Annotated in this window: 111 protein-coding genes, 1 tRNA gene and 1 pseudogene (1 of these 113 cut by a window edge); 57 read left to right on the forward strand and 56 right to left on the reverse strand. The window is 63.8% G+C overall.

The genetic code is table 11. The features are described from left to right. Nucleotides 1–203 precede the first annotated feature (203 nt). A complete protein-coding gene (locus tag JGU71_RS11065) occupies nt 204–488 on the reverse strand; it encodes a hypothetical protein (RefSeq protein ID WP_199704605.1) in 285 nt (94 codons plus the stop codon). Between the two features lie 133 nt (nt 489–621). Continuing rightward, a complete protein-coding gene (locus JGU71_RS11070; RefSeq protein ID WP_307829593.1) occupies nt 622–1143 on the reverse strand; it encodes a zinc-binding dehydrogenase in 522 nt (173 codons plus the stop codon). A 116-nt stretch (nt 1144–1259) separates the two neighbouring features. On the opposite strand from JGU71_RS11070, the gene JGU71_RS11075 reads away from it, so the two are divergent. Next, entirely contained in the window at nt 1260–1904 is a 645-nt protein-coding gene (locus tag JGU71_RS11075; RefSeq protein WP_307829594.1) for an SDR family oxidoreductase, read from the forward strand. 1 nt (nt 1905) lies between these two features. Next, nucleotides 1906–2295, forward strand: a pseudogene (locus JGU71_RS11080) (hypothetical protein); the annotation flags it as partial. Between the two features lie 58 nt (nt 2296–2353). Here JGU71_RS11080 and JGU71_RS11085 read toward each other — a convergent pair. From JGU71_RS11085 to JGU71_RS11140, 12 genes are all read right to left on the reverse strand, one after another. After that, the gene (locus JGU71_RS11085) at nt 2354–2782 is read right to left on the reverse strand and encodes a hypothetical protein (RefSeq protein WP_199704173.1); all 429 of its coding nucleotides are present in this window, start codon (nt 2780–2782) and stop codon (nt 2354–2356) included. A 249-nt stretch (nt 2783–3031) separates the two neighbouring features. Continuing rightward, entirely contained in the window at nt 3032–3502 is a 471-nt protein-coding gene (locus tag JGU71_RS11090) for a DIP1984 family protein (protein WP_199704174.1), read from the reverse strand. A 191-nt stretch (nt 3503–3693) separates the two neighbouring features. After that, on the reverse strand, nt 3694–4461 hold the full coding sequence (locus JGU71_RS11095) for an SDR family NAD(P)-dependent oxidoreductase (protein ID WP_199704176.1): 768 nt from the start codon (nt 4459–4461) through the stop codon (nt 3694–3696). Beyond that, the gene (dmpG, locus tag JGU71_RS11100) at nt 4458–5501 is read right to left on the reverse strand and encodes a 4-hydroxy-2-oxovalerate aldolase (protein WP_199704178.1); all 1044 of its coding nucleotides are present in this window, start codon (nt 5499–5501) and stop codon (nt 4458–4460) included. Before dmpG ends, JGU71_RS11095 begins: the two co-directional genes overlap by 4 nt. Further along, nucleotides 5498–6439: an acetaldehyde dehydrogenase (acetylating) gene (locus JGU71_RS11105; RefSeq protein ID WP_199704179.1), complete on the reverse strand. Its 942-nt coding sequence runs from the start codon at nt 6437–6439 to the stop codon at nt 5498–5500. Before JGU71_RS11105 ends, dmpG begins: the two co-directional genes overlap by 4 nt. Before the next feature lie 18 nt (nt 6440–6457). Beyond that, on the reverse strand, nt 6458–7255 hold the full coding sequence (locus JGU71_RS11110) for a 2-keto-4-pentenoate hydratase (RefSeq protein ID WP_233529022.1): 798 nt from the start codon (nt 7253–7255) through the stop codon (nt 6458–6460). A gap of 29 nt (nt 7256–7284) precedes the next feature. Beyond that, on the reverse strand, nt 7285–8142 hold the full coding sequence (locus JGU71_RS11115; RefSeq protein WP_199704188.1) for an alpha/beta fold hydrolase: 858 nt from the start codon (nt 8140–8142) through the stop codon (nt 7285–7287). Nucleotides 8143–8185: 43 nt separating this feature from the next. Then, the gene (locus JGU71_RS11120; RefSeq protein ID WP_199704189.1) at nt 8186–9124 is read right to left on the reverse strand and encodes a 3-carboxyethylcatechol 2,3-dioxygenase; all 939 of its coding nucleotides are present in this window, start codon (nt 9122–9124) and stop codon (nt 8186–8188) included. Between the two features lie 2 nt (nt 9125–9126). Beyond that, nucleotides 9127–10902 (reverse strand): FAD-dependent oxidoreductase, encoded by a 1776-nt coding sequence (locus JGU71_RS11125; RefSeq protein WP_199704190.1) that lies wholly within the window; start codon nt 10900–10902, stop codon nt 9127–9129. A 24-nt stretch (nt 10903–10926) separates the two neighbouring features. Beyond that, nucleotides 10927–12033, reverse strand: a complete 1107-nt coding sequence (locus tag JGU71_RS11130; protein ID WP_199704191.1) for an alcohol dehydrogenase catalytic domain-containing protein — start codon at nt 12031–12033, stop codon at nt 10927–10929. 43 nt (nt 12034–12076) lie between these two features. Next, on the reverse strand, nt 12077–12691 hold the full coding sequence (locus JGU71_RS11135; protein WP_199704192.1) for a cysteine hydrolase family protein: 615 nt from the start codon (nt 12689–12691) through the stop codon (nt 12077–12079). Between the two features lie 32 nt (nt 12692–12723). Further along, nucleotides 12724–13797 (reverse strand): LLM class flavin-dependent oxidoreductase, encoded by a 1074-nt coding sequence (locus JGU71_RS11140; protein ID WP_199704193.1) that lies wholly within the window; start codon nt 13795–13797, stop codon nt 12724–12726. 236 nt (nt 13798–14033) lie between these two features. Here JGU71_RS11140 and JGU71_RS11145 point away from each other — a divergent pair, with 236 nt between their 5' ends. Beyond that, complete coding sequence (locus tag JGU71_RS11145; RefSeq protein ID WP_199704194.1) at nt 14034–14765, forward strand: GntR family transcriptional regulator; 732 nt, start codon at nt 14034–14036, stop codon at nt 14763–14765. 23 nt (nt 14766–14788) lie between these two features. Here the strand turns inward: JGU71_RS11145 and JGU71_RS11150 are convergent, their stop codons facing one another. From JGU71_RS11150 to JGU71_RS11160, 3 genes are read right to left on the reverse strand one after another with little or no spacing between them, the layout of a single operon-like run. Continuing rightward, nucleotides 14789–15571, reverse strand: a complete 783-nt coding sequence (locus tag JGU71_RS11150; RefSeq protein ID WP_199704195.1) for a carbon-nitrogen hydrolase family protein — start codon at nt 15569–15571, stop codon at nt 14789–14791. Nucleotides 15572–15599: 28 nt separating this feature from the next. Then, nucleotides 15600–16970, reverse strand: coding sequence for an APC family permease (locus JGU71_RS11155; RefSeq protein WP_199704196.1), 1371 nt, complete (start codon nt 16968–16970; stop codon nt 15600–15602). Continuing rightward, complete coding sequence (locus JGU71_RS11160; protein ID WP_199704197.1) at nt 16967–17857, reverse strand: carbon-nitrogen hydrolase family protein; 891 nt, start codon at nt 17855–17857, stop codon at nt 16967–16969. Before JGU71_RS11160 ends, JGU71_RS11155 begins: the two co-directional genes overlap by 4 nt. A 100-nt stretch (nt 17858–17957) precedes the next feature. Here JGU71_RS11160 and JGU71_RS11165 point away from each other — a divergent pair, with 100 nt between their 5' ends. Then, nucleotides 17958–18695: a FadR/GntR family transcriptional regulator gene (locus JGU71_RS11165; RefSeq protein WP_199704198.1), complete on the forward strand. Its 738-nt coding sequence runs from the start codon at nt 17958–17960 to the stop codon at nt 18693–18695. A 106-nt stretch (nt 18696–18801) separates the two neighbouring features. Next, nucleotides 18802–19791, forward strand: coding sequence for a helix-turn-helix transcriptional regulator (locus JGU71_RS11170; protein ID WP_199704199.1), 990 nt, complete (start codon nt 18802–18804; stop codon nt 19789–19791). Here the strand turns inward: JGU71_RS11170 and JGU71_RS11175 are convergent. The 10 genes from JGU71_RS11175 to JGU71_RS11220 form a co-directional block, all read right to left on the reverse strand. Continuing rightward, nucleotides 19776–22097 carry a N,N-dimethylformamidase beta subunit family domain-containing protein gene (locus JGU71_RS11175; RefSeq protein ID WP_199704200.1) on the reverse strand — a complete coding sequence of 774 codons (2322 nt, stop codon included), beginning with the start codon at nt 22095–22097 and terminating at the stop codon, nt 19776–19778. The genes JGU71_RS11170 and JGU71_RS11175 overlap by 16 nt on opposite strands. A gap of 16 nt (nt 22098–22113) precedes the next feature. Next, entirely contained in the window at nt 22114–22479 is a 366-nt protein-coding gene (locus tag JGU71_RS11180) for a N,N-dimethylformamidase alpha subunit family protein (protein ID WP_199704201.1), read from the reverse strand. A 1-nt stretch (nt 22480) separates the two neighbouring features. Next, nucleotides 22481–23854, reverse strand: a complete 1374-nt coding sequence (locus tag JGU71_RS11185; RefSeq protein ID WP_233529023.1) for an APC family permease — start codon at nt 23852–23854, stop codon at nt 22481–22483. A gap of 374 nt (nt 23855–24228) precedes the next feature. Then, entirely contained in the window at nt 24229–24816 is a 588-nt protein-coding gene (gene leuD, locus JGU71_RS11190; protein ID WP_199704202.1) for a 3-isopropylmalate dehydratase small subunit, read from the reverse strand. A gap of 42 nt (nt 24817–24858) precedes the next feature. Further along, nucleotides 24859–25722: a dioxygenase family protein gene (locus JGU71_RS11195; RefSeq protein ID WP_199704203.1), complete on the reverse strand. Its 864-nt coding sequence runs from the start codon at nt 25720–25722 to the stop codon at nt 24859–24861. A gap of 10 nt (nt 25723–25732) precedes the next feature. Continuing rightward, entirely contained in the window at nt 25733–26551 is an 819-nt protein-coding gene (locus JGU71_RS11200) for a citryl-CoA lyase (protein WP_199704204.1), read from the reverse strand. Further along, nucleotides 26548–27744 (reverse strand): CaiB/BaiF CoA transferase family protein, encoded by a 1197-nt coding sequence (locus tag JGU71_RS11205; RefSeq protein ID WP_199704205.1) that lies wholly within the window; start codon nt 27742–27744, stop codon nt 26548–26550. The genes JGU71_RS11200 and JGU71_RS11205 overlap by 4 nt, the downstream gene beginning before the upstream one ends. Before the next feature lie 47 nt (nt 27745–27791). Then, nucleotides 27792–29159 (reverse strand): amidohydrolase family protein, encoded by a 1368-nt coding sequence (locus JGU71_RS11210; RefSeq protein WP_199704206.1) that lies wholly within the window; start codon nt 29157–29159, stop codon nt 27792–27794. Next, nucleotides 29114–30283, reverse strand: a complete 1170-nt coding sequence (locus tag JGU71_RS11215; protein WP_199704207.1) for an alpha/beta hydrolase family protein — start codon at nt 30281–30283, stop codon at nt 29114–29116. Before JGU71_RS11215 ends, JGU71_RS11210 begins: the two co-directional genes overlap by 46 nt. Nucleotides 30284–30286: 3 nt before the next feature. Beyond that, a complete protein-coding gene (locus tag JGU71_RS11220) occupies nt 30287–31879 on the reverse strand; it encodes a bifunctional 3-(3-hydroxy-phenyl)propionate/3-hydroxycinnamic acid hydroxylase (RefSeq protein WP_199704208.1) in 1593 nt (530 codons plus the stop codon). Between the two features lie 280 nt (nt 31880–32159). On the opposite strand from JGU71_RS11220, the gene JGU71_RS11225 reads away from it, so the two are divergent. Beyond that, a complete protein-coding gene (locus tag JGU71_RS11225; RefSeq protein WP_307829595.1) occupies nt 32160–32981 on the forward strand; it encodes an IclR family transcriptional regulator domain-containing protein in 822 nt (273 codons plus the stop codon). Nucleotides 32982–33023: 42 nt separating this feature from the next. Here JGU71_RS11225 and JGU71_RS11230 read toward each other — a convergent pair whose 3' ends face one another. Genes JGU71_RS11230 through JGU71_RS11240 form a run of 3 tightly spaced genes read right to left on the reverse strand, consistent with a single transcriptional unit; the run spans nt 33024 to nt 35895 of the window. After that, nucleotides 33024–34505 (reverse strand): ArnT family glycosyltransferase, encoded by a 1482-nt coding sequence (locus tag JGU71_RS11230; protein ID WP_307829596.1) that lies wholly within the window; start codon nt 34503–34505, stop codon nt 33024–33026. A 53-nt stretch (nt 34506–34558) separates the two neighbouring features. Further along, complete coding sequence (locus JGU71_RS11235; RefSeq protein ID WP_199704209.1) at nt 34559–35251, reverse strand: maleylpyruvate isomerase family mycothiol-dependent enzyme; 693 nt, start codon at nt 35249–35251, stop codon at nt 34559–34561. Nucleotides 35252–35268: 17 nt separating this feature from the next. Next, nucleotides 35269–35895, reverse strand: coding sequence for a mycothiol-dependent nitroreductase Rv2466c family protein (locus JGU71_RS11240; RefSeq protein WP_199704210.1), 627 nt, complete (start codon nt 35893–35895; stop codon nt 35269–35271). Between the two features lie 81 nt (nt 35896–35976). Here JGU71_RS11240 and JGU71_RS11245 point away from each other — a divergent pair, with 81 nt between their 5' ends. The 3 genes from JGU71_RS11245 (at nt 35977) to JGU71_RS11255 (ending at nt 38637) form a co-directional block, all read left to right on the forward strand. Then, nucleotides 35977–36408, forward strand: a complete 432-nt coding sequence (locus tag JGU71_RS11245; protein ID WP_307829597.1) for a MarR family winged helix-turn-helix transcriptional regulator — start codon at nt 35977–35979, stop codon at nt 36406–36408. Between the two features lie 278 nt (nt 36409–36686). Continuing rightward, the gene (locus tag JGU71_RS11250) at nt 36687–37160 is read left to right on the forward strand and encodes a hypothetical protein (RefSeq protein ID WP_199704212.1); all 474 of its coding nucleotides are present in this window, start codon (nt 36687–36689) and stop codon (nt 37158–37160) included. 22 nt (nt 37161–37182) lie between these two features. Next, complete coding sequence (locus JGU71_RS11255) at nt 37183–38637, forward strand: FAD-dependent oxidoreductase (RefSeq protein WP_199704213.1); 1455 nt, start codon at nt 37183–37185, stop codon at nt 38635–38637. Nucleotides 38638–38670: 33 nt separating this feature from the next. On the opposite strand, the gene JGU71_RS11260 is transcribed toward JGU71_RS11255, so the two are convergent. Further along, a tRNA-Gly gene (locus tag JGU71_RS11260) sits at nt 38671–38744 on the reverse strand. A gap of 86 nt (nt 38745–38830) precedes the next feature. Between JGU71_RS11260 and dcd the strand changes: the two genes are divergently transcribed. Both dcd and JGU71_RS11270 read left to right on the forward strand, forming a co-directional pair. After that, nucleotides 38831–39409, forward strand: a complete 579-nt coding sequence (gene dcd, locus JGU71_RS11265; RefSeq protein ID WP_199704214.1) for a dCTP deaminase — start codon at nt 38831–38833, stop codon at nt 39407–39409. A gap of 176 nt (nt 39410–39585) precedes the next feature. Further along, nucleotides 39586–41097 (forward strand): sugar transferase, encoded by a 1512-nt coding sequence (locus JGU71_RS11270; RefSeq protein WP_199704215.1) that lies wholly within the window; start codon nt 39586–39588, stop codon nt 41095–41097. 80 nt (nt 41098–41177) lie between these two features. Here JGU71_RS11270 and JGU71_RS11275 read toward each other — a convergent pair whose 3' ends face one another. After that, nucleotides 41178–41738, reverse strand: a complete 561-nt coding sequence (locus JGU71_RS11275; protein WP_199704216.1) for a YdcF family protein — start codon at nt 41736–41738, stop codon at nt 41178–41180. Between the two features lie 135 nt (nt 41739–41873). Here JGU71_RS11275 and JGU71_RS11280 point away from each other — a divergent pair, with 135 nt between their 5' ends. Continuing rightward, nucleotides 41874–43190, forward strand: a complete 1317-nt coding sequence (locus JGU71_RS11280) for a UDP-glucose dehydrogenase family protein (protein ID WP_199704217.1) — start codon at nt 41874–41876, stop codon at nt 43188–43190. Nucleotides 43191–43375: 185 nt separating this feature from the next. Then, on the forward strand, nt 43376–44692 hold the full coding sequence (locus JGU71_RS11285; RefSeq protein ID WP_199704218.1) for a DUF7159 family protein: 1317 nt from the start codon (nt 43376–43378) through the stop codon (nt 44690–44692). 70 nt (nt 44693–44762) lie between these two features. Here JGU71_RS11285 and JGU71_RS11290 read toward each other — a convergent pair whose 3' ends face one another. Next, nucleotides 44763–46112 (reverse strand): YibE/F family protein, encoded by a 1350-nt coding sequence (locus tag JGU71_RS11290; RefSeq protein WP_199704219.1) that lies wholly within the window; start codon nt 46110–46112, stop codon nt 44763–44765. Nucleotides 46113–46427: 315 nt separating this feature from the next. After that, nucleotides 46428–47690 (reverse strand): pyridoxal phosphate-dependent aminotransferase, encoded by a 1263-nt coding sequence (locus JGU71_RS11295; protein WP_199704560.1) that lies wholly within the window; start codon nt 47688–47690, stop codon nt 46428–46430. 181 nt (nt 47691–47871) lie between these two features. Here JGU71_RS11295 and JGU71_RS11300 point away from each other — a divergent pair, with 181 nt between their 5' ends. Genes JGU71_RS11300 through JGU71_RS11310 form a run of 3 tightly spaced genes read left to right on the forward strand, consistent with a single transcriptional unit; the run spans nt 47872 to nt 51697 of the window. Further along, the gene (locus JGU71_RS11300) at nt 47872–49230 is read left to right on the forward strand and encodes a carotenoid oxygenase family protein (protein ID WP_199704561.1); all 1359 of its coding nucleotides are present in this window, start codon (nt 47872–47874) and stop codon (nt 49228–49230) included. Then, nucleotides 49227–49706, forward strand: coding sequence for a YybH family protein (locus JGU71_RS11305; protein WP_199704220.1), 480 nt, complete (start codon nt 49227–49229; stop codon nt 49704–49706). The genes JGU71_RS11300 and JGU71_RS11305 overlap by 4 nt, the downstream gene beginning before the upstream one ends. A gap of 32 nt (nt 49707–49738) precedes the next feature. Next, nucleotides 49739–51697 (forward strand): prolyl oligopeptidase family serine peptidase, encoded by a 1959-nt coding sequence (locus JGU71_RS11310; RefSeq protein WP_199704221.1) that lies wholly within the window; start codon nt 49739–49741, stop codon nt 51695–51697. Between the two features lie 54 nt (nt 51698–51751). Here the strand turns inward: JGU71_RS11310 and JGU71_RS11315 are convergent, their stop codons facing one another. After that, on the reverse strand, nt 51752–55123 hold the full coding sequence (locus JGU71_RS11315; protein WP_199704222.1) for a (Fe-S)-binding protein: 3372 nt from the start codon (nt 55121–55123) through the stop codon (nt 51752–51754). 425 nt (nt 55124–55548) lie between these two features. On the opposite strand from JGU71_RS11315, the gene JGU71_RS11320 reads away from it, so the two are divergent. Then, nucleotides 55549–56235 carry a DUF8020 domain-containing protein gene (locus JGU71_RS11320; protein WP_199704223.1) on the forward strand — a complete coding sequence of 229 codons (687 nt, stop codon included), beginning with the start codon at nt 55549–55551 and terminating at the stop codon, nt 56233–56235. A 286-nt stretch (nt 56236–56521) separates the two neighbouring features. Here the strand turns inward: JGU71_RS11320 and JGU71_RS11325 are convergent, their stop codons facing one another. The 5 genes from JGU71_RS11325 to JGU71_RS11345 form a co-directional block, all read right to left on the reverse strand. Next, on the reverse strand, nt 56522–57826 hold the full coding sequence (locus JGU71_RS11325) for a S1 family peptidase (RefSeq protein ID WP_199704224.1): 1305 nt from the start codon (nt 57824–57826) through the stop codon (nt 56522–56524). A 131-nt stretch (nt 57827–57957) separates the two neighbouring features. Further along, entirely contained in the window at nt 57958–59325 is a 1368-nt protein-coding gene (locus tag JGU71_RS11330) for a S1 family peptidase (protein ID WP_199704225.1), read from the reverse strand. 69 nt (nt 59326–59394) lie between these two features. After that, nucleotides 59395–60579, reverse strand: a complete 1185-nt coding sequence (locus tag JGU71_RS11335; protein ID WP_199704226.1) for a hypothetical protein — start codon at nt 60577–60579, stop codon at nt 59395–59397. 79 nt (nt 60580–60658) lie between these two features. Beyond that, nucleotides 60659–63169 (reverse strand): LuxR C-terminal-related transcriptional regulator, encoded by a 2511-nt coding sequence (locus JGU71_RS30395; RefSeq protein WP_199704227.1) that lies wholly within the window; start codon nt 63167–63169, stop codon nt 60659–60661. 47 nt (nt 63170–63216) lie between these two features. Further along, nucleotides 63217–64977: an Hsp70 family protein gene (locus tag JGU71_RS11345; RefSeq protein WP_199704228.1), complete on the reverse strand. Its 1761-nt coding sequence runs from the start codon at nt 64975–64977 to the stop codon at nt 63217–63219. A 295-nt stretch (nt 64978–65272) separates the two neighbouring features. Between JGU71_RS11345 and JGU71_RS11350 the strand changes: the two genes are divergently transcribed. The 3 genes from JGU71_RS11350 (at nt 65273) to JGU71_RS11360 (ending at nt 70606) form a co-directional block, all read left to right on the forward strand. Next, nucleotides 65273–67096 (forward strand): IniB N-terminal domain-containing protein, encoded by a 1824-nt coding sequence (locus JGU71_RS11350; RefSeq protein WP_199704229.1) that lies wholly within the window; start codon nt 65273–65275, stop codon nt 67094–67096. Nucleotides 67097–67211: 115 nt separating this feature from the next. Continuing rightward, nucleotides 67212–69122 (forward strand): dynamin family protein, encoded by a 1911-nt coding sequence (locus tag JGU71_RS11355; RefSeq protein WP_199704230.1) that lies wholly within the window; start codon nt 67212–67214, stop codon nt 69120–69122. Continuing rightward, entirely contained in the window at nt 69119–70606 is a 1488-nt protein-coding gene (locus JGU71_RS11360) for a dynamin family protein (RefSeq protein ID WP_199704231.1), read from the forward strand. The genes JGU71_RS11355 and JGU71_RS11360 overlap by 4 nt, the downstream gene beginning before the upstream one ends. Before the next feature lie 10 nt (nt 70607–70616). Here the strand turns inward: JGU71_RS11360 and JGU71_RS11365 are convergent, their stop codons facing one another. After that, on the reverse strand, nt 70617–71291 hold the full coding sequence (locus JGU71_RS11365; RefSeq protein WP_199704232.1) for a lysophospholipid acyltransferase family protein: 675 nt from the start codon (nt 71289–71291) through the stop codon (nt 70617–70619). Nucleotides 71292–71344: 53 nt separating this feature from the next. On the opposite strand from JGU71_RS11365, the gene JGU71_RS11370 reads away from it, so the two are divergent. The 5 genes from JGU71_RS11370 to JGU71_RS11390 all read left to right on the forward strand — a co-directional run bounded on the left by JGU71_RS11370 (nt 71345) and on the right by JGU71_RS11390 (nt 76448). Further along, nucleotides 71345–71923, forward strand: coding sequence for a TetR/AcrR family transcriptional regulator (locus tag JGU71_RS11370; protein ID WP_199704562.1), 579 nt, complete (start codon nt 71345–71347; stop codon nt 71921–71923). A gap of 205 nt (nt 71924–72128) precedes the next feature. Next, on the forward strand, nt 72129–73988 hold the full coding sequence (dnaK, locus tag JGU71_RS11375; protein WP_199704233.1) for a molecular chaperone DnaK: 1860 nt from the start codon (nt 72129–72131) through the stop codon (nt 73986–73988). Further along, nucleotides 73985–74668, forward strand: a complete 684-nt coding sequence (gene grpE, locus JGU71_RS11380) for a nucleotide exchange factor GrpE (protein ID WP_199704234.1) — start codon at nt 73985–73987, stop codon at nt 74666–74668. Before dnaK ends, grpE begins: the two co-directional genes overlap by 4 nt. Nucleotides 74669–74692: 24 nt before the next feature. After that, nucleotides 74693–75880, forward strand: coding sequence for a molecular chaperone DnaJ (dnaJ, locus tag JGU71_RS11385; RefSeq protein ID WP_199704235.1), 1188 nt, complete (start codon nt 74693–74695; stop codon nt 75878–75880). A gap of 199 nt (nt 75881–76079) precedes the next feature. Then, nucleotides 76080–76448, forward strand: coding sequence for a heat shock protein transcriptional repressor HspR (locus JGU71_RS11390; protein WP_307829629.1), 369 nt, complete (start codon nt 76080–76082; stop codon nt 76446–76448). A gap of 51 nt (nt 76449–76499) precedes the next feature. Here the strand turns inward: JGU71_RS11390 and JGU71_RS11395 are convergent, their stop codons facing one another. From JGU71_RS11395 to JGU71_RS11425, 7 genes are all read right to left on the reverse strand, one after another. Continuing rightward, entirely contained in the window at nt 76500–76931 is a 432-nt protein-coding gene (locus JGU71_RS11395) for a hypothetical protein (protein WP_199704237.1), read from the reverse strand. Nucleotides 76932–77217: 286 nt separating this feature from the next. After that, nucleotides 77218–77778, reverse strand: a complete 561-nt coding sequence (locus tag JGU71_RS11400; protein WP_199704238.1) for an Asp23/Gls24 family envelope stress response protein — start codon at nt 77776–77778, stop codon at nt 77218–77220. Further along, the gene (locus JGU71_RS11405) at nt 77775–78329 is read right to left on the reverse strand and encodes a DUF6286 domain-containing protein (protein ID WP_199704239.1); all 555 of its coding nucleotides are present in this window, start codon (nt 78327–78329) and stop codon (nt 77775–77777) included. The genes JGU71_RS11400 and JGU71_RS11405 overlap by 4 nt, the downstream gene beginning before the upstream one ends. After that, on the reverse strand, nt 78326–78754 hold the full coding sequence (locus tag JGU71_RS11410; protein ID WP_199704240.1) for an Asp23/Gls24 family envelope stress response protein: 429 nt from the start codon (nt 78752–78754) through the stop codon (nt 78326–78328). Before JGU71_RS11410 ends, JGU71_RS11405 begins: the two co-directional genes overlap by 4 nt. Beyond that, a complete protein-coding gene (locus tag JGU71_RS11415) occupies nt 78747–78926 on the reverse strand; it encodes a DUF2273 domain-containing protein (protein ID WP_199704241.1) in 180 nt (59 codons plus the stop codon). Before JGU71_RS11415 ends, JGU71_RS11410 begins: the two co-directional genes overlap by 8 nt. A 58-nt stretch (nt 78927–78984) precedes the next feature. Next, the gene (locus tag JGU71_RS11420; protein ID WP_199704242.1) at nt 78985–79443 is read right to left on the reverse strand and encodes an Asp23/Gls24 family envelope stress response protein; all 459 of its coding nucleotides are present in this window, start codon (nt 79441–79443) and stop codon (nt 78985–78987) included. A gap of 167 nt (nt 79444–79610) precedes the next feature. Next, nucleotides 79611–80729, reverse strand: a complete 1119-nt coding sequence (locus JGU71_RS11425; RefSeq protein ID WP_199704563.1) for a nitric oxide synthase oxygenase — start codon at nt 80727–80729, stop codon at nt 79611–79613. Nucleotides 80730–81005: 276 nt separating this feature from the next. Here JGU71_RS11425 and JGU71_RS11430 point away from each other — a divergent pair, with 276 nt between their 5' ends. Beyond that, entirely contained in the window at nt 81006–82169 is a 1164-nt protein-coding gene (locus JGU71_RS11430) for a globin domain-containing protein (RefSeq protein ID WP_199704243.1), read from the forward strand. A 47-nt stretch (nt 82170–82216) separates the two neighbouring features. On the opposite strand, the gene JGU71_RS11435 is transcribed toward JGU71_RS11430, so the two are convergent. The 3 genes from JGU71_RS11435 to JGU71_RS11445 all read right to left on the reverse strand — a co-directional run bounded on the left by JGU71_RS11435 (nt 82217) and on the right by JGU71_RS11445 (nt 84898). Continuing rightward, nucleotides 82217–82963 carry an FAD-binding oxidoreductase gene (locus tag JGU71_RS11435; RefSeq protein WP_307829630.1) on the reverse strand — a complete coding sequence of 249 codons (747 nt, stop codon included), beginning with the start codon at nt 82961–82963 and terminating at the stop codon, nt 82217–82219. 7 nt (nt 82964–82970) lie between these two features. Then, nucleotides 82971–84131: an FAD-binding oxidoreductase gene (locus tag JGU71_RS11440; RefSeq protein WP_199704245.1), complete on the reverse strand. Its 1161-nt coding sequence runs from the start codon at nt 84129–84131 to the stop codon at nt 82971–82973. Nucleotides 84132–84241: 110 nt separating this feature from the next. Next, nucleotides 84242–84898: an enoyl-CoA hydratase-related protein gene (locus JGU71_RS11445; RefSeq protein ID WP_199704246.1), complete on the reverse strand. Its 657-nt coding sequence runs from the start codon at nt 84896–84898 to the stop codon at nt 84242–84244. 40 nt (nt 84899–84938) lie between these two features. Between JGU71_RS11445 and JGU71_RS11450 the strand changes: the two genes are divergently transcribed. The 10 genes from JGU71_RS11450 (at nt 84939) to JGU71_RS11495 (ending at nt 94082) form a co-directional block, all read left to right on the forward strand. Next, nucleotides 84939–85544, forward strand: coding sequence for a TetR/AcrR family transcriptional regulator (locus JGU71_RS11450; RefSeq protein ID WP_199704247.1), 606 nt, complete (start codon nt 84939–84941; stop codon nt 85542–85544). Between the two features lie 20 nt (nt 85545–85564). After that, nucleotides 85565–86122: a hypothetical protein gene (locus tag JGU71_RS11455; protein ID WP_199704248.1), complete on the forward strand. Its 558-nt coding sequence runs from the start codon at nt 85565–85567 to the stop codon at nt 86120–86122. Further along, the gene (locus JGU71_RS11460; RefSeq protein ID WP_199704249.1) at nt 86119–86475 is read left to right on the forward strand and encodes a hypothetical protein; all 357 of its coding nucleotides are present in this window, start codon (nt 86119–86121) and stop codon (nt 86473–86475) included. The genes JGU71_RS11455 and JGU71_RS11460 overlap by 4 nt, the downstream gene beginning before the upstream one ends. A 196-nt stretch (nt 86476–86671) precedes the next feature. Continuing rightward, nucleotides 86672–89221: an ATP-dependent chaperone ClpB gene (gene clpB / locus JGU71_RS11465; RefSeq protein WP_199704250.1), complete on the forward strand. Its 2550-nt coding sequence runs from the start codon at nt 86672–86674 to the stop codon at nt 89219–89221. A gap of 24 nt (nt 89222–89245) precedes the next feature. Continuing rightward, nucleotides 89246–90157 carry a DUF5666 domain-containing protein gene (locus JGU71_RS11470; protein WP_199704251.1) on the forward strand — a complete coding sequence of 304 codons (912 nt, stop codon included), beginning with the start codon at nt 89246–89248 and terminating at the stop codon, nt 90155–90157. 41 nt (nt 90158–90198) lie between these two features. Further along, complete coding sequence (locus tag JGU71_RS11475; protein WP_233529141.1) at nt 90199–91098, forward strand: TtfA family protein; 900 nt, start codon at nt 90199–90201, stop codon at nt 91096–91098. A 60-nt stretch (nt 91099–91158) separates the two neighbouring features. After that, nucleotides 91159–91956, forward strand: a complete 798-nt coding sequence (locus tag JGU71_RS11480) for an SDR family NAD(P)-dependent oxidoreductase (RefSeq protein ID WP_199704253.1) — start codon at nt 91159–91161, stop codon at nt 91954–91956. A gap of 25 nt (nt 91957–91981) precedes the next feature. Further along, on the forward strand, nt 91982–92515 hold the full coding sequence (pyrE, locus tag JGU71_RS11485; protein WP_199704254.1) for an orotate phosphoribosyltransferase: 534 nt from the start codon (nt 91982–91984) through the stop codon (nt 92513–92515). A gap of 124 nt (nt 92516–92639) precedes the next feature. Beyond that, entirely contained in the window at nt 92640–93332 is a 693-nt protein-coding gene (locus tag JGU71_RS11490) for a helix-turn-helix domain-containing protein (RefSeq protein WP_199704255.1), read from the forward strand. Between the two features lie 327 nt (nt 93333–93659). Then, nucleotides 93660–94082 (forward strand): hypothetical protein, encoded by a 423-nt coding sequence (locus JGU71_RS11495; protein WP_233529024.1) that lies wholly within the window; start codon nt 93660–93662, stop codon nt 94080–94082. A 10-nt stretch (nt 94083–94092) separates the two neighbouring features. Here JGU71_RS11495 and JGU71_RS11500 read toward each other — a convergent pair whose 3' ends face one another. Beyond that, nucleotides 94093–95652 carry a metallophosphoesterase family protein gene (locus tag JGU71_RS11500; protein WP_307829599.1) on the reverse strand — a complete coding sequence of 520 codons (1560 nt, stop codon included), beginning with the start codon at nt 95650–95652 and terminating at the stop codon, nt 94093–94095. Nucleotides 95653–96059: 407 nt separating this feature from the next. Here JGU71_RS11500 and JGU71_RS11505 point away from each other — a divergent pair, with 407 nt between their 5' ends. From JGU71_RS11505 to JGU71_RS11555, 11 genes are read left to right on the forward strand one after another with little or no spacing between them, the layout of a single operon-like run. Then, nucleotides 96060–96623: an MSMEG_0572/Sll0783 family nitrogen starvation response protein gene (locus tag JGU71_RS11505; protein WP_372433148.1), complete on the forward strand. Its 564-nt coding sequence runs from the start codon at nt 96060–96062 to the stop codon at nt 96621–96623. A 12-nt stretch (nt 96624–96635) separates the two neighbouring features. Next, nucleotides 96636–97697, forward strand: a complete 1062-nt coding sequence (locus JGU71_RS11510) for an MSMEG_0568 family radical SAM protein (protein WP_199704256.1) — start codon at nt 96636–96638, stop codon at nt 97695–97697. Nucleotide 97698: 1 nt separating this feature from the next. Continuing rightward, entirely contained in the window at nt 97699–99108 is a 1410-nt protein-coding gene (locus tag JGU71_RS11515) for an MSMEG_0567/sll0787 family protein (protein WP_199704257.1), read from the forward strand. Next, nucleotides 99105–100031 (forward strand): carbon-nitrogen hydrolase family protein, encoded by a 927-nt coding sequence (locus tag JGU71_RS11520; protein ID WP_199704258.1) that lies wholly within the window; start codon nt 99105–99107, stop codon nt 100029–100031. Before JGU71_RS11515 ends, JGU71_RS11520 begins: the two co-directional genes overlap by 4 nt. After that, nucleotides 100024–100344 carry an MSMEG_0570 family nitrogen starvation response protein gene (locus tag JGU71_RS11525; RefSeq protein WP_199704259.1) on the forward strand — a complete coding sequence of 107 codons (321 nt, stop codon included), beginning with the start codon at nt 100024–100026 and terminating at the stop codon, nt 100342–100344. The genes JGU71_RS11520 and JGU71_RS11525 overlap by 8 nt, the downstream gene beginning before the upstream one ends. Then, nucleotides 100341–101585, forward strand: coding sequence for an MSMEG_0569 family flavin-dependent oxidoreductase (locus tag JGU71_RS11530; RefSeq protein WP_199704260.1), 1245 nt, complete (start codon nt 100341–100343; stop codon nt 101583–101585). Before JGU71_RS11525 ends, JGU71_RS11530 begins: the two co-directional genes overlap by 4 nt. A 9-nt stretch (nt 101586–101594) precedes the next feature. Continuing rightward, nucleotides 101595–102446: a carbon-nitrogen hydrolase family protein gene (locus tag JGU71_RS11535; protein WP_199704261.1), complete on the forward strand. Its 852-nt coding sequence runs from the start codon at nt 101595–101597 to the stop codon at nt 102444–102446. Continuing rightward, nucleotides 102446–103543 (forward strand): MSMEG_0565 family glycosyltransferase, encoded by a 1098-nt coding sequence (locus JGU71_RS11540; RefSeq protein ID WP_199704262.1) that lies wholly within the window; start codon nt 102446–102448, stop codon nt 103541–103543. The genes JGU71_RS11535 and JGU71_RS11540 overlap by 1 nt, the downstream gene beginning before the upstream one ends. Before the next feature lie 13 nt (nt 103544–103556). Next, complete coding sequence (locus tag JGU71_RS11545) at nt 103557–103862, forward strand: hypothetical protein (RefSeq protein ID WP_199704263.1); 306 nt, start codon at nt 103557–103559, stop codon at nt 103860–103862. Beyond that, nucleotides 103859–104353 carry a hypothetical protein gene (locus JGU71_RS11550; protein WP_199704264.1) on the forward strand — a complete coding sequence of 165 codons (495 nt, stop codon included), beginning with the start codon at nt 103859–103861 and terminating at the stop codon, nt 104351–104353. Before JGU71_RS11545 ends, JGU71_RS11550 begins: the two co-directional genes overlap by 4 nt. Before the next feature lie 6 nt (nt 104354–104359). After that, nucleotides 104360–105049 (forward strand): lysoplasmalogenase, encoded by a 690-nt coding sequence (locus JGU71_RS11555; protein WP_199704265.1) that lies wholly within the window; start codon nt 104360–104362, stop codon nt 105047–105049. Between the two features lie 15 nt (nt 105050–105064). On the opposite strand, the gene JGU71_RS11560 is transcribed toward JGU71_RS11555, so the two are convergent. Beyond that, nucleotides 105065–105664: a hypothetical protein gene (locus tag JGU71_RS11560; protein WP_199704266.1), complete on the reverse strand. Its 600-nt coding sequence runs from the start codon at nt 105662–105664 to the stop codon at nt 105065–105067. A 573-nt stretch (nt 105665–106237) separates the two neighbouring features. Between JGU71_RS11560 and JGU71_RS30565 the strand changes: the two genes are divergently transcribed. From JGU71_RS30565 to JGU71_RS11605, 10 genes are all read left to right on the forward strand, one after another. Further along, the gene (locus JGU71_RS30565) at nt 106238–106429 is read left to right on the forward strand and encodes a DNA-binding domain-containing protein (RefSeq protein WP_372433149.1); all 192 of its coding nucleotides are present in this window, start codon (nt 106238–106240) and stop codon (nt 106427–106429) included. 36 nt (nt 106430–106465) lie between these two features. Then, on the forward strand, nt 106466–107065 hold the full coding sequence (locus JGU71_RS11570; protein ID WP_199704267.1) for an integrase catalytic domain-containing protein: 600 nt from the start codon (nt 106466–106468) through the stop codon (nt 107063–107065). Next, nucleotides 107058–107312 carry a Mu transposase C-terminal domain-containing protein gene (locus JGU71_RS11575; RefSeq protein WP_199704268.1) on the forward strand — a complete coding sequence of 85 codons (255 nt, stop codon included), beginning with the start codon at nt 107058–107060 and terminating at the stop codon, nt 107310–107312. Before JGU71_RS11570 ends, JGU71_RS11575 begins: the two co-directional genes overlap by 8 nt. A 593-nt stretch (nt 107313–107905) precedes the next feature. Then, the gene (locus tag JGU71_RS11580; RefSeq protein ID WP_307829600.1) at nt 107906–109309 is read left to right on the forward strand and encodes an LGFP repeat-containing protein; all 1404 of its coding nucleotides are present in this window, start codon (nt 107906–107908) and stop codon (nt 109307–109309) included. Nucleotides 109310–109321: 12 nt separating this feature from the next. Continuing rightward, the gene (locus JGU71_RS11585; protein WP_233529025.1) at nt 109322–109786 is read left to right on the forward strand and encodes a hypothetical protein; all 465 of its coding nucleotides are present in this window, start codon (nt 109322–109324) and stop codon (nt 109784–109786) included. 366 nt (nt 109787–110152) lie between these two features. Next, complete coding sequence (locus tag JGU71_RS11590; protein WP_199704269.1) at nt 110153–110485, forward strand: LGFP repeat-containing protein; 333 nt, start codon at nt 110153–110155, stop codon at nt 110483–110485. Between the two features lie 386 nt (nt 110486–110871). After that, nucleotides 110872–111432, forward strand: coding sequence for a recombinase family protein (locus JGU71_RS11595; protein WP_199704270.1), 561 nt, complete (start codon nt 110872–110874; stop codon nt 111430–111432). Nucleotides 111433–111649: 217 nt separating this feature from the next. Further along, nucleotides 111650–111784 carry a hypothetical protein gene (locus JGU71_RS30215; RefSeq protein WP_267908388.1) on the forward strand — a complete coding sequence of 45 codons (135 nt, stop codon included), beginning with the start codon at nt 111650–111652 and terminating at the stop codon, nt 111782–111784. 89 nt (nt 111785–111873) lie between these two features. Continuing rightward, entirely contained in the window at nt 111874–112455 is a 582-nt protein-coding gene (locus JGU71_RS11600) for a TIGR02391 family protein (RefSeq protein WP_233529026.1), read from the forward strand. 283 nt (nt 112456–112738) lie between these two features. Beyond that, nucleotides 112739–113101: an STAS domain-containing protein gene (locus JGU71_RS11605; RefSeq protein ID WP_199704271.1), complete on the forward strand. Its 363-nt coding sequence runs from the start codon at nt 112739–112741 to the stop codon at nt 113099–113101. On the opposite strand, the gene JGU71_RS11610 is transcribed toward JGU71_RS11605, so the two are convergent. The 3 genes from JGU71_RS11610 to JGU71_RS11620 form a co-directional block, all read right to left on the reverse strand. Next, entirely contained in the window at nt 113091–114296 is a 1206-nt protein-coding gene (locus tag JGU71_RS11610) for a PP2C family protein-serine/threonine phosphatase (RefSeq protein WP_199704272.1), read from the reverse strand. The genes JGU71_RS11605 and JGU71_RS11610 overlap by 11 nt on opposite strands. Beyond that, entirely contained in the window at nt 114293–115093 is an 801-nt protein-coding gene (locus JGU71_RS11615; RefSeq protein ID WP_199704273.1) for an alpha/beta fold hydrolase, read from the reverse strand. The genes JGU71_RS11610 and JGU71_RS11615 overlap by 4 nt, the downstream gene beginning before the upstream one ends. Nucleotides 115094–115237: 144 nt before the next feature. Next, a protein-coding gene (locus tag JGU71_RS11620; protein ID WP_307829601.1) for a hypothetical protein crosses the window boundary here: on the reverse strand, nt 115238–115343 show its final stretch. Its footprint extends 371 nt past the window's final position; 106 of the gene's 477 nt are visible here — the last part of the coding sequence; the start codon falls outside the window, past its right edge — the gene reads right to left on this strand; its stop codon occupies nt 115238–115240.

The raw sequence follows: 115343 nt of genomic DNA on the forward strand, positions 1-115343 counted from the left end.
ACGTTGGGATTCCGGGTCTGGCTTCCGGCCGGTTCGCGTGTCGGGTAAGTATATTGCCGCCCGGCACCTGCGAACTTACGAACGCGACCGCTCAGTCGGGAGGCAGATGGCGTCGATGATCCTTGCACCCGCGCTGCCGGTGCCGGTGATCATCACGCGCCCCTTGTGTTTTGGATCGGCGCGGTCCCGTCTCCAGGAGGGTGTCAGCCTTGGGCGCACAGCCATTCGGTGCCGTAGTGCGCCGCGTTGCCACCGTCGAGGTGAACCCAGTGGCCGCCGTCTCCACAGGGGGCGCCCTCGGTCGGCGCTGGCCCGGGCGGCGGGGTGGCGATGACGCCGGGCAGGCCACGGAACACACCGTCGGGTATCGGGATCGAAATTCCCGGAACTGGCTGCCACACGTCGGCGTTCGCGGTGGCGGTCGTCAACAGTGGCGCCACAAGGACGGTGCCTACCAACCCGGTCAATATCGCTACACGCTGCTTCATATGTGGTCCTCCTACAAAGACGGCTCGGAACTATCAGGGACACCCGCATATCCGTAGCTGTGGAGTAACTGTTACCAACTACGTCAGGACAAGGTAATGCCCGGGACTCGGCTACCCGGCTCCATCGAGGCGGCTACGCAGTCAAGTCGATGATCAGCTTGCCTGGTTGGCTGTTGGAGAACGAGTTCACGAAGGCAGCAGGCAGTTGCTCGAATCCGGGCAGTACGGATTGCACGGCCTCCAACTGTCCGGAACTGATGAGTTCGCCAAGGAAGCCTTCAACCTCTGCGGCACGGTCCATGTAGTCGAGCACGATGAATCCCTGTGTGCGGATACGTTTGGTGAGAAGAAGTCCGAAGTTGCTTGGGCCAGGCGGTCTTTCGGTCGAGTTGTAGCCGTCGATCAACCCACACAACGCGATGCGTGCGTGGTTGTTCAGCCGTGCGATCGATGTCTCGAACATCGGACCTCCGGAGTTTTCGAAGAGGCGGTCGATGCCGTGTGGTGTTGCGGCTTCGAGCTGCTCCTTGCAATCGGAAGCCTTGCGATCTACGACGGCGTCGGCACCCAGTCGGGCAACCATCGAGCAGTTCGCGGCGCCTCCTGCGATTCCGACAACCCGTGAGCCCGCCTGCTTCGCGAGCTGGACAGCCACGCTTCCGACGGCGCCAGAGGCACCCGAGATCAACACGGTATGTCCCGGATCCGGCCGAAGAATGTCGCACACTCCGGCCCACGCGGTCAGGCTGTCATGCCAAGGATGCCGAGGTAGTGCTCCAGCGGAACGCCGCTGCGCGAACGGCGGGACGATGCACTCCCGTCGTCAGTGACCTGTCGTCGGTGGAAGGGGTGCGCGGCCTGGTCGACTGGCTCGACGAGCACCTGACAAGCATCGACATCCTCATAAACAACGCCGGGGCAACGTGGGGCGCGCCACTTGAAGAGTTTCCCCTCACCGGTTGGACGAAGGTGCTCAACACCAACCTTGTCGCGCCGTTCTACCTGATCACGGGAACGCTTGCGCTGCTTCGTATGGCAGCCCGCCCCGACCGGCCCGCTCGTGTCATCAACATCGGCAGCGTGGACGCCTTGGCGACGCCGAGCTGGGAAAACTATTCGTACAGTGCGAGCAAAGCCGGGCTGCACATGGTCACCCGTCATTTGGCCAAGCAACTGGCCTCCGACGGCATCACCGTCAACGCGATCGCCCCCGGACCTGTCTTGACGGACATGCTCGGACACGCCGCGGCGGATCCAGAGGTGGAGGCCGGACTCCTCGAGCGCGTCCCGCTCGGCCGCTACGGACAGTCCGACGATCTGATCGGCACTGTCCGGTTCCTCGCCTCCCGCGCCGGCTCCTATCTGACCGGCACGATCATTCCGCTCGACGGCGGAATCTCAGGCTGCGCTGGATGAGATCGGCGGTGGACTGGCGGCCGCGATGATCATGGGACTCGCAACGCTCGTAGGGTTCGACTCCGCAGCGAACATGGCCGAGGAAGCGAGGGATCCTTTTCGGAGCGTTCCGCGCGCGATCGTGGTGCCCTATCTCGCGGTACGGAAACGGCTGGGTCGCCAGGAAGATGCATTCGATATCGGGCGTATCGAGATGCCGGTGGCCATCGGTGCGCTGTTGTGGTCGGTCCTAGTTGTGTTCATCCTTGTGTCGCCGGCAGAGGCGCGATCCGCCGTCTTCATTTCGCTCGGCCTACTCCTCGCCGGCGGCGTGTACTTCGCCTACCTGTTGATCTTCCACCGCGACGTCATGGAGACCGAGTCCGGCGACGCGGATGTTTTCAAGCACTAGTCGTGACGGCATCGAAACACCAGCGCGACGAATCGCGGCCTTACGCGGCTAGCCATTTTCAGGCGACGCCGTACAGAACGTAAGTAGCGCCATCCTTCAGTTCGTCAGCACTGAAGGACCGCTGTGCGAAGCCCTCGTCGACGTATGCGTTGTAGCTTCTCTGGTTCGCAGGGATGGCATCGAAATATGCGGTGTACGTGCAGGTTCCAGAGCCGTCGAAATTTCGATCGATCGTTTTGGTTTCGAGTATCGATCTGGTGGATCCGGCGCCACCGTCCCCGAAGAGATTTATTTGGTCGTTGGGAGCAACACGAATCCCTTCGATGGCGCATTCGCCAGATTCTGTAGATGCTTGGTCCGCTTCGCCGGTGACTGTCATTGTTGCGGTGAATGTGGATGCCACGTCGGTTTGGGTTGCACAACTCGCCAGGATCAGCGTTCCTACGAAGGCCGCGGCAGCCGCGATCGTTCCAGCCCTTTGCTTCATATACAGCGACGGTATACAGCCTTGTTCTTTGTTGCTGCAGCGGAGGTCCCCATACCCACCCTCGCCGACGAGATCAGCACGCGGTAGTGCGATGTACGCAATACACGGTCACTTGTGCCCGATGCTGGGCTGCCCTGTCGGATCGGGAATCGAACCCGCTGCGCTGCCCTCCGCGCACCAAGAAGGCTGGGTACCGCCCAGCCGCGGTGTGTGCTCGCCTCTCGAACGGTTACCTGCTTCCGCCGCAGCCTAATCGACCAGATCGACCTCCCAATTGCGCCGCTGGATCTCGACATCGAGCTCGCGGAGCTGCCGTGCCAGATCGTCTGCGGTCGAACGCATCTCGGCCACGGGCAGCGCCGAAACGTAGGTCAACTCAGAACGCAGCTGACGTGCGTACCCGCCCTGACCGCCGGTGCCGGAGGCGGCATCTGCCGCGGCGGTGACGGTCCGGTGGCGCAGCCTCAGCACATCCCTTCGTGCGAGCGCGTCCGTCATCGTGCCGTCGTTGACCGTCGCCGCGGCGTTGGTCTTGTTGATTCGACGGATCAGCGACTCCAGCTCATCGAAGACAGCCTGGGAGTCCGCGAGCAACGCAGCCGCGTTCTCAGCGGGTGTCTCGCCCTCCTGGTACCGCGCGTTGTCAACGATTCGGGTGCGTAGCTGCTCCGCCTTGCGTGCGTTGTCCGCACGCAGGGCCAACGCTTCTGCCAGTTTCACATTTCCTCCTTTGCAGCAGCTACGAGTATTGCGGGGCGGCGATCGATGTGCCATCCAATTTCACGGGGCGGCTAAAAAGTAGATGGACTGAACCCACGCACGCCGATTGCTTCGACAATCGTTGTGGCGCAATGCCTGGGCAAACGATCCTTATCGGTCGACTCGCGTCGATACCGGGGCAACTGCAATTTTCACAGGCGGTTTCCGTTGGTGGCGTCGATGACGCAGCCGGTGATTGCTCCTGCCGCGGGGCTGGCGAGAAACGCTATGACGGCGGCAATATCGGCGGGGTCGGCGAGCGTGCCGAGTGCGGTGTGCTGAGCCGCGCTCGGGGGTTGATCGATGTCGTGCCGTAGCCACGCGGCATTCATGTCGGTATCGAGAACGCCGGGGGCGACCGCGTTGACGGTGATACCCCGGCGGCCAACTTCGACGGCGATGCTGCGGGTGAAGTTTTCGATCGCCGCTTTGGTCATGGCGTAGCCGACGATGTGCGGGCTGGCGTAGCGGGCGGATCCGGAGGAAACGTTGATGATTCGGCCGCCGTCACGGATGCGCGGCAGGGCGTGTTGGGTGACGAAGAACGGTGCGCGTTGATTGACTGCGATGAGCCGGTCGAAGTCGGCTGGGGTGAGTGTGTCGATCGTTCCGCGGGCGTTGATGCCTGCGTTGTTCACGAGCACGTCCAGTTCGGGTGGTAGGCCGAGATCGGCTGTGACACGGTCGAATTCCTGCCACATCTGGGTTGGCCCCTCGGTTTCGGCGAGGTCGGCGAACACATTGACGGCGCGGCCGGGTCCGCTGCGTAACTCGCGGGTCAGGGTGCGCGCGGCGGCGCTGTCAGCGCGCGAATGCACGATGACGGTCGCGCCGGCCGCGGTGAATGCTCGCGTGATGGCCGCGCCGATTCCGCGACTCCCACCGGTGACGACGGCGACATAACCGTCGAGTTCGGTCACTGGTTCGCGGCCGCTTGGAGATCGAGCGCCACGTCGGTGATGAGGTCCTCTTGCCCGCCGACGAGTCCGCGTCGTCCGACGGCAAGCAGGATGTCTCGGGTGTCGAGGCCGTATTGGTCGGCTGCAGTTTCGGCGTGTCGTAGGAAGCTGGAGTAGACGCCGGCGTAGCCGAGGGTGAGGGTCTCGCGGTCGACCTGGACCGGGCGATCCTGCAGGGGCCGGACGATGTCGTCGGCGGCGTCCTGAAGGGCGAACAGGTCGCAGTTGTGTTTCCAGCCGTGTAGGTCGGCGACGGCGACGAACGGTTCGATCGGGCAGTTGCCTGCACCGGCGCCGTGCCCGGCGAGAGACGCGTCGATGCGGGAAGCACCGGCTTCGGCCGCGACGACCGAGTTGGCGACGGCGAGGGAGAGGTTTTGGTGGGCGTGGATGCCGATTTGAGTGGCTTCGTCGAGGATGTCGCGGTAGGCGATGACACGTTGGCGAACGTCGTTCATTGTCAGTCGGCCGCCGGAGTCGGTGACGTACACGCACTGCGCGCCATAGCTTTCCATGAGTTTGGCTTGCTTCGCGAGTTCGCCGGGCTCGGCCATATGCGACATCATGAGGAAGCCGGATACGTCCATGCCGAGTTCGCGTGCGGCGCTGATGTGTTGGGCAGAAACGTCGGCTTCGGTGCAGTGGGTGGCGACGCGGACAGAGGTGACGCCGAGTGCGTGCGCCCGTTCGAGTTCGGCGACCGTGCCGATCCCAGGGAGTAGCAGCGTGGTCAGTCGTGCTCGGTGGACGACGCCGGCGGCTGCTTCGATCCATTCCCAGTCGGTGTTGCTGCCGGGGCCGTAGGTGAGGCTGTGCCCGGCGAGTCCGTCGCCGTGGGAGACCTCGATGGCGTCGACGCCGGCACGGTCGAGGGCGGCGGCAACAGCTGCGACATTGGCGGGGGTGATGTGGTGTCGGGTGGCGTGCATGCCGTCACGCAGGGTGACGTCTTGGATGTAGAGAGCGACGCCGTCGTCGGCGGTGCGGGTCGGTGTGGTCATCGTGCCAGCTCCAATGTCGTTTTCTCGGCGAGGGTTTCGGCGACTCGAAGCGCGGCAGAGGTCATGATGTCGAGGTTGCCTGCATAGGCGGGCAGGTAGTGTGCGGCGCCTTCGACTTCGAGGAACACCGAGACTTTCCAGAGCGGTCCGGGGACGGGGTCGTCGCCGATGAGGGTGGCGACGTTGCCGTCGACCTGGCTGAACTGGACCTCTTGTTTGAGTCGGTAGCCGGGTACGTACGCCGACACCGTGGCGATCATCTGCTGTATGGATTCGCGGATGGCGTCCTGGTCGGGTGCGCTGACGAGGGCGAGCACGGTGTCGCGCATGATCAGTGGCGGATCGGCGGGGTTGAGCACGATGATCGCCTTTCCGCGGGCCGCGCCGCCCACCTCTTCGATTGCCTTGGCGGTGGTTTCGGTGAATTCGTCGATGTTGGCGCGAGTGCCGGGGCCAGCCGATTTGGACGCGATCGACGCGACGATCTCGGCGTAGTGCACTGGTGTGACGCGCGAGATGGCAGCGACGATCGGGATGGTTGCCTGTCCGCCGCAGGTGACCATGTTGATATCGGGTGCGGCGAGGTGTTGGTCGAGGTTGACAGCTGGGACGACGTAGGGGCCCAGCGCCGCGGGCGTCAGGTCGATCAGGTGTTTACCGAAGGGCCGCAACGCTTCTGCGTTCGCTATGTGTGCTTGTGCTGACGTGGAATCGAAGATGATGGCGATGTCTGCGAAGTCGGGGTGGTCGATCAGGCCCTGCACACCGTTGCTGACGGTGTCGATGCCGAGCCGTCGTGCTCGGGCGAGACCGTCGGAGTTGGGGTCGATGCCGACGAGGACAACGATCTCGAGGTATTCGGCGACGCGTTTTAGTTTGATGACAAGGTCGGTTCCGATGTTTCCTGAACCGATGACGGCAACTTTGGTTTTGGGCATGGCGGTAGCTTTCTGATGTCAGGCGGTGAAGGAGGCGCGGACGTCGCCGACACCGGTGATGGTCGCGGTGTAGGTGGCACCGCGTAGGACGGGGACCATCGGACCGAGTGCGCCGGAGAGGACGACGTGACCCGCGCGCAGCGGCGACCCGAAGGTCAGGCTGGTGTTGGCCAACCAGGCCAGGGCGTGCCAGGGGCTGCCGAGACAGTCCGATCCGACACCACGCGAGACGGCGATCCCGTTTTCGGTCATGGTCATGTCGATGGTGGCCAGGTCGGGTGCGTCGGTTCGGGGGATCGAGTCGCCGAGCACGTAGAGGCCGGAGGAGGCGTTGTCCGCCACGGTGTCGGCGAGGCTGATGTTCCAGGCTTCGATGCGGCTGTCGACAATCTCGAACGCGGCGACGACTTGGTCGACGTAATCAGGGGCGGTGTCGGCGGTGATGGGTGCGGTGATGTCGCGCGCGAGGACGAACGCGATCTCGGCTTCGATGCGTGGCTGAAGCAGTCGTGTGTGCTCGACGTGAGAATCGTTGCTGCAGTCCATGTCTGCGAAAAGCACACCGAGGTCGGGTTGGTCGACGCCGAGTTGTCGTTGCACCGCGGGTGAGGTGAGTCCGATTTTGCGTCCAACGATGCGGCGACCGGCGTCGACGGCGGCGGTGACGTTGTGGGTTTGCACCCGGTAGGCGGTGTCTACGTCGTCGGGCTCGATCAGATCGATCACCGGCGGACAGGGACGTCGGGTGCTGGCTGCGGTCGCGAGGCGGTCGGCCGCATCGACGACGATTGCGGATTCCACTGTTGGAGTGATCATCTGGTTGTCCTTCACTGTGGCGGGCGCGGTCATTCGGCGAGGAACGACAGCACGACCTTGTTGAAGTGCTCGGCTTGTTCCCACTGTGGCCAGTGCCCGGCGTCGGTGATCAGTTCGAATCGACCGCCGGGAATTTTCTCGGCCATGTCCATCCCGGCTCCGGCAGGCCCGGAGGGGTCGTTGCTGGTCCAGATGACCAATGCACCATTGGGGACGGCCGCGAGTTCGGCGTCGGTGATCCGGTTGCGCAGTCTGATGTCGGGGTCTTGCAGGCACAAGATGTGTCGCATCGAGTCGGCAAACCCGGGCTGGGAGTAGATTCCTCGGCGTATTTCGACGAGTTCGTCTGTGACACTGTCGTTGTCGGCCATCAACCATTCCAGTCGGGCGCGGATGCGTTCGCGGCTGGGGTCGTCGGCGGCGGCTTGGGACAGGCCGCGGATCTTCTCCATGACTTCGGGGGTCGACATCGTGCCGCCCGGGGTGTTGAGCACCAGCTTGCCGACCCGATCGGGATGTGCGGCAGCGAATTTCACGGCTACCCAACCACCGAGCGACTCACCGTTGAGGTGGGCTTTGTCGATACCGAATGCGTCGAGAAGTCCGAGGAGGTGCTCGACGTAGTCGTCGAGTTCCAGATCGTGATCGGCGTGGGTGGTGTAGCCGTGACCGGGGTAGTCGAACGCGACGACGTGGTGCTGGGCGGCGAAGTCGGCGAAGTTGCGGGTGTAGGCCTCGAGATGGCCGCCGGTGCCTGGCATCAGGACGACAGTGTCGGGTCCAGTTCCGGCTTCGAAGATGCGGGTGTTCCAGCGGCCGACCTGGACGTGGCGGACGGTGTGGTCGAGTCCGGGAAACGACGTCCACACCGAGGGTGCGCTAGTCATGGGAGTTCCTTTCAAAACATATGCGGTGCTGCGTGATCCGCGGTCATTCGGGCAGGGCGGTGGTGACGGCGAAGCCGGCGATCCATTCGGGGATGGGGCGGTAGTAGCTCGACCGGACCCGGTATGCGCCTTGGGCGGCGAGGGCTGCGTAGGCCGCGATCCAGGTCCGCACTTCGTGCGAGGAGTGCCCGGCCTGTTCGACGAACCAGTCGTTGGTCCACGAATCGATCTCGTCGAGTTCGCCGGAGGCCAGCACCGTGAGCAGGTTGCGGTCCCAGCCGGGATTGAGGGGTTGGATCGTGGCGACTCCAGCAGCGAAGTCGCGTCCGGCGTCGATGACTCGTTGCTCACGGGCGGCGCGTTGCTCAGGCGTCGGGTTGCGACCGGAGATCAGTGTTTCGCGGACCGGGGGTGGTGCGGTGTCGAGGCGCGGTACCGGCGGATCGTGGGACAGCCCGCCGGATCCGACGAGCAGCACCCGGCGATCCAGTGCGGCGGCAGCCTGTCCAACCGCGTTGCCGAGCAGGCGAATACGACTCACGGGGCAGAGCGGTTCACCGACCGAGTTGATGAAGATCGGCACGGTCGGCACCGCCGTGATCGAACCTGTCAGCAGTTCCAACGCCTGGGCGAAACCGTGATCGACGTGCATGCGTTCGGAGAAGGCGGTGTCCACTCCGGCGGCGAGCACGGTTCGCGCGATCCGGTAGGCGGCGTCGCGGTCGACGTCGAGCGGTCCGGCCTGGGTGCCGTAGTCACCGACCGATTGCGCGGCGGCGCCGATGCAGAACGGTGGCAACAGGTCGTAGAACACCCCGTTGTAATGATCGGGAGCGAAGATGACGACCAGGTCCGGTGCGAAGTCTGCGATGAATGCACGGGCATCGGCGAAGGCGGCGTCGACCTCGGCGACGATGGATGCGTCCGGGTCGTTTCGGCCCATCAGCGGTGAATGCGACATGGTGCACAGTGCGACAGGCATTTTCAGCTCCCGCCGTGGGTGACCGCGGCGTCGGCGGGTGTCGCGAGCACTGCGGCCAGCGCGGTCTGGAGGTGCTCGAATGCGTCGTTGTCGTCCCAGATCGCCGGGCTGTGTCGCCAGGCGATGTAGCCGTCGGGCCGCACCAGCAGCGCGCCTGCCTCGTGGATTTCGCGGATCCGTTGCCAATTGCGGTATGGGTCGTCGGTGCCTTTCGCGCCGATCACGACGGTGCGCAGGAACGGCAGGTCGAGTTTGTGGGCGGCGTTGACCCAGGCGGTGCCGGCCAGGCCGGTGACGAGGCTGAACTGTCCCTTGCCGGTGACGTCGAGGGTGGACGTGCGCAGACCGTTGCTGTCGACCAACCAGGTGTGGGGCAGTTTCGCGCCCGGACGGGTGCTGGCTTGTAGGTAGAGTTCGCGGTCGCGTGCCCATTCTTCCTGTCCTGCAGTGGGATCGGGAATGATGGCGCAGGATTCGTAGCGTTGGTTCAGTTCGACGCCTTGGGCGTTGAACTCGTAGTTTTTCAGTTCCAGTGCTCGACCGAGGGCGTCGCGCACCTCGACGCCCTCGGGGCTCGGGTCGCGCAGTCTCTCCAGCCCGGCGGCGATGGGGTCTGCGGCGCCTTCGGTGCGAAAGCATTCGTTGATCGGGCCGTAGTCCACGCGAGATTGGTTGGCGCGGGCCACGATCTGGCGGCCGACCGGTTGGCGTTCGTGTGAGTAGGACTCGAGCATCGCGTGGTCGGCATAGCCCTGTAGCACGAAGGCGAGTTTCCAAGCGAGGTTGAATGCGTCCTGTACGGAGGTGTTGGAGCCGAGTCCGCTGCTGGGTGGATGGCGGTGCACGGCGTCGCCGCCGCAGAACACGCGGCCCTTCGAGTAATGGGAGGCGCAGGCTTGGTTGACCTGCCAGGTCGAGGTGGCTTCGATGTCGATCTCGAGGTCGGGGTCACCGACCAGAGTGCGGATCTTCGAGGTGATCTCGGCCGGGTCGAAGTTCGGGTCGCCGTCGGCCATGTTGTAGCCCCAGCCGGCGATCCATTTGTTCCACGGTCGGATGGCGCGCAGCAGGCCCATGCCGATTTCCCCGAAGCTGCTGCCAGGGGCCATGATCCAGTGCAGGATGCTCGGCCGGTGTTCGACGTATCGGCTGAGGTCGGCATTGAAGAGGACGTAGGCGGTTGCGGCTCGGCCCATCGTTCCCTCGATTTCGAGGCCGATGTCCTCGGCGATCTGGGATCGTGCTCCGTCGGCCCCGATCAGGTATTTGGCTCGGATTGTGTAGTCGCGGTTGAACAGGTGATCGCGGACGGTGACGGTGACACCGGTGTCGTCCTGGACGTGGGAGAGGTATTCGGTGTTGAAGGTGTAGGTCGCGCCCCGGGCGACGGCGTTTTTGAAGATGACCGGTTCGAGGTAGAGCTGTGGGATGTCGAGCAGTCCGCAGGGGCTGCCCAAGATGTAGTCCCCGACTCGGTCGTCGCCGGTGCCCCAGGTGCGGACCCGGGCGATCTCGTCGCCGGCGAGACTGGTGGTGAACAAGGTATCGCCCATCAATTCCCATGGGGTGGCGTACTTCTTGGCTTCCTCCTCGATGCCGAGGTCGCGCAGCACTTCCACGGCGCGCTGATTGGTGATGTGCGCGCGGGGAGTGTTGGCCAGCCAGTTCCATCTGCTGACGAGATGAACCCGAATGCCGTAGGTGGCCAGGGCCAGGGCGGCGGTGGATCCGGTGGGGCCGGTTCCGACGACGAGTACGTCGGTGTCGAAGTCGTTCATGGGTTGTGTCACTTCGCTTTTCGGTTACGGAACGCTGATGAAGTTGGTGAAGCCGCCGTGTCGCGCGGGGAGGCTGTCGAGGGCTTCGTTGATCTTTTCCAGCGGGAAGGTGTGGTGTTCGAATACCGACAGGTCCAGAACGCCGGAGCCGGCGAGGTCGGCCATGTCTTGGGCCTCTCCGGTCGAGAACCACAGGCTGCCCAGCAATGAGATCTGCGAGCACATCATCGAGAACATGTCGACTTGGGGGCGCTCCATCATGCCGCCGATGTCGACTGCGATTCCGCCGCGCCGCAGTGTCGAGATCGCTTCCAGCATCGACTCTGCGGGTGCGCCGGGGCCGAGTGCGTCGATCACGATGTCCACACCTGTGCCGCCGTTGTGTTCGTGCACCCAGCCGCGCAGATCGCCTGTGAGCGTGGACTTCACGTCGATGCGGTCGGGTGCGATCGCCTTGACGTCGGCGAGCAGAGCTTCGTCGCGTCCGGTGCCGAAGATGTGGGTGACGCCGAGGCTGAGCGCAATCAGACAGGCCCCGAGGCCCAGTGTTCCGGAGATGCCGTCGATCAGGACGGTCGTGCCGGGACCCGCACCCGCTTTGCGGAGCGCGGAGAACGCGGTGCCGAGGTAACCGAATCGGGCACCCTCCTCGAAACTGACCGAGTCGGGCAGTTTGACCAGATTGCGTTGAGGGGCGGTGAGGTACTCGCCGAGCCCACCGTAGGGGTAGGCGTCGAAGAGTTTCTGGCCGCCGGGGCCGAAGGCGAAGTAGCCCATGAAGGTGTAGCTGTCGCAGTTCTGGTCGGCTCCTTGTCGGCAGGCTCGGCAGGATCCGCATGACAGTCCGGGGTTGACGTAGACCCGGTCGCCGACCTGGACGTCGTTGACCTGGCTGCCGACGTCGGTGACCACGCCGGCGCTGTCGAGTCCGAACACTGCGGGCAGCTTTGGTAGTGGGAGGTAGGGGAACCATTCGGCGTAGGTGGCGAGCACGTTCTTCAGGTTCGGGACGACGTTGCAGGCCTTGACCTGTACTACGACGTCGGTGGCGCCCGGGCTCGGGATGGGGAGGTATTCGAGTCGCATGGGCTCGTCGATGTGGTGTAGACGAGCGGTGAGCATGGACTGCATCGGTGAAACTCCTCGAGTGTGGTTTTCGCGCAAGCGGTTTGAACTAGGAGGTGACGGAGGTAGCCGTCAGGGCGTTGGTGACGTCGTCGATGGTCGAGATGTCGGCGAGCAGCCCGAGCGATTCGATGCTCGCCTCGTGTGCGGCGGGAGTGGCCGCGGCGCAGGCGTCGGCGACGATCACGGTGTGGTAGCCGAGGTCGCTGGCGACGCGGGCAGTTCCTTCCACGGAGAAGTTGGTCGCGACGCCGGCGAAGGCGAGGCTGGTGATTCCCTTGCTGCGCAATGCATCGTCGAGTCCGCTGCCGGCGAATCCGCCGACCCGTTGGTGGTCGATGACGATGTCACCGTCGTGCGGTGTGAGGGGCTCGACTATCGCGGTGAGCGGGTTTCCGTCCTTGAGGCAGCCGGACTGTTGCACGATGCCCAGGATCGGGGAGTTGACCTGTAGGTCGGAGAAATCCGGCTTCCAGGCGACGCGGGTGTAGACGACGGTGCCGCCGGCAGTTCTGAATGTGTCTGCGAGCCTGGCGATCTTGGCAATCACGTCGCGTTCGACGACCTGCTGATAGAAGAAGTCGGCGAAGGCGCCGTCGGGTCCGACGACGTCACCCTGGCAGTGGATGACCAGCAGTGCGGTGGTGCGGGGATCGAGTTCCATGACGTATTCCTTTGCGGTGGTATGGGTTCGGGTCAGGCGTGAGCGATGATCGAGTGGCCGACGTTGTCGATGTCGCGCTGGGCGGTGAACGGGTTGGACAGAAACACCTGCAGAATGTCGACGCCGGCCTCACGCATCAGGGCTGCTTTTTCCTGCAGCTGTGCGGGTGAGCCGTAGAGGCACCAGTAGTCGACCAGTTCCTTGGTGATGATCGGCCGGTGTTTGGGGTCGAGTCCGCGCAGATACTTCGCCCACACGTCGAGGTAGTGCGGTTGGTTCGGTGCGGTCGGATCGCCCAGGTACTGCTGCGCGGCGAGGATCGAGGCATCCACGATCGGGTCGCCGAGTTGATCGCGGTGTTCGTTCATCAATCCTGAGTTGGTGATGCAGGAGGAGATCGGGCCGGACCCGAAACCGTTGGTGACGCCGTCTTCCCAGGTTTCACCGTTCTCGAGCTGGTAGAACCAGGACAACGACACCAGCTTCACCGAACCCGGTGCCCGGCCGGCCTCGGCGACTGCCTTGTCGAGCTTGCTGCGGATCAGTTTGATCATTTCGGTGTTGGGGCCGAGGCAGTAGACGATCGCGTCGGCGTACTTCACGGCCTCGGCCAACCCACGCGGACCGCCGGCGGCGACCCAGATCGGGATGTAGTCCTTGACGTTGAGGAAGCCGCTGTCCTTGTCGAGGAATTCGACCTCGCGCTCCTGGCCAAGCCATTTGTGCACGACACGGCGTCCGGCCATCAGTTCGCGCGAGACCTCGATCGTGTGCATCAGTTCGGAGATCTTCGCCGGGCGATTGCCCATCGACCGCAACGCGTTGTTCGCGGTCCCGATGCCCAGAAACGTGCGCCCGGGTGCAAGCGCGTTGAGGGTTGCCATCGAGTTCGCGGTCACCGGGCCGATCCGGGTCAGCGGATTCGTGACCATCGTGCCTATGTTGATCGTGCTCGTCTGGGCTGCCGCCAGCGCGAGGTACTGGTACGGATCGCTGAAGAGCAGCGGTCCCTCACCGACGCCGAAGTGCGTGACGCCCAGGTCTTCGGCCTGCTTGACCATGGGTACCTGGTCGATCTTTGCGCAGGTCCCGATGCTGAATTCCATTGTTTCTCCTCGTGGATTGCCGCGACGGTGTCGCCGGGCCGACCGGAAGTTCGCTGCCGGCATATCCGCGGAAGGAGGGCTCAACTTCTAGAGCGGTAGAATGCTAGCGTGCCAGATCACCATAACGCGCGGTGATCCAGACCACAAGTACTAGAATGCTAGTGCTAGAATGCAAGTTGTAATTTGCCGTGGGAGGGTGGAGAGATGTCTGGTGGACCCGTCGAAGCGATCGTGGGATGACGACGGCCAACGCTTGGTCGTCGTCTGCGGGGGGTGAGCCCGCGGCGGCTCTATCAGTTGCGCGCCTGTCCGGTGCGCGCCTCTCGACTGCCCTCTACGACACCCTCAAGGCACGACTGTTGGAGGGGACGTACGGCGCTGGGGAGAAGATCGTCGTCGAGACCATCCGCCAGGAGTTCGGGGTCAGTAAGCAGCCGGTGATGGACGCGCTTCGCCGCCTCTCCAGCGACAAACTCGTGGAGATCATCCCGCAGGTCGGCTGCCAAGTCGCCAGCTACAGCACCCAAGAGGTCGAGGACTTCTTCACTCTCTTCGGCGGCTTCGAAGGCACGATCGCGGGCGTCGCGGCCTTGCGGCGCACCGATCAGCAACTACTGGAACTCGATCTGATCTCTGCGCGCGTGGATGGTCTGCTCGACTCCGACGATCCAGCCCTACGGGCCCACGGCTACCGCATTCACAACCGCGAATTCCACGCTGCGATACACAAGATGGCGCACTCACGGATCATGGCCGAAACGAGTCAGCGCATGTGGGATCTGTCGGACTTCCTGATCAACACCACCGGAGTTGTGAACCCACTGTCGAGCGCGCTGACGGAACGTCAGCACGACCATCATCGGATCACCGACGCGGTGCGGGCGCGAGACGAAGACGCCGCTCGCACAGCGATGGAGCAACACATCGTTGGAACCATCTCGGTCATTCGCTCCGAAAGTGCCAGCTGATCTGTATTTGCTGCAGTGAGTCATCAACACAGTCGTCGGTGGGCGTGCACGGGAAATCGTGCGCGGACGGCGGCGACCACGGCAGGTAGCAGATCCGCCGTTCGGGTTTCCGTCGACTCACCGCATTGTTCGAGGACTGATCCCATTGGATCGACGATGACGCTGTGCCCGATCGACGCCGGCGATGTCTGATTGACCGCGACGACGTAGACGCTGTTCTCGATCGCCCGTGCTGCTGCAAGCGTCAGCCATTGCCCGATCTTGTATGGCCCGGGAACCCAGGACGAGCACACCAGCAACACCTGCGCTCCGGCCTCCGTCAGCACTCTGGCGAGTTCGGGAAATCGGAGGTCGTAGCAAGTCAGCAATCCGAATCGGACACCATCGATCACGACGGTCACAGAGCGTGGGACTGGATCGGTCCGAATGTGGGTCGATTCCTTGAATCCCTCACAGTCGAATAGGTGAATCTTGCGATAGCTGTCCAGGATTGCGCCGTCGGAGTCGATAGCGAGGAGCGTGTTGAAGGCGCGGTCCGGATCGTCGGATTGCTCGACAATTCCCGCCACCACGGCGATCCTGGACTGTCGCGCGATGCGGGTGAGTTGCCCGACGATCGCGCCGTCGCGGGGTTGCGCGTGCTCGACGAAACTACGGTCGACCCTTGGCTTTTCGTACGTCGCGTACTCGGGGAAGACAACCAGTTGCGACCCGGCGTCGGCTGCCTGCGATGCCACCCTCTCGATCGTTGCGAGGTTGCGATCGATATCTGTGCCCGACTCGATCTGGGCGACGGTAATACGCAATTCGGCTGCCCTTCAATGCCTTTGGTGGTCAGCGAGTAGGTGCCGGTGCGTGGCCGTCGTGCTCGGCCGCGTCGGTCAATGCCAATTCCGGCGGCGGCTTGCGGAAGCCCGAGGTGATGATCGCGAGCACCACAACGCCGAGGGCAAGCCAGCATGTTCCCAGGACTATCGCGTTCGAATCGAGTTGTGTGAGCAGGTAGGCGTCGACGACGGCGCCGATCGCCGGAACGATCACAAAGGCAATCGGGTTGAGGTGTCGTCCGGCTCGACGCTGCCGGAGAAAGTGCGCGATCACCGCAATATTGACCATCGTGAAGGCGGTGAACGCGCCGAAGTTGATGAAGGATGTCGACGTCGAGACATCGAGGAAGATGGCGATGAGGCCGACCGCGCCGATGACGATCAGATTGACGACGGGCGTGTGGAAGGTTCGGTGTAGGACGCCGAAAACTTTCCGCGGGAGTACGGAATCGCGGCCCATCGCGTAGATCAGTCGCGAGGCGCTGGCCTGCGCTGCAAGTCCGGACGCGAACTGCGCCACGATCAACCCGGCAAGGAACACCGACGCGAACAGATGGCCACCGATCTGCTGCGCGATGTCGGACGAGATCGAGGCCGAGTCGTCGAACACGCCACCCGGGCGCACGAGTTGAGTCACGTAGGCCACCACGATGAAGATGGCGCCGCCGATCAACACCATCAGCATGATCGCCCTCGGAACGGTCTTCTCGGGCTCGACGGTCTCCTCGGTGAGCGTGGTGACAGCGTCGAACCCGAGGAACGAGTATGCGGCCAGTGCTGCGCCTGCGGTGATCGTCCCGATGTCTGCGGCACTGTTGAAGAACGGTGCGCCACTGGCCAGTCCGTCCGCATCGGAGTCGCCGAGCAATGACCCGATCGACAGGGCGACGAACAGCACGATCACCAGCAGCTGGAACGCCATCAGGATGTAGTTCGCCTTGTCGGCGACCTTGAGCCCAACCACGTTGAGACCGGTCGTGATCAGGATGAACCCGATCACCCAGGCTGCAATCGGAACGCCGGGAAATTCGGCATTGAGGTAGGACGCGCCGATCAGCCAAATCACCATCGGCAAAAAGAGGTAGTCGAGCAGGATCGCCCATCCCACCAGGAATCCCACGCGTGAATCGATCGAGCGGCGCACATAGGTGTACGCAGACCCGGCGACCGGGTAGGCCACCGCCATCCGCCCGTAGCTGTAGGCGGTGAACAACATCGCCACCAGCGCAACGGAATACGCACCCGCAGTAGCGCCGCCGCTAGTTTCGGCGACGACTCCGAATATGCCAAGGACGATGATCGGTGTGAGGTAGGCGAGCCCGAACAGCACCAGGGACGGAAGCTTGAGCGTGCGGGTCAATGTTGTCGGTGCAGTCACCGGTTACTCCTCTGGTCGGATGCAGCGGGGGTCCAGGTCGCCGGGTCGATCCGACCGGCGTAGAGGGGCATATCGATCGGTGCGTCGTTGGCGCCGAACTGCGACCACATTCGGTTGTAGCCGGCTGTTCCGTTGGCCCGCACCCTATCGACATGCGTGAGGTCCAGGTCGGCGAATAGTGTTGTCGGGGTGCCATTTTCAGACTCCGACAGCACAAAGCCCTCGGGATCCACGATCAGGCTGCGCCCCGCCCCTGGCGGCGCTGCGCAGTTGAGGCTGACCATGAACACCTGGTTGACGATCGCATTGGCCCGCGCCAGCACGACCTCTTGGGCACGGTCCGGCGTGGTCGTCTTGACGATGTTCACGATCACGTCCGCGCCCATCCACGCCAGATGCCGGCTCGTCTCCGGGAACCAGGCGTCGTAGCAGATCGACAGCCCGACACGGCCGATGCCGGGCAGCTCTACGGTGACAAAGCTATTTCCGGGGTCGTACGGCTCGTACGGGCGCCACGGGAAGATCTTTCGATACGACGCCGCCACTTCACCTTCCGGGGACAGGACCACAGCGGTGTTGAACAGCATCCCGCCCGGCGCACTTTCGCACACGCTTCCAGGGATCAACCACACTCCGAGGTCGCCCGCGAGTTGCCTCAGATTCCGCAGCAACGGGCCGTCGAGGGGCTCAGCGGCGGCGCGAAGCGCGTCGGCTCGTTGCTGATCCGGCTGCCCGTCGCCGAAGAGGTGCAGCTCGGGGAACACGATCAATCGGGTGTCCGGCTGGTCGGCGCGGATACGTGTGGCTTCCTCGGCGAACTGGGAGAACGGTTCGCCGATCAGGCGTGGTGGAGCCTGGACGGCGGTGAGGGGAAGGTTTCGAGGCATGTCGTTCCTGCGAGTCGTGTGTGTGACCGGAACCATATTGGATCACAATGATCTATTATTGGCCAAGGCCTCACGACACGACCGAAGGTACGGTTTGAACATGACCGCTGGCTCCAACGACGAGACGGTGTTGACGTCGACAGCGTTGGCCGGCATCGGCCGGCGCAGTGCAGTGGAGGCGGTCCGAATCCGGATAGGCAGGGCTGTTGCGCTCGGTCTGCTCAAGCCCGGCGAGCGGCTTCCCGACCAGAACGAGATTGCGTTGGGGCTATCGGTGAGTCCGATCACTGCCCGACGAGCCATGACGAGCCTGGCCGAAGAAGGGATCGTCGTTCGCCGACGCGGGCGCGACGGTGGCACGTTCGTTGCCGACGAGGTGCCCCGCGCCGTACTGGATCGACTGAAAGCACCGGCGGACGAATCCGCCGCCGTTCATACTCTGGTGGATCGCCGAATGTTGTTCGAATGCGCCATAACTCACTATGCGACGCTCAATGCGACACCCGCGGAGCTGACCGAACTCGACCAGTTGACCAAGAAGATGGCAGCGGCGCGAGATTGGTCCGACTATCACCGATTCGACCGGCAATTTCATCTGCTTGTCGCCAGGTCCGCACACATGGACGGTGCACACCCGGTGTACGAACAGGCACTCGAAGAACTCTACGAACATTTCATCCCGTACGAGATAGCGCTCCTACGCCGTGCGAACGACGACCACGTCGCGTTGGTGCGCGCGCTCGAACAAAAGGATCTGATCGCCGCCGTCGACATTGCCCGCGGACACGTCGCCACGCTGCATAACTCCATGTTCATGGGGTTGTCAGACGGCAGGTAGGGCGCATCTCGCCGGTGCCGTATTCGCGGATTCGGGCTGACTACCTGACATCAAGGTGAGGGGCAGTGCTTAGATCGTTGGACGGACCTCAGTTCCAGGAGTGCCCATGGCCGATCTGTACACGCGGGTGCTCGTCGACGTGTCGTATGCGGCTGGCTCTGCCGGATACTCGGGGTCCGGCGATGAAGTTCTGACACTCCTCCAGCAGGGCACGCACCACGAGGCTGCCGCACTGCTGGCGTGGGATCGCTTGCAGATGCGACATCGACCGATCGTCAGTGCGGGCTACCGCGCTGATACTGTCGAACAATTGGGCGACCGGTACGTGGTCTCGGCTGAGAACCGCGCGCTGGAGACGGCGTCCGGTCCGGTGCGGATAGATGATCTGCCGCAGTATCGAGAAACTCCCATGTTTCGCGAGGTGCTGGCTCCAGCAGGATTTCAGGACGGGATGACGAGCCGTTTGTATCGCGACGACGGATCGTATGCGGGGATGCTTCATGTGTCGGCGGCGGATGTCGGCACGTTCGACCATCGAGCGAGGGATCTCGTCGCTGCGTTGGGCACGGTGATGTCGCGGCTGATCGTCGTCAAGCGCCCACCCGCGTTGTTACCCCCAGCCCCCGAGGGCGCCCTTGTTGGCGTGGTCGACCACTTCGGAGGGGTCAAGCCAGTCGACGGCTTCCACCTTCCCCTTGCGATGGCGGACCACAGCTTTCAGGCAGTTGTTGCCCGCTTCTTGCGGTCGTCGAGCCCGGCTGCGGTCGGTTTGTGGCCGACTGGTCGACACTGGGCGTCGGTGATGCTGACGCGTGTGGTCGACCAAGGCTTGCACGCGGCCACACTGGTGCAAGAAACCCAAATTGAGCCGATCCCGTACGGGCTGTCGAACAGAGAACTCGACATTTTGGCAGGCATGGCTTCCGGACACACCAACCGGCAGATCGCGGCGTTCCGGTCGATTTCGGTGCGGACAGTGACGTCGCACGTGGAGAGCATATTGAGGAAGATGGACACTGGCTCCCGGGCGACCGCCGTCGTTGCGGCCGCACGGGAGGGGCTGCTTCGCCTGGACTGCGCTCAGACGATGATCTGATCCAGAGCATCCTTCATCAAGAATCGCTTCAACACGTTGTGGGTAATCCTCGCGACGTTGTTTTCGTATCCGTTGTGGGACAGAGCAGCGGTCCATGCGATCGAGCCGACGGAGAAGAAACCGCCGCCGCCGTCGAGTGCGCCGAGAACGATGTCGGACCGAACGTAGGGATGTTCGCTGCCGCCCAGCCCAGGGAGGTTTTCATAGACCTCCTCGGAGGCGACCAAGTACGCATCGGTGAATCCTCCGGAGGTGGCGAGCAGAAGGGTACCCGGTGGTGATCCGAGCGCTGGGTCGTAGCAATCGATTTCGGCTCCGGCAGCGCCGCCGCCCATGATGCCGAAGTCACCGATGACTTCATCGGGTTCGAGTCCGTCGAACACGAACGTTGCCCGAGGATCGCGGCTGTCTTCGAGTCGTACGTAGTGGGTGGATCGGTCGAAGCCTTGGGCCGCGAATCCGACGCCGGTGAGCCGCTGCGGGGCTTTTCCCTTGTTCCGCCACAGACCAGCCATTTCACCTGAGGTGGCGTGTCGTCGTTCACCGTAGGCGGTTTGGTGGGGTCGGGTGCCCGCTGCGGATCGGCGAAGCTCCATCAAGTACGGCTGGTCCGGCACGAACGAGGCGGTGGCGAAGAACCCGTTGCCGCCCAGATACATCAGACGTCCACCGCGGGCGGTGTATAGGTCGAGTGCATCTATTTCGCGGCGCGTGACGTATTCGGGGTGCGCACCGCTGATGACCACTTTGTAGTCAGCGAGCAGTTCATAGCCGCCCATGTCGAGCGCTTCGTCTGTGATGACGTCGAACCCACACTCGAGAGTGTCGAGCCAATGGACGATACAGAGGTCTGCGGGGAGGCCCCAGACGCCGTTGCTTTGAAACCACGCACGGTGTTTGGGTTGCAGGGTGATTATCGGCTTGCGGACGCTACCGAACACGACGCCGCTGCCGTCGTTGTGAATTTCGTAGCAGGATCGGCCGAATTGGGGGTGATCCTGCAGGTCGAGATCTTCTTGCCCGAGAACCGGGGTGTGGCTGACGATGACCTCTGCGCCGTCGGCTTCGAACGCGATTCGGTCGTTGGCGTAGGCGAGGTATGTTGCGGTCGAAAGCAGCAGAGCCACATCCTTTTTGCGGCTCCCAGGCCCGATGAGAAAGGGAACGTACTGCTCGGTCTCGCCGCCGACCAGTCGTGCCGCGTAGACGCCGCTGGGAAGGTCTTCAGGGACCTCGAACGTGAACGCGATGGGCCATTGGGCATCGGTGATGTCGTCGTCGTGGAAGTGAATCGCATCGAATTCGTCGGGGACGGAACGGAAGTCCTCCGAGAGCCCCGCGTAGAGCGGACCGGTCACAGCTCGCATCGGTGCGTTGAAGCAGCGGCCGTGCAGTCCATTGTCCGAAAGATCGACGACATCCCAGAGCAGAAGGCCGTCCTCGCGATTGGAGAGGCCGAAGTGCCACCGAGCGAGCAGTTCTTCGCCGTTTCCCGTCAGCGGGTCGCCTCCGCGGGTGATACTGAGCGCCCCGATCTTTCCGTTGAATGGTGCTGCGGCCAGCCATCTCTCGCCGTCGCGGTGGGCGAGCGCCCCAATTCGGAACGGATGAGCGCTGCGGGCAAGATTTCGAGCAACCGCAGGTGCCGCCGCGTCATCGACGTCGATTTGCGCTGCCTGGTCGGAGACCCGATTCATGCAGTTCGCGATGGGGGTTTGCGTCAATTGGACGTCGACCTCGCTGCCCGGAAAGCGCACATCGATGCGGTACCAGTGGTTGGCGAGGATTGCACTCGAGGTCGACAGCGACCTCGGCTGTCCGTCGTCACCCCACAGAACCGTGGGGATTCCCTCGTCCAGTACCAGCGCGTAGCCTGTCGCGGTGCCTTCGTCCCAAGTGCCACAGATGGTTTGACGCTGATTCGTCAGGCCGATGGAGTTCTGCGTCACGTGATAGGCGCCGATGCTCTCGTTCCGTTCGGTCAGCGGGAGCGTTGCGTAGACGTACACGCTGATTGCCATGTCCGTCGGTTCGGCCAACACCGAACCTGGGTCGTCGATTTCCACGAACGATCCGGGCTGACAGACGTGGTGTTCCCCGGTGTAGCTTCCGGCGAAGCCGGCGTCGGGCACCTCGTACTCGACGAATCCAGGCCCGGCCGACCCGGTGAAGCCGTGACTCAACCGCACCAGAGAAGCGTCGTACATCGGCGGTCCCTCGCTGCTGACGTGGAAGGTCAGCGCTTCACCAGGGCGGGCGTAGAGGCGGTCGGTGTAGCCGAATATCTTGCTGGGGTGCGGTTCCATGATCCAACCTGCCTGTTCAGTCGTTGCTAACGAATTGTGCGTGCCGCCGGCGCAATACAGCGCGCGCAGCTGCGACATAGTCATCGAAGGATTCGCCCTCGATAAGCAGATTTCCTGGTGCACCGATGACGATTCGCCCGATCGCCCATGGCCCGTCGGCGCCACGTGCGAGGAGGATGTCCTTACCGGTGATGGGCAGGCTACGAAGGTAGCGAAGCACCCGCGTCGTGCGGTCGGTGTGCGGCCCGAACGGGTTCGTATCTAGTTCCTCGGCAACCGTTTCGGTGTATAGAGCTGCTATGCGGTCCCGGATTCGACGGGCGTGGAGGTGCGCCAATTCGCCCGTGCGATCTGATGCGGTGCGTGCCGTAGTCGAACTCATCTCAGCGCTCCTGGTAGGTGGTGATGGTCGGCGCGACGTGGGATTTACCCGTCGCAGGTGATTCGACGGGGGTGTCGTCGAGGTCGGATTGCGCCAATGACCGGCCGGTCATACGGAAATACACGGCGATCAGAACTCCGATCGCGAGCCAGGCAAGCCCGACGACCTTGGCGTTGTCGCTGGCACTCCAGAGCGCGTAGATCAGTACGGCTGCGCCGAGGGTCGGCGAGACCCAGTGCACGAAAATCCGTCGGCTCTGCATTCGCGCTCCGAAGTGCACCAGCACACTGATATGAAGCAGGATGTATGCGGTCAGAGCGCCGAACGTGACGAGGCTTGTGAGCAGTGCAGGGTTCTCGACTCCGACGATGCCAACGATGAGCGACAGCCCCGTGATGAAGATCATTGCGTTCGCGGGTGCTTTGGTCCTCGAATTCACCACTGCCAGGATCTTTGGGAGCTGGCGGTCGCGAGCCATGCTGAACACCAGACGTGATGACGTTGCGTTCGACGCCATGATGTTGGCGAACAATGCGATGAGTGCCGCAGTAAGAGTGACGACGACCTGGAACCAGTGCGCCATGACCTGACCGGTGAGGTTGTAGAAGGCGTTGTTGGTGTCATCGCCTTCGGCGAACACGGTACCGGCGGGGACGAAGATCGCGGCGATGTATACCTGAATGACGAAAAGCGCTGTCACCAACCACAACACGATCATGGTGGCCTTCGATACTGTCTTTCCGCCTCCTTTGGCTTCCTCGTTGAGAGTCGAGATGGCGTCGAAGCCGATGAAGCTCAGGGCTGCGATGGGGATGGCACCGAAGACGAGCGACCACGAGAACGTTTCGGCGCGAAATAGCGGATCGAGGGAGAAATGGCCCTTGCCTTGCGTAACTGCCACCAGTGCCCATCCGACGAACACGGCCAGGACCAGAAGCTGGATGATCAGGAAGATCTTGTTCATCGTTGCGGTAAAGGTGATGCCCCGCAGGTTGATCGCGGCGGTCATCACAACGAAGACGACGATCCAGATCCATGCCGGCAAGCCGGGGACTAGGGATGTCATTGCCGACGCTGCGAAGACTGACAGCAAAGCGGGTAGGAGCAAGTAGTCGAGCAGAATCGCCCAGCCCGCCAAGAATCCGACGAACTGATTGATTCCGTACCGGACGTAGGAGTACGCCGAGCCCGCTATCGGGAAGCTCAACGCCATCTCCCGGTAGCTCAGCGCGCTGAACACCATGGCGATTGCGGCGACGATGTACACCAAGGCAACCGCGCCCGACGAAAAGTTATACACGATGCCAAAGACGGCGATCGGCGCAATGGGGACCATGTAGATGAGTCCGTAGATCACCACATCGGCCAAGCTCATAGACCGCTTCAACTCAGGCTCGTACCCGAGTCTTTCCAGCTCAACGTTTGCCGAAGTGTTCTCGTCGACCGCGTTCATAGGTCGGGCCTTCCGGTGAGTGAGGTGATTTCCACAGCAGGCGGCTTTCGGAAACCGGCCAGGCGAATAAAGCAGGCAGGACGCCTGGTCCGCGGGCCGGCGGATGTGTCGACTCAGGGTTAGGCGGTGAACTCAAGGTAGCCAGCGCATGACTTGCCAACAATCGGTACTTTTACCGATGCGCAGCTCCCGCCGCGACGCGAGCCTCAACGTGGACATCCGAAAGATCAAGTCCCCAGCCAGGTTGCAGAGTTCCTGGCAGCTTTGGTGGACGTGTGCGCTGTGGTGTCGGTGCGTCAGAGGGTGCGAGGTTTCCAGCTCGGCCTTTTCTGTTCGAACGCGCTGATCAGGCCGTTGTGTTGTTCGGTGATGGCGATGTCGTCGAGTCCGTTGAGTAGTTGCCATCGGGTGTGGTCGTTGATCGTGAAGGTGAAGGCGTGCGGTCCAGCGGTGATGACGCGTGTAGTCAGGTCGACAGCCACCTCCTCGCACGCATCGTCCTCGACCGCATTCCATAGCTGTTCGACCTCGTCGCCGGTGACTTGTGCTGTGAGGAGCCCGTTCTTTCCAGCGTTGCTGCGAAAGATATCGGCGAATCGGGATGAGACGACGACGCGAATCCCGTAGTCCAACAATGCCCAAACAGCGTGTTCGCGGGAAGATCCAGTGCCGAAATCGGGTCCGACGATCAGGATCTTGCCGTGATCGAAGGGTGTGGTGTTGAGAATGAAAGTGGGATCGGCACGCCAGGTTGCGAACAGCGCATCGTCGTAACCGGTTCGGGTCACACGCTTCATGAACGCCGATGGACAGATCTGATCGGTGTCGATGTTGCTGCGGCGCAGAGGTATTGCGATTCCGGAGCAGCGGGTGAAAGCGTCCACAAGGTTCCTCGCAGCAGTTGAGGGGACGCGCCTGCCGGCGGGTCAGATAGTGGGCTCCAGGACGAAGTCGTAGTGCGCGACGAGGAACGGTTCGTCGGTGACCTTGCCGTCGGGGCTGAGACCGGGGTCGTGCTCGACGAACGGGACGATCAGCGCATCCTTGACGCCGAAGACGACGTCGGTGTCGAGGTAGTCGGCGCCCTGCTGGAACAGGTGAGTGATCAGTTTGCGGTAATCGGGTTCCTCGAACAGGAAATGTACGTGCGCGGGACGGTATTCGCTGATCTCGGTCTTCGTGATCAGGTCACCGACCGGCCCGTCCATCGGAATGGTGTACCCGAGCGGTGCGATGGTGCGCACGCAATAGGTTCCGTCCTGTCTGGCTTGATATTTCGCGCGAAGTCGGGCTTCGTCGATCTCGGGCATTTGCGCTTCGTAGGTGCCGTCGGCGTCGGCCTGCCACACGTCGAGGACGGCACCAGGGATCGGGGTGCCTGCGGTATCGGTGACCGTGCCGGTGATGAACAACGGAGTGCCGGGGATCCCGTCGGACATGTCGTGGCCGAACGGAGCCGGCGGTGACCCGTCGATGTGGAACGGCCCGAGAACCGTTGCGGGGGTGGCTTCCTCGGCGAAGCGGTTGTTGAGCTGCACGACGAGCATGCTGAGGCCGACGACATCGGAGGCGAGGATGAATTCCTGGCGTTTGTCGGTACTGATCTGACCGGTGGCGGTGAGCCATTCGATCGCGGTCATCCACTCCTCGGCGGTCAGTTCGACTTCACGGGCGTAGTCGTGAATGTGCCGCACGAGGGCGGTCATAAGCTGGGCCAGTCGTGGCGATTGTGCTGTGGCCCAACGTGTGACGGCGAGGTCGGTGATGTTGTCCTCGGTGACGAATGCCATGGAGAACTCCTTAGCTGGAATACGGGTAGGGCTCGGGATCGACTGATTCGTTGTGCAGGTCCACGGACAGAAAGATGTCGTTGCCGACCGGTCGGTGCAGTTCCTCGGCGAGTTGCCCGATCAGGCCGGCGGTGCGGGCGAGCAGCGCGAATCCACGCAGCAGTTGTAGCGGCAGTCCCAGATCGGCCAACGCCGCGCCGCACACCCCGGCACCGTTGAGCGGCAACGTCTTTCCCAGCACCTGCGGATGCACGCGTCCGATGGCGGCGAACAGTGCCAGATGTGGTCCGAAGAGGCCTTCCTCGGTGGCGATCTGCATCAGCCGAGGTGTGCGTGGGTCACCCTGTTTGTGCACGTGGTGGCCCAGTCCGGGGACGAACGCGTTCTCGGCTCGGCGGTTCTGCACGACCTCCAACGCGACCTTGTCCCAGTCGGAGTGAGCGGTCGGCAGCTCGCCCTCGATCCCGGCGAGCACGGTGTGCAGAAATTTGCCGGTGTCCTCGGTGACGCCGAGGAAACGGGAGCCGCCGCCGAGTAACCCGGCGGCCAACGCGCCCTGGATCGAGTCCGGTGCCGAGAGGTAGGTGAGCCGAGTGACGATCGCGGTGGGGGTGAACCCGTGATCGGCGAGGGCAGCGAGTACTGCCTCGAACACCCGCACCTCACCGGTGGTCGGTCGCCGTTGCGTCGCAAGCCAGAACGCGAGCTCACCGAACCCGACCTTGCCCATCACATCGTCGGCGAGATCCTGGCCGAGCAGAGTGATGGTGTGCAGGCTGGATGCGCCAAGCGCGGTGGGGTAAGTGGGCTGATCTTGTCGGCTGTTCATGACGGGTTCGTCTCCGATGCAACGGTATTCGCCGCGAGCCAGGCGCGGACCTCGTCGTTGTGCTCACCCAGAGCAGGCGGCGCCAGGTCGTAGCGGGCGGGGATGGTGGAGAAGGTGATCGGGTTGCGCACCCCTGCGGCGCTGGCTCCGGCGGGGCCGACCTGCACGATCGGATCGAGGCCGAGCTTTTCGGCGTACTGCACGCCCTGGGCAATGGTGTTGATCGGCCCGTTCGGGACACCGACTTCGTTGAGTTTGTCGAACCAGTAGGTCGCGGATTCGGTCTTCAGCCGTTCGACGAGCAGTGGACGCAGTTCTTCGCGCTTCGCGGTGCGGTCGGCGTTGCGCGCGAATCGGTCGTCGTCGGCGAGTTCCGGAAGACCCAGCACGGCAACGAGTTTGCGGAACTGAGCGTCGTTGCCTGCGGCGATGATCAGGTCGTTGTCTGCGGTGGGGAGCGGCTCGTAGGGGAACAGGCTCGGATGCGCGTTGCCCATCCGGTTCGGTGTGACGCCGCCCGCGACGTAGGCGGAGGTTTGGTTGACCAGACCGCTCATCGCGGAGGCGAGCAGGCTGGTTTCGATGTGCTGGCCTTCGCCGGTCTGGGCACGGTGCCGCAGGGCAGCGAGGATCCCGATCGTGGAGTGCAGACCGGCCATCACGTCGAAGACGCTGATCCCGGCCCGGTAGGCGGGTCCGTCGGGGTCGCCGGTGAGGCTCATCAAGCCCGACATGGCCTGCACGATCAGGTCGTAGCCGGGGATCGAGGCGCCTTCGGCGGTGCCGAAACCGCTGATCGAGCAGTAGATGACGGCCTCGTTGCGGTCTTTGACCGAGTCGTAGTCCAGGCCGAACCGGGTGAGCCCGCCGGGTTTGAAGTTCTCCACCACGATGTCGGCGTTCGCGGCGAGTGCCTGTGCGACGGTGAGGTCGTCGTCGTTCTTGAAGTCGAGGACGATCGACCTCTTGTTGCGGTTGATCGCGGCGTAGTAGGTGGACACGCCGTCCTCGCGCACCGGCGGCACCCAGGACCGGGTGTCGTCGCCGCCGGGGCTTTCGACCTTGATCACCTCGGCGCCCATGTCCGCGAGCAGCATCGTGGCGTACGGGCCGGCCAGCACGCGGGAGAAGTCGGCGATGACGATTCCGTCCAGGGGGCGGGTGGGGGTGTCATCGGATTCGGGGGGAGCCACTGGGGGTCCTTTCGGGTCGGACGCGGGAACGATTGCGCGGGTGCGGGTCAGCCGTCGACGAGGTCGAAGCTGAACAGTCGGTCGCGCGACGCTTCGGCGCGGCGGCGGATGTCGTCGATGTCGATGCCCACAAGGCGGCCGCGGTGCTTGCGGACTTGTCCGGCGACGAGGACGGTGTCTATATTTCCGGGGTGCCCGGCGCCGACGATGCTGGCTGCGATGTCGTTGGCGGGCAACAGGTTTGCGTCGTCGAGCCGGAGAACTATGAGGTCGGCGTCCTTGCCGACGGTGATGGAGCCGGTCTTGTCGTCCAAGCCGGATGCGCGTGCTCCTTCGATGGTGGCCATCGCGAGCAGGTCGGCGGGGGTGAACGCCGGTAGCGATTCGTAGGTGTCGGGCGCGATGCTGATGCCGACGTTCTGGGCGAGCAGCGCGGCGCGCATGACGTTGAACATGTCGCCGGCGACGGAGGCTTCCGTGTCGATGCTGAGGCTTGGCCGGATACCTGCCGCGAGCAGGCGTCCGGTGGCGGGTGCGCCGAGGCCGGGCAGGACCGCTTCCACTGCGGCGGAGACCGAGGCGTGGCCGCCGGTGTCGGCGAGCATTTTCAGTTCGTCGTCGTCGCTGGTGCAGCAGTGAATGAACAGCAGATCTTCGCCGAGCAGTCCGGCGTCGCCGAGGGATCCGATGCCGTGGAACTGCGGACCCCATGGACCGTTGCCGACGTGCATGCTGGAACGGATTGCCAGTTCACGGGCGAGGGCGAGGTCTTGGGTGGTGACCTCGAGGGTGGACAGTTCTGGTCCGCGCAGCATCGCCTGCAGTGTGACCAGGGCGTCGTCGTCGGCGAGGACCTCGGCGCGGACGCGGCGGATGTCTTCGGGATGGGTGGCTTCCCCGCGCAGCATCCATTTGTTGGAGTCGATCGAGGGCCAGCCGAACGCGAACACGCCACGGATACCAGAGTCGCGCAGCGCGGCGATCGCGGCGTCGGTGTGTTCGGGACTGTTCTGGATGTGGGATTCGTCGCGGAGGGTGGTGATGCCGGCATCGAGCGCGCCGAGGGCGCCGGTGAGGTTGCCGATGTAGACGTCGTCGGGGGAGAACTGCGGTCCCCAGGTGAGCTGGATGTGTTGGCGATATTTGGGGAAGTCCCAGCCCGTTCCGACTTGGCGGATCGCGCCCTGCCAGGTGTGGCGGTGAGTGTCTACGAATCCGGGCAGCACGGCCCGGTTGGTGCCGTCGATGACAGTGGCGCCGGTCGGGTCCAGCGCGGGTCCGACGGCGAGGATGCGTCCGTCGTCGATGAGGACGTCGCCGAACAGGTCGCCGAGTCGGTCGTCTTGGGTCAACAGGTGCGCGCCACGAATCAGGATGCGGCCCTGAGGAATATCGGTGCGGAGGGCGGTGGCCATCGCGGGTGTCCTTCGGTGAGTCGGTCGGCGAACCAGTCGGCGATGCGGGTGTGTTTGTCGTGGGAGTGGTTGTAGATGCAGTGATCGCCGTCAGGAAATTCGCTCCACGTCTTGTCGGTCGAGGCTGCGCGTTCGAACAGGGCACGTGCGTTCTCGATCAGAAAAATCTGGTCAGGTGTGCCGTGCATGACGTGCAGCGGGCAATGCAGCGACGCAAGCGTGTCGTCGGTCAACACGAAGCTGTCCATCACCGTTTTGGCGTGGATCGGGTCGTCGATCCCGAGGAGTGCCTGCACCTTGGTGATGAAGCGGCGGTAGCGGTTCAGAATCTCCGCCGGGCGTACGGTGCCGCCGTTGACGCAGCAGGCGTCGATCCGGTCGTCCGTGGCGGCGGTCAGCGCGGCGAGGAAGCCGCCCATGCTGTTGCCCCAGATCCCGACCCGATCGGCAAGCCGATCGTCGGCGTAGAGGTGATCGACCATTGCCGAAAACGCTTTCGGCACATCGGGTGTCAGGTGCAGACCGTGCAGGATCCGGGTTTCGCCTTGGCCGGGCCCGTCCACGAGAAAGGCCGCGACACCGCGATCGAGCAGATAGGTGGCGCCGACGTGGTACTCCTCGCGCCACCCGTCGAAACCGCCCATCACGATCACCACCGGGGGCGCGGTGACCCCGGGTGGGCGCAACAACCACCCACACAGGTGCCCACCCTGATACGGGATTTCGACGTGCTCGACCGCGGGGTCGGTGAGATCGCCTGCCGCCCCGTAGAACTCGATTAGCTTGTGGTACATCGACTTCTTGCGGGGATCGGAGTCCGGCAGCGGTACCTGTCCGACCCGAAAGCAGGCACTCGCCCGTAGATAGTCGCTGTGGGCGGTGACGCGGTGTCCGGCCCTCAGAGCGGCGTGGGCGGTGTCGGCGATGCGTGTACCGATACGTGCTGCGGCGACGGCCCACGGCACACCGGAGTCAGCCAGGGCGTAGAGCTCCACGACCTCGGCGTAGTCCATGCCGTTGCCGATCAACCGCTGCATCGGCATCGCGCGTTTGTGCGCGGCGACTTCGGCTTGCCACGGTGGTGGCGTCTCGGTGTCTGGTGTGGTTTGCGTCGTCTGTGTCATCGGTCAGACTTCGGCGAACTCGTCGGGTTGTGGCACGCGGGCCGGTGTCGGGAAGCGTCCGGCCAACCCTGCGGCGAATGAATCGAGCAGGTCGCCTGCGTCGGCGGCGTTGCTGACGCTGCCGAAGAGCCAGAAGTCCGGTCGGATGAGGACGGTCGAGCGACCCAATGAGCCCAGCCACGCCGCGTAGGTGCCGTCGACATCTGCGATCGGGGCACCGGAGCCGGGTGCGCCGACGTGTGCGGTCACGATTCCGATGCGGTTGATCAGATCGCGTTGCTGGTCGGTCAAGGCGGCGAACGCGTCCGGGTCGGTGGTGAGCAGGACCCAGCCGGTGCCGACGAGGTCGTCGAACAATCCGGTTTTTCCGTCGACCGCCACGTTGCCTTGGTGGGCGATGGCTCCTGCGGTCGGATCGTCGGGTCGCGCGAAGGCGGTCGGGCCGGGAATTTCGGGCATCGGCGGAATCAGCGACGGGTCTGTCAGTGCGGCCTTCATGCCCTGGTCGCGCATCGCGGCGATTCCGGGATCGGTTATCACGCAGGGCAATCCGATTTCGCGAGACAAATGCATCCAGGCGACGAAGTTCGGTTTGCGGTCGGCGGTGTAGCTGTCGAGGATCTGTGACGAGGCTTGGCCGCGAAGCACCAGATTCAGTCGCCAGGCGAGCGCGGAGGCATCGCGGATGCCGTTACACATCCCTTCACCGGCGAAGGGCCACAACACGTGTGCAGCGTCGCCGGCCAGGAAAACTCGGCCGTCTTGCCAGTGCTCGGCGACGACTTCGCGAAAGCGATACACCGGGCGCCGCAGGATCTCGACGTCGTCGGGGCCGACCCAGGGGGAAAGCAGTTCCCAGACGCGTTCCTCAGTGAAGTCCTCGGGCGTCTCGCCGGGCAGCAGCGTCCATTCCCAGCGGTGGTGGGTGGCACCGAGCTGGAACAGGCAGCCGGGACGAGCGGGGTCGGCGAACTGACCGTTGTCGAACTCGAAATTCAACTTGTGCTTCTCTTTGGTGTCGACCACGAGTTGCTCGTAGTCGCAGTTCCCGACCCAGGTCTGGATGCCGAGTTGTTCTCGGACCGAACTGTTCGCACCGTCTGCAGCAATGAGGTACTTCGCACGGACCTGGGTGCGTTCCCGGCTCTGCCGGTTCTCGAGGGTGACGGTGACGCCCTCGTCGTCCTGCTCGAAATCGACTGCGCGGGTGGCCATCGTGACGTCGACGTTGCCCGTCGCGCTTACAGCGCCGTTCATCGCAAGCTCGAGGTAGTTCTGGTAGAAGATCCAGTGTCCGCGATGGCCGTGCGGGCCGATCTGACTCCAGTCCAGGCGCAGCAGCAGATCCCCGCCGAAGGCTTTGGTGCGCATGTCGTACATGTCCCACGGCACCGCATCGGTCTTGAACTCCTCGTCGACGCCGATCTTCTGCAGCGTGCGCACGATCTCGTCGTCCATGTGTCCGGCACGCGAGAGCCCATAGAGCGTCGCGTGGGATTCGAAGGCGGCGACCGAGTGGCCGGCTTGGCCGAGTTGAGCGCACACCATCTGGCCCACAGGCCCGAAACCGATGACGACAACGTCGTAGGTTTTCATCGCTGAGTGGTTCCTTTCGAGGATCTTCACCTTCCGGGCCGAATACCGCGGGGTGATTGCCGTATTCACGGCAAAAGTGCTGTTCGAGAAGGTATTGTCCGTCTGGCGGACGCTTGTCCGTTGCTGTAGTCTAAGAATGCCTCGATCGCTTAGAAGTGTCAAGCGTCATAGTGGAGAAATTGGTGGTGCCGCATTTCTTGGCGCGAGCGAGTGATGAGAGATCATCGAGTCAGGTGGTGTCGGCCACCGGCAGCGCGTACCCGCACACAAAGGAGAATTCGTGGCCGAGCGAGGGCAGGGGCCGGACTTCATCGAGGCGCTGGCGCGAGGCCTGCACGTATTGCGCAGCTTCTCTGTCGATCGCCCGGCGATGTCGCTCAGCGACGTCGCCAAGGAGACCGATTTGGCGCGTCCGACCGCGCGCCGGATTCTGCTGACGCTCGAAGAGCTCGGCTACGTCCGCGCCGGCCATGCCGGCTACACGCTCACGCCGCGAGTTCTCGAACTCGGCATGGCCTACGTCGGCGCACTGAACCTCTGGGACATGGCCCGCCCACACATGGAACAGTTGGTCGCCCACACCGGCGAATCGTCCTCGATGGCCCAACTCGACGGCTCCGATATCGTCTACGTCGCGCGCGTCGCCGTACCGAAACTGATCGCCCTTCGGGTCGACATCGGGACCAGGTTCCCCGCCCTCGTGACATCTCAGGGCAAGGTGCTGCTCGCGGCATTGAACGCGGAAAAGGTACTCGAAGTATTGGCCGAACCCAGCCGTTCCGGACTGCCCGTCGCCACCTTCGCGCCGAATCAGATCGATGACATCCTCGCCGAAACGCGAACGCGCGGATGGGCATTGGCGGATCAAGATCTCGCGCCCGGAATCCGGTCCATCGCGGTTCCCGTCCGTGACGGCCGAGGCGTGGTCCGCGCGGCTATGAACGTCACCGTCCACGCAGCCGAAACGTCGGTCGAAACCCTCACTCAGGAATATCTACCGCTACTGCTCGACGCGGCCGCTGCCGCGAGCGCCGACTGGGCGGCATGGCAATCGCGGCCCATCGAACCCGCTCCGCGGACCGCGAGGCGAGAGGTCGGCTGACCAGGCGCCCTTGCCGCGACGTTCCGCACCGGCGTCACCGTCTTAGCCGAGGCGACGGAAGCTCGGCCAGATCGCGGCCCAGGGACCGCGCGGGTCCCGGGTTATCCAGACCGGCGTGCCTTGCTCGTCGTTGTCGACCCCGACGCCGTTGTCGATCGTCGCGGCCGCGCTGACGTCAGCGAACACCGTCCGCAGAAAGTCCTCGTCGAACCCGATCACCACGAACGGCCCCGAGGTGTCGGGCGGCGGACCCCAGTCGAAGTAGGCGTTGTGGCCGCTGTAGGCCTTGGACAGTCCCCGCTCCGGGCCGTACCGGTCGATGGCTCCGGCCTGGCCGTAGTTCTCGGTGACCACCACCGTCCGGGTCTGTTCGGCCCGTGACACACCCGCGAATACGCCGGCCACGGTATCGGCGAAGGCAGGCCAGCCCACGGTCTCCCCGGCGTCGTAGTTGACGTCGACGACCGGGGTGTCGGCCAGCACCCGAACGGGCAGCACCGGCAGCATCAACACCGCGTTGAACAGCAGTGACAGACCCAACCCACCGGACACCCAGGCCCGGGCATCGGACCGGCGCCGGAGCCAGTCGACGACGAGCGGGGCGCCGGCCGCCAGCAGCACCGGAAACAGGCCGGCCAAGTAGTAGGGCTTGCCCCCGGTGACCAGAAATACCACTGCCAGCACGACGTAGGCCACGGCGAAGCAGCGAACCGGACGCAGCTCGACCGCGCGCCACATCCGGACCAGCCCCGGTACCCACATCGCCACCAACACCGGGCTGATCAGTACCAGCTGCATCGGGAGAAACAGCCACCACGGCTGGGACGAGCCTGAGCTACCGTCTGCGATCGCTCGGGCCAGGCTGAGCTGCGGCCAGCCGTTGCTGGCTTGCCAGGCGAGGTTCGGTAGCCAGACCAGCGCCGCGATGCCTGCGCCCGCCCACAACCAGCCGGACCGCAGGACCGACCGTGGCCCGACCGCCAGCAGTCCGAGCAGCAGGGCTGCGATCAGCGCGGCGATAAGCGTTTTGTTGTGCAAGGCGATGCCGGTCACCAGCCCGACGAGCAGCCAACCACGCGGGTCGGCACCCTGGAGCTGACGCACCACCAGGAAGCTGATCAGGGTCCAGAACAGCAGGTCGAAGGTGGCTGTGCTCAGCATGTGACCGACGATCAGCAGGAATGCCGAGACTGCCATCGCGGATCCCGCCAACAACTGAGCGGACCGGTCACCGCCGAGTCGGCGGGCGATCAGTCCGGTGAGCAGCACCACCGCGCCGGCGGCCAGGGCGGACGGAAACCGCCAGGCGACCAGTGCGTCGCCGAACAGCGTGCTGACCACCCGGGCGACCAGCGGAGTGAAGGCCGGCTGATCCACGTAGCCCCAAGCCAGGTGCTGCCCAGCGGTGACGAAGTACAGCTCGTCGCGGTGCGGTCCGTACCGGCCGCTGAAGATCAGCACGAAGGCGGCGAGACCGCTGCTCAGCAGAGCCAGCGGCCGCCAGGCCACCCGAGAAAGGTCCACGCAGACATTCTGCGGGCCCGTGCACGGGGTCGGTCGAGCAACGGGGATTGACGCTATTTCCGGCGATCCGCGCCACGTCGGCCAAGTGGCGTTCGGTCGTGGCGCGCCGGCACGGTCGCAGTCAGCGCCTCCACCCCCGCTCCCGTCAGTTGCCCAAGCCCAGCAGGCCGACCGGTGAGCACTAGCAAGAGTGCGCTGATGGGGCCGGTGAGCTCTGGCCCGTCGCCGGCACTCCACTCCGTGTCGGTGGCGGTGAAGCGATACCCGCCGAGCGGCAGGCTGTCGAATACCTTCGCCTTACCTGTGCCGCGGCACGCCCACACGCGCGAAGCGGCGACAGCCGCTGCAGCAGTTGGCATCTCGAGCTGGCGGCCGAGCGGAATCGCGATGTCCTGTCCGTGGACGAGGTTGTCGATCAGGGTCTCCTGAAACGTCACTCCGACGTTGTGTCGCCGATGCCCGACGGTCGCCCGGATCTGCGCGATCAACACCTCCGTCGGCAATGCGGCTCGGCGTCGCGACGATTCTCGGATGATGCGATTCACGCCTCCGGGGTGCCGGAAGGCGGTCGCGATCGCAGCCCCCAATGTCAGCTCTTGCAGCGTCAGGTGTGCGGCCACGTCGCGGACGGTCCAGCCCTCGCACAACGACGCTCGACGCCATTCGTCCTCGGACAGCTGTTCCAGCAGGTCGGCTGTGCGGGTCCGCGTCACGTCTATCGCAGCCCATACGTCGTTCTCGATCATTGGCTTCTCCAACTCGTTCATTCGAATACCGGGGGACTGACCCGCGTTCGTTTGAGTTCGAAAAAATTCGGAAAGCCGGCCAATAGCCGCGCGCCGTCGAATACGCGTAGTGCGTCGACTCCGCGGGGGATCGAATTGAGCACCGGCCCAAAGAACGCTGCGCCCTCGATGCTGATCACCGGAGTCCCGACCTCACGGCCGACAGAACCAACCGCCGCGTCGTGGCTTCGGCGTAGAAAGCTGTCGTACTCCGACGAGTTCGCGGCGCTTGCAAGCGATTTCGGCAGACCTGTGTGGCGTAGGGCGGATTCGACTGCTGCCTCGAGTTCTGCTGGATCGGGATATCGCCAGTAGTCGAATATCGCATCCCCGAACGCAGTATAGAAATCGCCTAGTACCTTCTCGCCGAAATGGACCGCGACGGCGCTCGCAACCCGTGATGGCCCGGCTGTTCGCTCGACATTGGCTGAGTACCAGGGGTCGACGACGCGGTCCTGGTTCAAGAACTTCAGACTCATCACATGGAAGTGCAACTGGATGGTCCGTTGCGCGTCGACTTCGAGCAGCCACCTCGACGCAATCCAGGCGTAAGGGCAGACGGGATCGAAGTGGAAGTCCACAGCAATAGATTCGTCGTTCGTCATCGTGCACCAGCCCGAGTCACGGAAGTAGTACCATGCTGGTACTAGTTTAGTTCGGGTATGGGACTATCGCAAGGGGTGTATGTGACCGAGGAGCTTCATATCGGCGTCCTGATGTTCATCGCGCACCGTGCGGCGGAGAAAAGAATCCTCGAGGCGCTGCACCGTGCCGGATTCACCGAGATCACCATGGCCCAGGCCCGTCTAGGCGCACGAATAGGCCCGAACGGAACACGACTGAACGAGCTCGCCGAGCAGGCACAGGTCGCCAAACAGACTGCGACATTTCTCGTCGATCAGCTCGAGAAAGCCGGTTACGCCGAGCGGGTCCCCGACCCCACCGATGGACGAGCACGGCTCGTCCAGATAACCGAATTCGGCAAAGACCTCCTGCCGATCGCACGCGCAGAAGAGGCTCGAATCGACGCTGACTGGACCGCACACATCGGCGTTCGCCGAATGAAACAGCTGCGAGAAGCACTCACAATGCTGCGCGAGATCACCGATCCCTACTGACGAGTGGATCGTCGGGTGCCAAATTGTCCTGATCGGAATTGAGCAGAAACGAAAGCTACCGCGCGCCAGCGGTGCGGAATGAGCGCATAACTTCGGCGAACGTCGCCCACCAACCGAAGTCCGATGGCAGTCGACAGTCGATCCTGCGAAGGTTTTCGTGTGACGACGAGATCATCGCGGCCATCCCCGTGTTCGGTGGGATGCACGGCTCGTGGAACCCCAGTCTGGGCAAAGCAATTCCGACCATGGCTGGCATGGCAGAAGGTAGGTTTCTTGCAATGACGTTAACGACTCTGATGCGAATTTTCGCGGTGTCGCAGGCCGTGATGTTGTCTGCCTGGTTCGGCATAATGATGTATTCCATCATCTTTGTGCAGCGTTTCCAGCTCCGGTCGGCCGAGCCGGACGCTGTCGAGGACATCTTTCAGCAGATAGCCCACGGTGCACGAAAGATGGCCCTTCAGACGATCGCCGTAATTGCCGTCACCGGCACAGGGCTCGCTGTGACCAGGGCATTGATCACCCCTGGGCCCAGTGCCGAGTGGATCGTTCTGATGTGCGTGAAGCTTGTGCTGTTTCTCGTCGCGTGCGCCACATTCGTCTACCAGTCATGGTGGGTGTGGCCGAAACGGATATTCGCACCGCCGGACGAGATGCCAAGGGTGCGAATCGAATTCCTGGCCGCAGCCATCGTCATCGCCGTCTCGCTCGGCTCGATGATCGCGGTCGACGTCCTTGCAGCGTCAGTGTGAAGCCCACAAATTCGGAGGTCGAATGTCGGTCGATGTAGTGCGCTGCGACGTCGCCATTGTTGGTGCGGGCCTCGCGGGAATCAATGCGTTGTTCGTCGCCAGTCGCTACCTGTCCCGCGACCAGACTGTCGTCTTGATCGACCGCAGGAAACGTTCCGGGGGCATGTGGCTCGACACGTACCCCTATGTGCGTTTGCACCAGCCGCATCGTCTGTTCACGGCAGGCAACATCAAATGGACTCTCGGCGAGGACCGCCCACATCTGGCAAACCGGAACGAAGTGCTCGGTCACTTCGAGCACTGTCTCGATGTGATCAAGCGCCGCGTACGCGTCGAGGAGTTCTTCGGGTGGACGGTGGATTCCTACGACGAGACCGATCAGATCGCACGGATAACGTGCAGATCCGACGACGCGCGACAGATGGTGATCGAGGCGGACAGGCTGATCAACGCCGACGGTTACGGAGTCGTACCGAATAGCCCACTGGCACTTTCGAGCTCTCGTGTCCGCTCCGTATCGCCGGACGACTGGGATATGCGCGGAGATGCGATGCGCTCGAGCGACGCGCCGATCTGGGTCGTCGGCGGCGGAAAAACCGGCATGGACACGGTCGACGCGCTGATCCAGGAATACCCCGGACGGAAGGTGAACCTCGTCGCCGGTTCAGGTACGTGGTTCCTGAATCGCGACCGTTGTTTTCCCACGGGAGCGCAACGATGGACGAGTGGCAGGCTCGCGACGAGTATCACCGAGGAAGTCGCCATGCGCTTCGACGGGACCAACGAGTCCGAAGTCGGCGATTGGTGGCGGACGCATTGGGGCACGTGGTCGACACCTGCGCCCGGCAGCTTCAACGGTGCCTCCATGTCCGAAGGTGAGAGTCACCGGATTGCCGCCGGACTGAGCGAGGTGGCGATGGACCACGTCGCAGATGTCCTCGATCGCGACGGCGCCACCGAAATCCTGTTCCGCAGCGGGGCCACCAGAACGATCGAACCGGGCAGCTGGATAGTGAACTGCACGGGTTATCTCTTCCGCGACAGGCCGTACGAGCCGTATGCCTCCCGCAGCGGCAGGGTGATCTCGATACAGCCGCGGTCCGCGACCTTCCCGCTCTCCTCGTGGATGGGCTTCCTCACCACTCACCTGCTGTTCGCGGACAAGATACGAGATGCCCACCTGTACGAGCTCGATCTGGTCGACCTCAGGCAGAAGTCAAAGGCAGCACTCTGGCCTGCGATGATGTCGCTCGGCCAGCACAATATGAGCCTGGTGATCGACAACGTGCCGACGAAGGCGTTGCTTGACCTCGGGTTCGACCTCGATCGGTGGTTCCCGTTGCCGCGGCGGATGGTTCAGACGGCACGGTTCATGATCGGACACCGCAGAAAGCGTGAGCACCATCGCCGCACGCTCGACACGCTGCGTGAAAGATTCGAGGTTCGGTGCGGCCCGCTACCTGGACACACCAGCTGAGCTATGGCGTCGTGCGCATGACCTGCGGGTGGATGGAGCCGATGACGGGAATCGAACCCGCGTGTGCAGCTTGGGAAGCTGCCGTTCTGCCATTGAACTACATCGGCGTGCGGAGCAAGCCCCGCGAGCGCCCACTTTAGCAGCGTCGATGGGTACTGCTCGGGCGGTGTGGTGAACCGGATAGCCTCATGTCGTGCTGCTCTCAGATCGCGATATCAGGGCCGAGATTTCTGCCGGTCGACTCGGGCTCGACCCGTTCAGGGACGACCTCGTTCAGCCGTCGAGTGTGGACGTGCGGTTGGACGGCATGTTCCGGGTTTTCAACAACACGCGCTATACCCATATCGATCCGGCGCAGCGGCAGGACGAACTCACAACGCTCGTCGAACCTGCCGAGGGTGAGCCGTTCGTGTTGCATCCGGGTGAGTTCGTGCTCGGGTCGACGTTGGAGCTGTGCACGTTCCCCGACGACCTCGCCGGTCGGCTGGAAGGTAAGTCGAGCCTCGGCCGGCTCGGTCTCCTGACGCACTCCACGGCAGGCTTCATCGACCCGGGCTTCAGCGGACACATCACGTTGGAGTTGTCGAACGTAGCTAACCTGCCGATAACGCTGTGGCCAGGTATGAAGATCGGCCAGCTGTGCTTGATCCGGCTATCGAGTCCGGCGGAGAATCCGTACGGAAGTGCGACCGTTGGTTCCAAGTATCAGGGTCAACGTGGTCCGACGCCGTCCAAGGCGTACCTCAACTTCGAAACCGGTGCTGGCAGGTAGCTGTCCAGAATGCGGGCCCGGCAGTCTGTAACGGCGTCAGAAACAAACTAGAAGTATGTAAATTCGCTGTTTGACCTACCGTAAGTGCGTACAACCACCTAGTATTCAAACCCTGACGTCCGCGGGGGGGTCGGCTGAATCCAAACATTGGACTCCCTGAGGTGGGTGCGTCGGTTATGAGTTTTCTAGGTCGAGGTGATCAAGCCGTCGATGTGGCTGCTCGAACGCAGTCGTTTCCCAATTCCGACCGCGAACGCTGGCAGGGCGAGTACGCCCGGCGTCTGCGGATCACGGACACGATGATTGTTTGCGGCGCGGTAGCTGTGGCGCAGGTCGTGCGCTTCGGCGGCATCGGCGACGAGGGCACTTTGGCCTGGGTTCGAAATACCGAGATCGGCTACGCCTCGGTCTCCGTCGCCATCGCGGCGGTCTGGCTCGCTTTCCTGTCGGTCTCCAACACCCGCTCGCCGCGAGTCATCGGCAGCGGTCCCGAGGAATACCGTCGCATTGCGTCGTCGACGCTCAAGCTGTTCGGCCTCATCGCGATCGTCTCGCTTGTCATGCGTGTTGACCTCGCCCGCGGTTACCTCGCCATCGCACTGCCCGCGGGCTTGATCGGCTTGATGCTCAGCCGACGCGGTTGGCGGCGATATGCAGTGGCCCAGCGACGTGCCGGGAACTACCTCACTTCCGTTCTCGTCGTCGGCGGTCGCGATGCGGCAAAGGCGATGACAGCATCCTTCGCCCGTGACACCACGTCGGGCTACCGAGTCGTCGGTGTCTGCACTCCGTCTCGACGCTTCGGCGACAAGCCGACCTTCGAGGTCGAGGGCCTCGAGATACCGGTCATCGACGACGCGATGTCCGTAGTCGAGGCAGTCAAACTGACCGGGGCCGACACGGTTGCAGTGGCCGCCACCGAGCGGCTCGGCGCAGACCGCATCCGGGACATGGTCTGGGAGTTGGAACCGCTCGGTGTCGACCTTGTTGTCACAGCGGGTGTCGTCGACGTAGCCGGCCAGCGCATCGAAATCCGACCTGTTGCCAATATGCCGCTCGTGCATGTCGAGAAGCCACAGTTCGACCGCGCCAAGTCGTTCGGCAAGACCGCGTTCGACTTCTGTTTCGCGCTCTGCGCGCTGATTGCCATCGCACCTGTCATGCTCGCGGCCGCGCTGGCCGTGAAAGTGACGAGCCGTGGCCCTGTGTTCTACAAGTCGGAGCGGATGGGGATCGACGGCAAGCCGTTCGAGATGATCAAGTTCCGCAGCATGTTCGTCGACGCTGACAAGCACCTCGACGCGCTGGTCGCCATGAACGAGGGCGCGGGGCTGCTGTTCAAGATGCGCGACGATCCGCGTGTCACCAAGGTAGGCAAGGTCCTGCGTCGGTTCAGTCTCGATGAGTTGCCGCAGTTCATCAACGTCCTCAAGGGCGAGATGAGCGTCGTCGGCCCGCGCCCCCCGCTACGTCGTGAAGTAGAGGAGTACGACGGCAACGTTCGCCGCAGGCTCCTCGTTCGCCCCGGGGTCACCGGTTTGTGGCAGGTCAGCGGCCGATCGGATCTGTCGTGGGACGAGAGCGTTCGCCTCGACGTCTCCTACGTCGAGAACTGGTCGATGATGCAGGACCTGCTCATCATCAAGAAGACCCTCAGCGCGGTGGCGCGATCAGACGGAGCGTACTGAAAAGTTCGCTACGCGGAGATCCTGGAGGACGACGCCCGATAAGTCGGGGGGTGGTCCTTCAGGATTCTTCGTTTGGACCCTCAGCAGTTCTCGAACAGTGCGCGCGCGTAGCCGAACGATTGGTAGACGTAGTTCCAAGCCCAGTCGATCTTCCCTAACGCCGGGCGACTCGGCACCATAAGCAACTCGCCGTCGAAACATTTGCCGATGATGTACCGCGATCGAGAAATGTGCGGCGTGAACGTCACGACGATGACGCGCGTCCAGCCCTGCTCAGCAGCAAGTCGCCGAATTTCGCGACCCTCGCCTCGCGTCGTGGCCGGATCGGGCTCGAAGCAGCTGACTTTGAAGGTGTACTCGCCGTAGCAGAGCCGCTGCATTCGTCTGGAAGAGCCGTACGGATTGGAAAACACAACCTGCGGTGCGTAGCCCTGCGATGCCAGGCGGATTGCGAGCTCCTCGCGCCCATCGTGCGCCCCGCCGAGCACCACGATCGCGTCGGCGCGTTCGGGTTCGTCGACGATCGGGTCGACGTATACGGGCCACAGGGCGACCACGAAACCCGTGACCCCGAGAACGGCGACCAACAGCGCAACGCCGAGGCGTCGGCGCAGGCGTCGAGTCGAGGTCGGAATCGTCATGCCCGGCATCGTATTGGCGTCTCCTGAGTGAATCCTGAAACAACTCGGGCAGCTACGCGCCTTGTACACCTCCTGTTGACCCGACACTTCCCTCGTCGATGCAGTCCGCTAACCGGCGCCGATTACCAATCGGGTATGCGATGCACAGTGTTCGGAACCGGATATCTGGGTGCGACCCACGCCGCGTGTATGGCCGAACTCGGCCACGACGTTCTCGGTGTGGATATCGACCCCGGCAAGGTGGCCAAACTGTCGGCGGGCGAGGTGCCGTTCTACGAACCAGGGCTCTCCGATGTCCTGAAAAGGAATCTCGACGCAGGCCGGCTGCGGTTCACGACGTCCTACGACGAGGCGGCAACGTTCGCGGATCTGCACTTCCTCGGCGTCGGTACGCCGCAGAAGAAGGGCGAATACGGCGCTGACCTGCGTCATGTGCATTCGGTTGTCGACACGCTCGTGCCATTGCTCGATCGTCCGTCGGTGATCGTCGGAAAGTCGACGGTTCCCGTCGGCACAGCCGCGGAGTTGGGCAACCGTGCTGCCACACTCGCCCGGACAGATGTAGAGGTCGTCTGGAACCCAGAATTTCTTCGTGAAGGTTTCGCTGTCGAGGACACGCTGCGGCCGGACCGCCTCGTAGTCGGGATCGATCCGAACCGTCCTGGGCGGGCGGAGGCGCTGCTGCGCGAGTTGTACGCGGACCTCATCGACAACGAGGTGCCGTTCCTGCTGACCGACCTTGCGACGGCCGAACTGGTCAAGGTCTCCGCGAATGCCTTCCTTGCGACGAAGATCTCATTTATCAACGCAGTGTCCGAGGTGTGCGAGGCCACCGGCGCCGACGTGACGCAGTTGGCCGACGCACTCGGCTACGACGCGAGGATCGGGCGCAGGTTCCTCAATGCGGGCCTCGGTTTCGGAGGTGGTTGCCTGCCGAAGGACATCAGGGCGTTTATGGCGCGGGCGGGTGAACTTGGCGCCGACCACGCGCTGACGTTCCTGCGGGAAGTCGACAACATCAATATGCGCAGGCGGACCAAGATGGTCGAGTTGGCGACGTCAGCGGTCGGTGGATCGCTGCTCGGTGCGAACGTCGCGGTTCTCGGGGCAGCGTTCAAGCCGGATTCCGACGACGTACGAGACTCTCCTGCACTCAACGTTGCGGGCATGATCCAACTGCACGGCGCGGTCGTCAGCGTTTTCGATCCGAAGGCGCTGGAAAATTCTCGACGTGTTTTCCCGACCCTCAACTATGCGACGTCGGTGGAAGAAGCGTGTGATCGAGCCGACGTCGTCCTCGTGTTGACGGAATGGGCCGAATTCGTCGCACTCCGCCCGGAAGACCTCGAGCCGGTCGTCAGGGGAAAATCGATCATCGACGGACGTAATTGCCTTCGTCCCGACGTGTGGCGATCGGCGGGTTGGACCTACCGCGGCCTGGGTCGGCCCTGAAATTAGCGCTTGGTAAGTACCCTGCCTCCGTCTACACTTCGCGAAACGCTTGCTCGATCCGTGAGCGAGACCATAGCGAGATCGCAACGTTATCTAGCTAGCTGACTCCGGCTAGGATGATCAATGGATTGGTCGGCAATCGGGGGCTCGACCGTCAGGCGTTCGCGGACCAGAAAAGGCGATTGATGAGCTCGGTTCTAGGGGTATCGGTGGGGGCGGGTGCCATTCGTATGGCACGACCCTTTTCCGACCCCTCGGTCGGGAAAGGGCGCTACGACGGCTTTGCTTTGCAAGCCGTGGATGTCGGTCGTTTGCGTGCCGAAGAACTGACTGCAGAGTCCATCGGCGTTGCGCTCGAATCAGGTGGTCCGATCGACGCAACCGGCATTGCTTACCGCAGCGAGCAGCAGGCCAAAGGCTTGCGCGCTGCTATGGCGACGCAGCGGCTCGGCAACTATCAGCTGGTGCCCGAAATCGCGGCGTCACTGGAGTTTCTTCGTTCGACCGGCGACATTCAAGGTTTCTCGACCGTCGCGGTGTACGACCTCGGTAGTTCGGGATTGTCGATCACGATCGTCGACACCGATCGCGGGGACGTTCGGTACGCGGAACGAACAAGCGAAATCAGCGGCGACTACTTCGATTCGCTGATTCGCGAGCAGCAGATCGCATCGGGTCGTACGGATGCGCCGCAGTCGCCCGTCGAGTTCGCTGCCCTCGATGTCCTGTGCAAGGACGCGAAGGAGCAGCTCTCCGAAAGCACCGCGGTTGCAATCCCGTCCAACGGTGGCCTCGTCCTGCTGACGCGTGACAATTTCGAAGCTCTCGTCACGCTCGCTGTCGAATCGTCGGCCCGCATGACGCGCGATGTCATCATGCGGTCGGATCGGCACGTGCAGGCGATCGTCGTCATTGGCGGCGGTGCTCGAATTCCACTGGTTCGTGAGGTTCTGCACCGCTGGTTGCATGTGCCCGTCATCGTGCCCGAGTCGCCGGAATCCGTATCGGCACGCGGCGCAGCGTTGTTGGCACGGCCGGTAGCCGATCGACGCGACGATCTTCCCACTGCGCCGGTGTGGCTGACTGCGCCAGCGAAGCCGGGTCGCAAGCGGGAAATCAGTGGCGCAGGTCTAGCCGCAAGCTCGTTGGCAGTAATTGCAGCCATCGGCCTCGCACTCGGCTACGGCAGTCAGATGCTCGAACCAGGATCCAACGACGGCGGTCCGACAACGACGTTACCGACGACGCCTCCTCGCACCACCACACTCGAGCCGTCCAACGCGGTCGCGCCGATCGCTACGACCCTTCCGCCGACGACCACGACGACCGTCGAAGCACCACCGGTGTTCCAGCAGGAGGAAGGCCCACCGCCGCCACCTCCGCCGCCGCCACCGCCGTCGATCGAGATTCCGGGGTTGCCGCCGATCCTGATTCCGACGTTGCCGCCGCCACCGCCGTTCCAGATGCCGCAGATACCGCCGCTGCCGTTCCCGATTCCTTAGGCCGCTCCGCGGCTCGTGAGTCCTTTCGGTGGTCGGGCCCTCCGAAAAGACTCACGAGCGGCGTAGCCGCCTACTTCGAATGTCGACCTGATCCCGGCTTGGACTTCGGGATTGTCGTCTTTGGAATCGATGCTGTTCCAGCCATCGCCGGACCCGTCCTTCTGGCCAGTGGCCGCGCCAGCAGCACAGCGATGCCCGTCGTAAGCGGGACCGACAACGACAACGCGACGCCACCGACCGCCGAGCGGGCGATTTCGATCGCAACGGCATCACCGGTGAGCACGTCCTGGATCGAGCGACCGGCGACGCTGAACAACAGCAGCAGCGGCAACGCACCGCCGGCGTAGGCGAGAACGAGTGTGTAGACGGTGCTGGCGATGTGATCGCGGCCGACCCGCATCGCCGAGGTGAAGATGTCCCGACGCGACGCACCCTCGTCGAGCGCAGCCAACTCGAAAACAGCGGACGCCTGCGTGATCGTCACGTCGTTGAGCACACCGAGCGACCCGATGATGAAGCCCGCGAGCAGAAGTCCCGTGATGCTGACGTGTTGCAGATACACCTGAACGTTGGTGTTCTGCTCCTCGGACAGTCCGGTCAACTGAGTGACCTCGATGGCGAGATAGGAGAGCACCGCCGCAAGGACCATCGACGCCAACGTTCCGAGCAACGCGGAACTGGTCCGCAGATTGAGCCCGTGCGCCAAGTAGAGGACCGCGTAGAGAATCAGCGCTCCCGCGACGAGAGCGACGGGTATGGCGGGTTTGCCGTCCAGCAACGCAGGCAGCAGGAAGATCACGAGTACGGCGAACGCGAATATCAGTCCGACGACGGCCCGTAAGCCACGCCAACGCGCGACCGCAACGACGACGATCACGAAGACCAGCGCGATGATGGTCAGCGGGAAACCTCGTGCAAAGTCGTTGAAGCCGTACATCACCGAGCCCGACAGTGGGTCGATGCTTCGGACGAGCCGGATCTTGTCGCCGACGCTGAGGTCGGGCTGTCCGGGTCCGAGGACGAACGCGTCCATGCGGTTCGGGTCGCCCTGAACCTCGAGGAGTGTGTTGGTGCCGGAGTTCGGTCCGGAGTCGATGCTGACGACCGTGAGCTGACATTTCAGCGGCGAGTCCGCAGCGGGGGCCGGATCGCCCGCGAAGACCTGGCCCATCGAGGCGCTGCCGCACGGACCGATCTTCTGTTCTGTGACGGTGCCGGCCTCGGTTTCGAACGCGGTGCCGCCTGCGGTCTGGAAGGGGAGCGGTATGTCGACGTTCTGCTTGCTCGGCCATAGGACGACGGCGCCGACTACGACGGCGACTCCGATGGCGACGAGCAGGCCGATGACGATCTTCCTGGCGGTGTCGCCGATCGCCAGCGGACCGCTGTCGTGACTGTGGCCGTGGCCGTGTCCGCTCATCGACGGAACTCGGCTCGTATGTCTGCATGCACCGTGCAAGCGTAGTGAACGAAAACCACCGCCAGGCTGAGCCGTGGCGGTGGTGTCGTAAACGAAAGTTTAGGGGGTGGCGGAGAGCAGGGGGGGATGTCCCCGCCACCCGGTCCGGGCGGCCCAGGGGGGGTGGGCGGCCAGAACCGGCACCCATGGTGCCGTGCTCCAATGTACAGGATCGACGACCGGTTTTGCTGCGTGGGTTTGATTACGCGGCGAGTCCGAGCGCGTTTCCGGGTTTCTGTCTCGCAAACAGCTCGTCCAGTCCGTTTCGGACGCCGTTCACTGCGAGTAACTCGCCAAAAAGTTGCCGAAACGCTCGATGGCCACAGCGAGGTCGCGAGCCCACGGCAGCGTCACGATTCGCAAGTGGTCGTGGGCAGGCCAGTTAAATCCGGTGCCCTGGACCACCAGGATCTTTTCCTGCAGCAGCAGATCCTGCACGAGCTTCTCGTCGTTGTGGATCTCGTGCACCTCGGGGTCCAACCGCGGGAAGGCATACAGCGCGCCCTTCGGCTTCACACATGACACACCAGGAATCGAGTTGAGTTTCTCCCACGCGACATCACGCTGCTCCAGCAGCCGACCGCCGGGCAGGATCAGGTCTTCGATGCTCTGGTGGCCGCCGAGGGCAACCTGGATCGCATGTTGGGCAGGCACATTCGGGCACAGCCGCGACGACGCCAACAGGTCGATGCCCTCGAGGAAACCGGCCGCATGCTCCTTGGGTCCGGTGATGGCGAGCCAACCAGATCGGTAGCCGGCGACGCGGTATGCCTTCGACAACCCGTTGTAGGTGAGGCACAGCAGATCCGGCGCGAGTGTCGCGAGCGAGATGTGCTTGGAATCGTCGTAGAGAATCTTGTCGTAGATCTCGTCGGCCAGCAGCAGCAGCTGGTGCCGGCGAGCGATGTCGACGAGCTGAGTGAGCACCTCGGCCGAGTAGACCGCACCGGTCGGGTTGTTCGGGTTGATCACAAGCAACGCTTTGGTTTTCGGGGTGATCTTCGATTCGAGATCGGCGATGTCGGGCTGCCAGCCGTTGGTCTCGTCACAGAGGTAGTGAACGGGTGTGCCGCCGGCGAGGCTCGTCATCGCGGTCCACAGCGGATAGTCGGGCGCCGGAATCAGAATCTCGTCGCCGTTGTCCAGCAATGCCTGCATGGTGATCGTGATCAGTTCCGAGACGCCGTTGCCGAGATAGACGGAGTCGACGTCGATTTCTGGGAAACCGGGGACCAGCTCGTAGCGAGTGACGATGGAACGACGAGCCGAGAGAATGCCCTTCGACTCCGAGTAGCCCTGCGCGTAGGGGAGCGCGGCGATGATGTCGCGCATGATCACGTCGGGCGCATCGAAACCGAACGGTGCCGGGTTGCCGATGTTGAGTTTGAGGATGCGGTGCCCTTCCGCCTCCAAACGTGCTGCGTGAGCGTGCACAGGACCACGAATCTCGTACACGACGTTCTGCAGCTTGGTCGACTGCTCGAGAACTCGCGGTGGATGATGATGATGGTGATGGCTAGGTGTGCTCACGCGACCTATCGTGCCATTGGTTGTCCACTTGTTTTAGTTCGATAGGGCTACAAAAGGACTATCGTCCTGTATCGGTCGGCCCAATTCACCTCAGCCCGGGTACGGAGAACCTGCGCCCGAGCCCCGTTCTGGCAGGTGCACCGTGAGTACTACCGAGTCCACTCGCATTCCCCGTCCCGCGCCCGTCGACATGGTGCACCACGCACATCTCAGCGGCATCTTCGCCCCGCAGCGCGAGGAAGTTGACGTGCGTGGCCTCGACGTCATCGGCGAGATCCCGAAGGATCTGCACGGCGCCTACCTCCGCAACGGACCGAATCCGCGCTTCGATCCGATCGGTTCATACATCTATCCGCTCGATGGTGACGGCATGATCCATCGCGTCGAGTTGGTCGACGGCACAGCGCGCTACACCAATCGGTTCGTCCGGACCAGGCAGATGATCCAGGAGGAGAAAGCGGGCCACGCCATCTGGGCGGGTGTGACCGACCTATATCGACCCGGTCCCGACGAGGCAGGCGAGTTGGCGTGGACCTCGAAGGATCTGCCGGATATCAACGTCGTCCGCCACGGTGGCAGGCTCCTCGCGATGGCCGAGACGGATCAACCGTACCGACTCGATCCGACGACGCTGGCCACCCTCGGCCGCGAAAGTTGTGACGGGGCAATGGCAGTCGGTAGTACGGCGCATCCGAAGGTCGATCCGGACACCGGCGAAATGGTGTTGTTCAACTACATGTTCGATGCCCCCTACCTGACCTGGTCGGTCGTCGGGCCCGATGGCACGGCGTTGCGGTCGCCGACACCGGTCGACGGCGTCGACAAGTCCCTGATGATTCACGACATGACGCTCACCAAGCGTTACATCGTGCTTCTGTTGTGCCCCTTGGTGTTCGACATCGCAGCGGCGATGACCGGTGGTTCGGTGCTCGATTGGCGACCACAGCTCGGCACGCGGATCGCACTCATCCCACGTGACGGCGGCGCGGTGCGATGGGCAAGCGACGACGCATTCTGGGTGTGGCACTTCGCAAACGGGTTCGACCTACCCGATGGGAAGGTCTGCATCGACTACGCACAGTGGTCCTATCCCAGCGGCTTCGCCGATACCGGCACCCCCTGCGACGGCGGTTTGGTCCGTGCGGTGATCGATCCCGAAACCGGCCACGTGACGCGGACCGTCGTGTCCGATCGCGATGTCGAGTTTCCGCGGGTCGACGACCGCCTCCTCACCGAGGACCACGGCACCATCGCAACCCTCGGCAAGACCGGCGTCCGCGACGGCGCGATGAATGCCGTTTACTTCTTCGACATGACGAGAAGCGCGGAGACACAGTGGAGTCCGGGAGACGCCATTGCCATCGGCGAACCGATCTTCATGCCTGGTGCCGAAGCAAACTACTGGGGCACTATCGGCACCGATAAGACGGACCTGTCGTCCTGGTTCTACATCTTGCCCGCATCGGATCCGAGTTCGGGCCCGCTCGCGAAGGTGCGCTTGCCTATTCGCGTCCCGTCCGGTCTGCACGGCGCGTGGCTACCCGCATGATCCGTTGGTTGCCCGCGATCGGCGCGGTCGCTGTGTTGCTGCTGACCGGTTGCGGGAACTCGGACTCCGGCGATTCCGAACCATCTGTCGACGCGGACGTCGCTGCGATAACCGAGGCGTTGAACGCGTGGCCGGAGGCTTTCAATGCTAGGGATGTGGCCGCCGTCTGTGATCTGTTCGCTCCGGATGTAAGCGTCATCTATCCCGACAGCGCCGACCGCGACTACGACGCGTTCTGCACACAGATGCAAGGTGTCCTCGGGAATCAGGAGCGGGTCTTCACCTACGGACCGCCGGACATCCGCGAAGTACTTGTCGACGGAGACCTTGCGACGGTGCAGTTGATCTGGACCCTCACCGTGCGCGACACCGCAGGGGCAGTGCTCGAGACGGTCGAAGAAAACGGTTTGGACGTATTCCGACGCCAGGATGACGGTCGCTGGAAAATTCACGTTTCGCACGCGTATCCGCTCTGAATCATCGTCGAGTTCGCGCCTAGGCTGTGCGGATGGTTCGCACAGTCCCGTACGGCTCTTGGCCCTCACCCATCACCGCTGCCGACGTCGCGGCAGGCGGTCATCCTGTCGAATCGGGGCGCTTCGTCGGGGACGGCGTGTACTGGTCGGAAATGCGCCCGGCCGAGGGCGGACGGTCAGCGATACGCACCGGACCAGCCGAGGACCCCACCGACGTCTTGCCCGCGCCGTGGAACGCACGGACCCGGGTCCACGAGTACGGCGGTGGCGCGTGGACGGTGGCAGCGGACGGAACCGTCGTGTTCGTCGAGTTCAGCGATCAAAGGGTGTACGCGCTGGGTGGTCCGTTCGGGTCGTCCAGATCGCCGCGGCCGCTGACACCGCGACCCGACGTGGCGAGCGGGATCCGCTACGGCGACTTGCACGTACACGGAAACAAGGTGTGGTGTGTCCGCGAAACACACGGCAAGCGCATCGTGCGCGACATCTGTGTTGTTCCACTCGACGGTTCGGGTCGCGCCGATCCGAGCAGAATAACGGCGGTGGTGGGTGGATCCGACTTCATCGCCTTCCCGCGGTTGTCGCCGAACGGATCGCGGATTGCGTGGATCGCCTGGGATCATCCGCAAATGCCATGGGATGGAACAGAATTACGCTGCGGAACGCTCGACGCGGACGGTCGTTGCACCGATTGGCGCACCGTCGCGGGAGGGGTCGAGGAGTCGATCCTGCAGCCGGAATGGGTGTCGGACGACGAACTGTTCTTCCTCAGTGACCGTTCCGGATTCTGGAATCTTCATCGCAGCAACGCTTTCGAGGGCTCGGCGACCGCAGTGGCGACCGTGGAGCGCGACACCGGTGGCCCCCTCTGGCGGCTCGGCGCTCATTGGTACAGCCTTCTCGACAACGGAAAGTGTTTGACAGTAGATACTTTCGGCACCGATACGCTGTCCGTCCGAGACGTCGACACAGGGGAGTCCGACACCTTCGACCTCGGTGACATCTCGGTACTGGAACTGGTCGACACGGTCGGCGACAAGGCGCTCCTGCGTTGCGGCGGAGCGCGAACACCGACCGGGTTACGCATTCTGGACCTCACCTCTCGCGAGCTGAGCGACGTCCGCATGTCGGCAGAGCAGCTCCCCGATACGGCGTATCTTCCAGCAGCCCAGCAGATTACGTTCAACGGACCGAATCGTGACGTCCATACGGTCGTCTATCCGCCGACCAACCCCGACTTCGCGGGACCCGATGGCGAGTTGCCGCCGTACGTCGCGTTCGTGCACGGCGGCCCGACCGCTCACGTCGTCCCGGCGATCAACCTCGTGTACGCGTACTTCACCAGCCGCGGCATCGGAATTGTCGACGTGAACTACGGCGGCTCGACGGGTTACGGTCGCGAGTACCGCAATCGGCTGCGCGGGCAATGGGGTGTCGTCGATGTCGAGGACACGATCGCCGCGGTCCGCGGTCTTGTCGACGCGGGTCTCGCAGATCCTGCTCGGTTGGCGATCGAGGGCGGGTCGGCAGGTGGCTGGACGGTGTTGTCGGCGCTGACGGGCAGCGATGTTTTCGCCTGTGGTGCTTCGTATTACGGTGTCGCAGAGTTGGAGCGGTTCGCCGCCGAGACCCACGACTTCGAGTCTCGTTACCTCGACGGACTGATCGGCCCGTTGCCGCAAGCCGTCGAGCTCTACCGCACCCGCGCGCCCGTCAACAACGTCCACAAGCTGAGTTGCCCGGTGCTGTTACTGCAGGGGCTGTCCGACCCGATCGTTCCGCCATCGCAGGCCGAACGCTTTCGTGATGCGATGGTGCGCAAAGGCATTCCGCACGCCTATCTCGCCTACCCTGGCGAAGCCCACGGCCTGCGAAAGTTGGCCAACCAGATCAGTTCCCGTGAAGCGGAGTTGTCGTTCTACGGCCAGGTCCTCGGTTTCGAGACGCCCGGTATCCCGCCGCTGAAGCTGTGGGTGCCACCGGAGGTCTAGACAGCTGTGCGCGGTTGAAGGGTTCATAGACCCCTCAACCGCGCACAATCTGCATCAGCTCTTGCGGCCGGGTGCCTTTGCGCCCGGACGGAATCCGAGGCCACCCGGCTTTGCTGCCGGAGGTGGCGCAGAGTTGCCGTTGGAGGGCTTTGCGGTCTCGGTGGCTGCAACCTCGGCTTCGGTAGCCGTCTCCGGCTCGGTCGCTGTGCCTTCGTTCGGAGCCGAGGCTTCGACCGCGGCTGGTTCCGGCTCGGCCGCAACGGGTTCGGGCGCCGCCGGTGCCTTCTCCTCGGCGACAGCCTCAGGTTCGGGCGCAGGTGTGGCGGCCGGTGCGCCAGCTCTGGCGCCCGGCTTCTTGAAGCCCGACTTGACGGCGAGACCCTTCGGCTTGACGGTCGGCATCGACTCGGCCGCGGGTGCTGCGGCTTCAGTCGGTGCTGCTTCGGTCGACGCTGCTTCGGCCGGGGCCGATTCGGCTACTGCTGCAGCGGGTTCGGGCTGTGCGGCTGGTGCCGCCGGTGCCTCGGCAGCGGGAGCCGGTGCAGCAGCTTTCGCGCCCGGCTTCTTGAAACCGGACTTGACCGCCAGACCCTTCGGCTTGACCGTCGGCATCGACTCGGCTGCAGGCGCTTCCGCTGCTGCCGTTGGGGCGTCGGCGGGTGCAGCGCTTGCCTCAGGCTCGGGTGCAGCAGGAGTAGCAGCCGGAGCCTTCGCACCGGGTGCCTTGGCTGCGCCCTTCATCTGCAGACCCTTGCCGGGAGCCTTTGCGCCAGTGGCGAGTCCGAGACCCTTGGGCTTTGGAGCTTCGGCCGCGGCCTCGGCTTCGGCTGGTGCCTCCGGTGCCGCTGCCGCGGGCTTGCCCGGCGCCTTCGCTCCCGGCGCCTTCGCTCCCGGTGCTTTCGCGCCCGGCGCCTTGGCGAGCCCCTTCATCGCGAGGCCCTTCGGCTTCGGCGCCTCGGTGCTGTCGCTGTCGGCCGGTTCCGCTGCTGCGGCAGGCTTGCCGGGTGCCTTTGCTCCCGGTGCTTTCGCGCCTGGTGCTTTGGCGAGCCCCTTCATCGCGAGGCCCTTGGCCGGTGCCGAGGTGATCGGGGTCGGCGCGGGGATCGCCTCCTCGACCTCTTCGACGCGTTCGGCTTCCTTGACCGCGGCTGTCGCCTCTGCGGCTTTCGGTCCACCGGCTGCGGCGACTTTCTCCCGTGGCACGACCTTGATGTTCTCGCCGAGTTCGGCAGCGTCGAGTCGCTTGATCGAGCCGAGCATCAGCTGCGCCACGTCGACGACCTCGACGCCGACACCCTTGCCCTCTTCCTGCCTGGCCGTGACGCCGTCCGTCAACATCACGCGGCAGAACGGGCAACCCGTTGCAATCTTGGACGGTGCGGTGCTGAGGGCTTCGTCGACGCGGTCGACGTTGATCCGCTTACCGATCTTCTCTTCCATCCACATGCGAGCACCGCCTGCGCCACAGCACATCGACCGCTCGCCGTGCCGTGGCATTTCCCGCAGATTCGAGCCCGCCGCAGCCATCAGTTCGCGTGGTGCGTCGTAGACCTTGTTGTGTCGGCCCAGGTAGCAGGGGTCGTGGTAGGTGACGTCGTCGCCGACGGGGGAGACAGGGATGAGCTTCTTGGCCCTGACGAGCCTGTTCAACAGCTGCGTGTGGTGCACGACCTCGTACGCGCCGCCGACCTCCGGGTACTCGTTGCCGAGAGCGTTGAAGCAGTGCGCGCAGGTGACGACGATCTTGCGCTTGTGGGCTTCGACCCCTTCGAAAACGGTGTTGAGCAGTTCGACGTTCTGTGTTGCGAGCTGCTGGAACAAAAATTCGTTGCCGGCGCGGCGTGCGGAGTCGCCGGTGCAGGTCTCTTCGGCGCCGAGCACCATAAATTTGACGCCTGCAGTCGCAAGCAATTCGGCGACGGCTTTGGTCGTCTTCTTCGCACGGTCCTCGTAGGCGCCCGCGCAACCGACCCAGAACAGGTATTCGAAGTCTTCGAAGCTGTCCGCATCCTGGCCGTAGACCGGAATGTCGAAGTCCATCTCGTTGATCCAGTTGAGCCGGTCCTTGGAGTTCTGACCCCAGGGGTTGCCCTTGTTCTCGAGATTCTTGAACAGACCGGCGAGCTCGGACGGGAACTCCGATTCGATGAGCACCTGGTAGCGACGCATGTCGATGATGTGGTCGACGTGCTCGATGTCGACCGGGCACTGCTCGACGCACGCGCCGCAGGTGGTGCAGCTCCACAGGACTTCGGGATCGATGATGCCGAGTACATCGGCGTCACCGACGAGCGGGCGATCGGCTTCTGCGCGAGCAGCTTCGGAGATTTTCGCCAGCGCAGCCTCGTCGGGCTTGCCGTCGCTGTCGACCAGGCCGACCTCGTCGCCACCCATGTCCTTGCGGCCACCGGCGAGTAGATAGGGAGCCTTGGCGTAACCGTGGTCGCGCAGCGACATGATCAGCAGCTTCGGACTCAGCGGCTTACCGGTGTTCCATGCAGGGCACTGCGACTGGCAGCGACCACATTCGGTACACGTGGTGAAGTCGAGCCAGCCTTTCCAGCTGAAGTCTTCGACCTTGCCCGCACCGAACGCGTCGACGTCGGGGTCGGCGTCCTCCATGTTCAGGATCTTGCCGCCGGACATCATCGGCTTTGCAGCACCGAGTGCGACGCCGCCGTCGGCTTCACGCTTGAAGTAGATGTTGGGGAACGCCGAGAAGCGGTGCCAGGCAACGCCCCACGTGATGTTGCGGCCGACCATGTAGAGCCAGACCATGCCGGACATCAGTTTGATGAATGCGAAGACCGACACCATCTCGACGCTTTCGGGAAGCAGCTTCGCGACGTTGAGTGTGAAGAAGTCGGTCCACGGGTTCGAGTGGCCGTAGGTGGCGATCTTGCCGGCCTTCACGAAGATCATGCCGAGACCCTCGATGAGCACAACCCACTCGACGAAGTAGGCGGCACCGAACTTGGATCCGCTGAAACGTGAGAGCCGCTCGGGCAACCGCGGGTGGTTCAACTGACGGATGATGATCAACGTCAGGATGCCGACGACGGTGCCGATGCCCAAGAGCTCGTCCATCAGGTGGTAGATCGCCCAGTTGCCGACGATCGGCCAGTGGAACGCCGGATTGAACGTCTGGCCGTATGCCTCGAACCAGAACACCGCGCCGGCCATGAAGCCGATCATCACCAGCCAGTGGGCCCAGCCGACCGTACGGAACTTGACCATTCTGGTGTGCGCGAGGAACTCGACGACCATCTGCCGAAAGCGTGGGATGAACGGACGCCAGCGGTCCGGCGCGGGTTGTCCGATCGTGATCGTGCGGAACTGCGTCCACGCACCGCTCAGGAAGGACGCCCAGCACAAAAGACTGAGAACAGCACCAGTCGTGCCCAACGTGATCGTGAGGGCATTCATGTCGCGACCTTTCTCTCGGTGCTGCTCAGCAACACCCTGGTTCTGCCGATCATCGTACAACCGTATGTTACTCGCCGGTAACTTGCGAGGTTTACCTCGCGATAACCAATTACCCTGTCGTTATTCGTACAGTTGCGGTTTGGAGCACGACGCGCCGACGAACAATTTCCATGCTCGATCGAAATACACGCTATGCGGTGCGAAAACGCTGGTTCAGCAAAGGTCAGGCTTAGTCGAAAATGGAAACTGTTGCCGAGATAGCGATTCGGTCACGGTTCGGCTACGCTCTCATCGACCTGTCCGCTGTGTCCTCCCTCACTTAAAGCTCGGGGTGGGCTAAGAATCCTATTGGGGCACGAGATCAAGAGGTCTCTAGTGCTTGAGGATGGACCCAGCGGTCACCGAAGTTAGAGAGTAGGAACAGAATGAAGCTGCGCAAGATCGCCGGGACAGCGGTGTTCGTCATTGCCGCAATGGGCCTTGCCTCGGGGACGTCGTATGCCGACCCCGCATCGGAGCCAGCTCCGAGCAACATCACGTACGAAACCAAGCTGGTCGACAAGGCAGTCGTAACGACTCTCGACGCCGGTGTCTTCAAGGTCGCTAGCGACTCGAAGACGGTCACCGTCAACGACATGAATGGCAATGCCGTTGTGACGTTGCCGCTGGCGGTCAATCTCGACCAGATCGCCATCCCCCTCAACGCTGCGGTCAAGAACGATGGCAAGGTCCTCGAACTGACTCCGGCAGCACCGATCGCATCGACGAAGCCGCTGTTCGTTCAGCCGGTCGCGTCTCCGATCGAAAACCAGCGTGCGATGGAAACCTTCGCGACGCAGTTCGGTATTGCAACTGCAATCGGTGGATTTGTCGGAACTGCCGGCGGCGCAATCATCGGCGGCATCCTCGGCGGCATCGCAGGTTGCGCAACGATTCTGCTGTGCCTCCCAGGCATTGCGACGGGTGCAGGCGTCGGCGCAGTCATCGGCACGATCATCGTCGGAGGCCCCGCGCTGGTGGTTGCGGGTATCGATCTGATCGGCACTCTTACTGCTCCTCCCGGCACGACCAAGTGGAACTACGTCGAGCCTGGCGTCGGCGGCACGAGGTAGTACGCAGCGTTCTTCCAGCCCGAACGCAAAGAACCCGTCACGGTGTGGCGGGTTCTTTGCGTTCGAGGGGCGGGGTACATGGTTTCGAACTCCAACAGCGTGCAGCCAATCGGGTCGGTGTGCGTCCAGTTGTGTGCACCCTGACCCAAATTGCCGCACCCTGACGCATCATCTAACTCGACCCGAGCTTGTTGACAGCTCGTGCCGGCGTCCCGACGCCTCGCTCCCCGGCCATGCAAAAACCCGCCCCTGTGATCCAGGAGCGGGTTTTGGTACGTCAGGGGTATTACGAGGTGCGGATCGTCAAGCCGGGGTTCTCAGCGAGCACGACGCTCACGGGAGTCGAGAACAGTTGCGGCTCGTTTCCGATGAACGGTCCGATCAGGTTGGGGATCTCGCAGAACGGATATTCGGCGACGGTCGATGCACTCGAAATGCCGAGTGCCAACGTTCCGGTGACGACGGCGCCGCCGCTGTCGCCCGGCAGCGCGCAGATGTTCGCCGAGAAGCTGTCGTTCAAGTTGCGGTCGCCGACTGCAACGGACTGTGCGACGGCATTGACGACGCCGCAACTGAAGCCCGTGCGTGCACCGGCTTTGCAGACCGGCGCGCCGACAACGGGTTCGGCGATGCCGGTGATCGTCAGGGGCGCCCGACCGGGTACCCGAACGCCGTTGTTGTCGAAGCGCGACTTCGCGTCGTTGGCGATCCGGATGATCGAGTAGTCGTGATTGTCGAGGCTGGTCTTCTGGAACGTGCCGATCTGCGGACCGAGCACATCGAGGGCCCTCAGCTCGTGCACTGCAGACGCGTCGGGGGTGCCTGCTGCTGCAAGGTTCGGATCGCAGTGGCCGGCCGAAACGTTGACCACGTTGCCCGCACTGTCGGACCCGTTGAAGCCCAACGAGCAACGCAGCGACGATTCGGTACTGATCGAGGCGTAGGGATCGCCGCCTTGGAGTGCGTTCGGAGCCAATTCGCCCGCGATGGGGTCGGCAGCGGGCACAACCGGCTCAGCGCCTTGAACGGGCGGCATGAGTACTACTCGCACCGCGTCGAGGAAGCCGGGCAGAGTCAGGCCGCCTGCGGTGGCGTCGATGCGGACCGCGAGAGCGTTGTTGACGATATCGATCGCGACCGCGCGCACCAGGCTTGCGATTTGGACCGGCTGAGTGGCCAGCCACGCGTCGAACGACTGCTTCTCGGCATTGAGGCTCGACTCGCTCTTCGCAACTGGTTTGACGACGAATCCGGCGCTTTCGGCAGCGGTCCGCGCGGCCTCGAGGTCGGGAGCATCGGCGAGTGCGACGACGGCCTGCCCTGCTTCGTTCAGCCACGAACCGGCGAAGGCCGCGGGAAACTGGGTACGCGCGGTTGCGGCGAAGCCTGCGAGTTGCTGCGCGAGGTCGGCGCGCTGCAGATATTCGTCGGCGGTGAGTTTCAAGTCACGTGCGATTGCGTCGGACAGCTCGACCGGAAGCGGAGCCGGCGCGGGGGCCGGATCGGCCTGAGCAATGGCGACTGTCGGTCCGAGTAGCAGCAGTGCGGCCGAGCCGAACACTGCTGCCCGGCGTGCGGTCGTAAGTCGCATGGGGGCCTCTCTGCTGCGGGCAACCGATGCTGCCCGGACGAATTGTCCCAGTGACTATATGGCCTCGGTAGCGCGAATCACAGTTGTCCGCGCGACCGGGACATATCGATCGAGTGAAAGCTGGGAGCCGCCTAGGCGGGACTTTGGCTGGTCCGAATCACGAGTCCGGACGCGGAACCGGTCGAATTGGCATTTGCGATGATCTCGCGGATCGGGATTCCGAGGCTCGCGGTGCCGCCGTCGGGTGCCAACACCAGGTTGGCCTCGACGCAGTTGGGCGCCGTGCTTGCGTTCGATCCGCTCGTGATGCCGAGTGCAAGGGTGCCTGTGACGATGGCGCCACCGCTGTCACCAGCGAGAGTGCATGCGGTGCTTGCGAATCCGCGAACGAGGCGGCTGGTTCCGTCTTCGGTGAACAGCTGCGTTTCGACGCGATCCGCCGCGACGACGCCGCAGGTGAACGTCGACGTCTGACCCGATTTGCACACTGGGGCACCGACGACGGGAGCAGCCGTACCGGTGATCGTCAACGTCGTTCCGCCTGCGCCACGGACTGTCGGCCGATCGAGACCGTTGCGGACTGCGCGGCTGTTCAGCTCGATCAGCGCGTAGTCGAGGCCGGTGGCCGGATCGCCGAGGGTGGAGTGCGTGAACATGCCTGCCTCGGGGCTCTTGTCGAGGTCGCGCGGATCTGGAACGAAGACCGGTGCGTTGACGCCGCCACCCTGTGCGTTCGGATCGCAGTGTCCCGCAGTGACATTGATTGCGCGTCCTGCAGCGTCACTCGCGTTGAACCCGAACGAGCAGACGCCGATTTCTGCCATCGGAGTGTCCTTCAGCGCCTGCCTCGCGGTGACGTAGGTGTCGCCGCCCATCGGTGTCCGCTCGTTCGCACCGCCGCCACCGGGGGACAGGATCACCTTGACGTTGGCGAGCAACGTCGGGAGATTGAGCATGTGTCCCGCTGGGCTGTTGGCGATGTCGACGACGAGTTGGCTGTTGAGCACGTCGATTGCGATCGAGTTCACCGACGTCGCGGCCTCGCGGGGCATCGCGGAGATCCAGCGGTTCAGCTCGGCGAGGGAGCGTTCGAGACCGTCGGCCGAGATCGGCGCGATCCGCGTCTGGTAGCCGGCCCGCGCAGCGATCTGGGCTGCTTCGTTGGACGTCACCGCGACGATCGGATGTCCGTCCTGACCCATCCAGGCCCCGGCGAACGACTCGGGGCGTTCGGCACGGAATTCGCGGGCATACGTGCCCAACTCCTGTGCCTTGGCTGCACGATTCAAATACTCGGCTGGGCTGATCTTGAGGTCGCGACCGATCGCTTCGACAAGCTCGCCAGGCAGCTGATCGACCGCCAATTGTGCCGGGCTGGCGCTCGGAGCCGGATCTGCGCCGGCAACTGAAGTGATGAAATTCGAGGAAGAGAAGGGAATGAGGAGCAGCATCGCCGTGGACCCGACCACGGAAGCGCGGAGCGCCACCAACTTACGCATGAAATCCCTTCGCCAGCAGTATCAGCGCCTCACCTTAGGGCACAACTGCGTGATTCCCCTCACTGTGGCTTAGCGGGGGCGTTCCACCTGCGGCAATAGGTCCGGCAGATAGGGATCGATCTCGAATTCCGGGAATCCGTACCGATTGCGTCCGTTCGGCTGCTCGGTGACGGGAGGCTGGGTCGGCGTCGGTTCCGTGGTCGGCGGCTCGGTCACGGGCGGCTCTGTGACAGGCGGTTCGGTAACCGGAGGTTCGGTGACGGGCGGTTCGGTCACAGGTGGCTCTACGGGCGGCGGCGGCGCGACCGGCGGTGGGGGTGCTGCCTCGACGACCGGCGCGATTGCGGGCGCAGGAGCAGGTGCGGGCGCAACGGACGACGCGGGCGGGAATGCGATCTGCTCGGGCGCGATCGGCGCGTTCGTCGTAGTCGGGCTGCTCTCCGCGTTCTGAATGACGGGGACGGCGGTGTCGCTCGTGTTCTGCAGTAGTACGGCTCCGATTCCGGTGCCGACGGCCAGCACCGCGGCAAAGCCCGCGGCGACCAGGACGGGCATACGACGGCGACGCCGTGCGGCGGCAGCTTCTGCGGCCGTCGGCTCGACGACGGGGATCGGCTCCGGCGGCTGCGGAAGCGCCGAGTAGGCGAGCGCGGTCACCACCGGTCCGGTGCCGGTAGCGGTCGAGAGAGGAGCAATCACCATCTCTTCGGTTGCGGGGTCGTCGATCGCTGCGACGACGGGAGACGGCTGCGTTGCGGGCCCTCCCGATGCGGCAGCGAGCGCCGACAGCGCGGCTCCGTGTGCGGGTTCTTCGCCTGCGACGACGGCTGTCTCGGCTTCCGACATGACATGAACGGACTTGAGGCCCAGATAGTCGAGGGCGTCGCGAAGGGCGTCGACAGCTTCGGCGGTCCACTGCGCGGGGTAGGCGGCGAAGATCTCGGTCGGCGCGCTCAGCTGCGGTGATGCCATGTTGATCAGGCAGAACATCGCCGTCGCGACAAGGTCCTCTGCGCGGTAGCGCTCACCGTTCTCGCTGGTGATGCCGTTGGGATCGCCGACTCGCGCCAAGAAGTTCGATACGGAGTGGGTTGTGCCCGCGGGTGCTGTGTCACCGAGTCGGGTGTCGCCGTCGGCGGTCATGTGCAGGACGGATTCGCGGACGATGTAGGTGGGTTCGGCGTCGTTGTCCGTGGTCACGATCGCCGCGACGCTCTCGAACGTGCCTATCCGAAGGCCAAGCCCTGTCGCCATTTCCTACCTCGATTGTGTCTTGCTGTCCGTGTCTCGTCTGTCCGTGTCCGATGTTATGTCGTGACTCGGACCCGGTCGGTTACACAAGCTGCGCCCGATCACCTCGGCCGTGGCCCATCGCGCGCAGCATCGACAGCAACTCCGAGCGAGAACCTGCACCGAGTCTCCGTCGAATTCGCGCTACATGATGCTCGACTGTCTTCGCGGAAATGTACAGCCGCGAACCGACCTCGCGATATGTGAGACCGAGCACCAACAGGTCCGCGACCTCGCATTCTCGGTCCGACAGCGGGCCGTTCGTCACGATGGCCTGGCGGGGTGTTGCAGTCGGAAGTTGTTGGGGTGTGCTCGCTCCGCGTTCGGAACGTCGAGGTGGTTGCCGCAACGATCGAGCGACCTGCAGCAGGGCCGTCGCTGTTTCGGTGTCGGCGGCACGCAAGGCAGCTTCGCTGGCCAAGCGGGCACCGTCCCACGGCAGACCGATCGAGCCGAGAATCCGTGCAGACTTTTCGATGTCGTCGAGCTGGGCTTCTTGACGAAGCACCCGCAACCAGGTGGACCCGGCCGCGGCGAGTGCGGCGGCATAGGTATCGGGCGCAGCGGCCGACTCGGCAGCTCGTTTCAGTGCGAGGGCATGTGGCACGAGGGCGGGAGGGTCTTCCGACAGGAGGGCAGCCTGCACGCCGTACCAGTGGAAGGTGTTGGACCATGCCGCAGGCTCGCCGAGTCGCCTCAGCAATTCGTCGGCCTCGGAGATCAGATGCGCGACGCGGGTGACGTCGCCGATCCGAACGGCGGCAAGCCACAGTTCCCCGAGGGCAAGGAGCGAGAAGACGTCGACGGTGATCTCGTCGATGACCCGATGCGAGGCCTCCCACGCCCGAACCAACGCGCCGTGATCGCCGCTGCGACGCGCAAGGCCGACTCGGATCGCACGGTCGAGCAGTAGGTCGCGGTTGCCAAGATCGTCCGCCGCGAGGCTTTCGACGATGGAACGAGCACGGTCCTCGTCCCCGCCGAGCATGGCTGTCCATGCCGAGAGCAGTCGATGCTGGTGCCACATTCGGGTGCCGGGCCGAACCTTCTCGTCGACGCGGTCGAGCAGTGCGTCGGCCCGAGCCAGGTCGCCGCAGTGCAAGCTCAGTTGCACCGCTGCGGCAGCGGGCGATATCGGCAGTAGCGCAACCGCTTCCGCGCGGTCGAACAGCGAAAGCGACCGCGCGAGGGTGTTCACTGCAGCTTGCCCCGAGCCCGACATCGATTGCGCGAGAGCGTCTCCGACCATCGTGATGCCTGCGGCGAGGTCGGTCGGCGGTCCTGCTGGTTTCGCGGACTTCATGGCGGCTGCTGCCTCTGGCCGTCCGGCCACCAGCATGACAGCAGCAGCGCTGCCGCCGTCGTTGCCTACGCGGTCGGTGCCGAGCCATTCGTAGAGTTCGGCACTGCGGACGAGTGTGCCCCGATCGGCCCAGACGCCGGCGAGCACGCGGACCGCCGCACCGAGTTCGGCTGTGCTGCTTGCGCAATCGGGGTCGTCCGCACGGGCAAGGATCGATTCCGCTATGTCCGCAGCCGTCCGACTGTCGCCGCTGCGTGCTGCCGCCTCGCAGCGCTTCACCTCGACGCTGCGTGGATCGATTCCCGCTTGCACAGCGGCCGAGTAGAGCTGCGCCGCCACGGCGGGATCGGCAGATTCTGCTGCGTTGCACAGATATTCGGCCAGGCGTGCATCCCGCAGACCGATCTCGGCGAGCTTGGTCGCGGTATGGATGCGCAGTACGCCGCGGTCGAGTCTTGCGGTGAGGACACGTTGTTGCACATCGAGAAAACGATGGTCCCCGAGCAGGGTCCGCAGCGGTTGCGCGGCGATCGGCAGCAGCAGGTCGGGGTCGGTCACAAGTGCTGACGCCCGAACGCGATCGATCAGCGTGAGGGCATTCGACTCGTCGATACCGTTGACATCCGATACCTCGGTGACGTCGAGGCCGATGCCGGTCGCCGTCATCGCAAGAGTCGACAGAAACTGAATGTCTCGGTCGCGCAGGTTCGCGCACACCCAGCCGACAACCGAGTCCTCGGGCGATCCACCGCCGAGCGCTGCGACTACCGCACCGTAAATGCCGTTGGTGAGGTCGCGAATTCGAGCCGCCTGCGCAGGGGTGACCGTAACGGCACTGCTACGTCCGAGGCCGACGATGTCCGCAGTGGAGAGCGATCGCATGTCGACGACGCGACCGCGCCGCGCGAAGGTCGCTGCGAGTGCTCGTAGGTCGGTGTCGTGTGCGCGTGGCTCGGTCGCGACCACGACGACCGCGGCAGGTGAATCATCGAGGAGCGTGCGGACGGCAACAACGTCTGCAGTCGGGAGCGAGTGCAGATCGTCGACGACGAGGGCGGCACCGCCCAGTGCTGCCGACGGCTCGGCCGAAACCGACAGACCGCGTGCGCGGAGGCGGTCGCGAACCGCGGCCAGCATCGCCGACTTTCCGGTTCCCGATTGTCCGCGCAGCATCAGCCGAATCGGTCCGCCGCCGTCGACTTCGCGAAGGATTTCTCGTGTTGCCGCAGAGACGTCGTTGGTCTGCGGCACAGCGTTTCTCGATTGCGGCACAGCGCTTTTCGGCAACGACTCGCCCACTAGTTGCCCTGCAGGATCGGAACCTTGACACCGGGAAGGGTCGGCAGATTGGGCAGACCCGGAATTCCTCCGGTAGTGCCAGGCGTTGTGGTCGTTTCACCACCCGGTGACGGCACCTGCGGTTGCGGTTGGGGCGCTGGCTGCTGCGGTTGGGGTTGTGGTTCGGGATTCGGTGCGGGTTGCTGCGGCTGGACGGGATCGGGATTCGAGCCCCCTTCCGGCGCCGGCGCGACTCCGCCCGCGGGTGCCTGCGACGTGGGGCCGTTGCCCGTATTCGGCCTGGCCGAGGGATTTGCTGCGCCTGCCTGAGTTGTCGGCGCGGATCCGTCGCTCGGTGCGGCCGCTTCGGGATTGCTCGACGGGGCGGGAGCACTGGACGCGACGACACCCGCGGGCACTGCCGGCGCGCTCGTTTGCGTGTCGGAACGCTGCGGCTCCGAGCCGCCTCCGGTTCCGAGGGACAGCCCGCCCGCGGCAAGGAGTGTGATCGCTACGGCTCCCGCCGCGACGAAGGCGAGCTTCTTCGCTCGGGAGATACCGGTCTTCGCAGGTTCGTTGGTAACGGGAACACGCGGCGCCGGAAGTACTTTCGGCGGCGAAACCGGTGCTGCGATCGGAGCCACCGCCAACTCCGCCCGTGGTAGCACGGCAACAGCTGCCGACGCGACAGGCTCCGCGAGAGCTGTGGATGCAGCGGCAAGGTCGGTGGCGAGCATGGCGGCACCGATGGCACTGGTGTGCTCGGGTCGGTGGCCCGCAACGACAGGCAAACCGAGTTCCGACGAGACGAGTTCGGCAACGAGGGGTATTGCTGCACCACCGCCGACGAGAAGCACTGCGCTGATGTCGGTGAGATCGAGGCCTGCGGATCGAACAGCTTCCCGAACCAGCCCGACCGAGGTCGCGATAGGCGTTCTGAGCAAGTCTTCGAGTTCGTCGCGAACCAGGCGGACCTGCTGCGACAGACCGGGCAACTCGACGTGGACCGTCGAATCGGTGTCGGTCGACAGCGACACCTTCGCTTGCGCACAGCGTGTGCGCAATCCGCCGAGCGCTTCCTCGGTAGCGGGATCGAACGGATCGATCTCCGCGGCGGCCGCACCCATGCTCGCGAGAACGTGCTGCATCGTCAGGTGGTCGAACTGCACGCCGGAGATGTCGTCGGACCTGATCGGCTTGCCGAGAATTCCCGCTGACTCGCCGGTGCGGACGACGCTGATGTCGAGCGTCGTTCCGCCGAGGTCGTAGACGACGACAGCGCCGTCGGCCAGCGGTCCGCGAGCATTGTCCAGCCAGCGGACCGCTGCCGTTGCTTCCGGCACTGGTGTCACGTCGGAGAAACCTGCGCGCTCCAATGCATCACGCAGTGCATCGACCGAGTAGTGCGCCCACGATGTCGGATACGTCGCGACGATCGTCGGCGATTCCGCGAGTCCGGCCGCAGCTTCGTCGACGAGGCAACCGATTGCAGTCGCTGTCAGGTCCTCGCCTGCGTAGATCGATCCGTCGTCGGCCAGAATGCCGATCGGATCGCCGACGCGGTCGACGAAGCCGTCGAGCAGGATGTCCTTCGAATGCCGACCGAGTGCGGGCGAGGTGTGAACGACCCCGAGAACCGGAGCTTCGTCCGCAGACAGCTGCAGCGTCGTCGGATGACTGATCGTGACGTAGTCGCGGCCGTCAGCCGCGCCCGATCCATCAGGATCGACCGCAGCCACGGAGTTCTGCGATCCGACCACGATTCCGAGACCTGTTGCCACGCGATTCTCCTCCTCGAATATGGGTCGCGAGACTCGCGATCGAATAGACCGTAAGGGGCGCGACTCACCGGCGTTGTCGCGTCGGCCGTCGATTCCGTTACGGTACTCGGCCCGGTTGAGGCTGGTGGGAGCCTTGGTTAGGGGAAAAGCCCCTAATGGTCGTTTTGCCCCTACCCGATACCCCCAGACAGGTGCGGGGGTTCACCCCGTTGGGGCCGCGGCCCGATCTCCATAACGTTGCATGCATGCACCGCCGAAGCTGATTCGGCCCGGTCCAACCGACTCAGGAGACGTCATGACCCAGAACGCCGTACTCGAATTCATCCTCAACCTGCTCCGTAGCGACGAGGCAGCCGCCCAGTACTGCGCGAACCCAGAAGGCGTTCTCGCTGCTTCGGGACTGGCCGGTGTGAGCCACGCCGACATCGTCGCCGTCGCACCGATGGTCGCCGAATCGGCACTGTGCACGGGAAGCACAGGCCTGTCGACGATTCTCGGTGCGGGAGCCGGCGTCGGCGCAGGAGCCGGAGCGGGTGTCGGAGCGATCGGTGTTGCAGGCAGCGGACTCGGCGCAGGCCTCGGCCTCGGTGCGGGTGCCGGCCTCGGTTTGGGAACGGTCGCGTTGGGTGATGTGAACCTCGGCGGTGGAGCGGTCGGCGACATCGACCTCGGTCTCGGCACGGATATCGGCGCGGATCTGGGAGCCCAAATTGCTTTGGCTCTCGGTGGCGCACTCGCAGCCGGTGGAGCGGCGGGCGTGCAGCTCGGCACCGCCATCGGCGGCGCTTTGGAAACGGCCGTCGGCGCGGGATTCGATCTCGGCCTCGGCGGTGGACTCGGCTTGGGCGGCGACCTCGGGCTTGGCGGTGACCTCGGCCTCGGTGCGCAGATCGGCACCGCAATCGGCGGGGCGCTCGGCGTCGGCGCTGACCTGACGGCGGACCTCTCGACGGCTTTGAACGCGGCATTCGACGGCGCCCTCGGCGCAGGAGCCGGTATCGACCTCGGAGCAGTGCTCGACATCGAAGGACAGCTGTCGACCATGCTCGGATCCGCACTCGGCATCGGTGGCGAGGTCGGCGCCGACCTCGGAGCATCACTCGGCGCAGTGCTCCAGGCAGCGATCGAAGCAGGAGCAGGCGTCGGGACCGACATCGGAGCCGGTCTCGGCTCGGGTATCGACCTGGGCTCGGGCATCGACTTGGGTGCTGGCATCGACCTGGGCTCCGGCATCGACCTCGGCACCGGGATCGGCGGTGGCATCGACTCGACGATCGGCGCTGTCCTCGGAACGACGCTCGGCGGCGCGCTCGGAATCGGCGGTCAGCTCGAAACCGATCTGAGCACCGCATTCGACGGCGTACTCGCAACCGGAGCAGGTCTCGATCTGGGCGGTCAGCTCGGCGGTGGCCTCGAGACGGGGCTGGAGACCGGCCTCGGCGCAGGTCTCGGTGCGGTCGGTGATTTGGGTGGTCAGTTCGGTGCGGGGTTGGAGACCGGTGTTGGTGCGGTCGGTGACTTGGGTGGTCAGTTCGGTACAGGGTTGGAGGCCGGCGTCGGTGCGGTCGGTGACTTGGGTGGTCAGTTCGGTGCGGGCTTGGAGACCGGTGTTGGTGCGGTCGGCGACTTGGGTGGTCAGTTCGGTACAGGCTTGGAGGCCGGCGTCGGCGCTGTTGGTGACCTCGGTGGTCAGCTCGGGGCAGCTGGTGACCTCGGTGGTCAGTTCGGTGGCGAGTTCGGGTCCGGCCTGGAAACGGGTGTCGGTGCGGTTGGCGACCTGGGCGGTCAGCTCGGTGCGGGCGGAGAGGCCGGCGGTCAGTTCGGCGGCGAGTTCGGATCCGGCCTCGAGTCCGGTGTCGGCGCGGTCGGTGACCTCGGTGGTCAGTTCGGTACAGGTCTCGAAGCGGGTGCCGGTGCAGCCGGTGACCTCGGCGGCCAGGTCGGCGCAGCGGAAACGCCGTGGTCGTCGGTCGACCCGACCGCAGTGTTCGGCACTGCCCAGACCGGCGGCGCCTTCGATGGCAGCCTCTTCGCCGAGGGTGGCGCGAGCGGCGAAACGGGTGCAGAGTTCGGGTCGGCACCGGATTCCGCGCACCTGCCTGATCACCTGATGCCGTAACCGGCAAGGATGTAACGACGCCGGTCCGGTACGCGGTTAGTGCGTACGGGACCGGCGTTTGTCGGTGTGTGGGTACAACTGTGTCTGAGTTCGTCGAGAGAGCGGTCAGGGGTTCATGAACAGTCCAGCTGCCAGCGCGGGCCGCCCGGTTGCGGAGGCGACGCGCGACCTCGTCGCTCTACTCGACGAAACGACGGCAGCAGCCGAACGAGTCGGTCGCAATGATCTCGTTGCCTCGTTGCGGACGACGAAGGGACGGGTACTCGATCCGCGTCGGCGCATCGTCGTCGTTGGGCCCGTCAAGCAGGGCAAAAGTCAGTTCGTCAACTCGTTGCTGAACCTGAACGTGTGCTCCGTCGGTGACGACGAGACGACGGCGATTCCGACGCTGGTGCAGTACGCAGCGCAGCCGCATGCAGAACTTGTGTTGGCGGATCCAGGTGCGTCCGAGCCGCTGCGGGTCTCGGTTCCGATCGATCAGGTCACTTCTGTCACACCCTCGTCACCGCTTGCGCAGGGGCGAGAAGTGCTGCGGCTCGAGGTCGGCGCGGCGAGCCCGCTGCTTGCCGACGGCGTCGTCGTCGTCGACACCCCCGGAGTGGGTGGTCACGGAAACCCGCACGCGGCTGGCGTTCTCGGAGTGATGACCGCCGCCGACGCGGTCCTTGTGCTGTCGGACGCTTCGACCGAACTCACCGAGCCCGAGGTCAAGTTCATTCGTCAGGTGGTCGGTCTGTGTCCCGCGGTTGCGTGCCTGATCAGCAAGACCGACCTGTATCCACATTGGCGCGAGGTCCTCGCTGCGAATCGGAAGCATCTCGACACGGCGGGTCTGCAGGTCCCGTTGATCCCGATCTCGTCGCTGCTGCGTTCGCACGCAATGCGGTTGCAGGACAAGGAATTGAACGCCGAGTCCGGCTTCCTGGTGCTGTATCAGTTCCTGAGGGAGCGGGTTGTCGCGCGAGCCGACGGAAACATTCGTCGGGCAGTCGCGATGGATGTCCGTTCCGCGGCAGAGCATTTGACGCTCGGACTCGGCAGCGAGCTTGCCGCCCTTCGTGATCCGGTCAAAGGCGCGGCCGCGGTTCGCGAGCTGCAGAAGGCGAAGATCGCGGCAGAAGACCTGCACAAGCGGACGTCGCAATGGCAGCAGACACTCGGCGACGGTATCGCCGATCTCGCCGCCGACATCGATCACGATCTGCGCGAACGACTACGGCGCGTGACGCGTGAAGCCGAGGAGTGGGTCGACTCGGCCGACCCCGGTGAGAATTGGGAGCAGTTGGGCAGTTGGCTCGACGAACAGATCGGGTCGTCGATCGGTGACAATTTCGTGTGGGCCCACGAGCGTGCAGCGTGGTTGGCTCAGCAGGTAGCCGAACACTTCGCCGAGACAGGTTCGGTTGCGCTGCCGCACATGGATATTCACGACCTCGACGGTGTGATGGAGCCGGTCGAGTCGCTCGCCGACCTCGACTCGGGCAAGGTCGGCATCACGCAGAAGGTTCTCGTCGGCATGCGGGGCTCCTACGGCGGCGTGCTGATGTTCGGTCTCATCACAACCTTTGCCGGCTTGGCGTTGATCAACCCGATCTCGATCGGTGCCGGAGTTCTGTTGGGCTCCAAGGCATTCAAAGAGGACAAGGATCAGCGGCTGGCGCGTCGCCGCCAAGAGGCGAAGATCGCGATCAGGCGCTTCGTCGAGGATGTCAGCTTTCAGGCGAACAAGGAATCGAAGGATCGGTTGCGACAGATCCAGCGAGTACTTCGGGACCACTTCACGGCGATCGCGGATCAAGCGTTGCGGTCGCTGAACGATTCGTTACGCGCTGCACAGGAAGCGGCGACCGTGGAATCCGCGCAGCGTGCCCAACGCTGTGCCGAACTGGAACAACAGATTCGAGTGATTGCGGCCCTGCGGATCCGGTCCGACGATGCGCTTGCCGTCGGTGCTCCGCGGTCGGCGGCCCCGGGACGTCAAATCGGTGCGGCAGGTCAAGGCGGACCGACGCCGGGTACACGATGACCCGCCGCAACGGAGCGTCGATCGACGAAGCTCGCGAACTGGTACACGCCGCTCGTCGTGCTCTCGGCCACGATCCTGGACTGCGGGCCCAACTCGACGAATGCCTGCAACGGCTCGATCAACCACTTCGGATCGCGCTCGCGGGTTCGCTGAAGGCGGGCAAGTCGACGCTGCTGAATGCGTTGGTGGGACAGGACATTGCGCCGACGGACGCCACCGAGTGCACCCGCGTCGTGACCTGGTATCGCAGTGGTTCGACCCCGACGGTGACGGCCTGGCACGACGGCGGTCGACGCGCGAACGTCTTGGTGCAGCGTCGGGAGGGCGGGTTGACCTTCGACCTCGGCCCGCTGACCGCTGCCCAGGTGGATCGACTCGAGGTGGAGTGGCCCGCCAGTGCGCTCGCGGACACCACCGTGATCGACACCCCGGGTACATCGTCGCTGTCGCTTGATGTTTCGGCTCGCACCCTCGACTTGCTCACGCCGGAGAACGCGGCGTCGGGCGCAGACGCAGTCGTCTACCTGCTGCGGAGTCTGAGTGCCAACGACGTCGCTTTTCTGGGCCGTATCGGGTCCCACGTCGGCGCCGAGTCGGGTCCACTCGGTGTGGTCGGCGTTGTATCTCGTGCCGACGAGGTCGGTGCCGGACGAATCGATGCGATGGGTTCGGCGAAGGACATGGCCGAGCGATTCGCTACCGAGTTGGAGCGAACGGGGTTGTGCCAAGCCGTTGTTCCCGTCGCAGGGTTGCTCGCCTTCGCTGCGCGCACGTTGCGCCAGAGCGAGTTCGTCGCGTTCCAGGCACTGGCTCAGGTGCCGGTCGAGGACATGCAGATCGCATTGTTGTCCGCGGACCGATTTGCCAGACCCGACAGTCCGCTGCCCGTCGACGCAGCGATGCGCGCGGCACTCGTTCGACGCTTCGGGCTCTTCGGAATTCGGCTGTCCATCACGTTGATCAAGCTCGGTGTGAGTGATTCGCCAACGCTTGCAGCGCAATTGGTCGAGCGCAGCGGGCTCGACGAGCTACGCCAGTTGATCGACGTGCAGTTCGGGCAGCGTGCGGAACAGCTCAAGACACATTCGGCGCTTGTCGCGTTGGAGCGTGTTTTGACGAGTCATCCGACGGCCCTGTCGGTCCCGGCTGCTGCCGACCTGATTCCTGCGATCAGGCGCATGCTCGCCGATGTGCACGGTTTCAACGAACTGCGGCTCCTCGGCCGACTGCGAACGTCGAAGGTTGCTCTCCCCGCCGCCGACGTCACCGAATTGACGCGTCTGGTCGGTGGGTTCGGTATCGATCCGAATGTGCGCCTCGGTCTGGAGGCGGGGACGGGTCCCGAGCAGCAGCGCGCCGCGGCGATGATCGCGGTGCGGAAATGGCGTGCGCGAGCGGCACATCCGCTGCTGGATCAGTTCACAGCCAAGGCATGCGAGACTGCGGCGCGTAGTGCGGAAGGTGTGCTCGGCAGGTTTTTGTAAGCCGGACCGATCAGGATGCGGCTTTTACATCGGCCGCGTACCGGTCGACGTATTCCTGTCCGGACGAGGTGTAGAGCACGCTCATCAGTTCGTCGGTTGCGGCACGGACGATGCACTGACGTTCGCGCAGCGGCCGGTAGCGCGCGAAGTCCAGCGGCTCGCAGACCTTGATGTGAACCTTGCCGAACCGCCACATTCGACTGCCGACCGGATTCACCTTCTCGGAGCCACTCGTCACGATGGGGACGACGTGCGCGCCGGTTTCGAGCGCAACACGGATCACGCCGGTCTTGCCCTTGTAGAGCCGACCGTCCGGAGATCGGGTGCCTTCCGGGTAGATGGCCCAGACGCCGCCGCGTTCGAGGATGGAGACCGCCGTGTTCAATGCGCTCTGTGCGGCGTCGGCGCCCGACCTGTCGATCGGTACCTGCCCTGCGGAGGAGAAGAACCAACGTTGCATCCGCCCTTTGATGCCAGGGGCCGTGAAGTACTCGTCTTTCGCCACGAAGGTGATGCGCCGCCGGACCAGCAGCACGAGAAAGAACGAATCCGCGACGGTGAGGTGGTTGCCTGCCAGGATGACGGGTCCGGTCTTCGGAATATGTTCGGCGCCTTCGATCGTCGGTCGGCCGACGACTCGAAGCAGAGGTCCGATGAACACATATTTGAACAGCCAGTACCACATGGACAATCCTTTTCGTATGGACCCAGCGTACGCGTAGACACTGTCTACACGTGATGGTAGACAATGTCTACGTGGAAAGCGACGAACCGCTACGCGGACGACTGATCGAATCCGGTGTCGAGTTGCTAGACGAGGCCGGCATGGCTGCCGTGACGCTTCGCGCGATCACACGGCGGGCGGGGGTGTCGCACGGTGCGCCGCGACGATACTTCCCGACGCACAACGCGCTGCTTGCCGCGATTGCAGCCACCGGTGTGGCGGATCTGAATGCCCGGTTGGCGCCGTGCTTCGACGTTCGTGAGGCGTCGGCGCCGGACCGTCTTCGCCTACTCGGGCTGCAGTATCTGGCGTTCGCGCAAGAACGGCCCGAGATGTTCACGCTGATGTTCCGGCACGACCTGCTCGACGGGGCAGGAGCTGACCTGCGCTCGACCACGGTCCCCATGTTCGCCGCATTCGCTGCGGTCGTTACCCAGGCGCGAGGGGCGGATTCGCAGCGGCAAGCAGTCGCACTCTGGGCGAACGTGCACGGCATCGCTGTGCTTGCCACGAATCGCAGCCTCGAGCTTGCGGCCGGAACTACCGACTTCGGCGCCTTGATCGAGCACAGCGTCGCCGTTCATCTGGCCTGAATGGGACTCGGCCGGACGCTCGGGAACAAATCGCGAACCATGCCCGTTGGACACTTCGACTGACTTGAGTGTGGTCCGCTCAACTCCGAGTTGACGAGTAGCCTCGGCACCCGGCAAGATTGAGTGCACTACGCTCAGCATCAAGCAGAGACAGTACATAGCGACGGCCGCATCGGCGTCGTCGCAACGATAGGGAGGAACACAAATGGCTCGTGCGGTCGGTATCGACCTCGGAACCACCAACTCGGTTGTCGCCGTTCTCGAAGGCGGCGAGCCCGTAGTTGTGGCCAACTCCGAAGGCTCACGCACCACACCATCGGTCGTCGCCTTCGCCAAAAACGGTGAAGTGCTCGTCGGCCAGCCCGCCAAGAACCAGGCGGTCACCAACGTCGATCGCACCATCCGCTCGGTCAAGCGCCACATCGGCACCGACTGGGCAGTGGCCATCGACGACAAGAACTACACGTCGCAGGAAATCAGCGCGCGCACTCTGATGAAGCTCAAGCGCGACGCAGAGGCGTACCTGGGTGAAGAGATCACCGACGCGGTCATCACGGTCCCCGCGTACTTCGAAGACGCACAGCGCCAGGCCACGAAGGAAGCTGGCCAGATCGCCGGCCTCAACGTGCTGCGCATCGTCAACGAGCCGACCGCAGCTGCACTCGCGTACGGCCTGGACAAGGGCGAGAGCGAGCAGACCATCCTGGTGTTCGACCTCGGTGGCGGCACGTTCGACGTGTCCCTGCTCGAGATCGGCGAGGGTGTCGTCGAGGTCCGCGCGACTTCCGGTGACAACCACCTCGGTGGTGACGACTGGGATCAGCGCATCGTCGACTGGCTCGTCGAGAAGTTCAAGGCGTCCCAGGGCATCGACCTGACCAAGGACAAGATGGCACTACAGCGTCTGCGTGAGGCTGCCGAGAAGGCCAAGATCGAACTGAGCTCCAGCCAGAGCACGTCGATCAACCTGCCCTACATCACGGTCGACGCCGACAAGAACCCGCTCTTCCTCGACGAGCAGCTCTCGCGCGCCGAGTTCCAGAAGATCACGTCCGACCTGCTTGACCGCACCCGTGCGCCGTTCCAGAACGTCATCAAGGACGCGGGCATCTCGGTCTCCGCGATCGACCACGTCGTGCTCGTCGGTGGCTCGACCCGTATGCCGGCTGTCTCGGACCTGGTCCGCGAACTGACCGGTGGCCGCGAGCCAAACAAGGGCGTCAACCCGGACGAGGTCGTCGCCGTCGGCGCCGCACTGCAGGCAGGCGTGCTCAAGGGCGAGGTCAAGGACGTTCTGCTCCTCGACGTCACCCCGCTGTCCCTCGGCATCGAGACCAAGGGTGGCGTGATGACGAAGCTCATCGAGCGCAACACCACGATCCCGACCAAGCGGTCCGAGACCTTCACAACGGCCGACGACAATCAGCCGTCCGTGCAGATCCAGGTCTTCCAGGGTGAGCGTGAAATCGCGTCGCACAACAAGCTGCTCGGATCCTTCGAGCTCACCGGAATCCCGCCGGCTCCGCGCGGCGTCCCGCAGATCGAGGTCACCTTCGACATCGATGCCAACGGCATCGTGCACGTGACCGCGAAGGACAAGGGCACCGGCAAGGAAAACACGATCAAGATCCAGGACGGTTCCGGCCTGTCCAAGGAAGACATCGATCGGATGATCAAGGACGCCGAAGCGCACGCCGACGAAGACAAGGCGCGTCGCGAAGAGGCAGAGGTCCGCAACCAGGCCGAGTCCCTTGTGCACCAGACCGAGAAGTTCATCAAGGAGAACGAGGAGAAGGTTCCTGCCGACGTCAAGTCGAAGGTCGAGGCCGCGATCGAAGAGGCCAAGACCGCACTGCAGGGCACCGATCTCGCTGCTGTGAAGGCTGCGGTCGAGAAGCTCGCGACCGAGTCGCAGGCTGTCGGCCAGGCAATCTACGAGGCGACGGCTGCCGACTCCGCAGGTGAGGCCAACGGTGCCGAGGGTGGCGCTCATGCCGCCGACGACGATCAGGTCGTCGACGCGGAGGTCGTGGAGGACGAGCCGATCGACCTGGGCAAGCAGTGAGCGAAGACCACACCGAGCCGGTCACTTTCGTCGACAACCGAAAGATCGACCCCGAGACCGGTGAAGTTCGGGATGGCGAGGGCGTGCCGGAACCACTTGCTGGTACCGGCACCGCCCCGCAGCCCGGGTCGGTGGACGAAGGGGCACTCGAGGACGCAGAAATTGTGGACCCGCAGGACGCTCGTTCCGCAGAACTTGCGGAACGAACTGCAGATCTACAGCGGCTGCAGGCGGAGTACGCCAACTACCGTCGTCGGGTCGAACGCGACCGCAAGGCCGTCATCGATTCCGCCAAGGCGTCGGTCGTGACCGAATTGCTCGCCGTGATCGACGATCTCGAGCGTGCGCGAGCACACGGTGACCTCGAGACGGGTCCGTTGAAGGCTGTTGCCGAAAAGCTTGCCGGCCTGCTGACCAAGCAGGGCGTCACCGAATTCGGCGCCGAGGGTGAGTCTTTCGACCCGACACTGCACGAGGCCGTGCAGCACGAAGGCGAGGGTCGCGACCCTGTTCTCGGTACAGTCCTTCGCAAGGGTTACCGCATCGGCGAGCGGGTGCTGCGGCACGCGCTCGTGACGGTGACCGATTCGACGGGAGACGCAACCGCGCCGTCCGCCGGGTCGGATTCGATTGATGTGAACTCGGATTCCGGCGCGCATGCCGAATTCGATCAAAGCTAGAAGTGCGAGAGGAGGAGATGCTCAGTGAGCCAACGGGAGTGGATCGAGAAGGACTTCTACAAGGAACTGGGTGTCTCCTCCAGCGCGACCGCCGACGAGATCAAGAAGGCGTACCGCAAGCTGGCTCGTGACAATCACCCGGATGCGAATCCGGGCGACACGAAGGCGGAGGAGCGCTTCAAATCCGTCAGCGAAGCACATTCGGTGTTGTCGGATGCCGCCAAGCGCAAGGAGTACGACGAGACGCGGAAGTTGTTCGCTGGCGGCGGTTTCGGTCGCGGCGGATTTACCCCGGGTACCGGCTACACCGGTGGCGGCGCCGGCAACTTCGGCGGCGGCGAGTTCAACATCGGCGACCTGTTCGGCAATGCCTCGGCCAACGACAGTGGTCTCGGCGACCTGTTCGGCGGGTTGTTCAACCGTGGTGGCGGCAATCGCACCGCGGCCAGCCGTCCGCGCCGCGGTAGCGACGTGGAGACCGAGACGACACTCGGCTTCCGAGAAGCGGCGCAGGGCGTCACCGTTCCGCTTCGGATGACAAGCCCGTCGCCGTGCACAACGTGCCACGGCAGCGGGGCGAAGCCGGGAACGAGTCCGCGAGTGTGTCCGCGTTGCAACGGAAGCGGTGTAGTCAGCCGTAACCAGGGCGCGTTCGGTTTCAGCGAGCCCTGCGACGACTGCCGCGGTACCGGTTCGATCATCGACGACCCGTGTACGGATTGTCACGGGTCCGGCATTCAGAACCGAACTCGGACCATCACGGTCCGCGTGCCACCCGGTGTGAACGACGGTCAGCGCATCAAACTCGCGGGCCAGGGCGAAGCAGGGTTGCGTGGCGCGCCGTCGGGCGATCTGTTCGTCACCGTGCACGTCAAGGCGGACAAGGTATTCGGTCGGGCGGGTGACGATCTCACGTTGGTCCTGCCGGTGAGCTACGGCGAACTGGTGCTCGGCACAACGGTTTCGGTGCCAACGCTCGATGGTCGGGTCGGCGTCAAGGTGCCGCCGGGAACGGTCGACGGTCGAATCCTGCGAGTCCGTGGTCGCGGCGTTCCGCGTCGTGGCGGTGGCGTTGCAGGCGATCTGCTCGTCACGGTCAAGGTTGCGGTTCCGCAGAAGCTCGATGCGACCGCGACGGCGGCGTTGGAGAAGTACGCAGAAGCGGAACGAGCCAGTGGCTTCGATCCGCGCGCTGGGTGGGCAGGAGCGTAATGCGCACCTGTGCATCAGCTTTCGGTGCCCGCACTCCTGATGGAGTGCGGGTCCCGAAGGTGTTGGAGTTCGAGACGAACTCGGTTGAGTTCGAGAAGGGCCATTTGGAGGTGTAGCGGTGACCGGGAAGCCGAAAAAGGGCGCGGTCCCAGGGGGTCCCGACGCGGACGCAAGCGCAGCGCACGTCACCGAAGCGCAGGTGTTCGTGATCTCTGTTGCCGCGGAGCTCGCGGGCATGCACGCGCAGACGCTGCGCACCTACGACCGGCTCGGCTTGGTCACCCCGCAACGCACAACGGGCGGAGGTCGACGCTATTCGCCGCGCGACGTTGCATTGCTCCGGGAAGTGCAGCGTCTTTCCCAGGACGAAGGCGTCAATCTAGCTGGCATCAAGCGAATCATCGAGTTGACGAATCAGGTCGAGGCGCTGCAGCATCGCATCACGGAGATGGCGGCGGAAATCGCGTCGATGCATGCGGGCTATCGTCGCGACCTCGTTCCTATCCCGCGCAGTACCGCTCTCGTGGTCTGGCAGCCGAAACACAAAAGGGGCCCCCGGCCCTCGTGAGTCTTTTCGGCGGTTGGGCCCTCCTGAAGTGCTCACGAGTGCCGCAGGCGCCTACCCCCTCGTCAGACCCCGCGATTCGAGCACAGGTTCGTAGCCGATGATGCCGACGCTCGAGTTCGAGATGTAGAACTCGTACTGGTTGAAGTGATAGAGCGTCTCACCGTTTTGCGCGTACCAGATGCCGGGTGACTCGTAGGTGGGATCGTCGATCTCGATCGTCGCGCCGTCGCTGAGTCGTAAACCCTTGTAGTAGTAGCGGTTCGCGCCGGTGATACAGACGACGATGAGTGACTGGTCGGTCCGCGCGATCGTGACCGCCTGGTTGGTGTAGTTGCACCGAGCGCCCGGGTAATTCAGATACCCCTGGCTGTCGGTATCGTCGATCGTCACCCCGTGCGCCTGCGCAGGTCCGGCTGTAAGTCCTATCGCCATTGCGCAGGCCGCCAGTGCCCCCGCACAGGACATGCTGATCGTTCGCTTCATGTGGAACCCCCCTCGAGTTGTGTACTTCCTCGCCAAGAGTCGCGCGGATATTCCACCTCCGATAGGCACCCTCGGGGGTATCTTCCCCACCCTCGTCGTTGCCGAGCCTGCGACGTCGCTGCCCGATTCCGGACCTCACACGCCTGATCAGGCATGTGAGGTTCGCAATGCATTGGCGAGGTCGCGATTGCCCAGCGCGAACGGGCTACGAGTGCTCACTTTCGACGAAAAAATGAGCACTGATGGCCCGTTGGAGCGCTGGCACGAGCAGGTGCGCTCGCGACGCCTAGTTGTGCCGAGCCGGTAGATAGCGCACGAAGAGTTGCGTCACGACGTTCGCACCTGCGAGCGCTATGTCGACGTCGCGGAGACTGTTCGCTGCGATACGTCGAATGTGGTCGAGCGAGACGTCGGGCTCGGCGACGACGGTGATCCGGAGTGTGCGCCGACCTCGGTCGACAATTGCACGGGCAGAGGCAGATTGGATCGCTGGATGCTGAGCGATCATCGTTGCAACGGCATTGCCGACCTGCCCCGTGTTCACCGTCAGTGTGCCGAGTTCGTCGGTGCCGTCGACCTCGACCGACCCGAGTCGGTGTCGCCGCAGGTTTGCAAGCAGCAACCACACGCCGAGGATCAGCGCACCGACCGCAACTCCTGCGATGACCCAATCCCACCAAACCTGTTGCGGAGCAAGCTGGTACCAGCGTCGGTCGGCATGGGCGAAGACGTCGCGAGCAATCTCGACGCCGCCTCGCCACAGCAGTAGCAGCGCACCCAGCACAAGCAGAGCGAGTGCGACGACGAGGAGCACCGCTCTGTCGATACCGACTATCGGGCGGTTCATCGGCGCTGCGAGTTGTCGATGGCGACAAGCACTTTCGGAGCTTCGGCCAGTTCGGTGAAGGACTTGGTCACCGCTGTCTGCACCGCTCCCGTGATAGTGGCTGGATCGCGTCCGTCGGTGACGATCTCGACCTTGGCTGTCCGTCTGCCGACCGTTGTCTGCGCGCGGCGGACGCCGTCGACATGCGTTGCGGCCGAGGTGGACAGTCTCGCGACGTCGGTGGGGCGCAACCACATCGGCAAGGGTCCGGCAGTCCGAAAGTGTGTGCGTGCGCGCGGTTTGGCAGCGACGAACAACAGGCCGATGCCGACGACCACCGCAGCGATCGAGGCGGGCAGCATCCAGCCTTCCCAGGTGATTCGGCTGAGCCACTCGAAGCTGTTGCGGATCCAGGGAGCTTCGTCGACGACGTCGCGTTCGATGAAGAACTCGCGCCCTGCGACCACGCTGATGGCGATGAGCAATCCGGACACGATGATGGCGAACGGCGCGGCGAGTGGTCGTGCGAGCGGTTCACGCGGACCTTTGGTATCGGCACCTGTGGTGGTCATTCGGTGGCACCTGCCGCGAGTGGGGGCGGCAGTTCGGCGACGATCTCGGTGTCGATGTTCGCGACCACGTCGGTGACGGCGACGTCGACTCGAGAGGGGTGCCGCCCGGTGAGGCGGACGACCTCGGTGACGACGCGATCTCGGACCTGCCCGCAGACCGCCGCGATGGGACTCGGCCATTCGACTGCGATGTCGACGCGAATGTTGGGGTGCTCGGACGCCATGTCGACGACGGCGCGTGGCAGGTCACGACCGGTGAGATTGCCGAGTCGAGTATTGCTCCTGATCACGCCGGGTATTTCGAGTGCGGAGATTTCGACTATCCGCATCGCTGCGCGATTTTTGATCGTGAGCGTGCCGCGTTGGCCGGGGTCGTCGGCCTGGCTACCCGAGGCCTCGGTCGCGGACAATCCGTGGTCAGCCACGACCTCGGCCCCGGAGCAGCGCGCTGAGGTCGATCGTTCCGTCGCTGTGGGCTCCGATGACCAGCCCGATGGCGCCGAGCACGAGCGCGAAGAGGAATCCGCCGAAGCCGCCGACAATCCCGGCGATGGCAAGGAGCAGGCCTGCGAAAAGTCCGAGCACTGCGTGAGTCATCGAAGCGCGCCTTCCGCGGAGATGTGAACAGTGGCTTCCGATGCGTCGACGGCGTCCACTATTGCACTCGCGGTTTCGTGATCTCGATCGACTCGACGATGTCGTCGTCACCCTCGAAGTAGACGTCGTGCACCGTGATGTTGACTTCGGTGACCTCCAGTCCCGTCATACGTTCGACGGCGGCGATCACGTTGCGCCGAATGGCTGCCGCGAGTTCGTGGATGGCAGTGCCGTAGTAGGCGACGATGCCGATGTCGACCGCGGTCTGTCGCTCACCGACCTCGACCGAGACGCCTTGCGAGAGATTCGTTCTGGCGCTGGGAATCGATTCGCGCAACCGGCCGACCACTCGTGCCGCGCCGCCGCCGACGTCGTGCACCCCGCTGATCTCGCGGGTCGCGATTCCGACGATCTTCGCTACGACCATGTCGGCTATGACGGTGCGACCCTGTGGGTCGGGTGCGTTAACCGCTGCCTGGTCGACGGTGGTCAATCGGTTGAGTACGGGATCGGTCATCGCACGCCTCGCTGTTGATAGTCGAATGCTGCCGAACGGAGATTCGTTTCGAGTTGCACATCGGATCGTGCCACGAGCATTCAACGCCCGACGCGCGACTGTGGTTCCTTGTGCGGAATCCCCTTGTCAGCATCAAGCTAAACCGAAAAGCACCGCACAACCAGCAGCTACGTGAACGGGCAGCCGTTGCCCGACTTCACCCGCGTGACGAAGTTGGGGCGAATATCGAGATTCGGCGGGTCGTAGTACCGGTGGAACGTCGGAGTGAGTCCGGACGACATCGGCGGGTTGATCCAGGACCAGTCCGTCGGGCATTCGCGGCCAGCTTTGGCTTCGCGTTCGACATGGTCGATGAACTGTTTGGCGACGGTGTGATGGTCAACCATGTAGACGCCGGCAATCCGATAGCTGTGGATGATCGCGCGGTTGAGCTCGACGAGGGCGCGGTCGCGCCAGAGCGTGCGGTCCGAGCTGGTGTCCAGCTCCAGCCTGCGGGCGATCTCGGGCAGCATGTTGTAGCGGTTCTCGTCGCTGAAGTTCCGCGCGCCGACCTCGGTGTTGACGTACCAGCCGCTGAACGGTGCCAGCGGGTAGGTGATGCCGCCGACCTCGAAGTCCATGTTGGACACTGCTGGCACCGCGTGCCATTTCAGGGCGAGCTCCTCGAACCAGGGGTAGTCGGGGTGCACGATCGGTACCTCGAGGACAAGTTCGGGAGGCACGTCGAACCAGCGCAGCGGTTCGTCTGGTGTGCTGATCAAGATCGGGAGTACGTCGAACCGCGTGCCGGTGCCACGCCAGCCCATCCGCGTGACCATTTCGGTGATGTCGACGTGAGCGGGATCGCCTGTCACCGTGCCGTCGATGTTGCGATAGCCGGCGTAGCGGATGAGCTGCGGACTGACGATTCGGTACTCGCGTCCGTCCGGCAGCGGCGGCGGGCCGACGGTGATGACCGATTGCAGGGCGCCGCCGTTCGTGGCGAGGCGAAGGTGTTGCCAGCAGGCTTCCGCGATGGCTTCGGGCGTGACGGCAGCGCGCGCATCGATCAGTTTCAGTGTTCGCCAGTGTTTACGGCCGACGCAGCGCGCGTGGTTTCGCCACGCAAGTTTGGCGCCGACGAGGATTTCCTCGGCGCTCTGTTCGTAGCGTCCGGTGCTTTCGAAGGTGGCGAGAACGTTGAGTCGTCGGCTCGTCGGCAGGTGTGACAGCTCGGGCAGATTGTAGAAGTCGATGCACTCGCGCAATTGTCTGCGGCGGTCGTACTCGACGGCGTCGGTTCGCATTTCGATGCCCTGAACCTCGGATAAGGGTAGTTCGAGCTGTTTAACTCCGAAGGAAGTCGGCATGATAAAAATACTCCCTTTAATGCGTTGCTAACTATTTGCTATAGCAGGCCCCGGGCTCGAAGCTAACCGAGGGTACCTCAATGAGAGGATTCCGCTGCTAGAAAATCTCGCATACACTTGCGCCCTGAACCGATCGGCACATGCCGCGGGGCTGCGCGACTCGCCATCATCTACGCGAGGGAGCGTTCGAGTGCGGAACGGGGTTAATACAGCATGGATTCGAGAACGATCTCGCTGGTCAGGACGACCTTCAAGGCGGTAGCCGCCAGCGAAGACGGTCCTGAGAAGCTGACGAAGTCCTTCTATGCTGTCTTGTTCACCGACAACCCGGGCGTGCGGGATTTCTTTCCCGCAGCAATGGATACGCAACGAGATCGCCTTGTAAAGGCCCTTGCCTACGTGGTCGACCGTCTCGAAGACCCAGGCAACCTGCTGCCTTTCCTTGCACAGCTCGGCAGGGACCACCGTAAGTACGGAATCGACGATTCCCATTACCGCGCGGTCGGCAATTCGTTGATCAAGGCGCTCCGCAACTTCGCGGGCACCGAAATGTGGACCGAAGAGGTCGACAAAGCGTGGACCGAAGCGATCGGCGTCATTGCTGCGACGATGATCGGCGCGGCCGCGTCGGAGAGCAACCCGCCGGTGTGGGGCGGAACGGTCGTCGAGCACAGGGAAATTCTGCGTAACTTGGCTGTCGTCCGGCTACAACTCAGCGAACCCATGTACTACGCCGCTGGTCAGTATTTGAGCGTGCAGATTCCGTCGCGTCCCCGGATGTGGCGTTACCTGTCACCCGCGAATCCTGCCAACGAACAGGGCGAGATCGAGTTCCATGTTCGTGGTGTTTCGGGTGGTTGGGTCAGCCCGTCGATCGTCGGCCACGTCGACGTCGGCGATCAGTGGCTCGTCGGATCGCCACTCGGATCGCTCGGTGTCCCGCCGCACCCGACACAGGACATGTTGATGGTCGGCTGCGGCACCGGCATCGCACCACTGCGAGCGCAGGTCATGGAAATGGCGTCGCGACGCAACAACCCGCGGGTCCATGTCGTCGTCGGCGGTCATCACCCCTGCGACCTCTACGACTACGCGACGCTATGGCGCCTGTCGCAGACCAACCCCTGGCTGACGGTCACGGCGGTCACCGAGAACAACGACAATCCGTGGTGGTACTACGGCGGATCGCAGGCCGACCTCGCGGGCATGGATAGTCCACTCGTCGGACAGATCGGCAAGGTCGTCGCGAGCATGGGGTCGTGGGCCGACCGCGACATTCAGATCGCCGGCTCCCCGTCGATGGTCCAGACCACGAAGTTCCGGATGATGGCCGCGGGTACACCGACCGCGAACATTCGGCACGATCCGCTGTACTGAACAAAGCGGTACTGAACAAAGCGGTACCGATCAGCCGCGAAACCCGGTCACCACGGGTCGTAGCGGATGTTCTCCATGGGTGTGCCCGATTCGGTCAGTCGATCGATCGTCGCCCGCGTCATGGCAGGGGATCCGCACACGAACACCTGGTGGTCGGCGAATGCGCCGTGAGCGCTGACGACATCGCCGAGCGTTCCTTGCAGAACTTCGTCCACGGTGAAGCCGATGTCGGACTTCGTCTGCTCGTACCACTCGTCTTTCCACGGCGGATCGAATAGATCCTCGACGACGGGAACCACGGTCAGCCACGGCAGGTCGCCGGCGAGTAGCGACAGCATGTCGGAGGCGTACAGGTCCCGTGGGCTGCGGCCACCGATGAAGAGATAGACGCGCGGCGGATCGGTGCGCCGGGCGACATCGAGTATCAACGATCGAAACGGCGCCAAACCGGTCCCGCCCGCAATCATGACCACATCGCGGCCGGTGTCGTCGATGCGAAGTCGCCCCGCCGGTTCGGTGATCTCCCAGACGTCACCCGGTGTCGTCTCGGCGACGGTCGTGCCGCTCACCCACCCCGCGGGCACCGTGCGTACGTGAAACTCGAGCTTGCCGTCCAACGACGGTGGCAATGCGGGTGACAACCGCCTCGTGACGCGTGGATGCTGTGGGACTCGCACCGAAACATATTGTCCTGCAACGAAAGGGACGACATCACCGATCAATCGGACGACGGCTAGGTCGTGCCGGAGGCGGTGATGTTCGACGACGGTTGACTTCCACACCCGGCCAAGTATGCCGGTCTCAAACCGGGTCGTGCTGGATGCGGGAAGCGGGTGTCCCTGCATCGAGAAGTGCTCGGACCGTCGACGAGATCATCGTCGGAGAGCCCGCGACCTGGATCTGCCGGTCCGACCACGAGCCGAAACTCGCGACGATGGACCCGATCTCGCCGGTCAGTCGTTGATGCATACCGAACGGCGGCTCGATCGTCGGGCCGGTGTGCCACCACGGGTCTGTGTCGAATTCGGAGATCGGGACGACGGTCAACCACGGGTTGCTCAGCGAGATCTGCCACAGCGTCCCGAGGTCGTAGAGGTCGCACGGAAAGCGGCCACCGACGAACAGGTGCACGCGGGGATTGATGCCCCGGGTTGTCATCTCCATGATCTGTGCGCGCAGCGGCGCGATCCCTGTGCCGGACCCGATCATCAGAACGTCTGCGCCGCTGGTCAAGTCGACGCGCAACCCGCCGAGCGGTGCTGCCATCGTCCACCGGTCCCCGACCTGGGTCTCGTTGACCATCGACGGACTGACCCAGCCGCCAGACACCTTGCGGACGTGAAATTCGAGTTCGCCGTAGTCGTTCGCGGGTATCGCGGGGGAGAGGTAGCGCCACATCCTCGGCCGCTGCGGCGTTCGGACCGGAAGATATTGCCCCGTGTCGTACGGGACGGGGACGTCGGCCTGGAGTCGGACGACGGCGAGATCGTCGAGGATCTTGCGATGTTCGACGACCGTCGCCTCCCAATGCGACGGCAGGTCGTCGGAGTCCGCGCCGTTCGCCATCGAGGTGACGATGAGGTCGATCACGTCGAGCCAGGCTTCGTCGATCGAGTTCGTCCAGAACGCAGGCCCGGTGTAGGCGCGCAACGCCGAGTGCAGAGCGCGGCCTGCGAGGGGATAGTGGTCGCCTTCGACACCGTACTTGCGGTGATCGCGGCCGAGTTGTTCGAGAAATCCGACAGCGCGTTCGGTGTCGTCGAGGATGTCGAGCAGGTAGGAGATTGCGGCGACGAGGCGCTCGCGCTGCATGTCCATCGCGGCCGGAAACAGCTGGCGGAGAATGGGATTCTCGCCGAAAAGGAACCCGTAGAAGCTGTTGGTGAGGCGGTCGCTGCCGTTGGTCGTCTCGGTGACCGAGCGAAAGTTGGACCGCACCTGTGCGATCGCTCGCAAGTTCACGTAGCCGACCTCCTTCCGGAGCCTCTCGGGTGTGGAAGGTACCGACTCACATTATCCACACTTCGTGTGCCGTCCCGAGAACACGCTGGCGGTGACCGCGTCAGTAGTGCTCAGACGGTGAGCAACGCTGCTTCGGCTGCACCGAACATGGTCTTCTTGATGGCGCCGAGGGTCCCCGAGTCCTTGCCGATCAGGGGCGTCGCGATCTCGATTGCGGCTCCGACAAGCGCGTCTTCGGTCGCCACGCGGTCGACCAGGGCTGCGGCCAGTGCGTCTTCGCCGCCGTAGCGTCGACCTGTCGTCATCGATGCGACGGCGGTCTGGGGAGTGGTCTTCGCCTGAATCAGTGCGGCCATGCCCGTGGTGAACGGGATGCGGATATCGACCTCGGGGAAGCAGAAGAAGCCACGGTCGGACCGCATGACGCGGAAGTCGTGGGCCATGGCGAGCATCGAGCCTGCGCCGAACGCGTGACCGTTGACGGCGGCGACGGTCGGAACGGCAAGGGTGAGCACGCGAGCGAGAACCTTCTGCACCTCGCCGACGTATTCGCCCATCTTCTCGCCGTTGGCGAGCAGCCAGTCCAGGTCGAGGCCGTTGGAGTAGAACTTGCCGCTACCCGTGGTGATCAGCGCGGTCGGCTCGCTGGCGAGGACGGTGTCGAGTCCGGCGTTGGCCGAGTCGAGCCATTCGAGCGAGAAGCGATTCTCGGTGTCGCCGAGGTTCAGGACGGCGATGTTGTCGCGGTACTCGAGTGTTGCCACCATGGCTGTGCTCCCGTTCTGTCTAGAATTCAGACTCTAGAATATGTATTCTAGAGATGTCAACGCCGAGCAGACGGGAGAAAGTATGGCTCGTGTCACCCACTCGACCGACCACCTTCTCGACTGCGCGCGCGACGTTCTGCTTGTCCGAGGCGCTCGCGCGACGACCGTATCGGCGATCGCAGAACAGGCCGGCGCTCCGACGGGTTCGATCTACCACCGCTTCAAATCGGTCGACGAGATGCTCGCACGCGCCTGGCTACGCGCTGTCCGCGGCACGCAGTCGGTGCGACCCGATGGCGCGGTCGACGCGGTCTCGATCGCGCTCGCGAACTACGACCACTGTCTCGCAAACCCGCGAGATGTTCTGCTGCTGGACACCTTTCGGCTCCGCGATGTTGCCAACCTGAGCCTGGACGACGACCTGCGCGACGAGATAGCACGCGCGAATGCGGACAGTGTGCGGCTACTGCGTGCGCTCGGCGCCGACCTCCTCGGCGGCACAGGCGCGACCGACGTCGATCTGCTGACCCTCGCCGTCGTCGATCTGCCGTTCGCGTTCGCGCAGCGCTACCTGCGCGACGGTGACGTGCCTTCGCGAGCTCGGCGCGACCGACTTCCCGCCGCGGTCAGGGCTGTGTTGGATTGAGCTTGTTATACCGTCGGACGGTGCTGAACGAGGCCGCCGCGTCCAGGTCACCGTCGCTTCGAACGGCATTTCTCGACCACTTGCGACCGCCGCACGCCGCGCCGTTTTCGGTCGGTTCGTGCGCTGTCGTCGTGGGCGAGGACGAAGCGGACCGCCTGCGAGCGGATGTGGTCGACATCGTCGCTGCTGCCCCGCGGCAGGATCAGTATCAACCGACATTCGATCTGCTCTACCGGTTGTTCGACTCTCGCGCGGTGTGCGTATTCACCCGCCCGCAGGCCTCGGCGATCGGGACTCCGCAAGCGGCCATGCGCCAGTTCGCACACTCACGCGCACTGACCGACGCTCTGGCGGCAGACGGGGTGGACCTGATCGTGACGTCCGGGCCTGTTGCGGGTACACCCTGGCTGCCTGCCGACGTCGTGACGGAGCCGCTGCTCCGCCTGCCCGACGCGGTCGGGTGGGCTTTTCAGGTCGACCTGAGCCAGCCTGAGCGCAAACCTCTGCTCGGTCGGCTGGTCGACCGAATGCGGGTGATCGACGTCGGTGAACCCTCCTCGGGGGTATCCAAGCCATGAGTGGCTTCTCTCCCGGACTGCTGCAGACCCTTTGCCTACTCCCGGTTGGTATCGGGGTGCGGATCGTCGGCATCGTCGTCGGTTTCGGGCTCGTCGCGATGTTCGAGCGGACCCGCATGCGTGGTCCGGCGATGGTCGTCGGCGACGCCGTCAGCACGTGTTCGCTGTTCCTGGCGCTGCTGCCGGTGCTGGCGGTTCCGGCAGGCCTTGCCCTCGGCGGTTACCGCGTGCTCTTCGCCGAGGGTGCCAGCACTGGGTTGTTGCTCGGATCGCTCGGCAACGCCGTACTCCTTGTGCCCTATGTGCTGATCGTCCTGTTCAGTGCCGATCAGGAGCCAAGCGACACTGCTTGAGCGGCGAATCCTGTGCGATCTCGCTCGGATTCCGAGTGCAATCACCCACTCTTGCCAGGTTCCCGAAAAGTTTCTAAAGTTGAGCGGAACAGACTCAACCTTTTGTGCGTTGTGATCTATGACAGGCTGCGGACCACCGTGGTCGGGTAGACCTGTCCACAGAACTAGTAGTCCTAAATGCAGACAGAGGTGACCAGTGGACTCGTTCAATCCCACCACCAAGACCCAGGCGGCCCTGACGGCCGCATTGCAGTCGGCGTCGTCCGCCGGCAATCCCGACATCAGGCCGGCGCATCTGCTGGTGGCGTTGTTGGATCAGACGGACGGCATCGCCGCTCCGCTGTTGAAGGCTGTCGGTGTCGATCCGGCCGCCGTTCGACGTGAGGCGCAGGTCGCCGTCGACCGGATGCCACGTGCAACCGGTGCGACGACGACGCCGCAACTCGGCCGCGAGTCGCTCGCCGCGATCACGGCCGCGCAACATCTGGCGACCGAGCTCGACGACGAGTACGTATCGACCGAGCATCTCCTCGTCGGCCTCGCTTCGGGCGATTCCGACGTCGCGAAACTGCTTGTCGCTCACGGGGCGACACCGGTTGCGCTGCGCGATGCCTTCACATCGGTGCGCGGTAGTGCCCGCGTCACCAGCCCCGATCCGGAGAGCACCTACCAGGCTCTCGAGAAATACTCGACCGACCTCACCGCACTTGCCAGGACCGGCAAGCTCGACCCGGTGATCGGACGCGACAACGAGATTCGTCGTGTCGTTCAGGTGCTTTCGCGTCGTACCAAGAACAATCCGGTCCTGATCGGCGAGCCCGGCGTCGGTAAGACGGCGATCGTCGAAGGCCTCGCCCAGCGCATCATTGCGGGCGACGTGCCGGAATCGTTGCGCGGCAAGACCCTTGTCTCGCTCGACCTCGGTTCGATGGTGGCCGGTGCGAAGTACCGCGGTGAGTTCGAGGAGCGGCTCAAGGCCGTCCTCGACGACATCAAGAATTCCGCGGGCCAGATCATCACGTTCATCGACGAGCTCCACACGATCGTCGGCGCCGGTGCGACAGGCGAATCCGCCATGGACGCAGGCAACATGATCAAGCCGATGCTTGCCCGCGGTGAGCTGCGGATGGTCGGCGCGACGACGCTGGAGGAGTACCGCAAGTACATCGAGAAGGACGCTGCGCTCGAGCGTCGGTTCCAGCAGGTGTTCGTCGGGGAGCCGAGTGTCGAGGACACGATCGGCATTCTGCGTGGACTCAAGGAGCGGTACGAGGTGCACCACGGTGTGCGCATCACCGACTCCTCGCTGGTCGCTGCGGCAACGCTGAGCGACCGCTACATCACGTCGAGGTTCTTGCCGGACAAGGCGATCGACCTCGTCGACGAGGCTGCGTCGCGCCTGCGCATGGAAATCGATTCGCGGCCCGTCGAGATCGACGAGGTCGAGCGAAGCGTGCGTCGCCTGGAGATCGAGGAGGTCGCACTCGCGAAGGAGACCGACGATGCGTCCAAGCAGCGCCTGACGAAACTCCGCCAGGAACTTGCGGATTCGCAGGAAAAGCTCAATCAGCTCAGCACCCGCTGGCAGAACGAGAAGAACGCGATCGACGTGATCCGCGATCTCAAGGAACAGCTCGAGACGCTGCGCGGAGAGTCCGAGCGGGCCGAGCGTGACGGTGACTACGGCAAGGCCGCGGAACTGCGGTACGGCCGAATCCCCGCGTTGGAGAAGGAACTTGCCGCGAAAACGGCGACCACTCCGACCAACGAGCAGGTGATGCTCAAGGAGGAGGTCGGGCCGGACGACGTCGCCGATGTCGTCGCGGCATGGACTGGCATTCCCGCCGGTCGGCTGCTCGAAGGCGAAACCGCGAAACTGCTCCGGATGGAAGACGAACTCGGCAAGCGTGTCGTCGGGCAAGCCGAAGCGGTGCAAGCTGTTTCGGACGCAGTGCGGCGCGCTAGGGCAGGCGTTGCGGATCCGAACCGGCCGACGGGGTCGTTCCTGTTCCTCGGTCCGACCGGCGTCGGCAAGACCGAGCTGGCAAAGGCGTTGGCGGGCTTTTTGTTCGACGACGAACGCGCCATGGTCCGGATCGATATGAGCGAGTACAGCGAAAAGCATTCGGTGGCAAGGCTTGTCGGTTCGCCTCCCGGTTACGTCGGCTACGACCAGGGTGGCCAGCTGACCGAGGCGGTCCGTCGACGCCCGTACACGGTCGTCCTGTTCGACGAAGTCGAGAAGGCGCACCCGGACGTGTTCGACATCCTGCTGGCTGTTCTCGACGAGGGTCGACTCACCGACGGCCAAGGTCGGACGGTGGACTTCCGCAACACGATCCTCATCCTGACGTCGAACCTCGGCGCAGGCGGCGACAAGGATCAGGTGATGACGGCGGTCCGGTCGGCGTTCAAGCCGGAGTTCATCAACCGGCTCGACGACGTCGTGATCTTCCACCCACTCACCGAGGAGCAGTTGGAAGACATCGTCGACATCCAGCTCGTGCAGCTGCAGAAGCGGTTGGCGGCTCGCCGGCTCACGCTCGATGTTTCACCGGCCGCGAAGATGTGGCTTGCGGTGCGCGGGTACGACGCCGTCTACGGTGCGCGTCCGTTGCGTCGGCTGATGCAGCAGGCGATCGGGGATCAGCTGGCGAAGCGGTTGCTCGCGGGCGACATTCACGACGGTGACACGGTGCCGGTCGGTGTCGTCGAAGATGGCAGTGCACTGGACGTCGGGAAGTAACTTCCTGGCCTACGCTGGTGAGCTATGACGAACCCGAACGATCCTCGACAGGGTCAGCCCGGTGGTCCGGGACCGTACGGTCCCGGACCGAACGGACCCGGGCCGTTCGATGCACCGACCGAGAAGTTCGGGGATCAGAACGCCGGCTACCCGCAGGGTGGCAACTACACGAACGACCCGACCGAGGCGTACGGGTCGCCGCCTGCGAATCCGACGATGGCGTACCCGACGGCCGGCTATCCGGTCGACGGGCAGTACGGGTCGTATCCGGCTGCCGAGCCGTACGACCCGAACCGTCCGCCCTACAACAGCACACAGGCATTCCCCACGTACGACGCTCAGTACGGCGGGGATCCGTACGGCCAGCAGGGTGGCTATCCACCTCCTGGTGGGCCTGGCGGTCACCAGCCGCCGGGGTCCGGTCAGCAGCCGCCACGTAAGAACAAGGTTGGTATGTGGATCGCGGTCGCAGTTGCGGCCGTTCTCGTCGTTGCCGCAGGTGTCGGCGCTGCACTGCTGTTCGGCGGTGGCGGCTCCGACGACAGCTCCAACACCGCCAGCAATTCGTCGGTGCGGCCGACTCCGAGCAGGGCGCCGACCACGCCGGGGTCGCCGTCCACCGCGGACCCGACCTTCCAGTTCCCGACGGGTTTGCAGCTCCCGAGCGGTTTGCCCGACATCGCGGGTCTCGGCGCCGCGCTCGGAACGATCACCAGCAACGACGGCTCGACGATCGAGATCGATTCGATCGACGGTTCCACAGTGACGGTCCGCACTGACAGCGATACGCAGATCATTTCGTTGAACGGTTCGAACGTGTCCGATCTGAAGGTCGGCAATTCGATCGCTGTGCAGGGCGATTCGCAGGGTGACAACGAAATTCTCGCCAAGGTCATCGTCGACACGGCGATCGACGTCGGCGGGTTCGGAAACTAGATCGGCGACCGAGACAGCTAGGGTATTGAGCGATGACCGCAATGTGGTTCGGCCTTGCAGCGATCGCACTCGTTGGTGCGGGCGCGCTCTTGTACATCGATCACATCCAGCGGCAACGGGTCGGCAGGGTGCGGCAGATCTGGGCCAAGGCGCAGGGGTACACGTACACGCCGCTCGATCCGAATCTGCCGTCCACGTGGCGCCGTGCCGCTCTGGCGAAGCAGGACTATCTGTCCGCTGTCGACATCGTCAGCGGTGTTCGACGAGGTGAGCAGTTCTTCCTGTTCGATCTGGAGGAGACGGCGACGATCGTCGCTGTCCGCCGCGAGATCGGGTCCGACGTCGACATCGATCTTCGACTCAAGTCCACACCACCGCCGCGCGACGCCGACCTCGAACTTCTCGGTGGCATCGGTCAGCGGATCATGTTCGCCACCGATCTCGATATTGCGCGGCGCGTCTGCGATCAGCGGATGGTGACGTTCACCGAGTCGCTCCCACCCAAGTTGGGAATGTTGTGGAGCGAAGGCATGTGGACATTGGGTGCGCTTCCCGTTGCGACCTCGGGTCGCGAGTGGGACACGGCGATCGACGCTGTCGCCCGGCTGTCCGGCATGTTGCACGTGCTCCCACCGGCCAGTGGGCCGCACGGTTTGGCGCAGGAAGGCCACGACCCCGGTCGGCCGAGGCCGCGTAGTGCCGAAGACGCGTCCGCCCAGACCGTTCGGGTGCCAGCACAGGGTGCTGCATTCCAGAGCGGTGACAATCACGCCCACCAGGTCCGCGACGTCAGCCAGGGCGATTCGCGCGTGATGCCACCGCCGCGGTATCCGGCGCCGGAGCGGGCGCGCCAGCAGCGGCCGCCTGCACCGCAACCGCCGGCGCCGCGCAGGCTGCCCCCGGACGACTGGTCCACTCACGACGCCGATCCGCGCCGATAGAACAGCCCGATAGTTTCAGGTCAGCCGGATCGGTTCGCGCGAGCCGCTAAGCTAGCCGCCATGTCGTCCAGCGTGCCGTCGAAATCGACGCGACCTGTCGCACTTGTCACCGGTCCTACCTCGGGTCTAGGCGCTGGTTTTGCGAACAAGCTTGCCTCCCTCGGCTACGACCTTGTGCTCGTTGCCCGCGACGAGGAGCGGCTGGCTGCGTTGGCAGCCGATCTGGACCGTCGCTACGGTGCCAAGTCCGAGATCCTGCCCGCGGATCTTGCGACAGCCGAAGGTCGAGACGACGTCGCGCGACGCCTTGACAAGGGCGTCCAATTCCTCGTCAACAACGCGGGATTCGGGCTTACCGGCGAGTTCTGGACGCTGGACCCCGAGGTGCTGCAGTCGCAACTCGATGTCAACGTCACGGCGGTCATGCAGCTGACGAGAGCCGCGTTGCCGTCGATGATCGCGTCGGCGAAGGGCCGCATCATCAACGTTGCGAGCGTCGCCGGGTTGGTGTCGGGGCGCGGGTCGACCTACTCGGCGTCCAAGGCGTACGTCATCTCGTTCACCGAGGGCCTTGCCGGTGGACTGAGCGGCACCGGCGTCGAAATTCAGGCGCTGTGCCCAGGATTCGTGCACACGGAGTTTCACGAGCGTGCGGGCATTGCGATGGACCTGCCGAAAGTGTTGTGGCTCAACGTCGATCAGGTCGTCGCGACCTCACTCGACGACCTGGAGAAGGGCAAGATTCTCAGCATCCCAGGCGTGCAGTACAAAGTGCTGACCGCGGCAAGTCGGGTGATTCCGAAGCGCGTTGTGCGCGGTATCAACAACGTCGTCGGCAAGGGCCGCGGCCGCACCTGACGCCTGCTCGCCTAAGGTTGCAGCCATGACCGAACGCGACGATCTGGCCGCGCTTGTGCGCGAATTGGCTGTTGTTCACGGCAAGGTGACACTGTCGTCGGGGAAGGAAGCCGACTACTACGTCGACCTGCGCCGAGCGACCCTGCATCACGCTGCCGCACCGCTGATCGGAAAGTTGTTGCGCGAGTTGGTATCCGACTGGGATTTCGAATCCGCCGGCGGACTCACGATGGGCGCCGATCCGGTCGCCATGGCAATCATGCACGCCGAAGGTCGTCCGATCGACGCCTTCGTCGTCCGCAAAGCCGCCAAGGCCCACGGGATGCAGCGCCAGATCGAGGGACCCGACATCGTCGGCAAACGGGTACTCGTCGTCGAAGACACGACAACGACGGGCAACTCACCGCTCACCGCGGTCAAGGCGCTGCGTGACGCCGGTGCGATCGTCGTCGGTGTCGCGACCGTCGTCGACCGGGCAACCGGAGCCGACGCCATCATCGCCGCCGAGGGGTTGGAATATCGCTCACTCCTCGGCCTGGAGGATCTGGGACTTGGCTAGCGGAGATGTGACGTCCCCGCGGGGACGTCGGGACCGGGTTCGGACGCTGGACCCGGCAAACGCATAGGACCGGCCCTCGACTGGTTTTATTTACACATATAGCCCGATAAGGGATGATATGTGTATGGCTGAGCTGACCTCGACTGCGGCTGCAGAGATTTTGGGGGTGACCCCTCGCGAAGTGCGGCGTCTTGCATCCGATGGTCAGCTTCAGGGCGCGCGACTGCTCGGTCGCACATTCGTCGTCGATGCTGAGTCGGTGCAACGGCTGGCGCAAGAGCCGCGACGTCGAGGCCGTCCGTGGAGCGAGCGGATCGCGTGGGCGGCGCTGACGATCGTCTCGGACTCGGATGCGCCATGGCTCTCGGCTGTCGAGCGGACCCGGCTGATGCACCGTCTTCGCAGGTCCAGTGTCGACGATCTGGTGTATCTCGCACGACAGCGGGCTCGGGTTCGGCGGTTTCGATGCCACACGACGATGCTGGACGACATCGCGTCCCGTGTCGTGCCAACTGGTGGGTCGGCGCTCCACGTTGACAACCTTCGAAAGTGGGGCCTGACGCCTGCGCAGAAACACTTGGACGCGTACCTGCCGGTCGGCGACGTCGACGCGCTTACGGAAAGATTTGCGTTGGTCGACGATGCTGCGGGGAACGTGACGCTGAGGGGGGTTGCTTGTGTCGACGTATTCGCCCGCGGACGTCCACCGCTGGCTGCTGTCGCTCTGGACCTTGCCGATTCGTTGAACACCCGCGAACGGGCGGCAGGACTGCGTGAGCTCGGGTCGCTGCACTCGGCGGTGTTCGGGCGTGGCTGATTCGGACCGCCCGTTGTGGCATGTTCCCGCTCCGGCCGGTGGGTGGGGTCCACCGTGGCCCCAGGTGGTCGAAATCGGCCGAGTACTGCCCGGTGACCGATGGACGCTGGTCGGCGGTCTCATGGTGCAGCTACACGCAATACACGCGGGTCTACCGCTGGAGCGAGTGACCGTCGATGTGGACATGGTGCTGCATATCGAAACCGGTGCAACAACTTTCGGCCAGGCACGCGTGGCACTGGAAGCATCGGGTACGAATTGCACTATCCGGCAGCGCGAAAGAATCCTGTACACAGGTTCGCGCGCGGCGAGGATCGGGTCGACGTCATGGTCGCCGATCATCTCGCGCCGAAGCATATTCCGAAAGTCGCTGGCCGCGAGGTCTTCCGGATCCCGGCGGGGACTTCTGCGCTCCGTAAGACGGTCAATTGCGTGGTTCAGTTCGAGCCGAATGCCGCGACCACGCTGAGCGTGCCTGATGCCTTGGGTGCACTGATCCTCAAAGGTGCTGCCTATAAGGAGGATTCGCGGGATCGAGGTCGGCACCTGGACGACGCAGCACTGCTTGCCTGCGCAATTGATTCACCCGTGTTCGAAGCCGGTCGATTGGAGGGAAACGACCGCGGCCGAATTCGAGTGCTTGCCGACCAACTGCGGGATCCAGCACACCGATCATGGCTACTGCTGCCCAGGACACTGCGCGAACAAGGTTGGGCTGCACTGTCAGTGCTGGCACGGGATCCGTCGTGAGTCGCAAGCCTCAGCCTTCGGCACTCACCCGGCGTGGCAGGTCGGCGGGCAGCGTGAAGTCGACGACGAACTCGCCGGATCCGGCTTCGTAGCGATTCTGCGGGTCGAAGCGTTCCGGGTGGAACGAGCCGAGTGTCGGGGAATGGGTTGTCACAGCCAGCTTTCCTGCGTCGATGTCGAACTGCAGCATGCGCTGAAAACCCGTCCGCCGCTCGCCCTCGACCTCGAAGTATTGGTAGTCCGAAAGTAGTTGCGTGACGGTTCGGCCGTCTCTACCGACGTTGTGGTCGATGACAGTCGCTTGTCCGTCGATGTGGCCCGAGAGCACCATGAACACCGAATCGTAGGGCTTCACAAGCCGATTCCAGATCTGCGCGCCCGAACTCGCGTGGATGTCGCTGAATCCCATGTTTGGTTTGTCGCCGAACTCGTTCAAGTAGTAGTGCGTACCGATCACGGTGTTGTGATCGGGATGATCGTCGAGAACGCCTTCTGCCCAACGCATCACCTTGTCCGGCGGGTTGTAGCCGAGGTAAAGCATCAGAAACTTGGCGCCGGCAATGTCGATCAGGTCGTAGTGCGCCGAATTGTCCTCGTCGGTGAACGAATCACCCCAGTACGGGCGATCCTGGTAGCGCTGTGGCCCGAAGAATTCGTTGTACAACGCGTGGTTCTTCTCGTGCTCGCCAGGGATCATCCGACCGGCCGCGTTCCACAGGTTGTCGTGGTTACCCGGCAGCACGCCGTGCGGTATACCGGCGTCCTCCAGGATCTTCATCGACTCGCTGGCGACTTCGAACTCTTTGCGCGCCGCATCTTCCGGGCGACCGGGCCGAATATGACTCTGCACGAGATCACCGGTGTGCATGGAGTACGCAACCTTGTATTTCTCGGCATTGTCGACGGTCCACTGCGTCATCGACTCGTACACCTCGGGATCGTCACGGCTGATGTACTGGGTGTCGGTGATGTGTTGCAAGGCGAAGTCGTACGACTCGGGGTTGGCAAACTGCTCGTCCGGCACCGCGTTTCGCGTCTCGAAACCTTCATCGATACGCGGACTGTCGATCACAAGTACTGCCGCAGTGCCGCTTTCGAAGCGCTCCGACCCGGTGACCTTGGCGGACAGTTCGACCACGCCGCCTGGCGTGACCGGCGTAGCGGCCGCAACGGGTGTACCCCATGTCTGTGCCACCGCGTCCCAGACGTGCATCGCGATGTCGTTCCGATTGACCGACCGGCCACGCCACGACATGGTCGCAGCGTCGGTCCCGGGAGTGAACTTGACCGTGTAGCGCAGATAGGGGAACTCGTCGGTACCGGTGGTGGCGAGGGTCGACGCCGAGGTTTCGTCGAAGCCGATTCTGCTATCGGGAGCCGAGGTCTCGCTGATCCCCGCGACCATCGTCGACGACAGCGGCGCAGGATCGGCAACCAGCCCGATGGCTGGTATCTCGACGGCAGGCTGCGGAATGGGATCGTCGCCGCCGCGCGCGAGGGTATCGGCACCGACGCTGTTCACGACAACGAACACCGCGACGATTCCGCCGGTCCGCCAGGTGCTCTTCACTCCTTCGAGCGTACCGGCGCAAATCCGGATTCGACTGATATGTCCGATCCGTATTTGTTCCGGACTCGGGTGTGAACGTCCGTTGCGTCGATGTTACGGCGGGCTGCGCACGCAAACCTCGGTCGTAAAACCGCTTTGGCTGGTCGCCAGGACTTGTGTTACACGGCGAATAACTCGACCTGTCGGCCGTCTACTGCGCAATCCTAACAAGCCACTAAATACGTTGCAGCACAACATGATTCAACAACTCGACGACCGCACAACCCGTGAGCTTTCCGTCATCTGCACTTGTTCCCAATGTGACCAGACGGCAATACGCGAGGCGTGAAATTTAGCAATCAGGGCAAGGTTGCCCACTCCCCGCTTCCCAGACCTTCAGCTACATCGCATCGTTCCAGGAGGAACCAGTGTCCGCACCGACGACCACCACAACCACACCCACCGCCCTCGCCGAGATCGAGCAGGCCATCGAAGCGAACATCACGAAGTCGCTCGCCGAGATTCCGCACCCGTCGCTGCCGAAGGGCACCAACATCTACGGGTCGACGAAGATCTTCCCCGACTACAAGGCGGAGTCGGGCGAAAGCTACTTCACCCTCGTGCACGGCATTGCACACGAATCGTCGGTGAGCTTCGTCGCGGTACTGCAGGCCACCCGCGCGCTGCGCAAAGGCTTCGAGTCGGCGATCTACTTCTACGGACCCGGCGCTATCAACGCCATCGCCAACCGCGGCTTCCCGACCACGGGCGACAGCGGCTTTCCTGGCGAGCAGAACATCAACGACGCACTCGCCGCATTTATCAAGGAAGGCGGCAAGGTGTTCGCCTGCCGCTTCGGCTTGGCATTACACGGCGCACGCGAAGAAGACTTGATCGAGGGCGTCATCCCGGCGCATCCGCTCGACGTACAGGACGCGTTGATCCACTACGCACGCAAGGGCGCGATCATCAACTCCACCTATCAGGTCTGAGGTCGGACCGATATGAGCGACGTGTCGACGCGAGTAGACATTGCACTACTCGGTATTCGTGGCGGTTCGACTCCGGTGCACCGTCGTTCGGGCGCTGGACCGAGCGACGACGGGCATGTGCTGATCGGGGGATTCGGTGCAGCACTGCCGATTCGATCCGACAGCCCCTACTCCCTTGCCGGCAACAAACTGCTCCTCGACGGCGCTGATATCGGGATGGAAATCGAGCCGATCGGTCGTCCGAAGTTCTACGACCTGCAGACGGCAGACGGAGTTTCCTACGAGAAGATCGCGAAACTGCACGGCTCGAATGTTCTTGCCACGACGGTTGTGCAGACGTGCATCCGCTACGGCGAGGACGAGCGGTGCAGGTTCTGCTCGATCGAGGCGTCGCTGGCGGCGGGATCCACCATTGCGGTCAAACGCCCCGACCAGTTGGCGGAGGTTGCCGAGGCAGCGGTCCGGCTCGACGGTGTCACGCAGCTGGTCATGACAACGGGGACGTCGGCGGCCAAGGATCGTGGCGCGCGGCATCTGGCGCGCTGCGTCCGAGCAGTCAAAGCGGTTGTGCCGCAGCTACCTATCCAAGTTCAATGCGAACCGCCCGGTGATCTGGCCACCATTTCCGAGCTGCGCGAGGCGGGTGCCGATGCCATCGGCATCCATGTCGAGTCGCTCGACGACGACGTCCGCCGACAGTGGATGCCGGGTAAGGCGACAGTCCCGATGAGCGAATATCGCGCTGCGTGGGCGGAAGCCGTTCGGGTGTTCGGACGCAACCAGGTGTCGACGTATCTCCTTGTCGGTCTCGGCGAGGATCCGGACGAGCTGGCTTCCGGTGCAGCGGAACTCATCGACATGGGTGTCTACCCGTTCGTCGTTCCGTTTCGTCCGCTTGGCGGCACCCTCGCTGTCGACGTCGATCATGCGTCGGCACCCAACAGGGATGTGCTCGAAGACGTGACAAGGCGGGTGGCCAAGGAGTTGCAACACGCCGGAATGCTCGGCTCCGATCAGCGAGCGGGTTGCGCTGCATGCGGTGCCTGCAGCGTCCTTTCGAGCGCAGGAGGCTGACATGACGATCACAACCGCCGATTTCAGTGTGCTGACGGGGCCGGCACGCACCTCCCACGATGCGCCCGGCTATCTGATTCGAGTGGCGGGGGCTCGTGAGTCCGCGGCCTACCGCACGCTGCGGCACGAGTCGTTCGTCGCGCAGCAGCAACTGTTTTCGGGCAGTGATGCCGACGACATCGACGACGATCCCCGGACCCGGGTGCTCGTGGCGGTGGCGCACGACGGAACTGTGCTCGGCGGGGTCAGGTTGGCACCCGCGACTGCCGTCGACCTCGGTTGGTGGACGGGCAGCCGACTCGTCGTCGACGAGGGGCGGCGTAAGGGAACCGTCGGTCCAGCGTTGGTACAGGCAGCGTGCGCCTATGCAGAGTCCAATCACGTGTTGCGTTTCGAGGCGACCGTTGCCCTGCGGTACGAGGGTATGTTCACCCGGCTCGGGTGGGTGCGGCTCGGCGATGTCGAGATCGCCAGGGCGCCGCACGTGCATATGCGCTGGCCGATCGACCGCGTCGAACGAATCGTCGCCGCCACCAAAGCGCTACTGGCCGGCGTGCTCGCACCGCTGCGTGAGCAGTCGACGGCATTGGGTGGCAACGGTTTCAGAGGTGACGATGGTGCACCGGTACCAGGTACCGACCTGATCGCGGCATGTGACGCCATCATTCCGTCGATGGTGCAGCGCGATCCGGAATGGGCAGGGTGGTGCGCCGCCCTGGTCAATCTGAACGATCTCTCGGCGATGGGCGCCGAACCTGTCGGCCTGCTCGACGCGGTCGGTGCGCCCAACCACTCGATCCTGACGAGAGTTGTGCGCGGACTTGCCAAGGCCAGCGCGACCTGGGGAGTCCCGGTGCTCGGCGGTCACACGCAATTGGGCGTTCCGGCAGCGCTTTCCGTCACAGCTCTCGGTCGTACCGCGAATCCCGTTCGTGGCGGCGGCGGCAAACTCGGCGACGAGCTACGGCTCACGGCCGACCTCGACGGGGGCTGGCGGCCGGGATATCAAGGTCAGCAGTGGGATTCGACGTCGACGCGGTCCAGCGTGGAGTTGCGGGCAATGGGACGTTTCGTAGCCGACACCGCACCGCACGCCGCCAAGGACGTCAGCATGGCCGGATTGGCAGGCACCACAGGGATGCTCGCTGAGGCGAGTGGACTCGGCGCCGAACTCGAGGTTGCACGGATACCGCGGCCGACCGATGCCACCCTCGGCGAATGGATCACCTGCTTTCCCGGGTTCGCCATGATCACAGCAGACCGGCCGGGCGCTCGGGTAGCGCCTGCCGGACCGGCCCACAGCGCAGTATGCGGCCGCCTCACCACAACGCCAGGAGTCAGCCTCCGCTGGCCCGATGGCGCAACGACATTCGCGGTGCACAGCACCGTTACTGGATTGGGAGCATCATGAAAAACGTCACGATATCGGTGGCGGCCGCCGAATTCGGCCGCGACATGGAGGCGGGATACCGCACCATCGCCAATCTCGTTGCTACAGCGCGGGAACGCGGCAGCCAACTGTTGGTCCTTCCCGAAGCCTGCCTCGGCGGATACCTGCCGAGCCTCGGCGGCGGGGACGAGAGCGACGAGGCAAAGGCACGTCGGCTTCGAAGCCTGCCACCTGCACTCGAATTGGACGGCCCCGAACTGCGCCGGGTGATCGACATGGCAGGCGACCTGGTGATCACACTGGGGTTCTGTGAAGCAGACGGCGACGTGCGATACAACACCGCCGTCACATTGAGCGGCGACGGCATCCTCGGTTCCTACCGCAAGGTGCATCAGCCACTCGGCGAAAACCTCTGTTACGCAGCGGGAGACACCTATCGAGCCTTCGACACTCCGGTGGGCCGGATGGGTATGCAGATCTGCTACGACAAGGCCTTCCCCGAGGCAGCACGGTTGCTTGCGCTCGACGGCGCAGAGATCGTCACATCGCTGTCGGCCTGGCCGACGTCGCGCACTGCGACGGTCGAGAATCTGGAAGACGACCGCTGGAAGCAGCGCTTCGACATCTTCGATCGGGCACGGGCTGTCGAAAACCAGATCGTGTGGGTTGCCGCGAATCAGGCAGGGACATTCGGATCGCTACGGTTCGTGTGCAGCGCGAAGATCGTCGGGCCGGGTGGCGAGATCCTCGCTACGACAGGAGTCGAACCCGGACTTGCCACTGCGACAGTCGATGTGGCGGAAGTCCTCGGCCTCGCCCGCGGTGGCGGCATGTACAACCTCCGTGATCGCCGACCCGACCTCTACCACGACGTGATCGCCGAATTCGGCGTCGTCGGCCAACCCGGGATCCCGAACGAGGTTCTGGAGACCGTCAATGCCTGAGATGACGTTTGTCGTGCAGTGGCCCGGCGGTCGCACCCAATCCTGCTACTCGCCGTCGCTCGTGATGCACGACTACCTCGAGGTCGGAAGAAGCTATTCGACAACAGAATTCGTTCGTCGCGCCGCGCAGGCGCTGAACGAGGCGAGCGAACGGGTACGCGCGAAGTACGGCGTGTACTGCACGTCGGCGCTGGCGCAACTCGACGAGATCCACGCGGCAGAACGGGTTTCGGAGCCCGGCGACGTGCTCGTTCTGTCGATGACCGGACAACTTCCCACGGATGCAACTTCGCTGAACGGAATCGCACGATGACACAACATCATGAGGTCGTCGTGATCGGCGGCGGCCAGGCCGGGCTGTCGATCAGCTGGCATCTGACGCGGCGTGGTGTCGACCACGTGGTACTCGAACGCGACACCATCGCCCACGAGTGGCTCGACAGCCGTTGGGACAACTTCACTTTGGTCACCCCGAACTGGCAGTGCGCACTTCCCGGCTACTCCTACGCAGGCGACGATCCGCACGGGTTTATGAAGCGCCAGCAGGTGTACGAGTTCGTGCGCGGCTATGCGTCGAGTTTCGATGCTCCGGTTCGTGAAGGCGTTGCGGTGACGTCGGTCCGGCAGTCGATGCACGGCGGCTACGAGCTCGATACGACGGCTGGCACGCTGCATGCCGGTCAGGTCGTCGTCGCGGTTGGTGGCTATCACATACCGACCATTCCGCGTTTCGCCGAGAAGCTACCCGCAACGATCCAGCAGTTGCATTCGTCGCAATATCGCTGCAGCGCAGACCTTCCCGTCGGTGATGTGATGGTCGTCGGGACCGGACAATCCGGCGCCCAGATCGCGGAGGACCTGCACCTCGATGGCCGAAAGGTCCATCTGGTTGCGGGCAACGCACCCCGGGTTGCGCGCTTCTATCGTGGTCGGGACTGCGTAGCGTGGCTACAGGACATGGGGCACTACGACGTACCGATCGACGATCAACCGGGCGGATTGGGCAAGCGTGAGAACACAAATCACTATGTGACAGGTCGTGACGGTGGCCGCGATATCGATCTGCGTCAGTTCGCGCTAGAGGGGATGTCGCTCTACGGCAGGATGATCGATGTAGTGGACGGCACGATGACGTTTGCCCCGACACTGGAAGCGTCGCTCGACGCTGCCGACGCCGTCGCGGAAAGTATCAAAGATTCGATCGACGCCTACATCGAGCGCGAGGGTATCGATGCACCCCTCGAAGCGAGGTACGTCCCTGTGTGGCGTCCCGAACACGAGCAGACCGAACTGGACCTTGCAGCGTCGAACATCGGCTCGATCGTGTGGTCGGTCGGCTTCCGGACCGACTACGGCTGGCTTCGTGTCGGTGTATTCGACGGCGAGGGGCATCCGTGCCACAACCGCGGGGTGACCGCGGTGCAGGGTCTCTTCTTCCTCGGTCTGCCCTGGCAACACACCTGGGGGTCAGGCAGATTCGCCGCGGTTGCTCGCGACGCGGAGTTTCTCGCGGATCGTATCGGCGTTCGGGTACGCGACACGGCCGCGGCGTAGGGGATTCGCGTGGGGACAACTCGGATTGCGGCGCTGGCAGGACATTTCGGCCCGGACATCGGCCGGGCGTTGGAGAAACTCGGCGGCATCCTCGAGCGGCTCGCCGCCGAAGAGGTCGATCTCCTCGTGCTGCCGGACGCGACCCTCGGTGGGTACATCGGCGATCTGCGCAACCCCGATCCCGCGTCGATACCGCCCGCTATCGATCCGTACGGACCCGAGATCCGGATGCTCTGCTCATGGGCGCGGGACATGACCGTCTGCATCGGATTCACCGAGTCGGCCGGGGGTCTGCGCTACAACGCCGCGACCTGTCTCACCGGTGACGGGATCCTCGGTCACCACCGCAAGGTGCACCAGCCTGCAGGCGAACATCTCGCGTACGCAGCGGGTTCGGGGTTCACAGCTTTCGATACGCCGGTCGGCCGAATGGGAATGCTGATCGACTACGACAAAACGTTTCCCGAGTCTGCAAGAACGCTGGCACTGGACGGCGCGACCACCATCGCTGCGCTGTCGGCGTGGCCGGCGAGCGTCACCGATCGCGCATCGAGGATGCCGAACGATCGGCAGGCGCGGTTGTTCGACCTGTACGACATGGCCCGCGCAGCAGAGAACCAAGTGGTGTTGGCGTCGTCGAATCAGACCGGAGTGACCGGCTCGTTGCGGTTTCTCGGCCAGGCGAAGGTGGTCGGTCCTGGTGGTGACGTTCTTGCGAAGACCTGGTCGAAAGGTGGTCTCGCAGTTGCGGATATCGACATCGAGCGAGAAGTCGAGCGCGCGCGCCGCGTGTTGCGTCATCTCGAGGAACGACGCGTCGACACCTATCACAACCTGCTGGACGAGAAGGCAGCCCGTTGATGCGGATCGCTCTACTGACCTACTCGACGAAACCCCGTGGTGGCGTGGTTCATACGCTGAATCTGGCCGAGGCGCTGAGCCGTGCGGGTGCCGATGTGACGGTGTGGAGTTTGGCGCGTGGCGGCGACGTCGGCTTCTTTCGCGAGGTCGGGCACGGCGTGCGGACGGAGCTCGTTCGGTTCGAACCCATCGACTCCGAGACGGTCGGTGAGCGGATCCTGCGTTCTATCAGATTGCTGCGCAACGCGTTTCAAGAAGAGAGTTACGACATCGTCCACGCGCAGGACTGCATCAGCGCCAATGCGGTGGGACGCTGCATCCGTACCATCCACCACCTCGATCAATTCACCACACCTGAGCTGATCGCCTGCCACGAACGTGCGATCACAACGCCGTATGCGCGGATCTGCGTGTCTGCGGCAGTCGCGGAGGAGGTGCGGCAAGGGTGGGGATTCGACGCGACGGTGATTCCGAACGGCGTCGACTCCGCCAAGTTCGCCGCAGCGGCGGGCGCGGATCCCGTTGCGGTGCAGAAGCGGTCGGCATGGCAGTCGAAACTCGGCAGGTACGTCTTGGCGGTCGGTGGCATCGAGCCACGCAAGGGCAGCATCGACCTGCTCGACGCGTTCGCGCAGCTGTCTCCGCACGTGCCCGACCTCACCCTCGTCTTCGCCGGTGGTGAGACGTTGTTCGACTACCGGGACTATCGAGCGCGGTTCGAGCAACGCGCAGCCGACCTGGGCATCCAACCGATCGTGCTGGGTGCAGTGGCCGACGACGAGTTGCCAGCCCTCGTTGCGGGAGCCGCGGTACTGCCGTTCTTCTCGACGAAGGAGGGTTTCGGTCTCGCTGCGATGGAAGCGCTCGCGGCAGGTGTCCCCGTTGTCGCGCGTGATCTGCCCGTTCTACGGGAGGTGTTCGGCGACGCCGTCGATTACGTCGCCGAGATCGACGACATGGCGACCGCCTTACGTGGCGCGCTGCAGCCCGATCCGAGCAGACAACAGCGTGGACGGGCACTCGCCGAGCGCTTCAGCTGGGACGACGCAGCGGCGGCACACCTGCAGTTCTACGCGGCGAGCGTCGCCATTCACTAGTGTTGGTTGTCTGATGACTGCTGATCCTCGTGCCGAGCTGCTTGCGGTGTTCGACGACCTGCGCGCACTACTGTCGCAACCGGACAACGACTTCTCCTGGTCGTCGTGGTTCGGAGCCGACGACGCGCTTGCCGAGGTCGACGAGATCAGCGCCGCCATCCGAGCAGCCCGAACTGCCGCCGACCTGCCGAAGTTCGAGATCCGGTCGCTGTTCGTCCCCACCGGACCTGTGCAAGAGGTGAGCCTGTCCAGCGGTTGGGGGGCGCGCTTTCTCACCCTGGCCGACCGCTGCGACGCGGCGCTCGAGGCCACGTCATGAAACTGGACCGTCGCGTCAACGAATCGTTGGCAGGCATGGGTGAACCCGGCTTCGATCTGGTCGGTCGCACGCCAGGCGTGCAGATTCTTCGAGTGCTGTTTCTGCCCACCTTCCACCGTGACGTCCTGATCACGATCGAGGCGGCGGAGACGGTGGCTCGGCTGGCATGCGTCACGGGTCCACCGCGGTCGCATCGTTCCGACGATGTGTTGGCTGCCGACGAATTCGACGTTGTGTGGGCAGCGTCGGAGGCCGTAACAGACGCCGCGACAAAGCCTTCCGAGGATTGGCTGCGTGACGGTATGCCGGTTCGAGTCGATATCGAGGATGCGCTCGGGCGACGATCTGTAACGTGTGGCAACGACGCTGGCCGCGGCGAGATCGGCGAACTCGTTGCCGAACTGCTCGCCAAGGTCCGTCGACATCTACCTGATCACGAGTTGGATCAGGCATTGTCCGACGTCGAGCGTTACCTGACCCACGACGATTGAGGTGCGATGAGTTCGGTTCGGATCGAGCACGCAGTGTTCGGTGCCGCAGCTGTGGCGACCGTGAGTGGCGCGGTCGCCGGTAGCGAGCGGGTGCAGCAGTTCGCGAAACCACTGATCGCGCCTGCGCTTGCCGTCGGAGCGTATCGGCGGGCGCGCGGCACGGACCGCAACCTCCTGCTCGGTGGTCTTGGCGCCGCAACGCTCGGTGATGTCTTGCTGATCGATCCCGACGACGACACCAAGCTCGTCCGAGGTGCAGCATCCTTCGCGGTAATGCAGGCCGCGTACACGGCCCTGCTGCTCCGGCACAACGCTCGGCCGACTGCGCCCGCAGTTGTGCCGCGAGTCGTCGGGTGGCTCGCTGCAGCGGGATTGGTGCGCGCCCGCTCACGTGCGGTCGCGTTGCCGCTCAGCGCGTACGGCGTCACCCTTGCCACCGCGACCACCCTCGCCTCGGATCCGGCACTTGCTCCCGACGCCCGAACCGTTGGTGGACTCGTCGTGCCGACCGCGGATCCACGCAGCGGACTTGCTCTCGGAGCGTTGTTGTTCACCGTCTCCGACGGGCTCATCGTGTTTCGCCGCCTGTTCCTGCGCGGTGACCCTGCCCGTCGAATCTCCGAGGGCGCCATCCTCGCTACCTATGCAGCGGCGCAATATTTTCTGGTCGAAGGTATGTCGGACCTCGATCGCTGAATCGCCAGCGGGCGCTCAGAGGTTGGGGGCCATCTTCTTGTACAGCTCCACGATGAACGAGTCCGTGAAGCTGTTCTGCCCCGTTCGCAACATGAGGTCGCCAACGCGGACATAGGACGTGCCCGCGACGGTCGATGCTTCGTCGCCGAGACCAGGAATCGGTGTGCCGTCGCCGGTGTAGAGATCCCAGTTGTCCGCTGGGATGGTTTCGATCACGACGACGCCCGAGTTACTGGCGACCCCGTCCGTGTCGACGGAGTCGAAGACGAACTTGCACCCCGAGGTCGGCGAGTATTCCTGGACGGCAGGGTCGTACTCGACTTTCGTTGCGGTGATGGAGTATTCGATCCCGGCCTTGCGGCCGCCGGCAAGCCCAGCGGCATCGGCGACGTCGGCTGCGTCCTGCTCCGACAAGAGTGCGCAGACGTCGACGTTCGCAGCTTCCGACGATTGCTCCGAGGGTGTGTCGAACGTGAAGTCGTCCGCCGACGCTGGGTTTGCGGCGCTGCTGTCCCCGCCGTCACTGCCACCGCACGCGGCGAGCATCGGGATGGTTGCCGCTGCCGCCGCGACGGCGATGTACTTCGCGAACCGAGATTTGTTTCCGAGTGCCACTTCGAACCACCTTGTCGTGTAATTGCCCGGCTATGCCTGTGGGCTAAGCATCGTCGCGCGAGACTCCGGTGGACAGGTCCTACAGGGTGGGGATCACGGCACCCCGTATCTCAGGCCCCGCGCTTGCAACGTTTACAGGTGTGAATGTCTGTAGTCGGCTGCACCGATGACGTGCGGGTTTGTTGGCTGTGCAGGCGACTTCGTGAATGCGGTGTGCATCACTCGTGTGCACTACGGTCAGTTTTGGTCCGTACTACCGTGCACGACGGAGCTTCCCGAATGGCCGAGGACGCAGTGGTGGAGCGCAGTGTTCTCACTGCGTCCGATGAGGCATGAGATTCCGCTGTACGCAACGCAGTTGTCATTGCCAAACTTGCGGAGCACAGCCCCCTCGGCCACGCCGTCGTTGACTCCGCGGCCGCTGACCTTGGTGTCTCACGACGTCAGGTATACCTCCTGCTCGCCAAATGGCGTGCAGGCGGTGGCGTCGTCTCCTCTCTTCTTCCCGCCAAGTCCAGCGGAGGGCGTGCAGGCGAACGGCTCGCCGACGAGGTGGAAGCCATCGTTCGCTTCGTGCTCCAAACGCGATATCTGACACGGCAGCGTCCAACTACGACGTCGGTGTTTCGAGATATCAAACGGCAGTGCATGATTCGTGGTTTTAGTGCACCTTCGCGCGGCACGGTCGAGCGACGGATTGCGAAGCTGGACGCAGAAAAGACCGTGACTGCCCGATACGCGAAGGACGCCGCGCGCACTCGATAGGCCGCCGGCGGTAACCCACCCGCAATCGACAGGATTTTGGACCGAGTTCAGATCGATCACACTCCGATCGATGTGATCGTCGTCGATGAGCGGCACCGTCTGCCGGTTGGCCGGCCGTATCTGACAGCCGCGATCGACGTCATGAGTAGGTGCGTCGTCGGGCTTGTCGTGACGTTGGATAAGCCCTCGGCAACATCTGTCGGATTGTGTTTGGCGCACACCGTGACCGACAAGCGGGCGGGGCTGGAAGCTCTCGGCGTGGACGCGGTGTGGCCGATGAGCGGCAAACCCCGCGAGCTCTACCTCGACAATGCTGCAGAGTTCAAAAGCGAGGCCCTGCGTCGCGGGTGTGCACAGCACGGTATTCGACTGGAGTACCGACCTCCGGGACAGCCGCACTACGGCGGCGTTGTCGAGCGTGTGATCGGCACCATGATGCAGATGGTGCACGAACTGCCGGGCACGACGTTCTCCAATCCGCGCGAGCGCGGTGCCTACGACAGTGACGCGAAAGCTGTTCTCACACTGAGAGAATTGCAGCGGTGGCTGACCTTGGCGGTGGCCTGCTATCACGGCCGGATTCACAGCGGGCTCGCCCGCACGCCCGCTGGGAGTGTGGTCGGATGCGGTGGCTGAATCCGGAACACCGCCGATCGTCACACACGAAACCTCGTTCCTGATCGACTTTCTACCGGTGATCCGGCGAACGTTGACCCGCAGCGGATTTCAGGTCGATCACGTCCAGTACCACAGCGACGCACTGAAAACTCTGCAACGCTATGAGCAGGAACGAGATTGGCTTCATCGGCAAGGCGTCCCGATGTCGTTGCTTCCCTGCGCTCGTGACATGGGGCGTCACGACCTCTGTTCCGTCACCAGATGACGAATACCTGCTCTTCGTGCGGTAGGCGCGAGGCACATCTGTACCCAGCCGCGCCTGATCGAGGCGACGTTGACACCGGCACCCGCCGGTCACGCCTGTGACTGCTGTTACCAGAGTGATACCTGGCTACTGTTGCGCATTCGATGCACTACCCCAAGTAGGGGTAAAGCCCGCGAAATATTCGCGGCGGGGACGACATTCGGGGATCTTGAGAAATTTTCGGAGGGGTACTTGCTATGCGAAGAAAACGACAGATGCTTCAGGGGAATCGGCGAGGCAAAAGTATTCGGCTACTTGCTATTTCAGCAGCTGCTTTGTGCGTGTTGACAACTCCCGCCGCGCTAGCGGGAGCGGAGCCGACCCCTACTACGGCACCGTCACCATCGACAACGGCACCGCCACCATCGACAACGGCACCGTCACCATCGCCAGAGGCGCCGCAGCCCACAGAACTGACGCCGACTCCGGACAACGCGCAGCAAACCAAACCGCCGACGACCACCGAGTCTGTTGCTCCGGACCCGAAGACCGCTCCCGATCCGCCAGCGGAACCGATAAGCCCTGCGCCGGTCGCGCCGCCTGCCCCCGCGCTGGTGGATCCGCCCGTTTTACCGGCAGCGCCGGCGGCCGATCAACCGCTAGAGCCGGAGAGCGATGAGCTTTCGTCGAAGACCGCTGAACCGGATCCGGACTGGACACCGACTAAAGACCCGAAGGCGACCGTTGTTCCTGGTCAGATGCGGTCCGACCAGGAAGAGATTCCCGCGCCGTTCACCAAGGCCGACGCTGACAAAGCCGAAACCATGGAAGCACGCCAACGAATGGCGCGGGTCGCGGCCGGATGCCAGGTGTACTGGCCATCACCGTACGAGGTGTGCGGAGCCATCAAAGACAAGTACAACTCATTGGGCGGTCCAGGAAGCTTCCTGTCCTTCCCCAACTCTCCAGAACTCACCAACCCAGGCAATACCGGCGCACGCACACAATTTCTAAATGGTCCGATCTACTGGTCCGGCGCTACCGGTGCACATCCAGTCGTGAACAGCTTCCTCAACCGGTGGGGCGTCCACGGCTACGAAGGTGGTTGGCTGAAATATCCGACCACCGACGAGATCGTGCTCCCCGACGGTGGCCGCCGCCAAGAATTCCAGTTCGGCGCGATCTATGTCGCGTTCCAGAACGCTGTCGGATCCGCTATCAAGAACGGCGCGATACGCGATAAATGGAACACCGTGGGCGGCGCCGCACCCGGCGGAAGCTTCCTCGGCTATCCGATTGGTGACGAAATAGGGCTTCCCGGTGGTCAAGGCGCGATGGTCCGCTTCCAAAACGGTGTCATCTATTGGCACCCCAGCCATGGAGCGCGGGTTGTGAGCGGCACAATTTTGCAGGATTGGGCAGCTGCAGGCTACGAATCCGGCACCTACGGTTTCCCCACAGCGGATGCCGTACAGACGAGTGACATCTGGTATGAGCAGCAATTTCAGAACGGTAAAATTGCTGGCACCATCGTGATCAATCGCGGCCTCTACTGGCCACTGATGTCGGTAGATAAGCCGACAATGCCAGGCGACAACTATGAGAGCGATGTCCTACCTTGCATGGAATACGAAATGGAAGCGGACCAGCCTCTTGCCGTATTCAAAGTTCGCGGCGTAGCTGCTCCCATATTCTTATATTGTGGCCGTTTCCGCACTCACATGGCTCCAAACCCTGCCGTCAGCGGCGACCCCGGCCATTTTTCAAACTATCCGCCGACGCGAAAAGATTGGTACGACTTCCTCGGGTGCACGTTCTACACCTTCAACGGAGAAAATTATCCCAATGTAGACAGTGGCAACTTCGGCCGCCAGAGAGGCAATGTATCATCCGGGGTGAACAGTGTGTCCGTCGGTAATGAGCCCAGTGGCACTTTTGTGACTGGCTGGGCTGGCCAGAATCAGTACTCGTCACAGTGGAGTGGCTGCGTACAGGGGCTTGCGATGCCATGGGAATGAGGATGTAATTCCGTGTTTACCATTGTAGTTCACCCTGATTTTGGTCATCCTAGCTCCATTTGGCCTTCGCGGGAGCTCGTAGTCGGCAGCTCTGGGCCGTTTGTGCTTCCAAACCAGATCGGCATGAGCAAAGCCCTCGGGGATGACCTAATGGCGTGGACTGATACGTTTCAAAAGTTCTTTATAGAAGAGCTAGATGGGTTCAGCGCGCGACCGCTGTGGCGATCTGGATTAAATCAGTTCGAGTGGTACGACGAAGGATATAGAATCGTCCACAAGATGCGATTAGAGTTCCCTGATGTGCACGTCAAACCCGAATTTGCGCAGTATGTCTTTTCAGTCAATGAACGCCGCGAGAACATGGGGCTCGCGCCGATTCGGCTCCCACATGAATCCAAGGCTGGGCACATCAGCATTGCCGACGTCGTGCATGGCCAGCCTGAAATCCCACAAAATAGATGGCGCGAGGACAAATAACCGTCATCATCGCAGGGCTGTCTACACTCGATAGACAATTGCCAAACCCCGCATAGTTTGGTTGAAGAATAATAGCCACCCCCCATCGAGGTGGGGGTTTGGAGGTGAGTCACAGGATTACTCCCGGACGACGAGGGGTCTGTGACACGCGTGGCGCATATCAGCGTTCGACTATTGCCTATGTATCAAGCAGGGCTAACTGATTTGTCGGAATTACCCGTAGACCGCTCAACGCTGACTGCTAGCGTCGCTACCGATAGGTGTCGACAGCCGCTACCTCCCGGGGGGATGGAGGGCCAGGTAGCTCTCCGAACTTCTGCAAGGCGTGCGATTCGCCCCTCTCCTCACACACGATTGGACGATCCGATGCACTCACCGATCAACACCTTTGTTCGCGCGTTCGCTGTTGCCGGGATCATCACCGGCACAACACTGTTCGGCTTCACGACCGCCTCAGCCGGACCGGCCGAGCCCGGCGTTCCGACGGTGGCTGTCGCCGGGAACTGCCAGTCCTATTGGCCCTCGCCATATCAGGTGTGCGCGGAGATCCGCGACCTCTACAACAGCATCGGCGGACCCAGCGGATCACTCTCGTTCCCGAAAGCCGCCGAATTCACCAACCCAGACGGCAGCAAATACCAAACGTTCATCAACGGCACTATCGCCTGGACAGCCGCGACCGGCGCCTACGTCAGCTGATACACACCCAAACATCAACCAGGGACGGCGCTTCGCCCTTGGCTGCGAACTGCTGGATGTCGCAACCAAGCCCGGTTCGACCAGGGAGGGCGTGAACAGACCCGCCGAACTCGACCACACCGAACCCCGTCGGGAAGACCAGCAGGATCACAGGAGGATTGAGTGTCGAAAACGGCCGTTACTGAGTCACCGAATGCTGAGACACGATCGGTGCTCGGGCCCAGGACTGCGCACGGCGAACAAATTGAGGGTTGTCGCCGCTCAGCCTAGGACGGAGTCGAAAATACTCACCTCCGTTACTGAACTGTGACGTGTCTCAGAAACCCGTCTCACCTTCGGTAGCGACCACTGGAGCGTGTCCGACGTTTCTGAGACAGTAATCCCTTGTGAGCGCCGTATTTGGATACCTGAGGGTCAGTGGCACCGATCAGGTGCTGGATTTGCAGAGAGACGCTCTGGCGAAGGCCAGGTGCGACCGGGTGTGGGAAGAAGTAGCGAGCGGAGCAAAGAACGATCGCCCTGAACTACTCGACTTACTCGAGCACCTTCGCGACGGAGACACACTTGTCGTGTGGCGACTCGATCGACTCGGCCGGTCACTGCCGCACCTGATCGAAACGGTCGAAGGCCTTCGAGCACGAGGAATGGTGTTCAAATCACTGACAGAGACGATCCATACGTCCTCGCCGAGTGGGATGCTGATCTTCCAAATATTCGGTGCGCTAGCACAATTCGAGCGAGCACTCATTCAGGAACGAACTGTCGCCGGCCTCGCCGCCGCCCGAGCGCGCGGCCGTGTCGGCGGACAACCCAAACGCATCGACGCTGCGAAAGCCCGACAAATTCACCGCATGATCGAAGACGGCACACCCAAAAGCGAAATCGCAGCCGTACTCGGCATAGGCCGAGCCACCTTGTATCGCCACCTCGCGATGCCTCGTAGTTGACTGAAATCGAGCACAATTTCACAAGAGACGGCCAAACTGTATGTGCGGCAGTCTATCTGGCCTATGTTGTAGCGTGTCAGTCGAGGCTTGGACAAGCCGAAGATCGGCTATCAGAGCTAGCGTCCACCTAGGTTAGGCAGGCCTGCCGCAGTCCCGCCCCTCGCACGCTGTCGGCAACTCACTCGACAGCACTACTAGTTCGTGGTTCTATCGCGCTGTGACAGAAGCCAGCTGGGATGCCGCTGTGCTTGTCGGAGTGGCGCAGGTGCTCGGCGACACCGACCGCGGATTGACCGGCCCAGAGATCGAATCCATGTTTACGAGCCTGGAATCCCCGACCCCGGCCGGATAACCAAGTGGAAGCGACTGGAGGCGGGGCTCGCGGCCCGTCAGGCCCACGACAAGTCGCCGCGTCGCGCGATCACGTTTATCACCGAGGCAATGAAGCCAGTGCGCTACCTCAACAAACCCGAAGAGTTCACCCGCCGCCAGGACGAACTCAACGAAGTGCTGTCGTTCGTCGGACTGCGAGTGAACGATAAGGGCGAAGTGGCGCGCGGTGCGGTCGCGACCACCCTGGACGAGGCCAGCAAACACGCGGCGACGTTACGCGCCGAACTCCGCCGGCGACGTACACACCCGCAAGTGTTGGCCTACTGCACCGTCAAACTCCTGAAACGAAGCCACTTCCGCGCCGCCCTCGAAGCGACCAAAGGCGTGTTCGACCGCCTGCGCACGATGTCCGGACAGAGCGGAGATGGAGCGAAACTCATCGACACGGTGTTGGCGTCCGGCAACAGCGGCACACCCGTGATCACAATCAATAGCGGCGGCTCGGCAACCGATCGCGATGAGCGAACCGGATTCGCCAATCTGCTCAAAGGGTTGAACAGCATGTACCGCAACCCAACCGCGCACGACCCGCGGGCGCTCAGGCCATTTCCCGATGACGACCTACTCGAACTGCTCACGATGCTGTCGATGGTCCACCGCCGACTCGACAACGCCACCGTCAACCCGTGACTACACCCGAGCGCGTGCAGTCGACTTCAGTCACTCGTGCAGAGAACTTAGGGAACTGACAACGTTTACAGGCGTTGTTCACCACTCGTGTGTGCTGCGCAGTAGTGTGGCAATACGTCCCACGACTCTGATCTGGCGATCGGGCTTCTCGCTCCGGTCCCTGTGCCCAGACCTCGCATTCGCAGAATCGACATTGCCGTCCCGGCAGTAGCGGCGAACCGATCAATCGCTCTCGGCGCGCTCGTTCTGTGTCCGTGCGAGAGTCCACGCTAGGAGCACCAACATGTCGACCCACACCCAGCCGGTGCCGTTCGCGGTCACCCCGCGACGCACCGACAGTGCGGCGGTGATCGCTGTGGCAGGCGAGGTGGACTTGTCCACCGCGTCAGTCTTGGCGAGTGCAATCGCCGCCGAAACCGATACGCATCCAACAGCTTTGATCGTCGACCTGACAGAGGTTTCCTTCCTGGCGTCCGCTGCGATGACCGTGCTCGTACACGCGCACCAGAAGCATTCGTCGAAGCTGGATTTCTCGGTCGTTGCGGACGGACCCACGACGAGTCGGCCGTTGAAGATGATGGGCCTCGATCAAGTCTTCCCGCTCTACCCGGATCTGGATACCGCACTCGCCGCGGTCACGCGCTGACGTCAGGAATACCCAAAGCCAGAACAGCAGTGTCGTCCTGCAGACCCGAACCGAATCCGTCGAGCAGCGTCCGTATCGCGTCCACGATCGTGGCTGCATTCGAGGGGCTGTTCGCAGCCGCGAATTTCAGCAACGCACCGTCGTCGTCGTAGCGAGACTGGCCGACACCCGTCTGCGCCTCCGTGAGGCCGTCGGAATAGAGAACGAGCGTGTCCCCGGGCGACAGCCGAAGCCGGGTAGCCACGAATCGTGGGTTCGGAAGAATTCCGACGAGTTGGCCACCGGTCAGATCTACGTTCATCGCTTGTCCGTCTCCGTACAGCAGCAGCGCCGGCGGGTGCCCGCCACCTGCCAGATGCACGTCGAAACCGGTCTTGCTCGGTGTGAGCAACCCGAAGATGACGGTGCAGAACCGCGGGTCGGAACCGTGAAATTCATGATTCAGCACGGTGTTCAGATTGTGTAGGACCGCGACCGGGTCGTCGTCGTAGACCGCGGCCGCTCGCAGGGTATAGCGCGTCAACGACGTCACCGCAGCGGCAGCCGCACCCTTACCGCTGACGTCGCCGAGAAAGAAACCCCAGCGCTCGTTCGACAGTGCGAAGAGGTCGTAGAAATCGCCGCCCACTTCGTCACTCGATGCGGGGTGGTAGTACGCGACGGCGTCCATGCCTGCGGGTGGCACCAGCGACGGCGGCAGCAGCGAACGTTGCAACGTGGTGGCCAGAGCCTGGATGCGGGCCCGTTCGTTCTCGGCGTGCCGACGCGCATGGAGGAGTTCGCGTTCGTACTCGCGCCGAACGCGCGCGTCCTGTGCAGTGATCCGGAGCATGACCGGGTTACCGCCTTCGTCTTTCTTGACGTTGGCGGTGAGGAACACCGGCAGCCTTGTGCCGTCGGCCGCGACCAGATCCACCGTGATGCCTGCCAACTGTCCGGTCAAGCGCAGCATCGGTCCGAAATGGGTCTCGTAGTGGATTCGACCGCCTGCGGTGAGTTGATCGATGAACAGTTCGCCGACCAAATCGCGAGCATCGCGGCCCAACCAGGTCGACAGCGTCTTGTTCAACTTCGCGATACGCCCGTCGGGCCAGGTAGTCAGGTATCCGCAGGGCGCGTTTTCGTAGAGGTCCTCGATCGTCTCGTCGAGAAGGTCGTCCCGCGGTTCGCCCGGGATTCGGCGGTCCGCGGTCATCGCTTCCTGACGAACGAGGCAATCGCAGCCGCGGTTTCTTTCGGGTAGCTCAGGTGCGGGCAGTGCCCCGTTGCGTCCAGGGTGACGAGTTCGCTTCCGGCGATTTGCTGATGCACGTAGGCGCCGACCTCCGGTGGCGCCAAAGTGTCGTGCGCACAGTCGATCACGAGGGTCGGTAGCGACACCCGCGCGAGGTCGGCCCTGTTGTCGGACAGGAACGTCGCCCGCGCGAAGGCGCTCGCGCACGTCGGATCGGTTCGGCAGAAGCTGTCGTCGAGTTCGTCGTTCAGTTCGGGTCGGTCGGGTGTACCCATGATCTGCGGCGCCATCGCGTGCGACCAGCCGAGGTAGTTGCTGTCCAAAGACTCGAGAAGTTCGTCGATGTCGTCACGGGAAAAGCCGCCCCGGTAGCCGTCGTCGTCGATGTAGCGCGGGGACGGCGTAAGCAGGACGAGTTGCCGGAACAGACTCGGGTCCGCGCCGACGGCGAGCACGCCGATCATCGACGCCACCGAATGCCCGACGAATGTCACGTCCTGCAGATTCAACTCACGAACGATGTCGAGGACGTCCTCGGCGTAGCCGTTCAGCGTCGAGTAACGGTCGGTGTCCCATGCCGACGGATCGGCGGCGCCGGATCCGACGTGATCGAACAACACGATCCGAAAATGCGGCGCCAACTCCGCAGCAACCAGACGCCAGAGGTTCTGATCGCACCCGAAACCGTGCGCGAGCAGCACCGTCGGCCCAGTGGCGGATCCGGTGATCCTCACGTTGTTTCTGGCGCGCACATCCACAGGTCGATCCTGTCACCTATCTCCGAGAGTGGCGTCGAATGGTCGGCCGTCGGACTGCGCAACCTGTGCTGTCACTGCGCATAGTGTCCGACGTGTTGCAGGCAGTGCGCAGTGCGAACACGCATTGCGCAGTCCACCCCTACCTCATGCGGTCGCGCCCAGCTCGCCTATCGCTGCGACGGGTACATCCCCATGCGGGTCGACCCACATCGCGACGCCGTCGATCAGCCGGGGGAGTAGCAGCTGCCAG

It is taken from the genome of Antrihabitans stalagmiti, from assembly GCF_016482825.1.
GTDB lineage: Bacteria > Actinomycetota > Actinomycetes > Mycobacteriales > Mycobacteriaceae > Antrihabitans > Antrihabitans stalagmiti.

What these genes read in the sequence shown, in the direction of transcription:
- JGU71_RS11255 (WP_199704213.1), top strand. Translation starts at nt 37,183, where the DNA reads ATGTCGGTCGATGTAGTGCGCTGCGACGTCGCCATTGTTGGTGCGGGC.
- JGU71_RS11530 (WP_199704260.1), top strand. Translation starts at nt 100,341, where the DNA reads ATGACACAACATCATGAGGTCGTCGTGATCGGCGGCGGCCAGGCCGGG.
- JGU71_RS11165 (WP_199704198.1), top strand. Translation starts at nt 17,958, where the DNA reads ATGACCGCTGGCTCCAACGACGAGACGGTGTTGACGTCGACAGCGTTG.
- JGU71_RS11270 (WP_199704215.1), top strand. Translation starts at nt 39,586, where the DNA reads ATGAGTTTTCTAGGTCGAGGTGATCAAGCCGTCGATGTGGCTGCTCGA.
- JGU71_RS11490 (WP_199704255.1), top strand. Translation starts at nt 92,640, where the DNA reads ATGGCTGAGCTGACCTCGACTGCGGCTGCAGAGATTTTGGGGGTGACC.
- JGU71_RS11285 (WP_199704218.1), top strand. Translation starts at nt 43,376, where the DNA reads ATGAGCTCGGTTCTAGGGGTATCGGTGGGGGCGGGTGCCATTCGTATG.
- JGU71_RS11300 (WP_199704561.1), top strand. Translation starts at nt 47,872, where the DNA reads ATGGTGCACCACGCACATCTCAGCGGCATCTTCGCCCCGCAGCGCGAG.
- JGU71_RS11310 (WP_199704221.1), top strand. Translation starts at nt 49,739, where the DNA reads ATGGTTCGCACAGTCCCGTACGGCTCTTGGCCCTCACCCATCACCGCT.
- JGU71_RS11330 (WP_199704225.1), bottom strand. Translation starts at nt 59,325, where the DNA reads ATGCGTAAGTTGGTGGCGCTCCGCGCTTCCGTGGTCGGGTCCACGGCG.
- JGU71_RS11525 (WP_199704259.1), top strand. Translation starts at nt 100,024, where the DNA reads ATGCCTGAGATGACGTTTGTCGTGCAGTGGCCCGGCGGTCGCACCCAA.
- JGU71_RS11520 (WP_199704258.1), top strand. Translation starts at nt 99,105, where the DNA reads ATGAAAAACGTCACGATATCGGTGGCGGCCGCCGAATTCGGCCGCGAC.
- JGU71_RS11370 (WP_199704562.1), top strand. Translation starts at nt 71,345, where the DNA reads ATGGTAGACAATGTCTACGTGGAAAGCGACGAACCGCTACGCGGACGA.
- JGU71_RS11305 (WP_199704220.1), top strand. Translation starts at nt 49,227, where the DNA reads ATGATCCGTTGGTTGCCCGCGATCGGCGCGGTCGCTGTGTTGCTGCTG.
- JGU71_RS11280 (WP_199704217.1), top strand. Translation starts at nt 41,874, where the DNA reads ATGCGATGCACAGTGTTCGGAACCGGATATCTGGGTGCGACCCACGCC.
- JGU71_RS11450 (WP_199704247.1), top strand. Translation starts at nt 84,939, where the DNA reads ATGTATTCTAGAGATGTCAACGCCGAGCAGACGGGAGAAAGTATGGCT.
- JGU71_RS11140 (WP_199704193.1), bottom strand. Translation starts at nt 13,797, where the DNA reads ATGGAATTCAGCATCGGGACCTGCGCAAAGATCGACCAGGTACCCATG.
- JGU71_RS11180 (WP_199704201.1), bottom strand. Translation starts at nt 22,479, where the DNA reads ATGAGTTCGACTACGGCACGCACCGCATCAGATCGCACGGGCGAATTG.
- JGU71_RS11430 (WP_199704243.1), top strand. Translation starts at nt 81,006, where the DNA reads ATGGATTCGAGAACGATCTCGCTGGTCAGGACGACCTTCAAGGCGGTA.
- JGU71_RS11475 (WP_233529141.1), top strand. Translation starts at nt 90,199, where the DNA reads ATGTGGTTCGGCCTTGCAGCGATCGCACTCGTTGGTGCGGGCGCGCTC.
- JGU71_RS11605 (WP_199704271.1), top strand. Translation starts at nt 112,739, where the DNA reads ATGTCGACCCACACCCAGCCGGTGCCGTTCGCGGTCACCCCGCGACGC.
- JGU71_RS11160 (WP_199704197.1), bottom strand. Translation starts at nt 17,857, where the DNA reads ATGCCTCGAAACCTTCCCCTCACCGCCGTCCAGGCTCCACCACGCCTG.
- JGU71_RS11445 (WP_199704246.1), bottom strand. Translation starts at nt 84,898, where the DNA reads ATGGTGGCAACACTCGAGTACCGCGACAACATCGCCGTCCTGAACCTC.
- JGU71_RS11085 (WP_199704173.1), bottom strand. Translation starts at nt 2,782, where the DNA reads ATGAAGCAAAGGGCTGGAACGATCGCGGCTGCCGCGGCCTTCGTAGGA.
- JGU71_RS11355 (WP_199704230.1), top strand. Translation starts at nt 67,212, where the DNA reads ATGAACAGTCCAGCTGCCAGCGCGGGCCGCCCGGTTGCGGAGGCGACG.
- JGU71_RS11170 (WP_199704199.1), top strand. Translation starts at nt 18,802, where the DNA reads ATGGCCGATCTGTACACGCGGGTGCTCGTCGACGTGTCGTATGCGGCT.
- JGU71_RS11105 (WP_199704179.1), bottom strand. Translation starts at nt 6,439, where the DNA reads ATGCCCAAAACCAAAGTTGCCGTCATCGGTTCAGGAAACATCGGAACC.
- JGU71_RS11215 (WP_199704207.1), bottom strand. Translation starts at nt 30,283, where the DNA reads ATGACACAGACGACGCAAACCACACCAGACACCGAGACGCCACCACCG.
- JGU71_RS11550 (WP_199704264.1), top strand. Translation starts at nt 103,859, where the DNA reads ATGAAACTGGACCGTCGCGTCAACGAATCGTTGGCAGGCATGGGTGAA.
- JGU71_RS11420 (WP_199704242.1), bottom strand. Translation starts at nt 79,443, where the DNA reads ATGACCGATCCCGTACTCAACCGATTGACCACCGTCGACCAGGCAGCG.
- JGU71_RS11405 (WP_199704239.1), bottom strand. Translation starts at nt 78,329, where the DNA reads ATGACCACCACAGGTGCCGATACCAAAGGTCCGCGTGAACCGCTCGCA.
- pyrE (WP_199704254.1), top strand. Translation starts at nt 91,982, where the DNA reads ATGACCGAACGCGACGATCTGGCCGCGCTTGTGCGCGAATTGGCTGTT.
- JGU71_RS11460 (WP_199704249.1), top strand. Translation starts at nt 86,119, where the DNA reads ATGAGTGGCTTCTCTCCCGGACTGCTGCAGACCCTTTGCCTACTCCCG.
- JGU71_RS11195 (WP_199704203.1), bottom strand. Translation starts at nt 25,722, where the DNA reads ATGGCATTCGTCACCGAGGACAACATCACCGACCTCGCCGTCACACGT.
- dnaK (WP_199704233.1), top strand. Translation starts at nt 72,129, where the DNA reads ATGGCTCGTGCGGTCGGTATCGACCTCGGAACCACCAACTCGGTTGTC.
- JGU71_RS11540 (WP_199704262.1), top strand. Translation starts at nt 102,446, where the DNA reads ATGCGGATCGCTCTACTGACCTACTCGACGAAACCCCGTGGTGGCGTG.
- JGU71_RS11600 (WP_233529026.1), top strand. Translation starts at nt 111,874, where the DNA reads ATGAAGCCAGTGCGCTACCTCAACAAACCCGAAGAGTTCACCCGCCGC.
- JGU71_RS11125 (WP_199704190.1), bottom strand. Translation starts at nt 10,902, where the DNA reads ATGAACGACTTCGACACCGACGTACTCGTCGTCGGAACCGGCCCCACC.
- JGU71_RS11250 (WP_199704212.1), top strand. Translation starts at nt 36,687, where the DNA reads ATGACGTTAACGACTCTGATGCGAATTTTCGCGGTGTCGCAGGCCGTG.
- JGU71_RS11145 (WP_199704194.1), top strand. Translation starts at nt 14,034, where the DNA reads ATGACGACGGCCAACGCTTGGTCGTCGTCTGCGGGGGGTGAGCCCGCG.
- JGU71_RS11290 (WP_199704219.1), bottom strand. Translation starts at nt 46,112, where the DNA reads ATGAGCGGACACGGCCACGGCCACAGTCACGACAGCGGTCCGCTGGCG.
- JGU71_RS11610 (WP_199704272.1), bottom strand. Translation starts at nt 114,296, where the DNA reads ATGACCGCGGACCGCCGAATCCCGGGCGAACCGCGGGACGACCTTCTC.
- JGU71_RS11395 (WP_199704237.1), bottom strand. Translation starts at nt 76,931, where the DNA reads ATGAAGCGAACGATCAGCATGTCCTGTGCGGGGGCACTGGCGGCCTGC.
- JGU71_RS11360 (WP_199704231.1), top strand. Translation starts at nt 69,119, where the DNA reads ATGACCCGCCGCAACGGAGCGTCGATCGACGAAGCTCGCGAACTGGTA.
- JGU71_RS11400 (WP_199704238.1), bottom strand. Translation starts at nt 77,778, where the DNA reads ATGAACCGCCCGATAGTCGGTATCGACAGAGCGGTGCTCCTCGTCGTC.
- JGU71_RS11515 (WP_199704257.1), top strand. Translation starts at nt 97,699, where the DNA reads ATGACGATCACAACCGCCGATTTCAGTGTGCTGACGGGGCCGGCACGC.
- JGU71_RS11110 (WP_233529022.1), bottom strand. Translation starts at nt 7,255, where the DNA reads ATGATCACTCCAACAGTGGAATCCGCAATCGTCGTCGATGCGGCCGAC.
- JGU71_RS11135 (WP_199704192.1), bottom strand. Translation starts at nt 12,691, where the DNA reads ATGGAACTCGATCCCCGCACCACCGCACTGCTGGTCATCCACTGCCAG.
- JGU71_RS11320 (WP_199704223.1), top strand. Translation starts at nt 55,549, where the DNA reads ATGAAGCTGCGCAAGATCGCCGGGACAGCGGTGTTCGTCATTGCCGCA.
- JGU71_RS11275 (WP_199704216.1), bottom strand. Translation starts at nt 41,738, where the DNA reads ATGACGATTCCGACCTCGACTCGACGCCTGCGCCGACGCCTCGGCGTT.
- JGU71_RS11130 (WP_199704191.1), bottom strand. Translation starts at nt 12,033, where the DNA reads ATGCAGTCCATGCTCACCGCTCGTCTACACCACATCGACGAGCCCATG.
- JGU71_RS11555 (WP_199704265.1), top strand. Translation starts at nt 104,360, where the DNA reads ATGAGTTCGGTTCGGATCGAGCACGCAGTGTTCGGTGCCGCAGCTGTG.
- JGU71_RS11200 (WP_199704204.1), bottom strand. Translation starts at nt 26,551, where the DNA reads ATGAACAGCCGACAAGATCAGCCCACTTACCCCACCGCGCTTGGCGCA.
- JGU71_RS11470 (WP_199704251.1), top strand. Translation starts at nt 89,246, where the DNA reads ATGACGAACCCGAACGATCCTCGACAGGGTCAGCCCGGTGGTCCGGGA.
- JGU71_RS11510 (WP_199704256.1), top strand. Translation starts at nt 96,636, where the DNA reads ATGAGCGACGTGTCGACGCGAGTAGACATTGCACTACTCGGTATTCGT.
- JGU71_RS11590 (WP_199704269.1), top strand. Translation starts at nt 110,153, where the DNA reads ATGCACTCACCGATCAACACCTTTGTTCGCGCGTTCGCTGTTGCCGGG.
- JGU71_RS11365 (WP_199704232.1), bottom strand. Translation starts at nt 71,291, where the DNA reads ATGTGGTACTGGCTGTTCAAATATGTGTTCATCGGACCTCTGCTTCGA.
- JGU71_RS11115 (WP_199704188.1), bottom strand. Translation starts at nt 8,142, where the DNA reads ATGACTAGCGCACCCTCGGTGTGGACGTCGTTTCCCGGACTCGACCAC.
- JGU71_RS11545 (WP_199704263.1), top strand. Translation starts at nt 103,557, where the DNA reads ATGACTGCTGATCCTCGTGCCGAGCTGCTTGCGGTGTTCGACGACCTG.
- JGU71_RS11335 (WP_199704226.1), bottom strand. Translation starts at nt 60,579, where the DNA reads ATGGCGACAGGGCTTGGCCTTCGGATAGGCACGTTCGAGAGCGTCGCG.
- JGU71_RS11185 (WP_233529023.1), bottom strand. Translation starts at nt 23,854, where the DNA reads ATGAGCTTGGCCGATGTGGTGATCTACGGACTCATCTACATGGTCCCC.
- JGU71_RS11240 (WP_199704210.1), bottom strand. Translation starts at nt 35,895, where the DNA reads ATGACGAACGACGAATCTATTGCTGTGGACTTCCACTTCGATCCCGTC.
- JGU71_RS11480 (WP_199704253.1), top strand. Translation starts at nt 91,159, where the DNA reads ATGTCGTCCAGCGTGCCGTCGAAATCGACGCGACCTGTCGCACTTGTC.
- JGU71_RS11175 (WP_199704200.1), bottom strand. Translation starts at nt 22,097, where the DNA reads ATGGAACCGCACCCCAGCAAGATATTCGGCTACACCGACCGCCTCTAC.
- JGU71_RS11415 (WP_199704241.1), bottom strand. Translation starts at nt 78,926, where the DNA reads ATGACTCACGCAGTGCTCGGACTTTTCGCAGGCCTGCTCCTTGCCATC.
- JGU71_RS11350 (WP_199704229.1), top strand. Translation starts at nt 65,273, where the DNA reads ATGACCCAGAACGCCGTACTCGAATTCATCCTCAACCTGCTCCGTAGC.
- JGU71_RS11495 (WP_233529024.1), top strand. Translation starts at nt 93,660, where the DNA reads ATGGTCGCCGATCATCTCGCGCCGAAGCATATTCCGAAAGTCGCTGGC.
- JGU71_RS11425 (WP_199704563.1), bottom strand. Translation starts at nt 80,729, where the DNA reads ATGCGAACCGACGCCGTCGAGTACGACCGCCGCAGACAATTGCGCGAG.
- JGU71_RS11065 (WP_199704605.1), bottom strand. Translation starts at nt 488, where the DNA reads ATGAAGCAGCGTGTAGCGATATTGACCGGGTTGGTAGGCACCGTCCTT.
- JGU71_RS11210 (WP_199704206.1), bottom strand. Translation starts at nt 29,159, where the DNA reads ATGGCCACCGCCCTCCGCACCGATATTCCTCAGGGCCGCATCCTGATT.
- JGU71_RS11220 (WP_199704208.1), bottom strand. Translation starts at nt 31,879, where the DNA reads ATGAAAACCTACGACGTTGTCGTCATCGGTTTCGGGCCTGTGGGCCAG.
- JGU71_RS11120 (WP_199704189.1), bottom strand. Translation starts at nt 9,124, where the DNA reads ATGCCTGTCGCACTGTGCACCATGTCGCATTCACCGCTGATGGGCCGA.
- JGU71_RS11325 (WP_199704224.1), bottom strand. Translation starts at nt 57,826, where the DNA reads ATGCGACTTACGACCGCACGCCGGGCAGCAGTGTTCGGCTCGGCCGCA.
- JGU71_RS11315 (WP_199704222.1), bottom strand. Translation starts at nt 55,123, where the DNA reads ATGAATGCCCTCACGATCACGTTGGGCACGACTGGTGCTGTTCTCAGT.
- JGU71_RS11235 (WP_199704209.1), bottom strand. Translation starts at nt 35,251, where the DNA reads ATGATCGAGAACGACGTATGGGCTGCGATAGACGTGACGCGGACCCGC.
- dmpG (WP_199704178.1), bottom strand. Translation starts at nt 5,501, where the DNA reads ATGACCACACCGACCCGCACCGCCGACGACGGCGTCGCTCTCTACATC.